This is a genomic window from Streptomyces sp. ISL-11 (assembly GCF_018614525.1).
In the GTDB taxonomy this organism is placed as follows: Bacteria; Actinomycetota; Actinomycetes; order Streptomycetales; family Streptomycetaceae; genus Streptomyces.
Map to the genome: position 1 here is coordinate 56146 of NZ_JAGGOL010000029.1, position 109483 is coordinate 165628.

The 109483-nt window shown below is 71.2% G+C and carries 112 protein-coding genes, 3 tRNA genes and 1 pseudogene (2 of these 116 running past the window's edge); 55 read left to right on the plus strand and 61 right to left on the minus strand.

Annotation, left to right across the window (positions count from 1 at the left end; translation table 11 throughout):
- Window positions 1-128, minus strand: partial view of a metal ABC transporter ATP-binding protein gene (locus J7E86_RS08055; protein ID WP_215080840.1) — the beginning only. Its footprint begins 682 nt before the window's first position; the window shows 128 of its 810 coding nt (coding positions 1-128); it begins with the start codon at window positions 126-128; its stop codon lies beyond the left edge, outside the window.
- A gap of 14 nt (window positions 129-142) precedes the next feature.
- Window positions 143-1120, minus strand: coding sequence for a metal ABC transporter substrate-binding protein (locus J7E86_RS08060; RefSeq protein ID WP_215080841.1), 978 nt, complete (start codon window positions 1118-1120; stop codon window positions 143-145).
- 165 nt (window positions 1121-1285) lie between these two features.
- Between J7E86_RS08060 and J7E86_RS08065 the strand changes: the two genes are divergently transcribed.
- The gene (locus J7E86_RS08065) at window positions 1286-2668 is read left to right on the plus strand and encodes a glycine--tRNA ligase (protein ID WP_215080842.1); all 1383 of its coding nucleotides are present in this window, start codon (window positions 1286-1288) and stop codon (window positions 2666-2668) included.
- Window positions 2669-2743: 75 nt separating this feature from the next.
- Here J7E86_RS08065 and J7E86_RS08070 read toward each other — a convergent pair whose 3' ends face one another.
- Together J7E86_RS08070 and J7E86_RS08075 are read right to left on the minus strand one after the other, a co-directional pair.
- A complete protein-coding gene (locus J7E86_RS08070) occupies window positions 2744-3361 on the minus strand; it encodes a Uma2 family endonuclease (RefSeq protein ID WP_308312511.1) in 618 nt (205 codons plus the stop codon).
- Window positions 3362-3443: 82 nt separating this feature from the next.
- Entirely contained in the window at window positions 3444-3911 is a 468-nt protein-coding gene (locus J7E86_RS08075) for a hypothetical protein (protein WP_251018813.1), read from the minus strand.
- Window positions 3912-4044: 133 nt separating this feature from the next.
- Between J7E86_RS08075 and J7E86_RS08080 the strand changes: the two genes are divergently transcribed.
- From J7E86_RS08080 to J7E86_RS08090, 3 genes are read left to right on the plus strand one after another with little or no spacing between them, the layout of a single operon-like run.
- Window positions 4045-5307 (plus strand): sensor histidine kinase, encoded by a 1263-nt coding sequence (locus J7E86_RS08080; RefSeq protein ID WP_215080844.1) that lies wholly within the window; start codon window positions 4045-4047, stop codon window positions 5305-5307.
- Window positions 5295-5939 carry a response regulator transcription factor gene (locus J7E86_RS08085; protein WP_215080845.1) on the plus strand — a complete coding sequence of 215 codons (645 nt, stop codon included), beginning with the start codon at window positions 5295-5297 and terminating at the stop codon, window positions 5937-5939. The genes J7E86_RS08080 and J7E86_RS08085 overlap by 13 nt, the downstream gene beginning before the upstream one ends.
- A gap of 39 nt (window positions 5940-5978) precedes the next feature.
- On the plus strand, window positions 5979-6641 hold the full coding sequence (locus J7E86_RS08090; RefSeq protein ID WP_215080846.1) for an HAD family hydrolase: 663 nt from the start codon (window positions 5979-5981) through the stop codon (window positions 6639-6641).
- Here J7E86_RS08090 and J7E86_RS08095 read toward each other — a convergent pair.
- Window positions 6622-7899: a lipopolysaccharide assembly protein LapB gene (locus J7E86_RS08095; protein ID WP_215080847.1), complete on the minus strand. Its 1278-nt coding sequence runs from the start codon at window positions 7897-7899 to the stop codon at window positions 6622-6624. The two genes, J7E86_RS08090 and J7E86_RS08095, sit on opposite strands and share 20 nt — an antisense overlap.
- Window positions 7900-8088: 189 nt before the next feature.
- Here J7E86_RS08095 and J7E86_RS08100 point away from each other — a divergent pair, with 189 nt between their 5' ends.
- Window positions 8089-8406 (plus strand): DUF6415 family natural product biosynthesis protein, encoded by a 318-nt coding sequence (locus J7E86_RS08100; RefSeq protein WP_215080848.1) that lies wholly within the window; start codon window positions 8089-8091, stop codon window positions 8404-8406.
- Window positions 8407-8428: 22 nt separating this feature from the next.
- Here the strand turns inward: J7E86_RS08100 and J7E86_RS08105 are convergent, their stop codons facing one another.
- The 3 genes from J7E86_RS08105 to J7E86_RS08115 form a co-directional block, all read right to left on the minus strand.
- Window positions 8429-9013: a TetR family transcriptional regulator gene (locus J7E86_RS08105; protein WP_215080849.1), complete on the minus strand. Its 585-nt coding sequence runs from the start codon at window positions 9011-9013 to the stop codon at window positions 8429-8431.
- 89 nt (window positions 9014-9102) lie between these two features.
- Window positions 9103-10107: an aldo/keto reductase gene (locus tag J7E86_RS08110; RefSeq protein WP_215080850.1), complete on the minus strand. Its 1005-nt coding sequence runs from the start codon at window positions 10105-10107 to the stop codon at window positions 9103-9105.
- A 153-nt stretch (window positions 10108-10260) separates the two neighbouring features.
- Window positions 10261-11727 carry an MFS transporter gene (locus J7E86_RS08115; protein WP_308312512.1) on the minus strand — a complete coding sequence of 489 codons (1467 nt, stop codon included), beginning with the start codon at window positions 11725-11727 and terminating at the stop codon, window positions 10261-10263.
- A 101-nt stretch (window positions 11728-11828) separates the two neighbouring features.
- Between J7E86_RS08115 and J7E86_RS08120 the strand changes: the two genes are divergently transcribed.
- A complete protein-coding gene (locus J7E86_RS08120; protein WP_215080851.1) occupies window positions 11829-12725 on the plus strand; it encodes a helix-turn-helix transcriptional regulator in 897 nt (298 codons plus the stop codon).
- Here the strand turns inward: J7E86_RS08120 and J7E86_RS08125 are convergent.
- A complete protein-coding gene (locus J7E86_RS08125) occupies window positions 12714-13172 on the minus strand; it encodes a MarR family winged helix-turn-helix transcriptional regulator (RefSeq protein ID WP_215080852.1) in 459 nt (152 codons plus the stop codon). The genes J7E86_RS08120 and J7E86_RS08125 overlap by 12 nt on opposite strands.
- Entirely contained in the window at window positions 13169-14578 is a 1410-nt protein-coding gene (locus J7E86_RS08130; RefSeq protein WP_215080853.1) for an MFS transporter, read from the minus strand. The genes J7E86_RS08125 and J7E86_RS08130 overlap by 4 nt, the downstream gene beginning before the upstream one ends.
- Window positions 14579-14676: 98 nt before the next feature.
- Here J7E86_RS08130 and dusB point away from each other — a divergent pair, with 98 nt between their 5' ends.
- From dusB to J7E86_RS08145, 3 genes are all read left to right on the plus strand, one after another.
- A complete protein-coding gene (gene dusB, locus J7E86_RS08135; protein WP_215080854.1) occupies window positions 14677-15870 on the plus strand; it encodes a tRNA dihydrouridine synthase DusB in 1194 nt (397 codons plus the stop codon).
- Window positions 15871-16249: 379 nt separating this feature from the next.
- Window positions 16250-18964: a pyruvate, phosphate dikinase gene (gene ppdK, locus J7E86_RS08140; RefSeq protein ID WP_215080855.1), complete on the plus strand. Its 2715-nt coding sequence runs from the start codon at window positions 16250-16252 to the stop codon at window positions 18962-18964.
- A gap of 506 nt (window positions 18965-19470) precedes the next feature.
- Window positions 19471-20496, plus strand: a complete 1026-nt coding sequence (locus J7E86_RS08145; RefSeq protein WP_215080856.1) for a helix-turn-helix transcriptional regulator — start codon at window positions 19471-19473, stop codon at window positions 20494-20496.
- Here the strand turns inward: J7E86_RS08145 and J7E86_RS08150 are convergent.
- The 5 genes from J7E86_RS08150 to J7E86_RS08170 form a co-directional block, all read right to left on the minus strand.
- Window positions 20454-21320 (minus strand): carbohydrate ABC transporter permease, encoded by an 867-nt coding sequence (locus tag J7E86_RS08150; protein WP_215080857.1) that lies wholly within the window; start codon window positions 21318-21320, stop codon window positions 20454-20456. The genes J7E86_RS08145 and J7E86_RS08150 overlap by 43 nt on opposite strands.
- The gene (locus J7E86_RS08155; RefSeq protein ID WP_308312513.1) at window positions 21317-22243 is read right to left on the minus strand and encodes a sugar ABC transporter permease; all 927 of its coding nucleotides are present in this window, start codon (window positions 22241-22243) and stop codon (window positions 21317-21319) included. Before J7E86_RS08155 ends, J7E86_RS08150 begins: the two co-directional genes overlap by 4 nt.
- 1 nt (window position 22244) lies before the next feature.
- Window positions 22245-23504, minus strand: a complete 1260-nt coding sequence (locus J7E86_RS08160; protein ID WP_215080859.1) for an ABC transporter substrate-binding protein — start codon at window positions 23502-23504, stop codon at window positions 22245-22247.
- 341 nt (window positions 23505-23845) lie between these two features.
- Window positions 23846-25720 carry an APC family permease gene (locus J7E86_RS08165; RefSeq protein WP_215080860.1) on the minus strand — a complete coding sequence of 625 codons (1875 nt, stop codon included), beginning with the start codon at window positions 25718-25720 and terminating at the stop codon, window positions 23846-23848.
- Between the two features lie 161 nt (window positions 25721-25881).
- Window positions 25882-26805: an oxidoreductase gene (locus J7E86_RS08170; RefSeq protein WP_215080861.1), complete on the minus strand. Its 924-nt coding sequence runs from the start codon at window positions 26803-26805 to the stop codon at window positions 25882-25884.
- A gap of 226 nt (window positions 26806-27031) precedes the next feature.
- Between J7E86_RS08170 and J7E86_RS08175 the strand changes: the two genes are divergently transcribed.
- Both J7E86_RS08175 and J7E86_RS08180 read left to right on the plus strand, forming a co-directional pair.
- Complete coding sequence (locus J7E86_RS08175) at window positions 27032-27817, plus strand: TSUP family transporter (RefSeq protein ID WP_308312514.1); 786 nt, start codon at window positions 27032-27034, stop codon at window positions 27815-27817.
- Window positions 27818-27903: 86 nt separating this feature from the next.
- Window positions 27904-28863 carry a trypsin-like peptidase domain-containing protein gene (locus tag J7E86_RS08180; protein WP_308312515.1) on the plus strand — a complete coding sequence of 320 codons (960 nt, stop codon included), beginning with the start codon at window positions 27904-27906 and terminating at the stop codon, window positions 28861-28863.
- 5 nt (window positions 28864-28868) lie between these two features.
- Here the strand turns inward: J7E86_RS08180 and J7E86_RS08185 are convergent, their stop codons facing one another.
- The 3 genes from J7E86_RS08185 to J7E86_RS08195 form a co-directional block, all read right to left on the minus strand.
- The gene (locus J7E86_RS08185; protein ID WP_215080991.1) at window positions 28869-29225 is read right to left on the minus strand and encodes a hypothetical protein; all 357 of its coding nucleotides are present in this window, start codon (window positions 29223-29225) and stop codon (window positions 28869-28871) included.
- A complete protein-coding gene (locus J7E86_RS08190) occupies window positions 29222-30085 on the minus strand; it encodes an oxaloacetate decarboxylase (RefSeq protein ID WP_215080863.1) in 864 nt (287 codons plus the stop codon). Before J7E86_RS08190 ends, J7E86_RS08185 begins: the two co-directional genes overlap by 4 nt.
- 457 nt (window positions 30086-30542) lie before the next feature.
- Window positions 30543-31235 (minus strand): vancomycin high temperature exclusion protein, encoded by a 693-nt coding sequence (locus tag J7E86_RS08195; protein ID WP_215080864.1) that lies wholly within the window; start codon window positions 31233-31235, stop codon window positions 30543-30545.
- A gap of 140 nt (window positions 31236-31375) precedes the next feature.
- On the opposite strand from J7E86_RS08195, the gene J7E86_RS08200 reads away from it, so the two are divergent.
- The 5 genes from J7E86_RS08200 (at window position 31376) to J7E86_RS08220 (ending at window position 38198) form a co-directional block, all read left to right on the plus strand.
- Window positions 31376-32701 carry a deoxyguanosinetriphosphate triphosphohydrolase gene (locus tag J7E86_RS08200; protein ID WP_215080865.1) on the plus strand — a complete coding sequence of 442 codons (1326 nt, stop codon included), beginning with the start codon at window positions 31376-31378 and terminating at the stop codon, window positions 32699-32701.
- 173 nt (window positions 32702-32874) lie between these two features.
- On the plus strand, window positions 32875-34140 hold the full coding sequence (locus tag J7E86_RS08205; protein ID WP_215080866.1) for an FAD-dependent oxidoreductase: 1266 nt from the start codon (window positions 32875-32877) through the stop codon (window positions 34138-34140).
- Entirely contained in the window at window positions 34137-34619 is a 483-nt protein-coding gene (locus tag J7E86_RS08210; protein ID WP_215080867.1) for a GNAT family N-acetyltransferase, read from the plus strand. Before J7E86_RS08205 ends, J7E86_RS08210 begins: the two co-directional genes overlap by 4 nt.
- Window positions 34620-34628: 9 nt before the next feature.
- The gene (gene dnaG / locus J7E86_RS08215; protein WP_215080868.1) at window positions 34629-36527 is read left to right on the plus strand and encodes a DNA primase; all 1899 of its coding nucleotides are present in this window, start codon (window positions 34629-34631) and stop codon (window positions 36525-36527) included.
- Window positions 36528-37067: 540 nt separating this feature from the next.
- A complete protein-coding gene (locus tag J7E86_RS08220; protein WP_374223775.1) occupies window positions 37068-38198 on the plus strand; it encodes an RNA polymerase sigma factor in 1131 nt (376 codons plus the stop codon).
- 18 nt (window positions 38199-38216) lie between these two features.
- On the opposite strand, the gene J7E86_RS08225 is transcribed toward J7E86_RS08220, so the two are convergent.
- Complete coding sequence (locus J7E86_RS08225) at window positions 38217-39641, minus strand: FGGY family carbohydrate kinase (RefSeq protein ID WP_215080869.1); 1425 nt, start codon at window positions 39639-39641, stop codon at window positions 38217-38219.
- 41 nt (window positions 39642-39682) lie between these two features.
- Window positions 39683-39970 carry a YtxH domain-containing protein gene (locus tag J7E86_RS08230; RefSeq protein ID WP_215080870.1) on the minus strand — a complete coding sequence of 96 codons (288 nt, stop codon included), beginning with the start codon at window positions 39968-39970 and terminating at the stop codon, window positions 39683-39685.
- Between the two features lie 208 nt (window positions 39971-40178).
- On the opposite strand from J7E86_RS08230, the gene J7E86_RS08235 reads away from it, so the two are divergent.
- From J7E86_RS08235 to J7E86_RS08245, 3 genes are all read left to right on the plus strand, one after another.
- Window positions 40179-40251, plus strand: a tRNA-Asn gene (locus J7E86_RS08235).
- Window positions 40252-40256: 5 nt separating this feature from the next.
- Window positions 40257-40329, plus strand: a tRNA-Asn gene (locus tag J7E86_RS08240).
- A gap of 179 nt (window positions 40330-40508) precedes the next feature.
- Window positions 40509-40582, plus strand: a tRNA-Ile gene (locus J7E86_RS08245).
- A 311-nt stretch (window positions 40583-40893) separates the two neighbouring features.
- On the opposite strand, the gene J7E86_RS08250 is transcribed toward J7E86_RS08245, so the two are convergent.
- From J7E86_RS08250 to J7E86_RS08260, 3 genes are read right to left on the minus strand one after another with little or no spacing between them, the layout of a single operon-like run.
- Window positions 40894-41775 carry a WbqC family protein gene (locus tag J7E86_RS08250; protein ID WP_215080871.1) on the minus strand — a complete coding sequence of 294 codons (882 nt, stop codon included), beginning with the start codon at window positions 41773-41775 and terminating at the stop codon, window positions 40894-40896.
- A complete protein-coding gene (locus J7E86_RS08255; RefSeq protein WP_215080872.1) occupies window positions 41717-42385 on the minus strand; it encodes a YdcF family protein in 669 nt (222 codons plus the stop codon). The genes J7E86_RS08250 and J7E86_RS08255 overlap by 59 nt, the downstream gene beginning before the upstream one ends.
- Window positions 42386-42401: 16 nt before the next feature.
- Window positions 42402-43499: a DNA-binding transcriptional regulator gene (locus J7E86_RS08260; RefSeq protein ID WP_215080873.1), complete on the minus strand. Its 1098-nt coding sequence runs from the start codon at window positions 43497-43499 to the stop codon at window positions 42402-42404.
- A 187-nt stretch (window positions 43500-43686) separates the two neighbouring features.
- Between J7E86_RS08260 and J7E86_RS08265 the strand changes: the two genes are divergently transcribed.
- The 5 genes and pseudogenes from J7E86_RS08265 to J7E86_RS08285 all read left to right on the plus strand — a co-directional run bounded on the left by J7E86_RS08265 (window position 43687) and on the right by J7E86_RS08285 (window position 46753).
- Window positions 43687-44124, plus strand: a complete 438-nt coding sequence (locus tag J7E86_RS08265; protein ID WP_215080874.1) for a hypothetical protein — start codon at window positions 43687-43689, stop codon at window positions 44122-44124.
- Entirely contained in the window at window positions 44121-44549 is a 429-nt protein-coding gene (locus J7E86_RS08270) for an ATP-binding protein (protein WP_215080875.1), read from the plus strand. The genes J7E86_RS08265 and J7E86_RS08270 overlap by 4 nt, the downstream gene beginning before the upstream one ends.
- Complete coding sequence (locus tag J7E86_RS08275) at window positions 44543-45025, plus strand: hypothetical protein (protein ID WP_215080876.1); 483 nt, start codon at window positions 44543-44545, stop codon at window positions 45023-45025. Before J7E86_RS08270 ends, J7E86_RS08275 begins: the two co-directional genes overlap by 7 nt.
- 57 nt (window positions 45026-45082) lie before the next feature.
- Window positions 45083-46205 (plus strand): annotated as a pseudogene (locus tag J7E86_RS08280) (adenosylhomocysteinase).
- A complete protein-coding gene (locus J7E86_RS08285; protein ID WP_308312516.1) occupies window positions 46202-46753 on the plus strand; it encodes an NUDIX domain-containing protein in 552 nt (183 codons plus the stop codon). The pseudogene J7E86_RS08280 and the gene J7E86_RS08285 overlap by 4 nt, the downstream one beginning before the upstream one ends.
- A 530-nt stretch (window positions 46754-47283) precedes the next feature.
- Here J7E86_RS08285 and J7E86_RS08290 read toward each other — a convergent pair.
- From J7E86_RS08290 to crcB (J7E86_RS08305), 4 genes are all read right to left on the minus strand, one after another.
- Window positions 47284-47937, minus strand: coding sequence for a phosphatase PAP2 family protein (locus J7E86_RS08290; RefSeq protein ID WP_215080878.1), 654 nt, complete (start codon window positions 47935-47937; stop codon window positions 47284-47286).
- A 192-nt stretch (window positions 47938-48129) separates the two neighbouring features.
- Window positions 48130-48504, minus strand: a complete 375-nt coding sequence (crcB, locus tag J7E86_RS08295; RefSeq protein WP_215080879.1) for a fluoride efflux transporter CrcB — start codon at window positions 48502-48504, stop codon at window positions 48130-48132.
- Window positions 48501-48854, minus strand: a complete 354-nt coding sequence (locus tag J7E86_RS08300; protein ID WP_215080880.1) for a DUF190 domain-containing protein — start codon at window positions 48852-48854, stop codon at window positions 48501-48503. Before J7E86_RS08300 ends, crcB (J7E86_RS08295) begins: the two co-directional genes overlap by 4 nt.
- A complete protein-coding gene (gene crcB / locus J7E86_RS08305; protein ID WP_308312525.1) occupies window positions 48851-49291 on the minus strand; it encodes a fluoride efflux transporter CrcB in 441 nt (146 codons plus the stop codon). Before crcB (J7E86_RS08305) ends, J7E86_RS08300 begins: the two co-directional genes overlap by 4 nt.
- Before the next feature lie 325 nt (window positions 49292-49616).
- On the opposite strand from crcB (J7E86_RS08305), the gene J7E86_RS08310 reads away from it, so the two are divergent.
- Window positions 49617-50282 carry a class I SAM-dependent methyltransferase gene (locus J7E86_RS08310; protein WP_215080882.1) on the plus strand — a complete coding sequence of 222 codons (666 nt, stop codon included), beginning with the start codon at window positions 49617-49619 and terminating at the stop codon, window positions 50280-50282.
- A 62-nt stretch (window positions 50283-50344) separates the two neighbouring features.
- On the opposite strand, the gene J7E86_RS08315 is transcribed toward J7E86_RS08310, so the two are convergent.
- From J7E86_RS08315 to J7E86_RS08325, 3 genes are all read right to left on the minus strand, one after another.
- The gene (locus J7E86_RS08315; RefSeq protein WP_215080883.1) at window positions 50345-50839 is read right to left on the minus strand and encodes a MarR family winged helix-turn-helix transcriptional regulator; all 495 of its coding nucleotides are present in this window, start codon (window positions 50837-50839) and stop codon (window positions 50345-50347) included.
- Window positions 50840-51024: 185 nt separating this feature from the next.
- Window positions 51025-51516 (minus strand): cupin domain-containing protein, encoded by a 492-nt coding sequence (locus tag J7E86_RS08320; RefSeq protein WP_215080884.1) that lies wholly within the window; start codon window positions 51514-51516, stop codon window positions 51025-51027.
- A 124-nt stretch (window positions 51517-51640) separates the two neighbouring features.
- Window positions 51641-53122 (minus strand): MFS transporter, encoded by a 1482-nt coding sequence (locus tag J7E86_RS08325; protein WP_215080885.1) that lies wholly within the window; start codon window positions 53120-53122, stop codon window positions 51641-51643.
- Window positions 53123-53497: 375 nt separating this feature from the next.
- On the opposite strand from J7E86_RS08325, the gene trxA reads away from it, so the two are divergent.
- The 3 genes from trxA (at window position 53498) to J7E86_RS08340 (ending at window position 55060) form a co-directional block, all read left to right on the plus strand.
- Entirely contained in the window at window positions 53498-53899 is a 402-nt protein-coding gene (gene trxA / locus J7E86_RS08330; protein WP_215080886.1) for a thioredoxin, read from the plus strand.
- Window positions 53892-54488: a histidine phosphatase family protein gene (locus J7E86_RS08335; RefSeq protein WP_215080887.1), complete on the plus strand. Its 597-nt coding sequence runs from the start codon at window positions 53892-53894 to the stop codon at window positions 54486-54488. The genes trxA and J7E86_RS08335 overlap by 8 nt, the downstream gene beginning before the upstream one ends.
- A 146-nt stretch (window positions 54489-54634) precedes the next feature.
- Complete coding sequence (locus J7E86_RS08340; RefSeq protein ID WP_215080888.1) at window positions 54635-55060, plus strand: OsmC family peroxiredoxin; 426 nt, start codon at window positions 54635-54637, stop codon at window positions 55058-55060.
- A gap of 47 nt (window positions 55061-55107) precedes the next feature.
- Here the strand turns inward: J7E86_RS08340 and J7E86_RS08345 are convergent, their stop codons facing one another.
- Together J7E86_RS08345 and J7E86_RS08350 are read right to left on the minus strand one after the other, a co-directional pair.
- Complete coding sequence (locus J7E86_RS08345) at window positions 55108-55662, minus strand: sortase domain-bontaining protein (protein ID WP_215080889.1); 555 nt, start codon at window positions 55660-55662, stop codon at window positions 55108-55110.
- A gap of 358 nt (window positions 55663-56020) precedes the next feature.
- Window positions 56021-56620: a hypothetical protein gene (locus J7E86_RS08350; protein WP_374223776.1), complete on the minus strand. Its 600-nt coding sequence runs from the start codon at window positions 56618-56620 to the stop codon at window positions 56021-56023.
- A gap of 311 nt (window positions 56621-56931) precedes the next feature.
- On the opposite strand from J7E86_RS08350, the gene J7E86_RS08355 reads away from it, so the two are divergent.
- Window positions 56932-57447, plus strand: a complete 516-nt coding sequence (locus J7E86_RS08355; protein WP_215080891.1) for an isochorismatase family protein — start codon at window positions 56932-56934, stop codon at window positions 57445-57447.
- Between the two features lie 410 nt (window positions 57448-57857).
- Here J7E86_RS08355 and J7E86_RS08360 read toward each other — a convergent pair whose 3' ends face one another.
- A complete protein-coding gene (locus J7E86_RS08360; protein ID WP_215080892.1) occupies window positions 57858-58280 on the minus strand; it encodes a MarR family winged helix-turn-helix transcriptional regulator in 423 nt (140 codons plus the stop codon).
- Window positions 58281-58367: 87 nt separating this feature from the next.
- Here J7E86_RS08360 and J7E86_RS08365 point away from each other — a divergent pair, with 87 nt between their 5' ends.
- The 3 genes from J7E86_RS08365 (at window position 58368) to J7E86_RS08375 (ending at window position 60802) form a co-directional block, all read left to right on the plus strand.
- Window positions 58368-59387 (plus strand): NADP-dependent oxidoreductase, encoded by a 1020-nt coding sequence (locus tag J7E86_RS08365; protein ID WP_215080893.1) that lies wholly within the window; start codon window positions 58368-58370, stop codon window positions 59385-59387.
- 115 nt (window positions 59388-59502) lie between these two features.
- A complete protein-coding gene (locus J7E86_RS08370) occupies window positions 59503-59931 on the plus strand; it encodes an organic hydroperoxide resistance protein (RefSeq protein WP_215080894.1) in 429 nt (142 codons plus the stop codon).
- Window positions 59932-60019: 88 nt separating this feature from the next.
- Window positions 60020-60802 carry an EI24 domain-containing protein gene (locus tag J7E86_RS08375; protein WP_215080895.1) on the plus strand — a complete coding sequence of 261 codons (783 nt, stop codon included), beginning with the start codon at window positions 60020-60022 and terminating at the stop codon, window positions 60800-60802.
- 26 nt (window positions 60803-60828) lie between these two features.
- Here the strand turns inward: J7E86_RS08375 and J7E86_RS08380 are convergent, their stop codons facing one another.
- The 3 genes from J7E86_RS08380 to J7E86_RS08390 all read right to left on the minus strand — a co-directional run bounded on the left by J7E86_RS08380 (window position 60829) and on the right by J7E86_RS08390 (window position 63486).
- Window positions 60829-61374: a class I SAM-dependent methyltransferase gene (locus J7E86_RS08380; RefSeq protein WP_215080896.1), complete on the minus strand. Its 546-nt coding sequence runs from the start codon at window positions 61372-61374 to the stop codon at window positions 60829-60831.
- A gap of 92 nt (window positions 61375-61466) precedes the next feature.
- A complete protein-coding gene (locus J7E86_RS08385; protein ID WP_215080897.1) occupies window positions 61467-62192 on the minus strand; it encodes a carbon-nitrogen hydrolase family protein in 726 nt (241 codons plus the stop codon).
- A 7-nt stretch (window positions 62193-62199) separates the two neighbouring features.
- Complete coding sequence (locus tag J7E86_RS08390) at window positions 62200-63486, minus strand: pyroglutamyl peptidase (RefSeq protein WP_215080898.1); 1287 nt, start codon at window positions 63484-63486, stop codon at window positions 62200-62202.
- 108 nt (window positions 63487-63594) lie between these two features.
- Between J7E86_RS08390 and J7E86_RS08395 the strand changes: the two genes are divergently transcribed.
- Entirely contained in the window at window positions 63595-64353 is a 759-nt protein-coding gene (locus J7E86_RS08395) for an MgtC/SapB family protein (protein WP_215080899.1), read from the plus strand.
- A gap of 66 nt (window positions 64354-64419) precedes the next feature.
- On the opposite strand, the gene J7E86_RS08400 is transcribed toward J7E86_RS08395, so the two are convergent.
- Both J7E86_RS08400 and J7E86_RS08405 read right to left on the minus strand, forming a co-directional pair.
- Window positions 64420-65805 carry an MFS transporter gene (locus tag J7E86_RS08400; protein ID WP_215080900.1) on the minus strand — a complete coding sequence of 462 codons (1386 nt, stop codon included), beginning with the start codon at window positions 65803-65805 and terminating at the stop codon, window positions 64420-64422.
- Between the two features lie 77 nt (window positions 65806-65882).
- Window positions 65883-67520 carry an FAD-dependent monooxygenase gene (locus J7E86_RS08405; RefSeq protein WP_308312517.1) on the minus strand — a complete coding sequence of 546 codons (1638 nt, stop codon included), beginning with the start codon at window positions 67518-67520 and terminating at the stop codon, window positions 65883-65885.
- Here J7E86_RS08405 and J7E86_RS08410 point away from each other — a divergent pair.
- Window positions 67489-68409 (plus strand): hypothetical protein, encoded by a 921-nt coding sequence (locus J7E86_RS08410; protein ID WP_251018848.1) that lies wholly within the window; start codon window positions 67489-67491, stop codon window positions 68407-68409. The genes J7E86_RS08405 and J7E86_RS08410 overlap by 32 nt on opposite strands.
- A gap of 103 nt (window positions 68410-68512) precedes the next feature.
- A complete protein-coding gene (locus J7E86_RS08415) occupies window positions 68513-69151 on the plus strand; it encodes a hypothetical protein (RefSeq protein WP_215080903.1) in 639 nt (212 codons plus the stop codon).
- A gap of 84 nt (window positions 69152-69235) precedes the next feature.
- Here the strand turns inward: J7E86_RS08415 and J7E86_RS08420 are convergent, their stop codons facing one another.
- Both J7E86_RS08420 and J7E86_RS08425 read right to left on the minus strand, forming a co-directional pair.
- Window positions 69236-70300: a cobalamin-independent methionine synthase II family protein gene (locus tag J7E86_RS08420; protein ID WP_215080904.1), complete on the minus strand. Its 1065-nt coding sequence runs from the start codon at window positions 70298-70300 to the stop codon at window positions 69236-69238.
- Window positions 70301-70311: 11 nt separating this feature from the next.
- Entirely contained in the window at window positions 70312-70821 is a 510-nt protein-coding gene (locus J7E86_RS08425; RefSeq protein WP_215080905.1) for a hypothetical protein, read from the minus strand.
- Window positions 70822-71097: 276 nt separating this feature from the next.
- Here J7E86_RS08425 and J7E86_RS08430 point away from each other — a divergent pair, with 276 nt between their 5' ends.
- Entirely contained in the window at window positions 71098-71619 is a 522-nt protein-coding gene (locus tag J7E86_RS08430; protein WP_215080906.1) for an EF-hand domain-containing protein, read from the plus strand.
- Between the two features lie 245 nt (window positions 71620-71864).
- Complete coding sequence (locus J7E86_RS08435) at window positions 71865-72407, plus strand: hypothetical protein (protein ID WP_308312518.1); 543 nt, start codon at window positions 71865-71867, stop codon at window positions 72405-72407.
- A 123-nt stretch (window positions 72408-72530) separates the two neighbouring features.
- Here the strand turns inward: J7E86_RS08435 and J7E86_RS08440 are convergent, their stop codons facing one another.
- Complete coding sequence (locus J7E86_RS08440) at window positions 72531-72713, minus strand: hypothetical protein (RefSeq protein ID WP_215080907.1); 183 nt, start codon at window positions 72711-72713, stop codon at window positions 72531-72533.
- A 40-nt stretch (window positions 72714-72753) separates the two neighbouring features.
- A complete protein-coding gene (locus J7E86_RS08445; protein WP_215080908.1) occupies window positions 72754-73683 on the minus strand; it encodes a zinc-binding dehydrogenase in 930 nt (309 codons plus the stop codon).
- A 95-nt stretch (window positions 73684-73778) separates the two neighbouring features.
- Between J7E86_RS08445 and J7E86_RS08450 the strand changes: the two genes are divergently transcribed.
- Window positions 73779-74432 (plus strand): TetR family transcriptional regulator, encoded by a 654-nt coding sequence (locus J7E86_RS08450; protein WP_215080909.1) that lies wholly within the window; start codon window positions 73779-73781, stop codon window positions 74430-74432.
- On the opposite strand, the gene J7E86_RS08455 is transcribed toward J7E86_RS08450, so the two are convergent.
- Window positions 74424-74915 (minus strand): ATP-binding protein, encoded by a 492-nt coding sequence (locus J7E86_RS08455; RefSeq protein WP_215080910.1) that lies wholly within the window; start codon window positions 74913-74915, stop codon window positions 74424-74426. The two genes, J7E86_RS08450 and J7E86_RS08455, sit on opposite strands and share 9 nt — an antisense overlap.
- Window positions 74916-75196: 281 nt before the next feature.
- On the opposite strand from J7E86_RS08455, the gene J7E86_RS08460 reads away from it, so the two are divergent.
- Both J7E86_RS08460 and J7E86_RS08465 read left to right on the plus strand, forming a co-directional pair.
- Window positions 75197-76048, plus strand: a complete 852-nt coding sequence (locus J7E86_RS08460) for a helix-turn-helix transcriptional regulator (RefSeq protein ID WP_215080911.1) — start codon at window positions 75197-75199, stop codon at window positions 76046-76048.
- Window positions 76049-76059: 11 nt separating this feature from the next.
- On the plus strand, window positions 76060-76251 hold the full coding sequence (locus J7E86_RS08465) for a hypothetical protein (RefSeq protein WP_215080912.1): 192 nt from the start codon (window positions 76060-76062) through the stop codon (window positions 76249-76251).
- A gap of 127 nt (window positions 76252-76378) precedes the next feature.
- Here the strand turns inward: J7E86_RS08465 and J7E86_RS08470 are convergent, their stop codons facing one another.
- Window positions 76379-77287 carry a hypothetical protein gene (locus J7E86_RS08470; protein ID WP_215080913.1) on the minus strand — a complete coding sequence of 303 codons (909 nt, stop codon included), beginning with the start codon at window positions 77285-77287 and terminating at the stop codon, window positions 76379-76381.
- Window positions 77288-77587: 300 nt separating this feature from the next.
- Window positions 77588-78019 (minus strand): nuclear transport factor 2 family protein, encoded by a 432-nt coding sequence (locus tag J7E86_RS08475; RefSeq protein WP_215080914.1) that lies wholly within the window; start codon window positions 78017-78019, stop codon window positions 77588-77590.
- A 71-nt stretch (window positions 78020-78090) separates the two neighbouring features.
- Here J7E86_RS08475 and J7E86_RS08480 point away from each other — a divergent pair, with 71 nt between their 5' ends.
- A complete protein-coding gene (locus J7E86_RS08480; RefSeq protein ID WP_215080915.1) occupies window positions 78091-78435 on the plus strand; it encodes a helix-turn-helix transcriptional regulator in 345 nt (114 codons plus the stop codon).
- An 11-nt stretch (window positions 78436-78446) separates the two neighbouring features.
- Window positions 78447-78638, plus strand: coding sequence for a hypothetical protein (locus J7E86_RS08485; RefSeq protein ID WP_215080916.1), 192 nt, complete (start codon window positions 78447-78449; stop codon window positions 78636-78638).
- Between the two features lie 9 nt (window positions 78639-78647).
- Here J7E86_RS08485 and J7E86_RS08490 read toward each other — a convergent pair whose 3' ends face one another.
- Complete coding sequence (locus J7E86_RS08490; protein ID WP_215080917.1) at window positions 78648-79223, minus strand: hypothetical protein; 576 nt, start codon at window positions 79221-79223, stop codon at window positions 78648-78650.
- A gap of 23 nt (window positions 79224-79246) precedes the next feature.
- On the minus strand, window positions 79247-80122 hold the full coding sequence (locus J7E86_RS08495) for an endonuclease/exonuclease/phosphatase family protein (RefSeq protein WP_215080918.1): 876 nt from the start codon (window positions 80120-80122) through the stop codon (window positions 79247-79249).
- A gap of 216 nt (window positions 80123-80338) precedes the next feature.
- Between J7E86_RS08495 and J7E86_RS08500 the strand changes: the two genes are divergently transcribed.
- A complete protein-coding gene (locus J7E86_RS08500) occupies window positions 80339-82825 on the plus strand; it encodes a glycoside hydrolase family 3 protein (RefSeq protein WP_215080919.1) in 2487 nt (828 codons plus the stop codon).
- Window positions 82826-82884: 59 nt separating this feature from the next.
- Here the strand turns inward: J7E86_RS08500 and J7E86_RS08505 are convergent, their stop codons facing one another.
- On the minus strand, window positions 82885-83790 hold the full coding sequence (locus J7E86_RS08505) for an SGNH/GDSL hydrolase family protein (protein WP_215080920.1): 906 nt from the start codon (window positions 83788-83790) through the stop codon (window positions 82885-82887).
- Between the two features lie 325 nt (window positions 83791-84115).
- Here J7E86_RS08505 and J7E86_RS08510 point away from each other — a divergent pair, with 325 nt between their 5' ends.
- Together J7E86_RS08510 and J7E86_RS08515 are read left to right on the plus strand one after the other, a co-directional pair.
- Complete coding sequence (locus J7E86_RS08510; protein WP_215080921.1) at window positions 84116-84610, plus strand: DUF3145 domain-containing protein; 495 nt, start codon at window positions 84116-84118, stop codon at window positions 84608-84610.
- Between the two features lie 172 nt (window positions 84611-84782).
- Window positions 84783-85661: an NAD(P)-dependent oxidoreductase gene (locus J7E86_RS08515; protein WP_215080922.1), complete on the plus strand. Its 879-nt coding sequence runs from the start codon at window positions 84783-84785 to the stop codon at window positions 85659-85661.
- 36 nt (window positions 85662-85697) lie between these two features.
- Here the strand turns inward: J7E86_RS08515 and J7E86_RS08520 are convergent, their stop codons facing one another.
- From J7E86_RS08520 to J7E86_RS08545, 6 genes are all read right to left on the minus strand, one after another.
- The gene (locus tag J7E86_RS08520; protein WP_308312519.1) at window positions 85698-86729 is read right to left on the minus strand and encodes an alpha/beta hydrolase-fold protein; all 1032 of its coding nucleotides are present in this window, start codon (window positions 86727-86729) and stop codon (window positions 85698-85700) included.
- 265 nt (window positions 86730-86994) lie between these two features.
- Window positions 86995-88254, minus strand: a complete 1260-nt coding sequence (fabF, locus tag J7E86_RS08525) for a beta-ketoacyl-ACP synthase II (RefSeq protein ID WP_215080924.1) — start codon at window positions 88252-88254, stop codon at window positions 86995-86997.
- A gap of 67 nt (window positions 88255-88321) precedes the next feature.
- Window positions 88322-88570, minus strand: a complete 249-nt coding sequence (locus J7E86_RS08530; protein ID WP_215080925.1) for an acyl carrier protein — start codon at window positions 88568-88570, stop codon at window positions 88322-88324.
- Between the two features lie 103 nt (window positions 88571-88673).
- Window positions 88674-89720: a ketoacyl-ACP synthase III gene (locus J7E86_RS08535; protein WP_215080926.1), complete on the minus strand. Its 1047-nt coding sequence runs from the start codon at window positions 89718-89720 to the stop codon at window positions 88674-88676.
- Between the two features lie 14 nt (window positions 89721-89734).
- Window positions 89735-90688: an ACP S-malonyltransferase gene (locus J7E86_RS08540; RefSeq protein WP_215080927.1), complete on the minus strand. Its 954-nt coding sequence runs from the start codon at window positions 90686-90688 to the stop codon at window positions 89735-89737.
- A gap of 89 nt (window positions 90689-90777) precedes the next feature.
- Window positions 90778-91962 carry a CdaR family transcriptional regulator gene (locus J7E86_RS08545; RefSeq protein WP_215080928.1) on the minus strand — a complete coding sequence of 395 codons (1185 nt, stop codon included), beginning with the start codon at window positions 91960-91962 and terminating at the stop codon, window positions 90778-90780.
- A 56-nt stretch (window positions 91963-92018) separates the two neighbouring features.
- Here J7E86_RS08545 and J7E86_RS08550 point away from each other — a divergent pair, with 56 nt between their 5' ends.
- Window positions 92019-92699: a pirin family protein gene (locus J7E86_RS08550; protein WP_215080929.1), complete on the plus strand. Its 681-nt coding sequence runs from the start codon at window positions 92019-92021 to the stop codon at window positions 92697-92699.
- A 189-nt stretch (window positions 92700-92888) separates the two neighbouring features.
- Here the strand turns inward: J7E86_RS08550 and J7E86_RS08555 are convergent, their stop codons facing one another.
- Window positions 92889-93704 carry a serine hydrolase gene (locus tag J7E86_RS08555; protein WP_215080930.1) on the minus strand — a complete coding sequence of 272 codons (816 nt, stop codon included), beginning with the start codon at window positions 93702-93704 and terminating at the stop codon, window positions 92889-92891.
- Window positions 93705-93812: 108 nt separating this feature from the next.
- Between J7E86_RS08555 and J7E86_RS08560 the strand changes: the two genes are divergently transcribed.
- Both J7E86_RS08560 and J7E86_RS08565 read left to right on the plus strand, forming a co-directional pair.
- Window positions 93813-94274 carry a MerR family transcriptional regulator gene (locus tag J7E86_RS08560; protein ID WP_215080931.1) on the plus strand — a complete coding sequence of 154 codons (462 nt, stop codon included), beginning with the start codon at window positions 93813-93815 and terminating at the stop codon, window positions 94272-94274.
- A 6-nt stretch (window positions 94275-94280) separates the two neighbouring features.
- On the plus strand, window positions 94281-95300 hold the full coding sequence (locus J7E86_RS08565; RefSeq protein WP_215080932.1) for an aldo/keto reductase: 1020 nt from the start codon (window positions 94281-94283) through the stop codon (window positions 95298-95300).
- A 119-nt stretch (window positions 95301-95419) separates the two neighbouring features.
- On the opposite strand, the gene J7E86_RS08570 is transcribed toward J7E86_RS08565, so the two are convergent.
- From J7E86_RS08570 to J7E86_RS08590, 5 genes are all read right to left on the minus strand, one after another.
- Window positions 95420-96097, minus strand: coding sequence for a response regulator transcription factor (locus tag J7E86_RS08570; RefSeq protein ID WP_215080933.1), 678 nt, complete (start codon window positions 96095-96097; stop codon window positions 95420-95422).
- Window positions 96094-97407: a sensor histidine kinase gene (locus J7E86_RS08575; protein ID WP_215080934.1), complete on the minus strand. Its 1314-nt coding sequence runs from the start codon at window positions 97405-97407 to the stop codon at window positions 96094-96096. The genes J7E86_RS08570 and J7E86_RS08575 overlap by 4 nt, the downstream gene beginning before the upstream one ends.
- A gap of 96 nt (window positions 97408-97503) precedes the next feature.
- Window positions 97504-98364, minus strand: a complete 861-nt coding sequence (locus tag J7E86_RS08580) for a DUF4429 domain-containing protein (RefSeq protein WP_215080935.1) — start codon at window positions 98362-98364, stop codon at window positions 97504-97506.
- A gap of 284 nt (window positions 98365-98648) precedes the next feature.
- A complete protein-coding gene (locus J7E86_RS08585) occupies window positions 98649-99872 on the minus strand; it encodes an alpha/beta hydrolase (RefSeq protein WP_308312520.1) in 1224 nt (407 codons plus the stop codon).
- A 98-nt stretch (window positions 99873-99970) separates the two neighbouring features.
- Window positions 99971-100630 carry a TetR family transcriptional regulator gene (locus tag J7E86_RS08590; protein WP_215080936.1) on the minus strand — a complete coding sequence of 220 codons (660 nt, stop codon included), beginning with the start codon at window positions 100628-100630 and terminating at the stop codon, window positions 99971-99973.
- A gap of 116 nt (window positions 100631-100746) precedes the next feature.
- On the opposite strand from J7E86_RS08590, the gene J7E86_RS08595 reads away from it, so the two are divergent.
- Complete coding sequence (locus J7E86_RS08595; protein WP_215080937.1) at window positions 100747-102339, plus strand: MFS transporter; 1593 nt, start codon at window positions 100747-100749, stop codon at window positions 102337-102339.
- Window positions 102340-102450: 111 nt separating this feature from the next.
- A complete protein-coding gene (locus J7E86_RS08600) occupies window positions 102451-102822 on the plus strand; it encodes a peptidase inhibitor family I36 protein (protein ID WP_215080938.1) in 372 nt (123 codons plus the stop codon).
- 120 nt (window positions 102823-102942) lie between these two features.
- Here the strand turns inward: J7E86_RS08600 and aceE are convergent, their stop codons facing one another.
- Window positions 102943-105675: a pyruvate dehydrogenase (acetyl-transferring), homodimeric type gene (gene aceE / locus J7E86_RS08605; protein WP_215080939.1), complete on the minus strand. Its 2733-nt coding sequence runs from the start codon at window positions 105673-105675 to the stop codon at window positions 102943-102945.
- A gap of 495 nt (window positions 105676-106170) precedes the next feature.
- Between aceE and J7E86_RS08610 the strand changes: the two genes are divergently transcribed.
- The 5 genes from J7E86_RS08610 to J7E86_RS08630 form a co-directional block, all read left to right on the plus strand.
- Complete coding sequence (locus tag J7E86_RS08610) at window positions 106171-106593, plus strand: DUF3052 domain-containing protein (RefSeq protein ID WP_215080940.1); 423 nt, start codon at window positions 106171-106173, stop codon at window positions 106591-106593.
- Window positions 106594-106960: 367 nt separating this feature from the next.
- On the plus strand, window positions 106961-107419 hold the full coding sequence (locus tag J7E86_RS08615; protein ID WP_215080941.1) for a peroxiredoxin: 459 nt from the start codon (window positions 106961-106963) through the stop codon (window positions 107417-107419).
- A gap of 218 nt (window positions 107420-107637) precedes the next feature.
- Complete coding sequence (locus tag J7E86_RS08620; protein ID WP_215080942.1) at window positions 107638-108213, plus strand: TerD family protein; 576 nt, start codon at window positions 107638-107640, stop codon at window positions 108211-108213.
- Between the two features lie 137 nt (window positions 108214-108350).
- Entirely contained in the window at window positions 108351-108926 is a 576-nt protein-coding gene (locus J7E86_RS08625) for a TerD family protein (protein WP_215080943.1), read from the plus strand.
- 48 nt (window positions 108927-108974) lie between these two features.
- Window positions 108975-109483: the 5' portion of a DUF475 domain-containing protein gene (locus J7E86_RS08630; RefSeq protein ID WP_215080944.1), read on the plus strand. 622 nt of this gene lie beyond the right edge of the window; the window shows 509 of its 1131 coding nt (coding positions 1-509); its start codon is at window positions 108975-108977; its stop codon lies beyond the right edge, outside the window.

Here is a 109483-nt window from a genome sequence, read left to right on the forward strand (position 1 = left end):
GAGCCGTTGGCGCCGAGCAGCGCGACGACCTCGCCGCGCCGTACGGTCAGGTCCACGCCGCGCAGGACCGGTCGCGCGCCGAGGGTCGCCGTCGCGCCGCGCAGGGATATGACGGGCTGATCGTCCATGGTGTTGTCCTCCGTCACTTGGTGCCGAGCGCCTTCTGGAGGGCGGCGAGGTTGGACTCCATGACCGCGAAGTAGTCGGCGCCCCGGGACTTGTCGGTGATCCCTTCGAGCGGGTCGAGCACGTCCGTCTTCAGCCCGAGGTCGCCGGCGAGGGTCTTCGCCGTGGCCGGGTTGGCGATGGTCTCGAAGAAGACCGTGCTGACGTGGTGCTCCTCGGCCAGCTTGTGCAGGTCCTTGATCCGCGCGGCGCTGGGCTCGGACTCGGGGTCGACGCCGGAGATGGCCTCCTGCTCCAGGCCGTAGCGCTCGGCGAGGTAGCCGAACGCGGCGTGGGTGGTGATGAAGGTGCCGGAGGCACGGTTCTTCAGGCCGGCCGAGAACTTCTTGTTCAGCCCGTCGAGCTTCTTGACCAGGACGTCCCGGTTCTTCTCGAAGTCCGCCCGGTGGTCGGGGTCGGCCTCGGCGAGGGTCTTGGTGACGCCCTTGGCGACCTCGGCGTACTTCACCGGGTCGAGCCAGATGTGGGGGTCGGCGCCGGCCTCCTCGCCGGAGTGGCTGTGACCTTCGTGCTCGTCGTGGGATTCGCCCTCGACCTCGGTGCCGTGCTTCTCCAGCCCGGTGAGGGAGGCCGCGTCGGCGACGTGCTTGTTGCCGGACTGCTTGATCGCCTCGTCCACGGCGGGCTGGACGCCCTTGAGGTGGACGATCGCGCCGGCGTCGGTCAGCGAGCCGGTCTGCTTGGGGGTGAGCTCCAGGTCGTGCGGCTCCTGGCCGGGCTTCGTCAGATTGGTCACGCTGACGTGGTCGCCGCCGATCTGCTCGGCCAGGAACTGCATGGGGTAGAACGACGCGACCACCGTCAGCCTGCCGTCCGCCGTCCTGCTCGTCGCGCCGGAGGAGGAGCACGCCGACAGGGTGAGCAGCCCGAGGGCTGCGGCCGTGGCGACGGCGGCGGTGGTTATTCGGGAGGAGCGGGGACGGCATACGTTCATGACAGTCATTTTCAACAAAAGTGGAAACGATTGTCAACAACAGGTGCGTCACGTCCCTCCCGGCGGGGTCCGGTCAAGCCAAGGCCAGAGCCGATTTGATTAGGAGGGTGGCAGCGCCGGTAACCTGAATCATTCGCTGTTCGTCGTCGCAATGAAGAGAGCACCGTGGCCGCCGACAAGATCGACACCATCGTCAGCCTGAGCAAGCGCCGTGGCTTTGTCTATCCGTGCAGTGAGATCTACGGCGGACAGCGTGCCGCCTGGGACTACGGACCCCTCGGCGTGGAGCTCAAGGAGAACATCAAGCGTCAGTGGTGGCGTTCCATGGTCACCTCGCGCGACGACGTGGTCGGTCTCGACTCGTCGGTGATCCTCGCCCGCGAGGTGTGGGAGGCGTCCGGTCACGTCGCCACCTTCACCGACCCGCTGACCGAGTGCACCTCCTGCCACAAGCGCTTCCGCGCGGACCACCTGGAGGAGGCGTACGAGGCCAAGCACGGCAAGCTCCCCGAGAACGGCCTCGCCGACCTCAACTGCCCGCACTGCGGCAACAAGGGCGCCTTCACCGAGCCGAAGCAGTTCTCCGGCCTGCTGTCGACCCACCTCGGCCCGACACAGGACTCCGGCGCGGTGACCTACCTGCGCCCCGAGACCGCGCAGGGCATCTTCACCAACTTCTCCCAGGTCCAGACGACCTCGCGCAAGAAGCCCCCGTTCGGCATCGCCCAGACGGGCAAGTCCTTCCGCAACGAGATCACGCCGGGCAACTTCATCTTCCGCACCCGCGAGTTCGAGCAGATGGAGATGGAGTTCTTCGTCAAGCCGGGCGAGGACGAGGAGTGGCACGAGTACTGGATGGCCCAGCGCTGGAACTGGTACACCGGCCTCGGCATGCGCGAGGAGAACATGCGGTGGTACGAGCACGCCGCTGAGAAGCTCTCCCACTACTCCAAGCGCACCGTCGACATCGAGTACCGCTTCAACTTCGGCGGCACCGAGTTCTCCGAGCTGGAGGGTGTGGCCAACCGCACCGACTTCGACCTCAAGGCCCACTCCCAGGGCTCGGGCCAGGACCTGTCGTACTTCGACCAGGAAGCCGGCGAGCGCTACTTCCCGTACGTCATCGAGCCGGCGGCCGGCCTCAACCGCGCCATGCTGGCCTTCATGCTCGACGCGTACAACGAGGACGAGGCCCCCAACGCCAAGGGCGTCATGGAGAAGCGCGTCGTCATGCGCCTCGACCCGCGTCTGGCGCCGGTGAAGGTCGCGGTCCTGCCGCTCTCCCGCAACCCGCAGCTCTCCCCGAAGGCCAAGGGCCTCGCGGCGGACCTGCGCAAGAACTGGAACATCGAGTTCGACGACGCGGGCGCGATCGGCCGCCGCTACCGCCGCCAGGACGAGATCGGCACGCCGTTCTGCGTCACGGTCGACTTCGACACGTTGGACGACAACGCGGTGACCGTGCGCGAGCGCGACACGATGAAGCAGGAGCGGGTGTCCCTGGACCAGATCGAGGGCTACCTCGGGTCGCGTCTGCTGGGTTGCTGACGCTTCTTCGTTCCTCGGCCGAAGGCCCCGGTCCCTGCTCTGCGGGCCGGGGCCTTCGGGCTGTTCCGGGGAGGGTCAGGAATCCCAGCCGGCGGTGTCGAGCTCGCACTCGAAGGGCACCGGGATCCGGACCTTCTCGCCGAACTTGATCTGTGTGTGAGTCCGGTAGCCCTTGCTGGACGGGGACGAATAGACGGTGACGGTGGTCTCGTCCATGTCGACGAGCACATATACGGGTACCTCGGCCCTGCCGTAGACCTCGACCTTCTCCCGGCGGTCGAAGTCCGCGGTCGAGGGGGACGTCAGCTCGCCGACCAGGGACAAGGCTTCCCCCGGCAGATGGATGCTGTCGACGTTCGTCAGGGCCTCGTCGGAGACGTGGATGTCCGGGCCGTAACTGCGCTCGTGTCCTGGAAAGAGGAAGAGGCACGGAGAGGTGTCGATCTCGTGGCCCTCGGGCAGATGCGGGCGGAGCTGGCGCACCAGGCTGCGCATGATGCGCAGGTACAAGCCTTTTGACCACGGTGACACGACGATGTTCCCCCCGATGATCTCCGTGCGGTAGCCGTCCGGGAGATCAGCGTCGATCTGTTCGAGAAGGTTGCACATTTCCTCGAAAGCCGTCGGCTCCGAGGTGCGGCTTATCGCCGGCGGCGGTGTCGTGCGAGGCGGTGTCTCGACCATGGTTGCCATGATGCTCCTTCCTGTCCGCTCGGGCAGTCGGACACTCAACGTATCGACGGCCACCGACAGGCACGGTCCAGTCGTCCGGGCGTCACCCCCGTGAGCGGTTCTCGCGCGCGTGTACGGCAATCGCCCCGCACACCCCCGCCAGCGGCAGCTCCACCCCCGCCATCACCAGCGCGGATGCGAAATCCGCCCCCGGAGCCGCCGTCACCGTGTCGAACCAGGCGTCCACCACGAGCAGCGTCGCCGTCGCGGTGGCCGCCACCGCGCGGCGGGGGTCGTGGCGGAGGGCCAGCAGGCCCGTGGTGACCAGGCCCGCCGCCTCCAGGGCGTCGAGGCCGACCCAGGCCAGCGGCCAGTGCACGGCGGTGGCCGTCGGCGGCAGGCCGGTGGCGAGGACGTACAGCCAGGGGACGAGGGCCAGTCCGGAGCCGATCAGCGCGTAGCCCAGCAGGCGGCGGTGCCTCGCGCGCGGCGCGGCGGTGCGAATGGGCAGCGTGATGACATCGGCGGTCATGGCGGACTTCTCCTCGGCGGTGTCCTGGCTTCCCCTCATGACCTCCAGCCTTCCGGGCCGGGCGCTCAACGTCAGTAACGCTGCTGTCCGTCCCGGGGTGGCACTGGTTGCACCCCTGGGACGGGCAGCAGCGCCATGGTCCGGCCCTGACCTGCGGCCTTACCGTTCTCGCATGGTTATTGCCCCTGCGCTGCGCACCGCTCTCCAACCCCTGTCGCGTGCGCGGCGCCCCAGCGCCTGCCTGGCCGTCGGCGCGCTCCTCCACCTTCCGGCGCTGCTGATCCTGGCGACGCCGTGGCTCGCGTACGACGTGAGCTCGGTGCCGGAGATCCTGCTGTCGGTGTGCTGGCCGCTCTGCGTGATCGCGCTGCTGACGCCCGCCCTCACCGCGCTCCAGCGGGCCCGCTTCCGGTGGGTGGGTGTGGACATACCGCGGCCGGCCGGCCCCGCCACCGGCGGTGCGTCACGGCGTGAGCGGGTCGAGGCCCGGCTGCGCGCCTGGTATCCGGGGCGGCAGATCCGCTACCACCTGCTGCTCGCCCCCGCCGTCGCCGCCGCCGGTCTGCTGACCCTCGTCACCGGCCCTGTCGCCCTCGCGGCCGCGACGATCTACGTCTGGATCTGGGCGGTGCCGGTGGACGTGCGCCTGGCCCAAGCCGGTTACACCACGACCGCCGCGTACGTCACCGCCGCCGGGCTCGCCACCCTCTACGGCGGGGCGCGGCTGTGCGGCACGCTGGTCCGGATCGACGCCGAGCGCGCCGCGGCCCTGCTCGGGCCCAGCCCGGAGGAGCTGCTGGCGGCCCGCGTGGCCGAAGTCACCGAGTCACGCGCGGGCGTCGTCGACGCCGCCGACGCCGAGCGCCGCCGCATCGAGCGCGACCTGCACGACGGCGCGCAGCAGCGCCTGGTGTCGATGGCGGTGAACCTGGGCCTGGCGAAGATCACCCTCAAGGACATCCCCGACGACGCGCGGAAGGTCATCGACGAGGCGCACCGCGAGGCGAAGGAGGCCATCAGCGAGTTGAGCAGCCTTGTGCGGGGCCTGCACCCGGCCGTGCTGGAGGACAGGGGGCTGGACGCCGCGCTGTCCGGCATCGCGGAACGCGCGCCGCTGCCGGTCCGGCTGAAGGTCGACCTGGCGTCGCGGCCGTCCCCCACCATCGAGGCCGTGGCCTACTTCGTGGTCTCCGAGGCGCTCGCGAACGTGGTCAAGCACGCCCAGGCGTCGAGGGCCGACGTCTCGGTCGAGCGGTTCGGGGGGATACTTCTCGTCGTCGTCTCCGACGACGGCGTGGGCGGGGCCGACCCTTCGGGCGGCACCGGGCTGGCGGGTCTCGCCAAGCGCGTCGCGTCGGTCGACGGCACGTTCTCGTTCAGCAGCCCCGTGGGGGGCCCGACCGTCGTGACCGTGGAGCTGCCGTGCGCGCTGTGATCGCCGAGGATTCCGTCCTGCTCAGGATCGGCCTGGTGAAGGTCCTGGAGACGGCCGGGTTCGACGTGGTCGCGGAAGTCGGCGACGCGGAAGCGCTGTTGACGGCGATGGAGGAACACCGCCCGGACCTCGCCGTCCTCGACGTCCGCATGCCGCCGGGCTTCACCGACGAGGGCGTACGAGCTGCCCTCGTCGTCCGCGAGCAGTGGCCGGACACGGCGGTGCTGCTGCTCTCCCAGTACGTGGAGGAGCGGTACGCCGCCGACCTGCTGTCCGGCGACACCCGGGGCGTCGGCTATCTGCTCAAGGAACGCGTCGCGGACGTCGAGGAGTTCATCGACGCCTTGCGACGCGTCGCCGCCGGCGGCACGGCCCTCGACCCGCAGGTCGTCTCCCAGCTGCTGCTCCGCCGCCACAGCGACCCCCTGGACCGGCTGACGCGCAGGGAGCGGGAGGTCTTGGAGCTGATGGCGGGCGGGCGCTCGAACGCGGGAATCGCGGCGCAGCTGGTGGTGAGCGAGTCCGCCGTCGCCAAGCACATCAACAGCATCCTGGCGAAGCTGGACCTGCCGAAGGCCGACGCGGATCACCGGCGGGTACTGGCTGTGCTGCGGTTCCTGGGCGTGGGATAGGGAGCGGCCGGGGCGCCCGGGGTGCTCTAGTCTGCCGTCATGATTCGCGCAGTGGTGTTCGATGTGGGCGAGTGCCTCGTGGACGAGACCCGCGAGTACGGGACGTGGGCCGACTGGCTGGGCGTGCCGCGGCACACCTTCGCCGCGATGTTCGGTGCGGTGATCGCGCAGGGGCGCGACTACCGCGAGACCTTCCAGGAGTTCCGGCCGGGTTTCGACCTCGGCGAGCAGCGCGCGGCCCGCGCTGCGGCCGGGCAGCCCGAATGGTTCGGCGAGGACGATCTCTACCCGGACGTGCGGCCTGCTCTGAGGGAGCTCCGGGAGGCGGGCCTATGGCTGGGCATCGCCGGAAATCAGACCGTCTGGGCCGGTGGTCTGCTCCGTGAGCTGTTCGCGGGCGACGTGGACCTCATCGGGACCAGCGACGACTGGGGCGCGTCCAAGCCGGACCCGGAGTTCTTCGTCCGGGTCGCCGAGGTCGTGCCGTTCCGGCCGGAAGAGATCCTTTACGTCGGCGACCGCGTCGACAACGACATCAGGCCCGCGGCCTCCGCGCGCATGCACACGGCACTCGTCCGACGCGGCCCGTGGGCGACGATCCAGTGGCAGACGCCGGATGCGCAGAGCGTTCCCACGTTCCGGGTCGAAAGTCTGACGGAACTTGTGGAACGTATCGCGAAGTTCAACGCCGAAGCGCGCTGACGGTCGTTCCCCAGGAGTACAGCCGGTCGTCAAGGTCTCGTACACACGGCTCGTGCTGCCAGGCCGCGAGCGATCGACGTACGTCCCGGACCCGGTCCATGCCCGTTGCGTACCAGGTTGTTCCGAGTTGTTCGAGGGCTTGGCACGCGTACGCGCATGCCTTCTCCGGATCGCCCGCGGCTGCCTCGACTGCCGCGAGGTCGCCGAGGATCACCGTGCGCTGCTTGCCGGATTCGGCAGGCAACTGATCGAGTGCCGATTGCAGTGTCTCCCGGGCCTGCGGAAGATGCCCCGCCTTCAGTTGGGTATTGCCCTTGAACGCGGCGAGTCGTGTCGCATCGAACCAGTCCATCCATGGAGGTGACGCGCCCTCGGATCCGTTCGCCAGCACATCCTCGCCATGCCTGATCAAGTGGAGCGCTGTGCGCAGATTGCCGCACCGCGTTTGGCATTCCGCCTCGACGGCGTCCAGCCATGCCCAGAACTCCGCCGACGCCGGGCCACGGCGAGCGTAGGCGCGAGCGGCTACGAGGCGCTCGACCGCGTCGTCTCTACGCCCGGCCCAGCCGGGAATGAACGCGGTGTGCGCGAGGACGGCGCTGCCCAGAAGAGAATCGTCCGCCTCACCGGCGGCTTGCAGCGCACGCAGTAGCGTCTCGCCTGCCCGATCCGCTTGCCTCAGGTCGAAGAACTCGATACGCCCTGCGAGTAGGTAGCTCTCCGCGAGGGCTGCGGCGATAACGGCTCGACTTCCGCCGACTGTCTCCGAGAGGAGTGCGCACCCCAGACGGGCATGGCCGAGCACTGCCGGGTGCAGGGTGGCCGGGGCCACTGACCAGTACAGACGTCGGTGTGCCCGGGTGACATCGGCGAAGTCCTGGCCGACGCGGACCGGTTTGAGGCAGCTCGTCGTTCCGGAGGGCACGGGCGTCAAGGCTGCCGCAGTCGTCGTGCCGTTGACGGGATCGAGGCACATGGGGTCTGGCGGCCGGTTTTCGGACTGCCCCCACGGCGGGGTGAAACCCAGCTCCTCCAGGGGCTGACGGAGCAGATGCACGAGGACACGGCCGACGTCCGGGTGAGGCCAGGGTGGAGCGGCTGATTCCCAGCGCCGCACCTGACGTACACCTGCCGTCACACCTCGCATCCCCAGCTTGGGCGCGGACCGACCGATGGCATCTGCCAGCGCCTGCTGCGACGCGAAACCGGCAGCCACTCGCGCTGATTTCAACCGGACATTTCCGGGAGCTCGTGACACGGACCCTCCAGACGCAGCCGTCGTCCCCAAGCTACGTCCTGGCAGGGCCTGATGAGGTCACCCACTTGGGTCTATCGAGGTCCCCTGAGAGTCCTTCTGACGTCCTCCAAGAGTCCTCGAATCGGACCGCCTCGAACGGGAGGCTCTCACCAAGGCTGACCACCCACCACCTAACGGCGAGGAACCCCCATGCCCGACCTCATCGACGCCGGCCAGATCAACCGCACCATCGACAGGGCCCTCACAACTTCCGTGCTGCCGACGCACACAGAGCTCAAAGAGCTGGAGGCGGACCTCCGCCGTCACATCCACGCCCTGCTGCCCGTAGTCGATGCGCAGACCGCCGACACGAGCCCCGCGAGCAAGGACTGGGCCATGCGAAGGTTCACGCTCGCCCGCGCCCGCGCCGTGCTCCTCGACGGGCCCGGTGCCGGGCTGCGGTCCGCCGCCGAGCACGTGGACAGCCTTGCCCGCGTCTGCCGGGCGCTCCTCGGCCACCGCCTGTGAGTGCGCGCGCCGGACGCCGTCCTCAAGCGGGGCGCAACCCCCGCAGGACCAGGTCGCATACCGCCTCGAACGCCGCGTCGATCTCCGGGCGGGACCACTCCGCCGCGTACGCCGGGTCGTGGAAGCGGTTCGTCGCGTCCCAGACCGCCCGTGCCGTCATGACGGGGTCCACGGCCCCCAACTCGCCCTGAGCGACCCCATTTTCGACGATGCCGGCCAGCTGGCCGATCATCGTCTCGATGTGCCGCTCGACGACACCGCTGTTCTCGCCGACCAGGACCATGTACGTCGCGAACAGCTCGGGGTCGTCGCCCGCCTTGCGGCGCTTCGCCGCGAAGAGGGCGGTCAGCCACTCCCGCAGGCGCGGCTCGGCGGGCCCCTCCGCGTCGGCGACGGCGGACAGTGCGGTGTGCGACCGGTCGAGCCAGCGCTGGGTGACCGCCTCGCGGAGGGCGGCCTTGCTGCCGAAGTGGCGGTAGACGCTGCCGTGGCTGACGCCGAGGGCCCGCGCCACGTCGACCACCGTGGCCTTGGCCGGGCCGAAGCGGCGCAGCACGTCCTCGGTGGCTTCCAGGATGCGGGCGGGGGTCAGCGTCTCGGGCGGCATCGGAGCGTACGGCCTTTCGGTTCGGGGCGGGGGCGCGGGGAGCCCCCTCAATGACCGTACCCCCCGGTCGCCGCGCCCCGCGGGGACGGTCACTTCTCGCTGTCGAGGTGCGCCATCTGGTCCGTCGGGTAGCGGTCGCCCGCCGCCGCGCCGGCCGGGACGGCCCGCTCGATGGCGGCGAGGTCGGCCGCTTCCAGCTTGACGTCGAGCGCGCCCAGCGCCTCCGCGAGGCGGTCGCGGCGGCGGGCGCCGACCAGGGGGACGATGTCCTCGCCGCGCGAGAGGACCCAGGCGATGGCGGTCTGGGCGACGGTGGCGTCCTTCGCCTCGGCGACCTCGCGGAGCGCCTCGACCAGGTCCAGGTTGTGCTGGAGGTTCTCGCCCTGGAAGCGCGGGCTCATGCCGCGGAAGTCATTCGCGGCGAGCTGCCGGTCGCGGGTGAAGTGGCCGCTGATCAGGCCGCGCGAGAGCACACCGTACGCCGTGACGCCGATGCCCAGTTCACGCAGGGTGGGCAGGATGTCGTCCTCGATGCCGCGTGAGATCAGCGAGTACTCGATCTGGAGGTCGGCGATCGGCGCGACGGCGGCCGCGCGGCGGATGGTGTCGGCGTTGACCTCGGAGAGGCCGATGTGCCGGACGTGGCCGGCCTCGACCAGCTCGGCGATGGCGCCGACGGTCTCCTCGATCGGGACGTCCGGGTCGAGGCGGGCGAGCCGGTAGACGTCGATGTGGTCGGTGCCCAGGCGCTGCAGCGAGTACGCGGCGAAGTTCTTGACCGCGTTCGGGCTGCCGTCGACGCCGGTGAAGCCGCCCTCGACGGTGCGCAGGGCGCCGAACTTCACGCTGGTCAGGGCCCTTTCGCGGGCGCCGGCGGGGGCGGTGCGCAGCGCTTCGTTGATGAGCAGTTCGTTGTGGCCCATGCCGTAGAAGTCGCCGGTGTCGATCAGGGTGACGCCGGCGTCGAGTGCGGCGTGGATCGTGGCGATCGACTCGGCGCGGTCGGCGTCGCCGTAGAGGGCGGACATGCCCATCGCGCCGAGGCCGAGAGCGGATACCTGCGGGCCGGTGGTGCCGAGAGTGCGGTGCTGCACGGGGGACTCCTTCACGGGGCTGCGGGAACCGGTGCGCGAGAGCGCGCACGGGTTCCGGGTACACAGGAAGAGTGACACATGGAATGACAGATTTCAATATCTGTCATTCCATCTCCTCTCTCCTCGTGTCCCTGTGCGCCCGCACCAGCGATTTCAAGCCAGCTTGCGCGGCAGTCGCAGGCTCAACGCCAGTGTCACGGCCGTCACCACCAGATGCGCGCCGAGCGTCACCACCACGGCATCCCGCATCGCCATGGACCCCGACAGCGACAGGAAGAGCGAGCCGAGCGTGGCCACGCCGAGGGCCATGAACGACTGCTGGGTCGTGGTCATCACACCGCCGCCCACCCCGGCCTGCGCCACCGGCACCTCGCTCAGCACGACCCGCAGCGTCATCGGCAGCAGCAGCCCGTTGCCCAGCCCCAGCACGGCCAGCGACGGCCCGGGACCGACCGCGCCCAGCCCGTCCCAGCCCCAGTGGAAGGTCGCGGCCAGCCCCAGCAGGCCCGCCACCTGGAACAGCGCGCCGGCGGTCACCGCCCGCCGCCCGAACCGCGCCGCCAGCCGGGGCCCGGCCAGCGAACCGAGCAGGAAGGTCACGCACAGCGGCAGCAGCGCCAGCCCGGCCGCCAGCGGACCCAGCCGCAGGCCCTCCTGCAGCGCCACCGCCAGGACGAACATGAAGCCGCCCCAGCCCAGGGAGAACGGCACCAGCAGCGCCAGCCCGGTGCGCACCGAGTGCACCCGCAGCAGCGACGGCGGCACCAGCGGCGTCCGCCCGGCGGCCTCCTCGCGCCGCTCCACCAGGACGAACGCCACGGCCGCCACGGGGAAGACCGCCAGCAGCATCCACGCCCACACCGGCCACCCCGTCGCCCGGCCCTCCGTCAGCGGCAGCAGCAGCGAGATCAGCGTCAGCGACAGCAGAACGGTGCCCCGCCCGTCCACCCGCGTCGGACGGTCCGAGCGCGTCTCGGGGACCGTACGCACCGCCAGCAGCAGCGCGAACGCCGCGACCGGCGCGTTCACCAGGAAGATCGAGCGCCAGCCGGTGCCCCAGAGGTCCACGGAGACCAGGACGCCGCCGAGCACCTGCCCCACCGACGCCGCGACCCCGGCCGTGCCGCTGTACAGGCTCAGCGCCTTGGTGCGCCGCGCCCCGGCGGTCGTGGCCTGGATCGTCGCCAGCACCTGCGGCAGCATCAGCGCCGATGCCGCGCCCTGCGCCACGCGGGCGGCGACCAGCGACCAGGCGTCCGGCGCCAGCCCGCAGGCCACGGACGTCACCCCGAACGCGGCCGTCCCCCAGAGGAACAGCCGCCTGCGGCCGACCATGTCGCCCAGCCGCCCGCCGAGGACGAGCAGCACGGCGTACGCGACGCCGTAGCCCCCGACGACCATCTCCAGCAGGGCCGGGCCGGCGTGCAGGTCGTGGTCGATGGTGGGCAGGGCGACGTTGACGATGAAGAAGTCGACCATCGGCAGCGCCGCACCGATCAGCACGGTGAACAGGCCCAGCGGGCGCAACGCGGAGGAGGGGCCGGTGGGGCCGGCGGCGGCCGCCGGGGAGAGGGGGGCCGGCCGGACGTCTGTACGGGTATCGCTTCGGGTATCGCTCACGCAGTAGACGATGCCGGTACCGCCAGCCTGGTACCAGAGCCTCCTTATCCTGGTACAAGTACTACCTGGAACGGGGCCGCCGCGTCCCGCACGCTGGAGGCATGAGCACGATGCTGCAGGAGCCCCCTACCGCCGTCGTCGCCGTGCCCACGGCCGGCGACGTCCGCCGGGGCGAGCTGGCCGCCTTTCTGCGCAGCCGCCGCGAACGCGTCTCCCCCGAGGAGGCCGGCCTGCCGCGCGGCCCCCGGCGCCGCACCCCCGGCCTGCGCCGCGAGGAGGTCGCGCACCTCGCCGCGGTGGGCGTCACCTGGTACACGTGGCTGGAGCAGGCACGGGACATCAAGGTCTCCGCGCAGGTCCTGGACGCCATCGCCCGCGCCCTGCGGCTCGACCGCGGCGAGCGCAGCCACCTCTTCGCCCTCGCCGGCACCGTCGACCCCATGCCGGACACCGGTTGCGCGGGCGTCTCGACGGAGCTGCGGCTGATGCTGGAGCAACTGGACCCGCTCCCCGCCTGCGTCCAGAACGCCCGTTACGACATCCTGGCCCACAACCGCGCGTACGGGCGGCTGGTGGCCGACCTCGACGCGCTGCCGCCCGACGAGCGCAACTGCATGTGGCTCACCTTCACCCACCCCGACTGGCGGGACGCCTTCGCCGACCGTGAGGAGGTGATCCGGGCGATGGCCGCGAAGTTCCGCGCCGCGATGGCCGGACACATCGCCGATCCCGCCTGGAAGTGCCTGCTCAAGCGGCTCCTGGACGCCTCGCCCGAGTTCCGCGCGCTGTGGGCGCGGCACGAGGTCGCCCCGCCCACCGCCTACGGCACCCGGATGTTCCGGCAGCCCGACGTGGGCCTGCTCCGGCTGCGCCAGACCAGCCTGTGGGTCGCCCCGCACGCGGGCGGCCGGCTGGTGAGCTTCACCCCCGTCGACGACGAGTCGCGCCGGAGGCTGGAGCGGCTGGGCGAGATCCTCCGCGCGGAGTCAGCCCGCTGAGCCGTCCGGGCCGTTCCCGGGCCGCCGCGCCAGCCGGGCCGCGATGCGGTCCAGCGCCGCGAGGTCGTCCTCGGGCAGGTCGAGCAGGGCGGCCGGGGGAGTGCCGAGGATCCGCTCGGCGCGTTCGGCGGCCTCCCGGCCCGCCGCCGTGACCGAGACGATCTTCGATCGGCGGTCGGCGGGGTTGGCGGTGCGTTCCACGAGACCGCGCCCGGCGAGGTCGTCGACCACCAGGGTGGTGTACGGACGGTCGGTCAGCAGCTCCTCCGCGAGTTCGCGCAGCGTGAGCGGACGCCGGGCGAGCCTGCGCAGCGCCTTCACGCGGAAGAAGCTCATGCCGAGCGCGTCGATGACCTCCTTGCGGCGCTCGTTGCCGCCCAGGACGATCTCCCGGAGGTTGGCCCAGGCGCGCTGCGCGGCTGCCGGCGTGGTCTCGTGCGTGGTCATGGTGTCGTCACCGGGATCCTCTGGTCGGAGTCGAGGCGCGCGGTGGTTCGCGCGGCGGTTCCGGCGGCCCAGCGGCCGGTGGTGATCGTACCGAGGACCAGGACGGACAGCCCGCAGCCGGTGATGATCCACCAGCCCGCCGACCGGGATCCGGCGGCGACGGCCGCGCCGATCACGGCGACGCCGAGCGAGCTGCCGACCTGCCGGCTGGTCGAGGCGATCGCCGCGGCCACCCCGGCGCGCGAGCGCGGCATGCCGGAGACGGCGGTGTTGGTGATCGGTGCGTTCACCAGCCCGAAGCCGGTGCCGAAGAGGACGTAGGCGGTGAACAGCAGGCCGTCGGAGGACCGGGCGTCGAGGACCGTGAACAGCAGGCCGCTGGCGGTCATGGCCGCGCCCGCCAGCAGGAGCGGCAGCCGGGGGCCGCGGGCGCCGACGAGCCGGCCCGACAGCGGCGCGCAGACCAGGCACATGACGGCCATCGGCAGCATGAACAGCCCCGCGTCGAGCGCGGAGAGGCCGCGTTCGCTCTGCAGGTAGAGGTTGTTGAGGAAGAGGAAGCCGCCGAGCGCCGCGAAGGCGCTGACGGCGATGACCGTGGCGCCGCCGAACGGGACGCTGCGGAAGAACGCCGGCTCGATCAGCGGCTCGGTGCGCCGCCGCTCGTAGGCCGGCAGGACGGCGAGGGAGCCGGCCGCGACGGTGAAGCAGCCCAGGATCAGCGGCGAGGTCCAGCCCGCGGCGGGGCCCTCGATGATCCCGTACGTCATCGAACCGAGCAGCGTGATCACCAGCAGCTGGCCGACCGGGTCGACCCGGCGTGGCTTCGGGGCGCGGGACTCGGGGATGTGGCGGGCGGTCAGGAACAGGGCGAGCAGGCCGACCGGCAGGTTGATCCAGAAGATCGAGCGCCAGCCGACCGACTCCACGAGCGCGCCGCCGAGCAGCGGCCCGGCGGCCATGCTGATGCCGACGACGCCGCCCCAGACGCCGATCGCCCGGGCGCGTTCCCGGGGCTCGGTGAAGGTGTTGGTGATGATCGACATCGCGACGGGATTGAGCATCGAGCCGCCCACGGCCTGGACGGTCCGGAAGGCGATCAGCCAGCCCAGGCCCGGCGCAAGGCTGCACAGCAGCGATCCGGTGGTGAACAGCACCAGGCCGGCCTGGAACACCCGCTTGCGGCCGATCCGGTCGGCGGTCGAGCCGGCGAGCATCAGCAGCGAGGCGAGGACGAGCGTGTAGGCGTCGATGATCCACTGCAGGCCGGAGACGGAGGCGTGGAGCTCCTGCCGCAGGGACGGCAGGGCCACGTTGAGGATCGTGATGTCGAGGCTGACGAGCAGCAGGCTCGTACAGCAGATGGCCAGGACGAGCAGACGACGGCGGTGCGAGAGCTCGGGCACGGGGCTCCTCGGAAGGATGATGACAGATCTAGTTGTATGAATGTAATCGTTTTAGCTCTACAACTAAAGGGGGTGGGTGCGTACGGGACAATGGAGGCATGACCCAAGACGCCGCCTCGCCGCTCTCCATCGGTCCGCACTCGGTGTGGCCGCCGGTGGTGCTCGCCCCCATGGCGGGGATCACCAACGCGCCCTTCCGCACGCTCTGCCGCGAATTCGCCGAAGGCGCCGGCTGGGGGTCTGGGGGTTATCCCCCGGAAAGGCACAGTTCCGGCGGCAAGGGGCTCTTCGTCAGCGAGATGATCACCACCCGGGCGCTCGTCGAGCGGGACGCCAAGACGATGCGGCTGATCCACTTCGACGGCACCGAGAAGCCGCGCTCGATCCAGCTCTACGGGGTCGACCCGGTGACCGTCGGCAAGGCCGTCCGCATGATCGTGGACGAGGGCCTGGCCGACCACATCGACCTCAACTTCGGCTGCCCGGTCCCCAAGGTCACCCGCAAGGGCGGCGGCTCGGCGCTGCCGTACAAGCGCAACCTGCTGCGCTCGATCCTGCGCGAGGCCGTCGCCAACGCCGGCTCCCTGCCGGTCACCATGAAGATGCGCAAGGGCATCGACGACGACCACATCACCTACCTCGACGCCGGCCGGATCGCCGTCGAGGAGGGCGTCACGGCCATCGCGCTGCACGGCCGCACGGCGGCGCAGCACTACAGCGGTACGGCCGACTGGGAGGCCATCGCGCGCCTGAAGGAGGCCGTCCCGGAGATACCGGTCCTCGGCAACGGCGACATCTGGTCGGCGGAGGACGCCGTGCGGATGATGCGCGAGACCGGCTGCGACGGCGTCGTGGTCGGCCGGGGCTGCCTGGGCCGTCCGTGGCTCTTCGGCGACCTGGTGGCCGCCTTCGAGGGCGGCGGGGCGCCGGCGGCGCCCACCTTCGGGGAGGTGGCCCGCGTCATGGTGCGCCATGCGCGGCTGCTGGGGGAGTGGCTGGGGAGCGAGGAGCGCGGGGTCGTCGACTTCCGCAAGCACGTCGCCTGGTACACCAAGGGCTTCTCCGTCGGCTCGGAGGCGCGGAAGAAGCTGGCAATCGCCTCATCGCTGGACGAAATGGACGCTCTTCTGAGCGGGCTCGATCTGGACCAGTCCTGGCCCGTCGGCGCGAACGGGCCCCGTGGGCGTACGTCCGGCCGTGACCGCGTCGTGCTCCCGGACGGCTGGCTGAACGACCCGTACGACTGCGCGGCCGTCGGGGCGGACGCGGAACTTGATACATCCGGTGGCTGAGCGGCGTGATTCTCGCCACCTGTGATCAGGGTGGCGCTCAGATGAGCGGCTAGAATCGGGATCTATCTTTTGAGGGGTGGCACTGGGTGCCACCCCTCTTGCGTTCACTTCTCGACGTTGAAGCCGTTCGATCATCGACGGTGCGTGATTCCCTCCGTGCTCTTTGTCATCCTGAGTTCAAGACTTGAACATGACACTCTCCAGCCCTTTTCCGGACCGTGACTTTCGATCTGCTGGCAGACGGGTGGTTACGGCCGCATGACCGTGGAGTGGACCTCCTCAGACGCCTTCGATCTGGGTACGCTCCCCGCCGTCAGCACGTTTGAGCAGGCCCTCCCCCAACTGTGTACGGGGGGACCCCAGTGAGGAGTCGAGTCCCGTGCCGGAAACCACAGATCGCCAGAAGTTCGTCTACGACTTCACCGAGGGCAACAAGGACCTCAAGGACCTGCTCGGCGGGAAGGGCGCCAACCTCGCCGAGATGACCAACCTCGGCCTCCCCGTGCCGCCCGGCTTCACGATCACCACCGAGGCGTGCAAGGTCTACCTCGACAGCGGCAGCGAGCCCGCCGCGCTGCGCGAGGAGGTCAGCGCCCACCTCGACGCCCTCGAGGCGCACATGGGCAAGAAGCTCGGCCAGGCCGACGACCCGCTGCTGGTCTCCGTCCGTTCGGGCGCCAAGTTCTCCATGCCCGGCATGATGGACACCGTCCTGAACATCGGCCTCTCCGACGAGTCCGTGACCGGGCTCGCGGCCCAGGCCGGCGACGAGCGGTTCGCGTGGGACTCCTACCGCCGCCTCATCCAGATGTTCGGCAAGACCGTGCTGGGCGTCGACGGCGAGCTCTTCGAGGACGCGCTGGAGGAGGCCAAGCGGGCCAAGGGCGTCACCACCGACATCGACCTCGGTGCCGAGGACCTCAAGCGGCTCGTCGCGCAGTTCAAGGGCATCGTCTCCAAGGAGACCGGACGGGACTTCCCGCAGGAGCCGCGCGAGCAGATGGACCTGGCCATAAGGGCCGTCTTCGACTCGTGGAACACCGACCGCGCCAAGCTCTACCGCCGCCAGGAGCGCATCCCCGGCGACCTCGGCACCGCGGTCAACGTCTGCTCGATGGTCTTCGGCAACCTCGGCCCCGACTCCGGCACCGGCGTCGCCTTCACCCGCGACCCCGCCAGCGGCCACCAGGGCGTCTACGGCGACTACCTCCAGAACGCCCAGGGCGAGGACGTCGTCGCCGGCATCCGCAACACCGTGCCGCTCGCCGACCTGGAGCGCATCGACAAGGCGTCCTACGACGAGCTGATGCAGATCATGGAGACGCTGGAGACGCACTACAAGGACCTGTGCGACATCGAGTTCACCATCGAGCGCGGCAAGCTGTGGATGCTCCAGACCCGCGTCGGCAAGCGCACCGCGGGCGCCGCGTTCCGCATCGCCACGCAGCTGGTGGACCAGGGCCTGATCGACGAGGCCGAGGCGCTCCAGCGCGTCAACGGCGCGCAGCTCGCGCAGCTGATGTTCCCGCGCTTCGACGAGAAGGCCAAGACCGAGCTGCTGGGCCGGGGCATCGCCGCCTCGCCGGGCGCCGCTGTCGGCAAGGCCGTCTTCGACTCGTACACCGCGGTGAAGTGGTCGCGCTCGGGCGAGAAGGTCATCCTCATCCGCCGTGAGACCAACCCCGACGACCTCGACGGCATGATCGCCTCCGAGGGCATCCTGACCTCGCGCGGCGGCAAGACCTCGCACGCGGCCGTCGTCGCGCGCGGCATGGGCAAGACCTGTGTCTGCGGCGCGGAGGAGCTGGAGGTCGACACGAAGCGGCGCCGGATGACGGCGCCCGGCGGCGTGGTCATCGAGGAGGGCGACGTCGTCTCCATCGACGGCTCGACGGGCAAGGTCTACCTCGGCGAGGTCCCGGTCGTGCCGTCCCCGGTCGTCGAGTACTTCGAGGGCCGCATGCACGCCGGCGCCGACGACGCCGACGAGCTGGTCCAGGCCGTGCACCGCATGATGGCCTACGCCGACCGGACGCGCCGGCTGCGCGTACGGGCCAACGCCGACAACGCCGAGGACGCCTCGCGCGCCCGCCGCTTCGGCGCCCAGGGCATCGGCCTGTGCCGCACCGAGCACATGTTCCTCGGTGAGCGGCGCGAGATGGTCGAGCGCCTGATCCTCGCCGACACCGAGGCCGAGCGCGACGAGGCGCTCGGGGCCCTGCTGCCGCTGCAGAAGGCCGACTTCGTCGAGCTGTTCGAGGCCATGGACGGCCTGCCGGTCACGGTCCGCCTGCTCGACCCGCCGCTGCACGAGTTCCTCCCCGACATCACCGAGCTCTCGGTGCGCGTCGCGCTCGCCGAGGCCCGGCAGGAGGCGCACGAGAACGAGCTGCGGCTGCTCCAGGCCGTGCACAAGCTGCACGAGCAGAACCCGATGCTGGGTCTGCGCGGCGTCCGCCTCGGCCTGGTCATCCCCGGCCTGTTCGCCATGCAGGTACGGGCCATCGCCGAGGCCGCGGCCGAGCGGCTGAACGCCAAGGGCGACCCGCGCGCCGAGATCATGATCCCGCTGGTCGGCACCGTGCAGGAGCTGGAGATCGTCCGCGAGGAGGCCGAGCGGGTCATCGCCGAGGTCGAGGCCGCCACCGGCACCGAGCTCAAGCTGACCCTCGGCACGATGATCGAGCTGCCGCGCGCCGCGCTGACGGCCGGTCAGATCGCCGAGGCCGCCGAGTTCTTCTCCTTCGGCACGAACGACCTCACCCAGACCGTGTGGGGCTTCTCGCGCGACGACGTCGAGGCCAGCTTCTTCACCGCGTACCTGGAGAAGGGCATCTTCGGCGTCAGCCCGTTCGAGACGATCGACCGGGACGGCGTGGGCTCGCTCGTCCGCTCCGCCGTGGAGGCCGGCCGGGCCACCCGCCCGGACCTCAAGCTCGGCGTCTGCGGTGAGCACGGCGGCGACCCGGAGTCGGTGCACTTCTTCCACGAGGTGGGCCTGGACTACGTCTCCTGCTCGCCGTTCCGCATCCCCGTGGCCCGCCTGGAGGCGGGGCGCGCCGCCGCGGCGGGCGGGGGCAGCGACAGCCGCTGACCGGGCCCGGCCCGAGTGCGCGGGAGCCGCCGCCGGTTGTCCGGCGGCGGCTCCGTTGTGCCTGCGGCGAGCGTCCTCAAACGCCGGACGGGCTGGAAAATCCAGCCCGTCCGGCGTTTGAGGACACCGCGCGTAGCGCGGAGGGCACCGCTGCGTGACGGGCAGATTTCGGGGTGCGGCGCCGGTCATGGAGAAGACGGCACCCAGCCGGACATGGCGAGGGGCGGCGCCCGTGCGGGAGCGCCGCCCCTCTTTACTCCCCCACCGGGAGTTGTTGCCGCCCGCATCGGCTCGGGCGGCAACTCGCATACTCAGCGGCCGCTTATTCGCTCGCCACCCCCCACGGGAACGAGCGGGAGCAGCCCCGAGTGCGTGAATAGCATTTCGCTTCCGACATGTTCCGCGCGAGTCCTTTCAACTGTGGCCAAAAGGACGTGGTAACAGCTCGTATCGGTGTGCATACTCAGTGAGCGGGGGGTGGTTGCGATGTCTCATGTGGGGGTTTGGTGCTGCGCGTCCATTTCACGGGACTCGATCTGGCCCGGTTGCGCCTGGCCGGAGACCCGGACGCACTCTGGGAAACCGTATTGAGCCTGCACCGGCTCCGGGACAAACAAGGCGAGTCGATCTTCGGTGATTGGCGGTCGGAAACCCGGACCCGGTTGAATGGTGAAACGCGGCTACTGGCGCCGCTGGTCCCCTCCCGCGGATATTTTCCCGACTTCCTGACCCCGCCCGAAGGCGTCCTCGGACTGGACTCGGGCATGCAGGCCCTGCGCGAGACGCCCGCCGAGCGGGTCCACCAGGAGCTCGGCAGGCTCTCCACGGTCCGTACGCTCCCCGCTTGGATACGATCCATGGCCGAGGGCGACACCCGGGCCTTCGCCAAGCTGACCGGTGCCCTGCACGCCTACCACGAGGCGGCCATCGCCCCCTACTGGGCGCACATCCAGGCGCAGATAGAGGCCGACCGGGCGGTGCGCGGCCGGGCCCTGCTCGACGGCGGCGCCGACGCGCTGCTGTCCTCACTGCCGCCGATGATGCGCTGGCGGGCCCCCGTGCTGGAGGCCGACTACCCCGTGGACCGCGACGTCCACCTCAACGGCCGCGGACTGCTGCTCGTCCCCTCCTTCTTCTGCCGGCGCACGCCCGTCACCTACGTCAACCCCGACCTGGCGCCCGTCCTCGTCTACCCCGCGCGCCACATGTCGGAGTGCGCGTCCGCCGTCGACACCGCGCCGCGCTCGCTCGGCAAGCTCGTCGGCCACACCCGCTCGGCCGTCCTCGGTTCCATCGGCGGCGGCTGTACGACCAGTGAACTCGCCCGCCGGGTCGGGGTGTCCGCCGCCTCCGCCAGCCAGCACGCGGGGGTGCTGCGCGAGGCGGGCCTGGTGCTGACGCTGCGCAACGGCAGCGCGGTGCTGCACACCCTGACACCGCTGGGCGCGGCACTGCTGCGCGGCGGCCACCGCCCGCCGGCCCGGCGGGCTCAGTCGTCGATGCCGGAACGTTCGACGCCCGCGACGATGTAGCGCTGGAGCAGCAGGAAGACCAGCAGCAGCGGCACGATCGACACCGCGGCCGCCACGAACAGTTCGTGGAGATTGACGATCTGCGCGGTGGTGAAGGTCGACAGCGCCACCTGCACCGTCCAGGCGTCGCGGTCCTGGCCGATGACCAGGGGCCACAGGAAGGCGTTCCACGCGCCGATGAAGACGATCGTGGCGACGGCGGCGAAGACCGGCCGCGAGTTGGGCACGACGATCCGCCAGTACGTACGCCAGTAGCCGAGCCCGTCGACCTGCGCGGCGTCCTCCAACTCCCGGGGGAAGCCCAGGAAGTACTGGCGGAAGACGAAGCAGGCGAACGCGCTGAACAGTGTCGGCACGATCAGGCCGCGCAGCGTGGAGATCCAGCCCAGCGAGGAGACCAGCACGAACGTGGGCAGGAAGGTCACCGCCGCCGGCACCATCAGCGTGCCGAGGATCGCGTAGAAGACGGCGTCGGCGTGGCGGTAGGGGATCCGGGCCAGGCCGTAGCCGGCGAGCGAGGCGAGCAGCACCGTGCCCAGCGTGGTCGCCACCGCGATCAGCGTGGAGTTCAGCAGCGCGTGCGCCATCGGCACGGCGGGGTCGTCGAACAGCTCGCGCACGTTCGACCAGCGCACGTCACGGGGGAAGAACGTCCAGTCCGGCGCCGTGATGTCCGCCTCGGAGGCGAGGCCGTTGCGGACGAGCAGGTAGAAGGGGATCAGGAACAGCGCCGCCAGCGCGATCAGCAGGACCAGCCGCAGCGCCCGTCCGGTCCGTACGAGGGCGTCGTCGAGCACGCCGTCCCGGCTCCGCGTCCGCGTCATGCCGCACCCTCCCCGCGCCGGCCGAGCCCGGACCAGCGTGCCTGTACGACCGTGACCACCGCGATGATCAGTGCCAGGATCACCGCGCCGGCGCTGCCCAGCCCGAGGTTCTGGCCCTGCCCGAGCGCGGTGTAGTAGAGGTAGACCAGCGGCGGCCGGGCGTACGGCGGGTAGCCGCGCGCGTCCGAGAGCAGGTTGTAGAACTCGTCGAACGCCTGGAACGCGCCGATGACCAGCAGCAGCACCACCGCCACCGAGGTCGGGCGCAGCGCGGGGAACGTGATGTGGCGGAAGGTCTGCCACCCCGGCCGGGCGCCGTCGACGGCGGCGGCCTCGTACAGCTGCGGCGGGATGCGCTGGAGGCCGGCCAGGAAGAGGACCATGTAGAAGCCCGCCTGGAGCCAGAGCCGCACGGTGACCACGACCAGCCAGTACCAGGGCGGATCGGTCGTCGCGAGCCAGGCGACCTGGTCGGTGCCGAACCAGCCCAGCACGGTGTTCGCCAGGCCGAACCGCACCCCATTGAAGATCGACATCTTCCAGATCAGCGCGGCCACGACGTACGAGCAGGCGGCCGGCAGGAAGAACACCGAACGGAAGAACGCCTGGGCGCGCCGCAGCCTGCCCACCGCCAGTGCCAGGCCGAGGGAGAGCGCGTAGGTCGCCGGGACGATGAAGGCGGTGAAGAGCGCGAAGGTCGCCAGCGACGAGCGGAACGCCGGGTCGCGCAGCATGGCCGTGTAGTTGTCCAGGCCGACGAAGTCCGTCGGGGTGACGGTGTTCTGCGCGTCGAAGAAGCTGAGCCAGACGCTCCAGGCCAGCGGTACGTACGTGAACAGCAGCAGCCCGAGGGCGAAGGGGCCGGTGAAAATCCAGAACCAGAGGGTTCGGTTCCGCTGGCGGGCCGTGCCGGGAGCCGACACGTCAGGACCTCTTCCGCACGCGCCGCAGCTCGGTGTCGGCGGTACGGACGACCGCGCGAAGCTCGGCCGCCGGGTCGGCACCGCCCTTGATGACGCGGTTGAGCGCGTCCTGGTAGGCGGTCTGGCAGGCGACCGTCCACAGCAGGGGCTGGGCGTAGCCGTGGTCGGTGGTGAAGCGGACGACCTCGGCCGCGGCGCCCTCCTTCAGCCGCGTGGCCTTGGCGGCCAGCGAGATGCGGGCGGGGATGTGGAAGCCGTAGGAGAGCGCGAAGTCCTCCTGGTGGTCGGTGCGGTCCACCCACAGCCACTTCACGTACGCCTTCGCCGCGTCCCGGTGCCGGCTGCGGGCGCTGACCGCCGCCCCGTACGCGCCGACCGGCACGGCCGGCCTGCCGGAGGGCCCGTCGGCCGGGAAGGGCAGGACGCCGAAGTCGTCACCGAGTGCCTTCTTCACCTGCGGCAGCGTCCACAGGCCGGACCACTGCATCGCGGTGAGCCCCTGGACGAGTGCGGAGGGGTCGGACCAGTCGGTGGGCGCGCCCAGCAGCAGTGACTTGTCGGCGTACAGCCGACGGAGCTTGCCGAGGGTGCGGGCCGCGGCCGGGTCGTCGAAGCCGACGCGGCCGTCGTCGGTGACCAGCGAGAGGCCCGCGGCGTACAGGGGCGTGCCGCCCAGGACGCCCGAGCCGCCGTCGTTGCCGAGGAACAGCCCTTTGACCTTGGAGTCCGTGAGCCGTTTGGCCGTGTCGACCAGCTCGTCCAGGCTGCGGGGCGGGCGGGCGCCGGCCTTCTCCAGCAGGCTCTTGCGGTAGTAGAGCAGCTGTGTGTCGACGACCTGGGGCACGCCCCACACCCGGCCGTCGTACGTCTTGGGCGCGATGACCGCCTTCGGGAAGTCGCTCTCGACGCCCTTGAGCAGGTCCGTGAGGTCGACGACCTGACCGCCCTGGATCTGGTCCAGTGTCGGACCGTTGACCTCGAAGACGTCCGGACCGGAGTCGGTCAGCAGGGCGGCCGCGGTCTGCTGGTCGTAGGCGCCGGGCCGCCACTGGATACGGACGTCGGCCGGCCGGTAGGCGGCGGCGTACCGGCGGACCGCCCGCTCGGTGCCCGCCTCGCCGTACTGGTGGTACCAGTGCGACAGGCGGGTTCGCGAACCACCGTCGTCCCGGCCGGTGTTGGAACCGCACGCGACGGCGAGCCCGCCCGTCAGGGCCAGCCCGCCACCGGCGGTCAGGAGTCGTCTGCGGCTGATCGGCATGTCGCTCGTCCCCTCGCTGGGTCGGCCGTTCGAAGACCGTCCGCTGTGGACCGTCTGCGATCGTACGGCTCAACGATCAACGATGGAGGGGGATTGCGACAGACGCGTTATCGCCGTGTGGCGGCCGGTTCGGTGTGCGGGGTGCTGCGGGCCGTTGTCGTGCGCACCACCGCTGCGCGGCGGTGTCCTCAGTCTCCCCCAGCTACCGCTGGGGGTGCCCCCAACGGGCTGAAATTGGCTGAGCTCAGCCGAATCGAGCCCGTCCGGCGTTTGAGGACGCGCCCGGAGGGCGCCAGCCGCCGCAGGCGGCAAAGACGACCCGCAGTCGACGATCCGCCGGACTAGTCCGTGTCACCTCCGCGGACGCGGAACCGCAGTCGGCAGATGACCGCGTCGGTGTCCCGGCGCACCGCATGCGCGACGACCGCGCCCCGCTGGTTCTGCAGCAGCCGCTGCCATACGTGCGCGGGTTCGACCTCCGGGATCAGCACCGTGACGCGGTTGCCGGGGTGCCGGGCGGCCAGCTCACGGACGTAGCCGACGATCGGGCGGCCCAGGGCCCGGGTGTCCGCGGGCAGTTCGACCAGGTCCACGCCCGGCCGCCACAGCTCCCAGTCGCGGCGCAGCGACTCCGCGGCCCGCCGGCCCTCGGCGTCGGGCTGGGCGACGGTCACCGCCACCACCTCGTCGCCCAGGGACACGGCGGCGGTCAGCGCCTCGCTGGTCAGCCGGGACAGCGAGGAGACCGGCACGACGACCACGGAGTGGCAGCGGCGCGGCGGCTCCGGCACCCGGCCCAGCCCGAGCCGCTCGCCGATCCGCCCGTACGCGCGGTGGACGGCCTCGAAGACCGCGACCAGCAGCGGCAGGGCGAGGACGATCAGCCAGGCGCCCTCCTCGAACTTCGTCGCGGTGACGACGACGGCCGAGACGCCGGTGAGCGCCGCGCCGAAGCCGTTGAGCAGGGTCCGGCCCCGCCATCCGGCGGAACGTTCCCGCCGCCAGTGGCGGACCATGCCGACCTGGCAGATGGTGAACCCGACGAACACCCCGATCGCGAAGAGCGGTACGAGCGTGTTGACGTCCCCGCCGGAGAGGACCAGCAGCAGCGCGGAGACGGCGGCCAGTGCCAGCACACCGTGGCGGTGGACCTGGCGGTCGGCCTTCAGGCCGAAGACGTGCGGCAGGTAGTTGTCGCGGGCCAGCAGCCCCATCAGCACCGGCAGGCCGCCGAAGGAGGTGTTCGCGGCCAGCGCCAGCAGGACGACGGTCGCGAACTGCACCACATAGAACGCGCCGTTGTGGCCGAGTGAGGCGTCGGCGAGCTGCGCGAGGACGGTCACGCCCTCGACCGGCTGGAGGTGGAAGCGGCCGATGAGGACGGACAGGCCGATCAGCATGACGCCCAGCAGCGCGCCGAGCGCGACCTCGGTGCGCTGGGCGCGCCGGGCCGCCGGGGCGCGGAAGGACGGCACGGCGTTGGCGACGGCCTCGACGCCGGTGAGCGCGGAGCAGCCGGAGGCGAACGCCTTCAGCAGGAGGAGGGCGCCCACGGTGGTGGCGTTCCCGCCGAGGACGGAGGCGTGCCCGGCGGCCTCGGTGCTCGCGGGCGCGTCCCGGAAGAGCCCCACCACGATCATCGTCAGGACCGACCCGACGAAGACGGCGGTCGGCACGATGAACGCCTTCGCCGATTCCACGATGCCGCGCAGGTTGACGGCGGTGACCAGGGCCAGCACGCCCAGGCAGATCCACAGCCGCTCGCCGTAGAGGGAGGGGAAGGCGGAGGTCAGGGCGGCGACCCCGGCGGTGACGGAGACGGCCACGTTCAGCACGTAGTCCAGCACCAGCGACGCCGCCGTCACCAGGCTGGTGCGCCGGCCCAGGTGCCGCTTGGCGACGGCGTAACTGCCGCCGCCGTCCGGGAACGCGGCGATGACCTGCCGGTAGGAGGCGACGAGCACGGCCAGCAGCGCGGCGATCGCGAGCGTGACCGGCAGGGTGAAGCCGAGGCCGTACGCTCCCGCGGCCGCCAGCACCAGCACGATCGACTCGGGCCCGTACGCGACGGAGGCCATCGCGTCGAGGGACAGGGCCGCGAGTCCCTGCGTCGTGGTCAGCCGGTGCCGGTCCTCGCCGGCGGGGCGCGCGGCGCCGGTATCGGGCGGCTCCTCGCCGGTCCCCGCGAGCTCGTCCGTACGGGCCACCATGGACATCTTTTGTCGTACCTCCGTGACGTGGAACGCCCAGAGTGCGCCCGCTTCCGAGTGCTCGCGCCCGGTCTTGGCGGGCCCTTGGCGGGTTTCGGCGGGATCTTCCCGCTTTCTTGACGCGCCAGGCAGCGCGGACCCGAGCCGGTGTCAGTGGTGCGTCACGCTCAAACCCAGCCGTACCGGACGCCCGTCATCCGCTCCGACACCGCCCACAGCCCGGCCGCGGCCGTCCCGTCGCGTGTCCAGGCGGCCCGTACCGAACGGGCCGGCGCGCCCCGCATCATCACGGCCCGCGGCCCGAAGAAATCGTCCTGCCGCACCTCCGGCGCCGTGGCCGCGTACAGCGCCGGCAGCGCCCCGTCCTCCGCGCTCTGCGCGAACGCCCGGTTGAGCAGCCGCACGAACTGCTCCGCCACGTCCCGCTCCTCCATCCGCACCCCGGCCGTCTGGAGGTTCGTCGCCGCGTACCCGGGATGCGCCGCGGCCGCCACGACCGGGGAGCCCACCGCCGTCAGCCGCCGTGCCAGCTCGTGGGTGAAGAGCAGGTTGGCGCTCTTGGACCGGCCGTAGGCGATCCACCGGCGGTAGCGGTGCTCCATGTTGAGGTCGCGCGGGTCGACCGTGCCGAGGAAGTGCAGCGCGCTGGAGACGGTCACGATCCGCGCCCCGTGCCCTGTCTCCTTGAGCAGCGGCAGCAGCAGCCCGGTCAGCGCGAAGTGACCCAGATGGTTGGTCCCGAACTGCATTTCGAACCCGTCGACCGTCTTGCGCTCCGGCAGCGCCATCACACCGGCGTTGTTGACGAGCAGGTCGAGCCGGTCACCGGGAAAGCCCGCCGCGAAGGCCCGTACGGACGACAGGTCGGCCAGGTCCAGCTCCGCGAGCATCACGTCCGCGCCCGGCGCCTCCGCCCGCAGCCGCTCCTCGGCCGCCTTGCCGCGCGCGGCGTCCCGGCACGCCAGCACCACCCGCGCCCCACGCCGGGCCAGCTCCCTCGCGGTCACGTACCCGAGACCACTGTTGGCCCCGGTCACCACGGCGGTGCGCCCACTCTGATCGGGGATGTCACTCGAGGTCCAGCTCTTCACGTCCGCAGCTCCTACGCGTCGGTAGCCTCCGGGCCTCCCAGACTAGGCGACGACGGCGGGGCGGGGCCCGCGATCGGGCCGACAGCGATCCCGGGCGCGGCCCGGAGCGCTCCTCCGCGCGGTGTACCCCGTCGGTTCCGCGGAAAGCCTCAAGGTGTTCCGGCTCCGGCCCATGCCACCGGCTCACCTTCGCACGCGAGTTGAGGGAGCCCGTACGATCCCACCGGTGACGCACGAGATATCGCTGACCACGCTGCTCCTGCTCTGCCTGGCCGCCGTCGCCGCCGGGTGGATCGACGCCGTGGTCGGCGGAGGCGGGCTGCTGCAACTGCCCGCGCTGCTGGTGGGGCTGCCGCACGTGCCGCCCGCGCACATCCTGGGCACCAACAAGGCCGTCGCCATCTGCGGCACCACCGCGGCCGCCGTCTCCTACGTCCGCAACGCCGGGCTGGACCTGCGGATGGCCCTCCGCATCGGGCTCGCCGCGCTGGGGGGATCGCTGGCGGGGGCGTTCTTCGCGTCCGGCATCAACAGCGCCGTCCTGCGGCCCCTGATCATGGCCGTGCTGCTCGCCGTCCTCGCCTTCGTGCTGCTCCGGCCCGCCTTCGGGGTGACACCGGGTGCCGCCGTCCCGGCGACGCGGCGGCGCGTGCTGACCGCGATCCTCGTCGCGGGCCTGGGCATCGGTTTCTACGACGGGCTCATAGGACCGGGCACGGGCACGTTCCTGGTCCTGGCGCTGGCCGGGATCCTCCACATGGACCTGCTCAGGGCCTCCGGCACCGCCAAGATCGTCAACGTCTGTACGAACGTGGGCGCGCTGGTGACGTTCTCCGCGCAGGGCTCCGTGCTGTGGCAGGTGGCCGCGCCCATGGCCCTGTGCAATCTCACCGGCGGCGCGGTCGGCGCGCGGATGGCGCTGAAACGGGGGAGCGGGTTCGTCCGCGGCGTGCTGCTCGTGGTGGTGGTGACCCTGGTCTGCAAGCTCGGCTATGACCAGTGGGGTGGGTGAGGCGGGTGACACTCATCGGGAAATCGGTCCGGTGAGGGTTGGACCCGGGCGGTTCCGGTTAGCCTGTCGATTACCTTCCTGACCTGGTGGGGGTTCTTGTGCGTTTCTCCCGGTGGCGCCGCACCCGGTGGGTCCGGGCCGTGCTCGCGGGGCTGTATGTCGTCACGCTCGCGGCCGCCGTGCCCAAGGGCGCCGGCGGACACGGCCGGGAGGGCAGCTGGTCCAGCGAGGAGGCCCAGCGGTTCTGGGGGCCCTCGCGGGTGGCGGCCGCCCCGGCGTCCGACGACGAGGCCGCCCGCAAGGCCGCCGACGCGGACGACGCCTCCGGAGCGCAGCCCGTCACCGGCAGCGCGCGACACTTCGACGGGGTGCCCTCGGTCGGCGCGCTGGTCTTCGTCGGCGAGGACCTGAGGGACCATCACTGCACGGCGAGCGTCGTGCACAGCCCCAAGGGCAATCTGATCGTCACCGCCGGGCACTGCGCGCTGGGCGACGACGCCGCCTTCGTCCCCGGCTACCGGGCCGGCGCGGACCGGCAGCCGTACGGCGTGTGGCCGGTGGACCGGGCGTACGTCGACCCCCGCCGCACCGACACCGGCGAGGGCTCCGACCTGGACTTCGCCTTCGCCACCGTCAGGCCCGACGGCCGCGGCCGGCAGATCGAGCGCGTCACGGGCGCCAACCGCCTGGTCCGCACCCCCGGCTACAGCAACAAGGTGACGGTCATCGGCTATCCGGACGCCGACGACGACCCCGCCGACCAGGCCATCCGCTGCACCGCCCGGACCAGCCGACTGGAGGGGCAAAGACAGCTGCGCATGCGGTGCGAGGGCTTCGTCTCCGGCACGTCGGGCAGCCCCTGGCTCACCCATTTCGACGAGAAGACGAAGACCGGCGACCTGGTCGGCGTGCTCGGCGGCCTCAACGGCGGTGGGCCCGACGGTGACGACAGCGCACGGATCTCCTACAGCCCGGTCAATGACGACGAGATCTTCAAGCTCTATCTGGACGCCATAAACGGACGGGAGCCGCACCGGGCCTCCTGAGCCCCTTACCCGTCGGACGGTGCGTGGCCGATCCAGCCTCCCGGCGGCTGCGACTGGGCGTCCCCGCCGACGTCCCGGTTCCGTACGTCGATGGCGCCTCCGCCGCCGTCGTGGTCGCTGCCGGCCGTGCCCCGGCCGCCGACCAGCGAATTGCCCGTCCGGTCGACCTCCAGCCAGGAATCGGCACGGGAATTGTCGATCACCAGGAATCCGACCGGATGTCCCTCGCCGCAGAACGCCGCCTCGGCGTCGTCGTCCGGCTGCGCGGACACCGGGAGCGCGGCGGCCTCGGCGCCGGCGAGCAGCACGCTCGCCGCCAGCGCGACGGTGAGGCCCGTGGCGAGCAGGGGTCCGCGGATCACGCCGATACCCGGTGCCGCCGGTGCTGCCGCCTGTCGATGTTCTGCTCCAGCAGCCGGGTCGAACTCTCGACCCCGACGGCACCGGACATCCGGGTGTCCGGCAGACGGCCGTCCGCCATTTTGAGTTCGGCCAGCGCGCTGTCGATCGCACGGTGTGCCGCGAAAAGGCACGGCGTGCTGTAGATGGCGACGTCGACGCCCAATTCCGTGAGTTCGGTGAGCGAAAGGCTCGGGGATTTTCCGCCCGCGATCTGATTGAACAGCAGGGGTTTGTCCCCGATGACGGAACGGACCTTGCGAATCCATTCCAGACTCCGTACCCCGTCGACCAGGACGACGTCGGCGCCGGTCTCCGCCAGCGCGGCCGCGCGGCGCAGGATCTCGGTCTCCTCGGTGGCGTCCGTACGGGCCACCACGAGCAGGTCCTGCCTGCTGCTCAGGACCAGGTCGAGCTTCTTGAGGTAGTCCTCCAGGGGCAGGATGACCTTCCCGTCGGCGTGCCCGCACCGGCGCGGGCGCTGCTGGTCCTCCAGGATGACCCCGGACGCCCCGGCCCGCTCCAGCCGCCGCACCACATGGCAGGCGACCTCGGGGTCGACGTAGCCGTCGTCGATGTCCACCAGCAGGTGGTGGTCGGGGAAGGCCGGCCGCAGCCGTTCGACGAAGGCCAGCATGTCCGGCCAGGCGATGAAACCGATGTCGGGGAGCCCGTAATGGGACGCGGCGAAACCGAACCCGGATACGAAGAACCCGTTGTAGTGCTGGGCCGCGATGGAGGCCGAGTACATGTCGTAGATGCCGATGAGCGGGGTGGTCCGGGGCGAATCGACTGCTTCTCGCAGGGCGGTGCCGTAGCGCATCCGTTCTCCTTTGGCGTCCGGAACTCGCAGTGTTCTCACGACCGTCGCTCGGCGCAGGGAAGAACGGGCGGCAGAGCGCCCGAGCGGTAATTCTTCCGATGCGTCGGCACATACGTTTTCAGAATCGCCGGAAGGTGTAAACGGCGACTTCTGAGCAAGTCCCTGTCAAAGAATGATGCGACCGTATGGTTGTCCGCCCGGGAAGGCCCGAAAAGGCCCGGAAAGGAATGGTCACGCCATGGTCAGCGGCACGTAAAGGGCTCGGCGTAGGAGAGGATGTCGCGCATCGCGGGCGCGTACGCGGTCGGAGTCCGGTCCCGGAAGTACTCGCCCCACGCGGGATCCGGGGGAGGATGCCGTAGTCGGTGCTCGCCCGGAAGCCGTAGCGACCGTAGTACGCGCGGCTGCCGAGGAGCGCGACGCTCCCGCCGTGCCTCCGGCCGGGACCGCCCCGCGCCTACCGCCGCTCCCGCGGCGCCCCCGACTCCGCCAGGGCCTGCTCCACGCCCGGCTCGTGCGGCCCCAGGAACCGCGGTCCGGGCCGTACGAGCGCGTCCAGCGCCGCCTTGCCCGAGGCGAAGACCTCGCGTGCCCCGCCCGCGTACCAGGTGACGTCGTGCACCGCGTCCACCCCGACGCCGTGCGCGTCGATGCCCGCCGCCCCGCACAGCGCCAGCGCCCGGCGTATATGGAATCCCTGGCTCACCAGGATGGCCTTCTTCACCCCGAATATCCGCACCGCCCGGGTGCACGAGTCCCAGGTGTCGAAGCCCGCGAAGTCGCTGACGATCCGGTCCGCGGGCACCCCCCGCTTCGTCAGATACGCGCGCATCGCGTCCGGCTCGTCGTACTCCACGCGGCTGTTGTCACCGGTGACCAGCACCACCTTCACCTTGCCCGCCCGGTACAGCTCGACCGCCGCGTCCAGCCGGTGCGCCAGATACGGGGACGGCCTGCCCTCCCACAGACCCGCGCCGAAGACCATCACCACCGGCGCCGACGGCGCGCTCTCCACGTCCCGGACCCGCGGCGCCGCCGAGGCGTACACCCACGTGATGGGCATCAGCGCCAGCACACAGCCGGCCACCACCGCCCACAGCGCGCGCCGCCACCCCCGTCTCGTACTCGGCAGACTGCGCCTCAACCTCATGTTCGATCATCCTCCCGTTGCCCAGGATCAACGCCGCCGGAGCCCCGGCGGTTCCCGGCCTTCCGGTCGGCGGCCGGAAAGGCCGTCACCGACCCCCCATGCCGTCGCTGCTGTCACACCCTGCGGTTACCGTCGGAGGTATGAACGGCTCAGCACGGACCGCGACGGAACAGCCCCCACTCGCCGGGTACGAGGCGTCGGACCTGGAGCGCTGGGCGCCCGAGCCCGACAAGCGCCCAGGCCGCACCGCCTTCCAGCGCGACCGGGCGCGCGTCCTGCACTCCGCCGCGCTGCGCCGGCTCGCCGGCAAGACCCAGGTCGTCACGCCCGGCGTCAGCGGCCAGGCGTGGGACGCCAGCCCCCGTACGCGCCTGACGCACTCCCTGGAGTGCGCCCAGGTCGGACGCGAGCTGGGCGCCGCCCTGGGCTGCGACCCCGATCTGGTGGAGGTCGCCTGCCTGGCACACGACCTCGGTCACCCCCCGTTCGGCCACAACGGCGAGCAGGCGCTCAACGAAGTCGCCGAAGCCTGCGGCGGTTTCGAGGGCAACGCCCAGTCCCTGCGGCTGCTCTCGCGCCTGGAGCCCAAGCGCTTCGTGACCCGCGCCGGCAGCGGCGAGCTCTTCAGCGTCGGCCTCAACCTCACCCGGGCCGCCCTCGACGCCGCCACCAAGTACCCCTGGCCGCGCGGCGGTCACCCCAAGGACCCCGACTCCCGCAAGTTCGGGGTCTACGAGGACGACGTCCCCGTCTACGACTGGTTCCGCCAGGGCGCGCCCGAAGGAGGCCAGAGCTTCGAGGCGCAGGTCATGGACTGGTCCGACGACGTCGCCTACTCCGTGCACGACGTCGAGGACGGCCTGCACGCCGGCCACCTCGACCCCAACTTCCTGCTCGCCGACCCCGAGCGGCGCGAGGTGTTCGCCGTCGCCGCCGCCCGTTACGCCCCCGGTGCCGACCCCGAGGAGCTCGCCGAGGCCCTCGACGGCCTCCTCGAACAGGAGTGGTGGCCGCACGGCTACGACGGCTCCGCCGTCGCCCAGGCCCGCCTGAAGGACGCCACCAGCCAGCTCATCGGCCGGTTCTGCCTCGCCGCCGAGTCCGCCACCCGCGCCGGCTACGGCCCCGGCCGCCTGACGCGCTACCGCGCCGAGCTCGTCGTGCCCCGCAGGACCCGGCTGGAGTGCGCCGTCCTGAAGGCCGTCGCCGACCGGTACGTCATGCAGCGCGAGGACCAGGAAAAGCTCCGCGCCGACCAGCGCGTGGTCATCGCCGAGCTCGCCGAGGCCCTCGTCGCCCGCGCGCCCGACGGCCTCGACCCGCAGTTCCGCTCCCTGTTCACCGCCGCCGACGACGACAGGGGACGGCTGCGCGCCGTCGTCGACCAGATCGCCGCGCTCACCGACGTCTCCGCCCGCGCCCTGCGCGCGCGCCTCACCGGCGCACGTTCTGTGACGAAAGAGTGACCCATTGTCCATGGAATCCGGGCACTCGCCCGCCACCATGCGGGTACTGACCCGTCCGGGGTAGTCCCTCTTCCGGCCGTGGCCTCCGTGCGGGACCCTCTGCACGGGCACGGGCCGATTTCGACCGGGGGCGGTTAGCGCAGACGCACTGCGTGGCAGCGAGGAGGCAGCAAGTGGTCGACGCACACCAGACGTTCGTCATCGTCGGAGGGGGCCTCGCGGGGGCGAAGGCCGCCGAGACCCTCCGCTCGGAGGGCTTCACCGGCCGGGTGATCCTCATCTGCGACGAACGTGACCACCCCTACGAGCGGCCCCCGCTCTCCAAGGGGTATCTGATCGGCAAGGACGACCGCGAGAGCGTCTTCGTCCACGAGCCGGCCTGGTACGCACGCGCCGACATCGAGCTGCACCTGGGCCAGCCCGCCGTCCACCTCGACCGCGCGGCGAAGTCCGTCCGCCTCGGCGACGGCACCCTCGTCCACTACGACAAGCTGCTGCTGGCCACCGGCGCCGAGCCCCGCCGCCTCGACATCCCCGGCACCGGCCTGGCCGGCGTCCACCACCTGCGCCGCCTCGCCCACGCCGAGCGGCTGCGCGGCGTCCTGTCCTCCCTCGGCCGCGACAACGGCCACCTCGTCATCGCCGGCGCCGGCTGGATCGGCCTGGAGGTCGCCGCCGCCGCCCGCGGCTACGGCGCCGAGGTGACCGTCGTCGAGCCCGAGCCCACCCCGCTGCACTCCGTCCTCGGCCCCGAGCTCGGCCAGCTCTTCACCGACCTGCACGCCGAGCACGGCGTCCGCTTCCACTTCGGCGCCCGGCTCACCGAGATCACCGGCCACGACGGCATGGTCCTGGCCGCCCGCACCGACGACGGCGAGGAGCACCCCGCCCACGACGTCCTCGCCGCCATCGGCGCCGCCCCGCGCACCGCCCTCGCCGAGGCCGCCGGCCTCGCCCTCGTCGACCGGGCCGACGGCGGGGGAGTCGCCGTCGACGCCTCCCTGCGCACCTCCGACCCCGACATCCACGCCGCCGGCGACGTCGCCGCCGCCGAGCACCCCTGGCTGAACACCCGGCTGCGCGTCGAGCACTGGGCCAACGCGCTCAACGAAGGCCCCGCCGCCGCCCGCGCCATGCTGGGCCAGGACGTCTCCTACGACCGGGTGCCCTACTTCTTCTCCGACCAGTACGACGTGGGCCTGGAGTACTCCGGCTACGCGCCCCCCGGCTCGTACGACCAGGTCGTGTGCCGGGGCGACGTCGGCAAGCGCGAATTCATCGCCTTCTGGCTGTCCGAGGGCCGCCTCCTGGCCGGGATGAACGTCAATGTGTGGGATGTCACCGAAACCATTCAGAAGCTGATCCGCTCCGGCGTCCGCCTCGACCCCGACGCCCTCGCGGACCCGGGCGTCGCGCTGGAGGGCCTGCTCCCCTCATGAGCACCGCCCGCACCGAGCTCGTACCCGCCGCGGCGATCCTCCCCCTGCGCCACGCGGTGCTGCGCCCCGGCCTGCCCGAGGCCGCCGCCGTCTTCCCCGAGGACAGCGCCCCCGGCACCTTCCACATCGCGGCCTACGACCCCGGGAGAGCGGTGCGGGCCTGCGTCACCTTCCTCCCGGAGCCCCTCCCGGGCACGGGCGAGGACGCGTACCGCTTCCGCGGCATGGCCAGCGACCCGGCCGCGCGCGGCCTGGGCTACGGCGTCGCCGTCCTGCGGGCCGGCCTCGCCGAGGCCGCCGCGCGCGGCGCCTGCCTGGTGTGGTGCAACGGACGCACCTCCGCCCGCGGGTTCTACGAGCACCACGGCTTCACCGCCCGCGGCGAGGAGTTCGAGGTGGAGGGCATCGGCCCGCATCTCGTCTTCACGATCAAGCTCTCCGGCACCGGGGCGGGCGGAGGTGCCGGCGTCCGGCCGTAGAATTCACCCGTGGCAGGACGGATCAACGATGACGACGTGAAGGCGGTCCGGGACGCGGTCCCGATCGACGCCGTCGTGTCCGAGTACCTCCAGCTGCGCAACGCCGGCGGCGGCAACCTCAAGGGCCTGTGTCCCTTCCACGACGAGAAGTCCCCGTCCTTCCAGGTCAGCCCCGCCAAGGGGCTCTTCTACTGCTTCGGCTGCCAGGAGGGCGGGGACACCGTCGACTTCGTCATGAAGATCGACCACCTCTCCTTCGCCGAGACCATCGAGCGCCTCGCCTCCCAGGCCGGCATCACGCTGCGCTACGAGGAGGGCGGCTACACCCCCGGCCGCCAGCAGGGCGAGCGCATCCGCCTGGTCGAGGCCCACAAGCACGCCGCGAAGTTCTACGCCGAGCAGCTCGACGGCGCCGAGGCCGAGATCGGCCGGAAGTTCCTCGCGAGCCGCGGCTTCGACCAGGCCGCCGCCCAGCACTTCGGCGTCGGCTACAGCCCGGCCGGCTGGGACCACCTCACCCGCTTCCTGCGCGGCAAGGGCTTCAGCGACAAGGAGCTGATCCTCTCCGGCCTCGCCCAGGACAGCCGCAACGGCCGGCCCATCGACCGCTTCCGCGGCCGCCTGATGTGGCCCATCCGCGACATCACCGGCGAGGTCATCGGCTTCGGCGCCCGCAAGCTCCGCGACGACGACAACGGCCCGAAGTACCTCAACACCCCCGAGACCCAGATCTACAAGAAGTCGCACGTCCTCTACGGCATCGACCTCGCCAAGAAGGACATCGCCAAGACCAGCCGCGCCGTCGTCGTCGAGGGCTACACCGACGTCATGGCCTGCCACCTGGCCGGCGTCACCACCGCCATCGCCACCTGCGGCACCGCCTTCGCCGGCGACCACATCAAGATCCTCCGCCGGCTGCTGATGGACAACTCTGCCGCCGAGGTCGTCTTCACCTTCGACGGCGACGCCGCCGGCCAGAAGGCCGCCCTGCGCGCCTTCGAGGACGACCAGAAGTTCGCCGCCGAGACCTCCATCGCCATCACCCCCGGCGGCATGGACCCGTGCGAACTGCGCCTCGCCGAGGGCGACGCCGCCGTGCAGTCCCTGGTGGAGACCCGCACCCCGCTCTTCGCCTTCGCCATCCGCCAGATGGTCGCCCGGCACAACCTCGACACCGCCGAGGGCCGCGCCGCCGCCCTCGAAGCCGCCGCGCCCATCGTCGGCAACATCAAGAACAGCTCGATCCAGCACGAGTACGCCGTCCAGCTCGCCGGCATGCTCGGCATCCTCGACACCCAGTTCGTCGTCCGCCGCGTCGGCCAGCTCGCCCGCTGGGCCCGCGAGCGCGGCGGCAGGCCCGAGCAGGGCCGTACGCACCACCGCGCCGCCCCCGCGCCCGCCGCCCCCCAGCCGCCCGTCCGCTCCGGCCCCGCGCTCAACCTGCGCAGCCCCGCGCAGCTCACCGAGCGCGAGCTCCTCAAACTCGCCCTCCAGCGCCCGGAGCTGGTCGCCCCCGCCTTCGACGCCTACGGCGAGGACGAGTTCACCGCCGCGCCCTACGTCACCGTCCGCCGCGCCATCGAGCAGGCCGGAGGCGTCACCGACGCCCCCGACGACTACCTCACCCGCGTCCGCGACGCCGCCCCCGACGACACGGTCCGCGCCCTGGTCACCGAGCTCGCCGTCGAGGCCATCCGGCACAAGAACGTGGACGAGGTCTACGCCGGCATGCAGCTCGTCCAGGTCCGGCTGCGGGCGGTCGAACGCCGCGTCCAGGAGGTCCAGGGCAGCCTCGTCCGGCTGAACACCCAGGCGGCCCCCGAACACCTGGCCGCCGTGCAGAACGAGCTGTGGGTCCTGGAGCAGTACGCCCGCTCCCTGAAGGACCGGGGCGCCGCCGCGCTCTAGGCGGTGGCCGGCGGGTCGTCGGCTGCGGGCCGGTCTTTGCCGCCTGGTCGCCTGCGGCGGGCGGGCCGTCTTTGCCGCCTGCGGCGGCGGGCGCCCTGCGGGCGCGTCCTCAAACGCCGGACAGGCTTGATTGCGGCTGAGCCCAGCCACAATCAAGCCCGTTGGGGGCACCTCCCAGCGGTAGCTGGGGGAGATTGAGGACACCGCCGCGCAGCGGTGGTGCGCACGACACGACCCGCAGCCGCCCGCTCACATGAACCGCCGGACACGGCCCCCGCTGCCCAGCAGGACACCGCTGTCACGGCCGGTCACGGAACGGACTCAGAAAGTACCCGCACGCCCCTCGTGGCGGGCCTGTGTCGTACCCCACACTGGTGGGCGGTGCCTGAGTCCTCGGAGTGCGGCAGGTCCGGCCGCAGGGACCCGGAACCCTCCGTGAAGCCGCACGTGATCCACGGGACGGACGCCGGCCCGGCCGCCCCCGTCCCTCCGTCGCATGCCATCCCCTGACAGGCAGCGATCACCTTGGAGGTCGCCCCCGTGCAGACCCGGACTCCGGCCCGGCACCGGACACCGCCCGTGCCCCAGGCCCACCCGGCCCCGACCGTGCCCCAGCAGGCCGAGCCGCCCGCAGCCGAGCGCCTCCCCGACGACGCCGCCCCCGAGGCGGATCCGCCACCGGGGCCGGAACCGGACGCCGATCCGGACCGCGACCCCGACCGGATCGCCCGCGCCGACGCCGCGCGCGCCGACACCAGCGGGCCCTCCTCCGACCTGTTCCGTCAGTACTTGCGCGAGATCGGCCGGATCCCCCTGCTCTCGGCGGCCGAGGAGGTGGAGCTGGCCCGCTGCGTCGAGGCCGGCCTCTTCGCGGAGGAGAAGCTGGGCAGCACCCCCGACCTCGACTCCCAGCTCGCCGTCGACCTCGACCGCCTGGTCGTCCTCGGCCGGATGGCCAAGCGCCGCCTCATCGAGGCCAACCTCCGCCTGGTCGTCTCCGTCGCCAAGCGCTACATCGGCCGCGGGCTGACCATGCTCGACCTCGTACAGGAGGGAAACCTCGGCCTGATCAGGGCCGTCGAGAAGTTCGACTACGCCCGCGGCTACAAGTTCTCGACGTACGCGACCTGGTGGATCCGCCAGGCCATGTCCCGGGCGCTCGCCGACCAGGCCCGTACGATCCGCGTCCCCGTCCACGTCGTCGAGCTGATCAACCGCGTCGTCCGCGTCCAGCGCCGCATGCTCCAGGAGCGCGGCTACGAACCCACCGCCGAGGAGGTCGCCGCCCACCTCGAACTCACCCAGGAGCGCGTCAGCGAAGTGCTGCGCCTCGCCCAGGAGCCGGTCTCGCTGCACGCGCCCGTCGGCGAGGAGGACGACGTCGCGCTCGGCGACCTCATCGAGGACGGCGACGCCGCCTCACCCGTGGAATCGGCCGCCTTCCTGCTGCTGCGCGAGCACCTGGAGGCCGTCCTCTCCACGCTCGGTGAGCGGGAGCGCAAGGTCGTCCAGCTGCGCTACGGGCTGGTCGACGGCCGGCCGCGCACCCTGGAGGAGATCGGCCGGATCTTCGGCGTCACCCGCGAACGCATCCGTCAGATCGAGTCCAAGACCCTCAACAAGCTGCGTGACCACGCCTTCGCCGACCAACTGCGCGGCTACCTCGACTGACGGCGCACCCGCCCGCCCTTACTGGAAGGCCCCGGGGTGGGTCTGCTCGCGCACGGTCACGTACTGCTGGCGCACCGCCTGGCCCACCGGCAGGTCCTCGCCCGGCTCGAACACCTGGCCCGCGGCCGCGGGCCACAGCGGGGGCTGCTGCGGCGACAGCGTGCCGTGCTGGACCCCCAGCGCCCACGCCGCCTGCCGGGCCGCGCCCAGCGCCGCGTAGTCCGCCGGCTCCACCACGACGACCTGCGCGCCGAACAGCTGCGGCGCGATCGCCCGCACCGCCGGCAGTTCGGCCGCGGCACCCAGCAGGAAGACCCGCCGCACCTGCACACCGCGGGTGCGCAGCACGTCGAGGGCGTCGGTGAGCCCGCACAGCATGCCCTCGAACGCGGCCCGCGCCAGGTGCTCCGGCTTCATGCTCTCGCGCCGCAGCCCGGTCAGCGTCCCGGCCGTGTGCGGCAGGTGCGGGGTCCGCTCGCCCTCCAGATAGGGCAGCAGGACCAGCCCGTACGAGCCCGGAGTGGACCGCATCGCCAGCTCGGACAGGCCCGGCAGGTCCGTGCCCAGCATCTCCGCCGTGCCGCGCAGCACCCGCACCGCGTTGAGCGTGTGCACCACCGGCAGGTGCATGCCGGTGGCGTCGGCGAACGAGGTGATGGTGCCGGTGGGGTCCACGAGCGCCTCGTGGTGCACGGCGAACACCGAGCCCGAGGCGCCCAGCGAGACGACCGCGTCGCCCAGCCCGACCCCGAGCCCGAACGCCGCCGCCATCGTCTCGCCCGTACCGGCGGAGATCAGCAGGCCCTCGGGCGTGTGCCCGGCCGGCTCGGCGGGCGCGAGCACGTCCGGGAGCGTCAGCTGGTGGCCCAGCGCCAGCTCCACGAGATCGGGCCGCCAGGAGTTGGTGGCGGCCGACCAGTAGCCCGTGCCGGAGGCGTCCCCGCGGTCCGTCGTGCGCCGCACGGGGCGTCCCAGCAGCTGCCAGACCAGCCAGTCGTGCGGCTGGAGCGCCGCCGCGGCCCGGGTCGCCGACTCCGGTTCGTTGCGCGCCAGCCAGCGCAGCTTCGCCACCGCCTGCCCGGCCTGCGGCACCGAACCGACGGCCTGCGCCCACGCGGTCCGGCCGCCCAGCGCGTCGGCCAGGTCGGCCGCCGCGGGCTGCATCCGCTTGTCGTTGCCGAGCAGGGCGGGCCGTACGAGCACTCCGCCCGCGTCCAGGACCAGCAGGCCCTGCTGCTGCGCGGAGACGCCGATGGCCTGGACGCCTTCCAGGACGCCGCCCGCGGCGGCCTCGCCCAGCGACATCAGCCAGGCCTGTGGATCACCGTCGGAGGTGGCGGGGTGCGGCGCGTAACCCTGCCTGAGCACGGCACCCGTCTCCGCATCGCAGACGACGATCCGTGTGCTCTCGGTCGAACTGTCCAGTCCGGCGACTATCCCCATGCCGTGATGATGCCAAACTCCCGGCGCCATCCCGTCACCGGTCAGGTGTTGCTCGTCCCCCAGTCGTCCTCGGTGGCCGAGCGCTGCTCGCGCAGCGAACGGACCCGCTCGCTCACCGAGCCCGGCAGCCGCTCGCCGACCTTCGCCAGGCCCCTGGAGGCCATCGCCCGGCCGTTCTGCGCGGCGGACTCGGCGGTGTTGCGGACGGCGGGGTTCTGGGCGATCCGCTGCGCCCCTTTGCGCAGCTGTTCGTACCGCTCGCGGCCGGCCCGTGTGCCGAGCACATAGCCGACGGCTGCTCCGATCAAGAACGTCAGCCGGTAGCGCATCGCGCTCCACCCTTCACTCGGATCCCTTGTGCCCCACACGTCTTCGAGGGGGTCGCCGGTCTGTGCTCCGCGCCTACCCCTCGCGTGCGAAGGTCACTCCCGGGCACCGATTGGCGGAGCACCCCCCTGCTTGCGCTAATGTATGTGTCGCAGCGAGCGCACGCCGCCCGGGAGACCGGACGACAGTGCATTCGAGGCACCGCAGCAATCCCCTGTAGCTCAATTGGCAGAGCAGCCGACTGTTAATCGGCAGGTTACTGGTTCGAGTCCAGTCGGGGGAGCGCGATCCTCTGTAGCTCAATTGGCAGAGCAGCCGACTGTTAATCGGCAGGTTACTGGTTCGAGTCCAGTCGGAGGAGCAGGACGAGGAGGGCCCCGCGAGGGGCCCTTTTTCGCGTCCGGAGGGAACCATCCCGCCGTGATCGAAGTCCTCAAGGTCAGGTCGGTCACGCATTGCGGACCCTCAGGGGCAGCAGATCGTATGAGCGGCTATGCTGCGGCAGACGGCGCGCACAGATGTGCGCGACGCGCCGTGAACGGGGCGGTAGCTCAGCCGGTTAGAGCAGCGGACTCATAATCCGTCGGCCGTGGGTTCGAGTCCCACCCGCCCCACTCACGCGATGTTGTGCAGAAACGATGCAACCTGCGGTTTCCGTGCCCCGACTGGTTTCGATCAGGCGGGGCACAGTGCTGTTGGGGGCCGGTTGCGCGAGCGGTGCGTGAGCGCGGTGGCGAAGGATACGGCCTGACGAGCCCGGGACATGAGCCTGGCGGCCTCCAGGTCGATCTCGAGCGGCAGGCTCGTACGGGTGTCCGAGATCAGCGCGCTCTTGGCTGCGCTCGGCCTTTGGATGATGGAGGCCGGCCGAAGGCTTGAGGAGCGGTGACTGTGCCAACGATCAGGCAAGGGCACCGGCGGGAAGTCAGCCCGTTTCCTCTGTGGCTGTTTTCCGGGCTCCGTCCAGCCCGGTCATTGCCGCGTCGAAGCCGGACGTGACCGGTGGCTTCGGGCTCGGAAGCCTTCGCGGCGCGGTGGTCACCGCAAGCCGGGTCAGGCTGGTGCCCACGGCGTCGGGGCCATGCCGCATGAGTGCCCACAGCGCACTGATCTCGCGGCTGGACTCCCAGATTCCGTGCTCGGGGGCCGCGAAAGCGGTGACCGTCAGATGGTGTTCGAGGAACGGTTGGTGATCGAGGTAGTTCATGCCTCCTGGCCCGCACAGGTAGCCATGGCAGCCGGTCGCGTGTGTGAGGTCCGCGAGGCGTTGCGAGCGTTCCGGTCGGGACGGCAGGTCGCTGCTGTGAAGGACTCGTCCCTGCCAACCGAGCAGATCCAGCAGAAGGACGGTGGACGCCTCGGCCACTACCGCTGTCCGGTCGGTCGCTGTGAACAGGCGGAGCACCCTCTCGAGCTCACCGCTCAGGACGGGCCAGTGGGGGCCGGCCCCGTAGTACCACTGAACCATCCGTGCGGTCCGTCGCCCTGAGCGCACAGGCTCAGCCATCAGGGCCTCGCGGAGGACCGTCTGACGGCCTCGCGGCAGGTGCGTGGGAATGGACAGCCATTGGCGGCTCTGGGGATCACTCAGAGCTGCCAGGCGGGTCCGGTGCTGGTAGTCGCGGCGGGCGAACTGAACGTCGTCCAGGACGATCCAGAAGTCCGCTGCGAACAGCTTGGCCAGCGTGTGAAGCCGCGGGGACAGGTTGGGCTGGTGGATGGCGCACAGCCCGCCCCCGGCGTGGTGCTCAGACCTTGAGGAGGCGGCTGTCGAAGCCGGCTGCGAGGAGAGATTCGTACGCGGCATATACGTCCTCCGGGACGTCCTGCCCGATGGCGAAGTCGAGCTTCGGATACTCGATCACCCGCTGCAGGTCCCCGACGAGCTGGTCGACGACGAGCTGTTCGTCGCCGATCGTCTTGAGGTAGTCGTCGAACTCCAGTGGGGCCGAGGCACAGACCACCTCGACCTCGGGCCACACCTTGCGGGCGGTGGCGCAGGCACGTCGTTCCATGTAGGGCATGGAGACCAGCAGCACGGTCCTCACAGCGATCCCGGTGGCGGCCAGGACATCGCGGGAGAGAGTGATGTTCTGCCCGGTGTTCCTGGCGTTGGGCTCCAGCAGAACTGCTTCCGCAGGCACGCCGAGGGCGAGCGCGTGCTCGCGGAAGTGCACGGCCTCGCCGCGCGGGAAGCGGTCGGGGGCGGTGGGGTTGGAGCCGCCGGAGAAGACGAGTGTGGGGAACAGCCCGGCCCGATACAGCTCGGCACAGAACGCGGGGACCCCGAGGTCGTGGCTGCCCAGGCCGATCGCGGCGTCGCAGGGCCGAGCTTTGTGGTGCATCTGGTGGTAGTCCCAGATCAGCTTGGCATGCCGGCGCTGGTCGTCGGTGATGGCCCGCTGGTTGTCGCTCACTCGCGTCTCTCCCTGGTCACCGCCGCCGTGGGCCGTCCGCCCCCGCGGTCGTGGTCCGGATGCTCTCGATGCTGCTCAGCTGGTGGCTCATGCCACATCGCGTGGCCAGCTTCGCAGCCAGGTCGAGGGCCTGGAGCCCATCATCCCGGGTGGCAGGGTCGGACAGCAGGATGTGTCCGTGGGCGGTGTTCAGGCGCACACGCTGCATCGGCGAGTCGGTGGCGCCGGTGCTCCGGGCGATGTCGATGAAGTGCAGGGCACTGGCGAGGTCGCCGGCGCCCCGGTGGGCAAGGGCAAGCTTCTGATGGGCGACCGACCAGTCGTCGGGCTCGGCGAGGTCTTCGAAGTCGCGGGTCGCGGCGAGCATGACCCGGGTCGCGTAGTCGTGGTTGCCGTCTTTGCTCAGCGCGGTTCCCACCCACAGGCGGGCCCGGGCGCGGTCGCGGCGGGCAAGCCGGTCGTCGACGGCGAGGCGCTCGTACTGGCGAGCGGCAGTTTCCAGACGACCGGACATCTCCGCGACGACTGCGAGCGAGAGGTCGAGCTGGGCGACGCGGCGGGGGATATCGAGCTGGCTGAAGATCGAGCGGGCTCCGGCGTACGCGTGCTGGGCCGACAGCGGCCCCAGCACCGCCCCTTGGTCGCGCTTGAGGTCACCTGACAAGGCGGTGGAGCGGGCGAGGAGGTACAGGCCCTTGTCGTCCAGTTGCGGGGTAGCGAAGCGGGACAGCCACCTGCCCAGCAGACTGTCGGCGAAAGAGAAGTTCTGCCTGCTCAGGGCGACAACGATGCGGTCCAGGTCATCGGTCCACGATTCGTACTCCCATGCCCTGGGGCCTGCCGCGGTGATCCGTCGACCTGTTGCGAGCGGCTTGTCGGCCTCGGACAGGAACGTCTCGAACCGTAGATGCGCTGCCGCGTCCGCCCTCGCGAGCGCGGTGTCCAAGATCGCCTGAGTGTCCGAACGAGGCTCGATCGAAGCCAGGAGCTTTTCCCACTTGGAGATGGTCCGGACGGCGACACCGAGGTGTCCGGCGAACGCGCGGACACTCATTCGCAGCGCGAGACGCAGGGCTCTGGCCTCCAGGCCGGTCCAGTGGTGCACGGTCGCCACGCGTCGCTCCCTTCCGAGAGCTCATGCAAGCACGGTCGGTTCATGCAGGGGGACGGAAGTACAACGCAAGTGCAACACGAGGTCATTTCGTCGCCGTTCGTGAGCGAGGACGCTGCAAGAGGCAGGCCAAGCCCCAGCCCCGGGCCGCCTCCTTTGCAGCCCCCGAGCTCTTGGACGGTCACACGTGATGGAACCCCTTACCGAACACCGTCGGGTCAGCGGCCCGGTCGTCTATGGCTTTCTGCGGCTGATCAACATCTCCGACGCCCGGCAGGCCGCGCTGTCGGCATCGCTGGCCGAGTACTGCCACCAGCACGAACTGTCGTTGTGCGGCGTCTTCACCGAGTGCACGACTGTCGTGCCCTCGGGGGCTTTCACCGGACTGATGGACGTGCTGGAGCTGCCCGACACCTACGGTGTCGTGCTGCCCGCCATGTCCCACCTGGGCCCCCGGGCCATAGCCACCGGTCGAGGCAAACGCATCGCAGCGGCCGGGGCCCGGCTGTTGCTCGTCCGAGGCGACAAAAAGCCGTCTCCACCTCACCACGGGCTCTCCGGACCGGCCGGCGTCCTGTCCCGGCACCGTGGGCGGGGCCCTGCACCAGCCCTGGAGGCGGAGTCATGAGGCTGACCTTGCCCGACATCGACCAGCGAACCTTCGACTCGGTGCCCGACTCGGTCGGCCGGGCCCGAGACTTCACCGACAAGTCCCTCCTCGCCTGGGGATTGGACGCCCTCGCGGACGACGTCCGGCTGTGTGTCTCCGAGCTGGCGACCAACGCGGTCGTCCACGGGACCGACCACAGCACTGATCAGAACTTCCTGGTCCGGCTCATCGCCGACGACCGCTACGTCCACCTCGAAGTGCACGACGATCACCACCTCTGGCCCGAGCGCCGCCAGGCGGATGAAGGTGACCTTTCAGGGCGCGGACTGGGCCTGGTCGCCGCACTCTCTGCCGGGTGGTGCGTCGAACCCCGCCAGCCGTCCGGAAAGATCGTCTGGACGCGTTTCGAGATCGCACCTGCTCCACGGGAGACGTCATGCTGACGCGCGCCCTGACGCCCGCTCCCTTGTCCGGGCCCGGTCCATGTTTGCTGGTCTCGCTCAGCACCTGGACCTGGTCCGGCACCGATCCGGTCGGGCAGGACGTTGCCCACATCCTGCTGGCCCACCCGCCCGGCCGCAGCGGCCGCGATGCCCCGGAGGCCATCGCCTCCCGGATGCGGCACATCGCGGCCAGCCTCGGCGGACTGGCCGGCTCTCGTGGCAGCCTTCCGGAACTTGATGGCCGCCTGCATGTCGTCGGCGACCGGGTATTGCTGAAGTTCCATGGATCCCGCTACGGCCTGCGTCTGCCGATGTATCCCGGCTGGACCAGCCTCCTCGCCCGCCGGGGCAGAGCCGTCCTGATCGTGGGCCTGGACCCGTTGCCGCAGTCCGCAGATGCCGCCCGAGTCGACGCATACATCGACGCTGCTCCGGCGGCCGGCCGACTTCTCTTCGGCCTCGCTCGTACCCCCTGACTCCACTACCGGCCACCCCTGCACGACACCACGCACTGCAACTGAGAGGGAACTGCCATGGAACCCTTCGAACGTGCCCGGCTGGACGCCTACTTCGCAAAGGTCGCCACCCAGTTCGTCCCGGCCGAACAGGCCACGTCGTTCCTGGTCACGCACTTGCTCGCCGAGCGCCCGGCATTCGTCCGTGCAGTCGCGGCCATGAGCCGGCTGCGGGCCGTGCTGCCCAAGCCGAAGTCCGTCAACGCCGTCGCGCAGCGCGAGGTCGAGCAGGCCATCCCCTGCGACACGCTCTCACGGGAGCTCTTCACCGACCCCGACACCGCCTTGAACTACCTCGAATCCCGGGCTCCCGGCGAGAGTGTCGTCCTGCTGGACGTCGGCGGCTACTTCACCCCCACCATCAGCGAGCTTCACAGCCGCTACTCCGGTCAGGTCCTCGGCGTCATCGAAGACACCGAGAACGGACACCGCCGCTACGCCGAGGTCGACAAGCTGCCGTGCCCCGTCGTTTCGGTCGCTCGCTCGCCACTGAAGGATCCCGAGGACTTCCTCGTCGGCCAGTCCGTCGTCTTCTCCACAGAAGCCGTGATGCGCGCCCGAGGGGGACATCCTCCACGGCCGCCCTGCCTTGGTGATCGGCTTCGGCAAGCTCGGTAGCTCCATCGCTCGCCTGCTCCATGCCAAGGGCGTCCAGGTCATCGTCTACGACATCGACCCCGTCCGCCGCACCCAGGCCCTCTCTCAGGGTTTCGTTGTCGCCCGCGACCGCGAAGCCACCCTGGCCGGCGCCGGGCTGGTGCTCTGCGCGACCGGCTCCCTCTCCCTACAGGGCGAGGATTTCCCGCATCTGCGCAACGGCGCCTACGTCGCCACCGTCACCAGCAGCGAGGACGAGCTGGAGCTGGACGGCCTGCCGGACGTTTACACCCGCACGGCGGCCGGCGAGCACGTCACGCGCTACCAGACCACTGGCCATTACTTCTACCTGGCCAACGGCGGGAACGCCGTCAACTTCCTGCACGGCGCGAGCGTCGGACCGTTCATCTTCCTGGTCCAGGCCGAAATACTGGCCGCGATCAGGATGCTCACCCGCGCTGATCTCGCCCCCGGCATGCACGAGGTCAGCGCCAACGACCGAGCCGCTATCGCGGCGACCTGGCTCTCCTACTTCAACAGGTGATCGATTTGGCCATCACGGCAGACCACATCCGCACCACCATCAGCAGCTACCTCGATGAGCATCCCGAAGAGAGGCCCGCCCTCGCCCCCGTCCCCGACCTCCTGGACGCTGGAGCCGACCTCACCAGCCGCAAGGAGTTCCGCGGCCACGCGACGGCCGGCGCCATTCTGGCCGGGCAAGACGGACGCGTCCTGCACATCCACCACCTCGCCCTGGACACCTGGCTCCTGCCTGGCGGCCATCTGGAAGCCGAGGACGAGACGCTGCTGGACGCAGCCCTGCGCGAACTCAGCGAGGAGACGGGCATCCCCTCCGATGCCGTCACGCCGATGAGCGACTGTCCGATCCACATCGACGTCCACCTCATCCCGGCCAGCGACGCCAAAGGCGAGCCGGAGCACCAGCACTTCGACTTTCGGTTCCTCTTTCGAACCACAGCCGAGGTGGGTCAGCTCCAAGCTGAAGAAGTGACCGACGCGGCATGGCGTGACATTGACACGATGGGTGACGGACACATGCGGCAGAGGGTCGCCGTTGCCCTCCCCTGACTTGCCGAGTGGGGTGGCATACGAGGTCGACGAGAGCGCCGCAAGCAGGACTCTGATGCCCCTTTGTACGGGCCCGCCATCCAGTGTGTGACGGCAGCCGCGTAGGCCGTCGGCCGGGCCCGCGCCTGCTGTCCGTACGGCCCGGCCCCGGGCGGTCAGGGTTCCCCCCCCCGGCGCCGGGCGGCGCACGCTGGAAGGGCACACGGGTGTGTGCCGGTCATGGGGGCTCACCGTGAACCGCGGAGATCCGCGGACGGCCCCTGGCCGAGTTGTCGGGACCAGGAGGAGCCGTGCCCCCCGGCGAGCCGCCCGCGCCGCTCACCCGGCATGACGCATGGTGCCGGGCTTCGCGGCGCATCCGCGGGAGACTAGGCCGCCTCCGGCGGGTCTTCGGCTGTGGGCCGCTTTGCCGCCTGCGGCGGCGGGCGCCCTGTGGGCGCGTCCTCGATCTCCCCCAGCTACCGCTGGGAGGTGCCCCCAGACGGGCTTGATTCGGCAGCCGCCCGCTCACGTGATCCGCCGGACAGGCCCTACGCCGCCCGGTGCCGGTTCGGCCGCGCGGGGACGCTCAGCAACGGCCCCAGCGCCCCGTCGCGCAGCTTGGTCACCAGCGGAGCGCCGAACCGGCGCGCGAGCAGCACGGTGATGACGGCCGTGCAGGACCCGGCGACGGCCGCGACCATGACGTCGTGCGGGTAGTGGGCGCCGACGTAGACGCGGGAAGCGCCCATCAGCACAGCGGCGAGGGCGGTGACGGCGGCCAGGCGCCGGTTGACGAAGAACAGCGCGGCGGCGACCGCGAAGGCGACGGTGGTGTGGTTGCTGGGGAAGGCGAAGTCGCTGGTCGGCGGGCACGGCTCGATGAGGAAGTCGTGCGGCAGCGCCCGGCACGGACGTGGCTCCTCGAAGACCGACTTGATGCCGTCGTTCACCAGGTACGACAGGACGACCGACACCGGCGCGAACAGGGCGGCGGCCATGGTGCGGGCATCGTGACGACGGGCGAGCCACCACCCGGCCAGCAGGAACACGGCGAAGAGCGCGACGCCGTAGCTGGTGTAAGCGAACGCGGTGCCGTTCAGCCAGTGCGTGTGCCGGGCGAAATCGGTGACCGAGGTGTACCAGTCGCCGTCGATCGCAGCGCCGTCCAGGCCGTGCGCGCCGAGGGTGGAGGAAGTCGTCATCGGGGGCAGCTCTCCGGTGGTTCGGGAAACAGTGGTTCGGGAAACAGCGGTTCGGAAGGCGCGGGTTCGGCGTGGCGGAGGCTCGCGCGGTGGTGCGGCGGGTTCCGGTGGGTGGATGATCCGGTCAGGCGGCGGCGGCCCTGGGGCGCGGCGCCACGGACCCCCACAGCGCCGGAACCGGCGGCTGTTCGGTCATCCCCACAGCGCCTGCGCCGCGGCGACCCCGGCGAAGGCCGCGCCGAGACCGGCGACCACGCTCCCCAGCGCGTTGGCCGTGGCGAAGAAGCGCGACCCGTCCTCGGCCAGCCGCAGCGTCTCGTAGGAGAACGTGGAATAGGTCGTCAACGCCCCGCACAGGCCCGTGCCGACCAGGAGCTGGACATGGGAGGACGCCGCCCCTGCCGTCACCGCCCCGGTGACCAGCCCGAGCACCAGGCAGCCGACGACATTGACGGTGAAGGTACCCCACGGGAAGACGGTGTCGTGCCGCTTCTGCACCGCCCGGTCCGTGAGATAGCGCAGCGGCGCTCCGGCCATCGCGCCCATGACCACCAGCAGCCAGCTCACGCCTTCTCCTTCTTCTTGCGGCCGACGTAGCGGATGACCTCCACCTCGTCGAGGATGACCAGACCCTCGCCCACCAGCTCGTCCAGCTGCGGCAGGAAGGCCCGGACCCGTTCCTCGGTGTCCACGATGACGATCGCCACGGGCAGGTCCTCGCTCAGCGACAGCAGCCGCGCGGTGTGGATCAGCGAAGACGCCCCGAACCCCTCGATGCCCTTGAAGACGCTCGCCCCCGCCAGCCCTGCCTTGTGGGCCCGGTGGACGATCTCGGTGAACAGAGGCCGGTGATGCCAGGTGTCGTTCTCCCCGACGAAGATCGTCAGGCGCAGGGAGCTGCCGTTCAGCCGGGTCATCGTGCCCTCCACTCGATCACGCGCCGGGTCAGCGCGGCCGTCGCCCACACCGCCGCCAGAGCGGACAGCAGCGTGAGCCCGAGATACGCGAGGCCGGTCGCGGCGCGCCCGCGATCGACCAGATGCTGGATGTCCACCGCATAGGTGGAGAACGTCGTGAAGCCGCCCAGGACACCGGTGCCGAAGAAGGGCCGCACCAGTCGGTGAGCCGCCCACACCTCTGTGATCACTACCAGGAACACGCCGATGACCGCGCAACCGATCACGTTGACGATCAGCGTTGTCCAGGGGAAGGCGCCGGGAGCGGTCGGCCACAACAGGGACGCTCCATAGCGGGCAGCGGCTCCGAGCCCGCCACCGAGGGAGACCGCGCAGACGATCGGCAGCTGGTCCCGCCGCCGTGACGCCCGCCGGCGCTCCCGCGCCGACGGTTCGATGTCCGGATCGACGGGCTCTCGCACCGCCCGGGCCCAAGGTGTTCCCACGTACACGTCTCCCTACTCGCCGGGCGCCCGCACGGAAAAACGGGCACGCTTGATCGCAAGTAGGGACTGTTGGCAGCAGAGGTGCTGCGGTTCGGGTACGGCGAGCCCCACCGCCGCGCGGTAGCCCGTAAGGCCACCGCTGACGGCCAGAGTATCGCTGGTCGTGCGCCTCCGCCCACTTCGGGGAGGCCCACCGAGGCCGGCCCCGTGCGTCGGCCGCCCTTAGGCTGGCCGGCGACCTGGCCTTTCGGCCGGTGGGCGAAGGGAGGCGCACGCCGTGACGGACAGCGAGCGGGACCTGGCGGACGCGCAGCGGCGGCATTGGCAGGACACCTACACCGCCCACCCGGGCATGTACGGAGAGCAGCCCTCCGCGCCGGCCGTCCACGCTGCCCGGGTGTTCCGGGCGAGCGGGGCGAGGGACGTCCTCGAGCTGGGCGCCGGGCACGGCCGCGACGCCCTGTACTTCGCCCGTGAGGGCTTCACCGTCCGGGCCACCGACTTCAGCCCCGTCGGCCTGGAGCAGTTGCGGGACGCCGCCCGTGTCCATGGCGTCGACCAGCGGGTGACCACCGTGGCGCACGACGTGCGCGAGCCGCTGCCGCTGCCGGACGACTCCGTCGACGCGGTCTTCGCGCACATGCTGCTGTGCATGGCCCTGTCCACCAAGGAGATCCACACCCTGGTGGACGAGGTCCGCCGCGTCCTGCGGCCCGGCGGAGTGTTCGTCTTCACCGTCCGCCACACCGGCGACGCCCACTACGGCGCCGGCATCGCACGCGGCGACGACATCTGTGAACACGGCGGCTTCGCCGTGCACTTCTTCCCTCGCGACCTCGTCGACGCCCTCGCCGGCGAATGGAAGCTGGAGGAGGTCCACGCCTTCGAGGAGGGTGAACTGCCGCGCCGCCTCTGGCGTGTCACCCAGGTGCTGCCCCGATGAGGGCGAGCGGGATACCGGCTGCGGACATCACCGTCGACGGCGATGGAGGAGTGAAGGCCGGCTCAGGAGGTGCGGTCGGGGTCGAGGAGGTCGGCGATGTGGAGCAGGGCGGGCAGGGCCGTGCGGAGGGCGGACCGGTCTTCCTCGGTCAGTGACCGAAGCGCCTCGCACAAGCGGCGTTCGTGGGCGTCGTTCCAGGCCGCCAGCTGGTCGCGGCCCGCGTCGGTGAGGGTGACGGCGGACGCCCGGCGGTCGCGGGGGTCGACCGTGCGGGTGACCAGTCCCGCGGTCATCATCTGGCCGATCAGGCCGCTGACGGTGCTGACGGCCAGGCGTTGGCGGGCGGCGATGTCGCCGACCCTGGCCGGGGCGTGTTCGGCCAGGGTCTGGAGCAGTTCGACCTGGGCCATGGGCAGGGTCTCCCACGGGTAGTCCGTGCGGATCGAGGAGCGCAGGGCCCGCCGCAGCCGGGTGACGGCCTCGGTCAGAAGCCGGGCGTCCGGGGCGCCGGCGGCTTGAGGGGCCGTCGGTCGCCCGGGCCCTGGCTGCGGTGACATGGGGTCACTCTAGTGGGGTGGACGCGGAGGTTCGCCGGGTCGGTACCCGCGTTGGCGACGGGCATGCCGGCTGGGGGCGAGACGTGTCCGGGCCGGGGCTCGCGAGCACCGGCAGCAGCCCCTCACACGGTCCGCTCCGACCACGAGCCCGGGGGGTGTCCGCGGTCGCGGCCCGAACGGGCGGGCTACCGCGGCGCGTCCGAGGCGGCCTGGTAGGAGCTGGTGCCGTAACGGCTGCGGAACTCGGCCAGGAGCTCGTCGGTCGCCTCGGCCCCGGCGCTCACGGCGGCGTGGACGTCGCGGAAGTAGTTTTCGTAGCCGGCGGGAGTGTAGAGGCACAGGGCGCGTGCGGGGACCGGGCCCGCGTTGCGGAAGCCGTGCGGGGTGCCACGGGTGGCGGCGAGCAGGTCCCCGGGGCCGGCTGTCACCTCGCCGTCCCCGGTGTGGAGTATCAGCTCGCCCTCCAGAACGTAGAAGTACTCGTCGTGTCCGTCGTGCACGTGTGGCCTGGCGCCGATGGTGCCGGGGGCGAGGCTGAACTCCTCGAAGGAGAAGTGCCCGCCGGTGTGTTCGGCGGTGAGCCGGAAGAAGTGCTCGACACCGGCGACGTCGATGAGTTCGCCGTCCTGGGGGCGGCGCAGAAGCGGGCGGGCGGGGATCCGGGCCTGATCAGTCATGGCTGCATTGTGGCCCCGCCGTCCTCCTCCGCCGCGAGTGAGCCCCCGGCAAGGATCCGGTGAACCTTCGCGGTCACAGCACTGGACGCGTCGAGGTCACGGTCGGTACGCGCCCCGGTGGTGCTCAGCCGATGGTGGGCGTGGGCTTGTGGAATGCGTTGCGGCTGGTGGTGGCGAGGGTGACCAGGGAGGCGATGAACAACGCCATGACGGCGTAGCGGGGGCCGTCCGGCCGGTCAGCGTCGCCGGGGAGTTGGAGGGTGAGGGTGACGAGGGCGACGCCGAGCGCGGTGCCCAGGCCGCGGGCCATGTTGACCAGTCCGCCGCCGGTTCCGGAGGAGCGCACGGGGATGGCGGCCATGACGAGGGCGTTGTTGGCGGGGATGAAGACGCCCAGCCCCAGGCCGAGCAGCGCGAGGGCCGGCGGCAGCCAAGCGGCGTTCACGGGAACGACGAGCATGACGGCCAGGGCGCCGGTACTCACCGCCGCGCCCAGGACGCAGCGGGCCCGTTCGCTCCAGACGGCCGGCAGGATCCGTTCGGCGGACGCGGCCGCGAGCGCGAAGCCCGCCGGGAGCGCGGTGAGGATCAGCCCGGCACTCAGTGCGGACGACCCGTGCGCGGCGAACACGAGAGGGACGAGCACGAGGGGGCCGAAGAGCACCAGATAGCCGCACAGGGCTCCGACCAGGCCGAAGGAGACGGCCGGACCGCGGAACAGGCCGGGGCTGACGAGGGGGCACAGGGCATGGCGTTGGCGCAGGGTGAACGCCCAGCCCGTGCCGACGGCCACGATGAACAGGGCAGCCGCCCACCAGGGGGAGACGGCCGGACGGGACAGCACGGACAGGGCGAGCAACGCCCCGGTCGTGGTGGCGGCCAGGAGCGCGAGCCCTGGCCAGTCGAAGCTCCGCGTGCGGTGGTGGGCACGGGTGCGGGGCAGCAGGAAATGACCGGCCGTCATGGTGAGAAGCCCTACGGGCACGTTCAGGGCGAAGATCCAGCGCCAGCCCAGGGTGGAGACGAGCGCGCCGCCGACCAGGGGTCCCAGTGCGAGTCCGAGCGCCTGGGCGGCCGCCTGGGTCCCGAGGGCGAGCCTCATACGTCCCGGGGGCGCGCTGGTGGCCACGAGGGCGACGCTGTTGGCCTGCATCATCGCGGCGCCCGTGGCCTGGGCGATGCGCAGGGCGATCAGCGCGGAGAGGGATGAGGCGAGTGCGCAGGACCCGGAGGCGGCTGTGAAGACGACGAAGCCGTAGAGGTAGAGCAGTTTGCGGCCGTGGGCATCCGAGAACCGGCCCACGGGCAGCAGCAGGGCGGTGAGGGTGAGGAGATAGGCGAGCGAGACCCAGCTGACGGCGGCCAGTGAGGCGTGGAACTCCGCACGCAGGCCGGGGTAGGTGAGGGTGACGATGCTGGCGTCGAGCTGGCCCATGAAGGCCCCGAAGCACACGGTGGCGACGGCCAGCCGCCAGGCGCCGGCATAGGTGCGTATGCGTTCGGGCCGCCGGCGCTCCCGCACCAGGGTCTCGGGCAACCGGGCGCGTATGCGCAGGCGTATTCGCTCTCGCTTCACGTCACCGGCTCGCGTCGCGTCACCGGGCATCTGACCCTCCCTCCTGCCGGGCAGCCCGTCGGGGTGGGATCGGCACCTTGGTGGCTCGTCGGCCACGCGCTGCCCTCCGATCCCGAGATTACATCGGTTACCGAAGTGTTCGGCAACCGACACGAACCGGCGCGAAGGGGTGCGACCGGCGCCCGCTGTCCGGCACCACCTCGGCGTCCTCGTGACCCCCTGCGGCGAGCGCACCGCACGCCCGACCCGGTCCTGCGGCGCCCCGCCCGGGAACTTTGCGGTGGGGCGTTTGGTCTTCCGGGGCTGGGCAGGCTGATGCTCACAAGGAAAAGGAATACGGCCCGGTCATGCCCTGTTGGCGCTGCTGGGCCACCCGACCGCACGACCGGAAGCAGGAGCCGCACAATGAGCAGCAGCACGGTGGAGCTCACCAAGGACAACTTCGACGAGATCGTCTCCGGCAGCGGGTTCGTGCTCATCGACTTCTGGGCCGAGTGGTGCGGTCCGTGCCGGCAGTTCGCGCCGGTCTACGAGGGTGCCGCCGGGCGGCACGACGACCTCGTCTTCGCCAAGGTCGACACCGAGGCGCAGCCCGAGCTGGCCTCCGCGTTCCAGATCCAGTCGATCCCCACGCTGATGATCGTGCGGGACAACATCGCGGTGTTCGCCCAGCCCGGCGCGCTGCCCGAGGCCGCGCTGGAGGACGTCATCCAGCAGGCCCGCGCGCTGGACATGGACGAGGTGCGCGCCTCCGTCGCCGAGGAGCAGGCCAAGGCCGAGGGTGGAGAGCGGCCCGCCGGTGAGTGAGCTGCTGCTGATCCGGCACGGCGAGACCGAGTGGAGCCGCACCGGGCGGCACACCGGGCTCACCGACATCCCCCTCACCGAGCACGGCGAGCGACAGGCGGAAGCGCTGCGGCCGCTCCTCGCGGGCCGCCGCATCGGCCACGTACTGGCCAGCCCGCTGAAGCGGGCGCTGCGCACCGCCGAGCTGGCCGGGCTGGACCCCGAGGCCGACCCCGATCTGCGGGAGTGGGACTACGGCGGCTACGAGGGAATAGCGACCGCCGAGATCCACCGCACCCGGCCCGACTGGTATCTGTGGGACGACGGCGTCGTGCCCGGAGCCGAGGGACACCCGGGGGAGACCGCCGGCCAGGTCGGCGCCCGTGCCGACCGGGTGCTGGACCGGGTCGCGCCGTGGCTGCGCGAGGCGGACGGCCCGGACGTGGTGCTCGTGGCGCACGCCCACTTCCTGCGGGTGCTGACGGCACGCAGGCTCGGACTGCCGCCCACCGCGGGTGCCCTCTTCCGGCTCGACACCGCTACTGTCAGCCGGATCGGCACCGAACACGGGCGACCCGCGCTCGTGGCCTGGAACCTGCCCTCGGCCTGACCCCGCCGGGGTCGCGCCGAGCGTGTCGGAACCGGGCCCGGTGCCGTGACCGGCCGATGATCGGGTGCGGTACGAAGACCGCCCCCGGTCCTCATGTGAACCGTATGAACGGTATGAACCGTTTCTTTCAGTGGAGGGATGCCATCGTGGCCACGACCCGCACCGCGCACACCGTCTGGGAAGGCGAACTGCTCAAGGGCAGCGGAACCGTCACCTTCGACTCCTCCGGCATCGGGGATTACCCCGTCTCCTGGCCGGCCCGCGCCGAGCAGGCCAATGGCAAGACCAGCCCCGAGGAGCTGATCGCGGGCGCCCACTCCAGCTGCTACTCCATGGCGCTCTCGCACGGCCTGACCGGCGCCGGCACGCCCCCCACCCGCCTGGAGACCAAGGCCGACGTCACCTTCCAGCCGGGCGAGGGCATCACCGGCATCCACCTCACCGTCCGTGCCGAGGTGCCCGGCCTGGACGACGCCGGCTTCGCCGCGGCGGCCGAGGACGCCAAGAAGAACTGCCCGGTCAGCCAGGCCCTGACCGGTACGACGATCACGCTGACGGCCGAGCTGGTCTGAGCCGGCCCGTAGGGTCACGAGGCCGGGGGCGGTGCCCCCGGCCTCACTCATTTCTGCAGTGCCGCGTAGACGATGAGGTTCCGGTCGGGGACGCCCTCCGCGCAGGTGACCAGGCGCAGCACCGGCTCCGACGTCGGCCCGTAGACCTTCCGCCGCGGGAACGCGCTCTTGTCGACCTCCTCCGTGTCCGTCACGGTGAAGTGCAGGATCTTGCCGTCGCCCCGCTTCACGTCGATCGCGGCGCCCCGGCCCAGCTCGCGCAGGCCGTGGAAGACGGCCTGGCCGTCGGGGGCGTCGGCGTGCCCGATGATGACGGCCGCGCCGGGCCTGCCCGGCTTGGCGCCGCCGGTGTACCAGCCGGCCGTCGTGCCCTTCTCCGCCGGCGGCAGCTGCGCGGTGCCGTCGCTCTTCGAGCCCAGGCGCAGCAGGGCGCTGTCGACGCCGAGGGACGGGATGGAGATCCGGGACGGCTCCTCGGCCGAGGCGGGGGTGCCGACGGCCCGGGAGTCGTCGCCGCCGAGCGAGCCGCCGCTGCCGAGCGAGCAGCCGGTCACGAGCGCGGCGGCCAGGGCAAGGAAGGCGATCACAGGGAAGCGGGGCATCGGTATCCGTCCGGGAAGGGGAGAAAGTCCCGCCCACGCTAGGTGCGCGGCCGGGCCCCTGCATCGGGTGAATGGCCAGTTCCGTATACGCCTGAAGGATGAGACGGCGCGGGCGCCGGGGCAGTGCTGGGCCGTGTCCGGTGGATCCCCAGCTATCGCCGGGGGTGCCCCCAACAGGCTGAAAGCGGCTGAGCTCAGCGAAATCAAGCCTGTCTGGGGGCACCTCCCAGCGGTAGCTGGGGGAGATTGAGGACGCGCCCGCAGGGCGCCCGCCGCCGCAGGCGGCAAAGACGGCCCGCCCGCCGCAGGCGACCAGGCGGCAAAGCCGGCCCGCAGCCGAAGATCCGCCGGACACGGCCTACGGGCGGAGCAGGCGCTGGAACAGCCCCCAGGTGAACTCCGCCACGTACTCGCCGCGCACCCCGTCCGCGTCCGGGGCCGTGAACGCCAGCCCCCAGCGCGTCGGTGCCGTCCCCTCCATCGGCCGGGCGGGCGCGAAGGCGCGCGCCACCTCGTCGACCGTGCAACACCACGGCCGCAGGTCCTCGACCGTCCGCAGCTCGGGGCCGGCCGCGCCGGGAGCCCGGACCAGCCATTCGTTCCACACCGCGCCGCCCGGCGCGGCCAGCACCTCGAACCGCAGGTCCGGCCAGAGCGGCACCCGCCAGGACGCGGCTTCGAAGCTCAGGTCGCCCACCCGGCGCGCCCCGGAGGTCTCGGGCGGCCCGAGGACCGAGCGGTAGCGCGCGCCGGCCCCGCGCCGGCGCGGCGAGTGCAGCATGGCCTGCCAGCGGCGATTGGCCTCGCGCATCGCGGCCCGGTCGGCCCCCAGCTCGCGCAGGGCGTCCTCGACCGGCCCCGGCTGGTGATCGGCCATCCGCCGCAGCAGGACGAGCTGGAACTCCAGGGGACCGAAGGGCTCGGGTTCGGGCTGGGGCGCGTGAGTCATGAGGGTCATCGTGGCGCACGCGTGGCGCTCGGCGGAGAAGAAGACGCGAGGAACCGGACAGCTGCCGTGATGGCCGCCCAGCGCAACGACGCGGCGACCTGGTGGCTGCGTCCGTGGCGAAGTGTTCGCCGGCGCCGTGTTGCTGACGGCAGGTCGGTTCCACTTCACCGCCCGCGCCGCGGACCGTCCGGTACGGCGGTGACGAACCGGCTTGTACGCGCGGGCCGTTCCGCCGCCCGTCGCGCAAGCTTTACCTCCCGGCGGCCGTGCGGCGGCCCGCACGCCTCCCACGCCCCACGCGCGCCCGATACGGTCTGGTCATGACGGAAATCGACCCGCGTCGCACCGCCCTGGTACTGATCGACCTGATGGAGCGCATGGTCGCGCTGCCTCTCGCGCCCCGGGACGGCGACGAAGTGGCCCGTACGGCGGGGGAGTTGGCGCGGTCCTTCCGCAAGGCGGGCGCGCCGGTCGTCGTGGTGCGGGTGGAGCGGCCGGGTGTGGCGGAGCAGCCGCCGGGCAGCGGGCTGCTCGCCGGGATCGCCGAGCCGGGCGACATCGAGGTCGTCAAGCGGACCGTCGGCGCGTTCCACGGCACGGATCTGGACGAGCGATTGCGGGAGCACGGCGTACGGACCCTCGTCCTCGGCGGCGTCGCCACGAACCTGGGCGTGGAGTCGACCGCCCGCGCGGCCGCGGACCACGGCTACGAGCTGGTCTTCGTCGAGGACGCGATGAGCGCCCTGACGGCGGAGGAGCACCGGGCGTCGGTGACGCTGGACATGCCGCGCCTGGGCACGGTGGTCAGCGCGTCGGGGCTCCGCTTTCCGGCGTAGCGGGGGTGGCGACCGGGCCCGTGTCCGGTGGGTCGTGTGATCGGGCGGCTGCGGGCCGTGTCGTGCGCACCACCGCTGCGCGGTGGTGTCCTCAAGCGCCGGACGGGCTTGATTGTGGCTGAGCCCAGCGAAATCAAGCCCGTCCGGCGATTGAGGACGCGCCCGCAGGGCGCCCGCCGCCGCAGGCGGCAATGACGGCCCGCGGCCGAAGATCCGTCGGACGCCGCCTCTGGGCCGTGTCGTGCGCACCACCGCTGCGCGGCGGTGTACTCAAGCGCCGGACGCTGAAGTGGCTGAGCCCGGCCGGATTCAAGCCCTCCGGCGTTGAGGACACCGCGCCCACCGCCGCAGGCGGCAAAGACGGCCCGCGGCCGAAGATCCGTCGGACACGGCCCCCGTCCCGCCGGGCGTCAGCCCGCAAGCATTCGCCGCAGCAGATCCCGCAGCACCGTCCGTTCCTGCGCCGACAACCCCGCCAAGGGCTCGCGTGCGAAGTCCAGTGACTCCCGCAGGCGGGCCGCCGTGAGTTTGCCGTCCGTCGTGGCCGCCGCGAGCTTCACGCGGCGGTCGTCGGCGTCCGGGCGGCGTTCGACCAGGCCGCGGGCCTCCAGGCGGTCGACGATGCCGGTGACGTTGGACGGCTCGCACTTGAGCTGCTGGGCGATGCGCCGCATCGGCATCGGCTCCAGCGACAGCAGGGCCAGCACCTTCGCCTGGGCTCCGGTGAGGGAGTGCTTGCCGGCAGCCTCCTCGTATTCCTCGTGGTAGCGCGCCACGACATTCGCGATGAGGTCGACCACTTCACGGGTCAGGGCATCGGTTCGAGGGACCATGACGTCAGGTTACCCGGTTGCTTGACAACATGAAATATCGAGGCGCATGGTTGTTTCAGTTGCTGAACCATTAGGAGGCTGCGTTCCATGTCCGCAACGCCCACCACCGGCCGTGAATGGCATCTCGTCGCCCGCCCGCACGGCTGGCCGAAGCCCGAGGACTTCGCCCTGCGCGAGACGGAGATCTCTGAGCCCGGCGAGGGCCAGATCCTGGTGCGCAATATCCACCTCTCGGTCGACCCGTACATGCGCGGCCGGATGAACGACGCCAAGTCCTACCTGCCCCCGTACGAGCTCGACCAGCCCATGCTGGGCGGCGCGGTCGGCGAGGTCGTCTCCTCCCGCTCCGACGCGTTCCGGCCCGGCGACCACGTCCTGCACGGCCTCGGCTGGCGCGAGTACGCGCTGCTCGACGCCAAGGGCGCCGTCAAGGTCGACGAGAACGTCGCCCCGCTGTCGACCTACCTCGGCGTGCTCGGCATGCCGGGCCTGACCGCCTACGCCGGTCTGCTGGAGGTCGCCTCCTTCAAGGAGGGCGACGCCGTCTTCGTCTCCGGCGCCGCCGGTGCCGTCGGCAGCGAGGTCGGCCAGATCGCCAAGCTCAAGGGCGCCTCGCGCGTCATCGGCAGCGCGGGCTCGGACGAAAAGGTCAGGCTCCTGGTGGAGGAGTACGGCTTCGACGCCGCCTTCAACTACAAGAACGGCCCGGTCACCGAGCAGCTCCGCGAGGCCGCCCCCGACGGCATCGACGTCTACTTCGACAACGTCGGCGGCGACCACCTCGAAGCCGCCATCGACTCCCTCAAGCTGCACGGCCGGGTCACCGTCTGCGGCATGATCGCGCAGTACAACGCGACCGAGCCGACCCCCGCCCCGCGCAACCTCACCTCCGTCATCGGCAAGCGGCTGCGCATCCAGGGCATGCTCGTCGCCGACCACCGCCACCTTCAGCAGCAGTTCGTGGGCGAGGTCGGGGCCTGGGTGCGGTCCGGAGAGCTGAAGTACCGCGAGACCGTCGTCAAGGGCATCGACCACGCGGTCGACGCGTTCCTCGGCCTGCTCCGCGGCGAGAACACCGGCAAGATGATCGTCTCCCTCGGCGACTGACGACTGGTGACTGACGACTGACGGCCTCCCGACCGGCGCCCGGGGCACCCCGGGCGCCGGTCGCCGCCGCCCCCTGCGCCGCCACACCCTCCCGACACCACTCCAAGGAACCCGCATGTCCATACAGCCCATAGAGGTCCTCTACACCGCCGTCGCCACCGCCGAGAACGGCCGTGACGGCCGCGTCGCCAGCGACGACGGCAAGCTCGACGTCGTCGTCAACCCGCCGAAGGAGCTCGGCGGCAGCGGCGCCGGCACCAACCCCGAGCAGCTCTTCGCCGCCGGCTACAGCGCCTGCTTCCAGGGCGCCCTCGGCGTCGTCGCCCGCCAGGAGAAGGCCGACATCTCCGGCTCGACCGTGACGGCCGAGGTCGGCCTGGGCAAACTCCCCAACGGCGGCTTCGGCATCAAGGTCGCCCTCTCGGCCACCATCCCGAACGTCGACAAGGACACGGCCCTCGCCCTCGTCGAGAAGGCCCACCAGGTCTGCCCGTACTCCAACGCCACCCGCGGCAACATCGAGGTCGCGCTGACCGTCAACTGACGGCAGTCCCCCACAGGGGTTCGCGGGGCGGCGTCGGGCGACGCCGCCCCGCGACACGCCCGGGCGGCCCGACGCTACTCTTCACGCCATGCGAGATCTGATGGCGGGCATGACCTACCTGGCCAAAGGCCAGCGATGGGTGGGGCGCAACCGGCGGCAATGGGGCTTCGGACTGCTCCCCGGGCTGCTCACGTTCGCCGGGTACGCGGCCGCCTTCGTCGTCCTGTTCTTCCGGGCCGACAACGTCATCGACTGGGCCACCCCCTTCGCCGACGACTGGGCCTCGCCCTGGCTCGGCATCTTCCGTGGCGCGCTGACCGCCCTGCTCTTCGGCGGCGGCCTGCTGCTCGCGCTCATCTCCTTCACCGCCGTGACCCTGCTGGTCGGCCAGCCCTTCTACGAGGAGCTGTCCGAGCGGGTCGACCGCGCCGAGGGCGGCACGGTCCCCGAGTCCGGGCTGCCGCTCTGGCGCGAGCTGTGGATCTCCGCCCGGGAGAGCCTCGCGGTGCTGTGCCGCGTGGCGCTGTGGGGCGTCCTCCTCTTCGCCCTCGGTTTCGTGCCCGTCGTCGGGCAGACCGTCATCCCGGCGATCGGCTTCTGCATCTCCGGCTTCTTCCTCACCGAGGAACTCACCGCCGTCGCCCTCCAGCGCCGCGGCGTCCCGCTGCGCGAGCGGCTGCGGATGCTGCGCTCCCGCAAGCTGCTCGCCCTGGGCTTCGGGGTGCCGCTGACCCTGCTCTTCCTGGTGCCGCTCGTCGCGGTGTTCGTCATGCCGGGTGCCGTCGCGGGCGCGACGCTGCTCGTACGGGACCTGACGGGCGAGGCGGCACCGGAGCCGGTGGAGGACGCCGGGGCCTTCGACAGGTCGTAAGGGACTCACCGGGCGGTCTGGTCCGGTCACCTCTTCCGGTAGGCGAGGCGCAGATTCTGCGGCCCGCGATGGGCCCGCAGGAGGACGAACCCGCCGTCCCGGCTCCCGAGGGCGCGCAGGGACGTGAGGCCGCGGCGCCGCATCAAGGGGCGCCACAGGAACAGCGCGAGCTGCCCTCCCGGGCGCAGTACGCGCCCGGCCTCCGCCAGAGCCGCGTGCGGGTCGGGCATCTCCTCCAGGCTGTAGCTGTACAACAAGGCGTCGAGGCTCGCGGACGCGAAGGGCAGGGCGCAGCCGTCGCCTGCGATGTGGGCGGTCGCCGCGCCCGGTCCCGTTCCGCGCCGGGCACGGGGGTCGTGGGCGGCGGGATCCACGGCCACGAGGAGGCTGCCGGGCCCCAGGCGGGCGGCCAGGGCGGTGGTGTAGTAGCCGCCGCCGCTGCCGATCTCGGCGCAGCGCATGCCGGCCACAGGGGTGATCCAGCGGACGTCGCGGGAGGGGCTGTCGCCCAGGGCGGCCCTGATGAGGCGGTGGCTGATGAAGGCGTAGCAGCCGACGGGGGTTCTGGGCATGAGGGATCCCTCCCCCGTGCCACCCCCTGGTGTAACGGTGAAGGGGCGGATGGGCGGACCTGCCGACCCGGACCCGCCCCCCCCGACGCCCGTCAGCCCAGGACGTTCGCCGTCACCAGCCCGGCCTCCGTGTCCGGGCCCTCCGCGAGCATCGTGCCGTCCGGGGCCCAGACCGCGCTCAGCCCACAGGCGTCGTACGGGCCGGCCGGGCCGCAGTGGTTGGCGAGCAGCACGTGGACGCCGTTTTCCTTGGCCAGCGCGGGGAAGATCTCCATCCGTTCCCGCGCGCCGCCGCCCCGCCCGTACAGCGAGCTCGCCAGCAGCACCGCGCACCCGTCGGCGGCGGCCCGCGCCGTCAGGTCGGGGAAGTGGGCGTCGAAGCAGATGGCGAGCCCGAAGCGGACGCCGCCGAGCGTGAACCGGCCGTCGGCCGTGCCCGCAACGAAGCCGGCCGCCAGCTCGGTCTCCGTCACGTGCCGCTTGTCGTAGCGCGTGAGCAGGACGCCGTCCGGCCCGTAGACGTACGAGCTGATCGTCGGTCCCGCCTCCGTGCGCCCCGCGCAGTTGACCACCGCCGCGACGCCCGCCGTCCGGCAGGCGTCGCGGACCGGGGCCAGGCGGGGGTCGTCCGGCTCGGTGGTCAGACCGTTCCGGCCGTCCGCGACGGCGTCGAGCTCGTAGCCGGGGAGGGCGAGCTCGGGGAAGACGACGAGGGAGACGCCCCGCCCGCCGGCCTCGGTGACGAGCCCGGCCATCCGGGCCGCGTTGGCCCCGATGTCGCGGGGCCGGGCGGTGAACTGCGCTGCTGCGATGATCATGCGGTCATCATGACCGCTGTCCGGCGCCCACGGCCACCGTGATCACCGACCGCACCTGCGCGGTGATCGCGAGCCGGTTCGCCACGAACTCCGGGTCGCTGACCTGCCCCGTCGCCGGATCGGCGTTGCCGTCGCCGAACGCCAGCACCGGCGTGTGCAGATGGCCGCCGGGCACCGGCGCGCGCACCGCGTCCCGCAGGAGGGTGGCGCGGTAGGCGATCTCGTTGGAGAGGTAGTCGCCCCCGCCGCCCTCCCGCGCGGTCGAGCCCGGGGTCGGCCCGTCCGGCCGGTCGACGGGCTCCGTGGCCCCCGCCGGGATCTCGGTGACGGCGGTGTTGTCGTGGACGGTGTACGGGCCGGTCCGCGCGGCGACGATCGCGGCGTACGGGAGGGTGGTGGACGTCCACTGCGGCTGCGGGTGGACGGTCGGCACGCCGGGCGGCACGGGCACGGTCTCCGTGCGGGAGACGCGCGCGTTGTCCGGATAGCCGCCGCGCCAGGCGCCGTTGGTGCGCTCGACGTCGAAACGGCCGGGGCGGCCCTGGCTGATGGTCGTGAACAGGTCCACGCGGCGCGGCCCGGGCCGCAGGTGCGGCAGCAGGGTCCGCTCGACGGTCCCCTGCGCGAAGTCCTCCCAGCGCACGGGGAACACGGCGGCCTCGACGCGCGCGGGCCCGGCGGGCGTCTGGACGGTCGTCCCGTCGAGCGCGAGCGCGGCCGCGCCGGAGGGGTTCGACCGGCGGGCGTCGGCGTCGAGCTGGAACGGGTCGAAGCCGGTGATCAGTACCCGCTTCACCCGCTGCCCGGCGGGCAGCTCGATGGAATCCTGGCCCCGGGAGGAGCGCTCGACCGCCGCGATCAGGGCGGACCGCTGCTTTTCGGACAACTCGAAGCCCGGTTTCCACTCGCGCACGGCGCGCGTCATGCCCAGCCGCGCCCAGTACAGCGGCCGGTCGTCGTCCCGGCTCAGGTCCCCGCCGTCCGGCCCCCGGCCCTGCGCCCGGTCCACCGCCCGCCGCCACAGCCGCCGCCCCTCGGCGACGGCCAGCCGCTCGGCCTGCGGAGCGGTGCGCGTACGGTCCAGGGCACGCGCGAAGCCGGGGGCGACCTCGTCGAAACCGCTGCGCCGGAGGATCTCGCCGGGTACGGGCCCGGAGAGGCGCTGCTCCTCGACGGTGGGCCCATCCGTTGTGGCCGGGGCGGGGGCGCCGGCCCAGGCGGGAGCGGGGAACAGGGCGGCGCACGCGACGAGCGACGCGCCCAGCGATATCCAGAATCTTTCCGCAGGTCTCATGAGTCTCATGAGCCAGAAGGAAACCACTGTGTGACCATGGGACGGTAGAGGGCAGGGAGGGTGACCAACTTCCTTCGCCGACCGATGCTTTCAGGCCACACTTGGCGCATGCGAATAGCCGAGTACGTCGCCGCCCCGCTGTTCGATCCGGGGAGTGGCCAAGGAGCCCGTCAGTTCGCCGAGTTGGCCATAGCGTTGCTGCTGTCCTCGCTCGTCGGACTGGAACGCGAGTTGCAGCAGAAGAGCGCCGGATTGCGTACGCACACCCTGGTGGGGGTGGGCAGCGCGCTGTTCATGGAGGTCTCCATCCACGGCTTCAACGCCGTGGCGGGCCTGACCGCCGCACAGCAGGACCCCTCCCGGGTGGCCGCGCAGATCGTCTCCGGCATCGGATTCATCGGCGGCGGCCTCATCTTCGTCCGCCGCGACGCGGTGCGCGGCCTGACCACCGCGGCCACGATCTGGCTGACCTGCGCGGTCGGCATGGCCTGCGGCGGCGGCCTGCCGCTGCTGGGCGCGGCCGCGACGCTGGTGCACTTCCTGGTCGTCCGGGGCTTCCCCGTGGTGACCCGCCGCCTGGCCATGGTGCCCGGCGACCGCGTCGAACTCCGGCTGTCCTACCGGACCCGCAGGGGTCTGCTGGGGCGCGTCCTGGAGCTGTGCACCAAGCGCGGCTTCCGGGTGACGGACGTCCACATCGAGCCGGACCCGGCCGCGGACACCCGCGAGAAGGGCCGCTGCAAGGAGGCCGGCGTCGTCCTCAGCCTGGAGGGCAAGGGTTCCGCGTATCCCCTGGTGGAGGAGCTCATGGACTGGGACGGCATCCTGGGCGTCGGGGTGCGGTCGGCGCAGGACAGCACGGAGTAGGAACGCCCCACGGCCCATGAAGGGAGCCGGTCCGCGCGTGGCCCTCCGGCGGATCTTCGGCTGGGCTCAGCCGCTTTCGAGCCCGTCCGGGCAGGGGGCATGGACCCGCCGGGTGAGGGCGAGGGCCGCCGTCGCGGTGGTGAGAGCGAGGACGGCCAGGGACGCGTGAATCCCGGCCGTCAGGTGCTGCTCGGCGATCGGCCAGGAGGCGTGCCCCGCGCCGCGTGCCGTACCGGGCGGGCCGGGTGGTGTCCCGCGGACGAAGGGGAGACGGTCCGCGGCGAGGAGCACAGCTCCCGCGACGACGGGCCCCGACGCGCCGCCCAGCATGGCGAAGGTGGTGGCCGTCGCCGTGGCGCCCGCCGTGCGGTGCCGGGCGGTGACCGTGGCCATGGCCGCCCCGTTGGCCAGGCCCAGACCGCAGCCGACCAGCACGTAGGCGCCGCACAGCAGCCAGAGGGGTGTGGGCCGGCCGAAGCCGCTCGTAGCGGTGAGCAGGCCGGCCGCGACGCACAGCAGGCCGGCCCTGAGCAGCCGCCGCCCGTGGCCACGGGCGGTACCGGCGGCGGCCAGGCGGCCCGTGAGAACGGCGGGGAGCGTGGCGGGCAGCGTGAGCAGCGTGGCCCGGAACGGGCCGAGCGCGTGCGCGTGGGCGAGGTAGAAGTACGTGAGGAAGGTGAAGGCGGAGTTCGCGGTGAACAGCGTGAGCAGCCCCCAGAGGGCGCGGTGCGCGGGGGAGTGGCGCAGGAGTCGCGCGTCGAGCGCGGCATGCGGGTGGCGCCGGGTCCGCCGTACGAGGAGGAGCAGCAGTACGGCGGCGGCCGGGCCGGAAACCGTCGTCAAGGCCGCCGGTCCCGTGACGGCGATGAGGATCGCGGCGGCGGCTCCTGTGCACAGGGCGATTCCCGTGATGTCGAGCGGCGTCCGGGACATGAGGGGCGTACGAGCCACCGGCAGGGCGAGCGCACCGCAGACCGTGACGGCGGCGAGCACCGCGAGGGCGCCGAAGACACCGCGCCAGCCGAGGGCTGTGGTGAGCGAACCGCCCAGGAGCGGCCCCAGGCAGGACGCGACGGCGGCGGTGGAGACCCACCCGGCGACGGCTCGCGTCTCGTTCCCGGACGTACGGTGCAGAGCGAGCAGGAGCGTCAGGCTGACGGGAGAGAGGACTGCCCCGCCCGTCCCTTGCAGCAAGCGCGCGCCGATCAGGCCCGGGGCACCGCCCGCGACGGCGGCCCACAGGGTGCCGGCGGTGAAGACGGCCAGTGCGGCCAGCAGGACGCGGCGCGGGCCGATCCGGTCGGCGAGCCTGCCCGCTCCCAGTTGCAGGGGACCGGCGGACAGTTGATAGCCGGCGGCGAACCACTGGGCCTGCGCCGGACTCAGCCGGAGGTCCTGCGAGGCGGCCGGTAGGGCCGCCGCCGGGGCGGCGATGGCCAGGGCTCCGCACAACAGCGCCAGGTGGCAGGCGAGCAGGGCCGCTCGCGGGGGCAGGGCGGTGGCGCGCGTCAGCGGTCCGGCATCCGGGATCAGAGGGCGTATCCGTCGGGACGGACGACGCAGGCTCGGCGGCAGGCGTCGGAGCGGACGGTCACCAGCGGGTGGGGCAGGCTCTGGGCGCGGGGGTCGGAGGTGCCGTGGGCGGGGGTGAGATGGACGTGATGGCCGGCCCGCAGCGCTTCGAAGAGGCGGGCCGGGGAGCCGTGGTCGGGCGCGGCGAGCAGGGGAACGTCGGGTACGCGCCGCCCGCCCCGGAACCGTCCGTCCGTCTGCCCGGCGCTCGGTGACAGGCCCGCCAGGGTCGCGGCGAGACGGCTCCGCACGGCGGGCGACCGGGCCGCGCGGAGGACGACGGCACGCAGGGCGTGGGCCCACACGGCCGGTGCCGCGTTGAGGTGCAGGAGGGCGCCCGTCAGCCGGAGTACGGACGTGGCGGTGTGCCGTCGCTCGTGAGCGTAGGCGTCCAGCAAGAGGTCGCGGCGGGGGTCGGCGGCGGCTGCCGCGAGCCGCCAGCCGAGGCTCATGGCGTCGGCGATCCCGGTGTTGAGCCCCTGGCCGCCGGTGGGCGGGTGGACATGGGCGGCGTCGCCGGCCAGGACGACGCGACGGTGGCGGTACCGGCTCGCGTGCAGCCGCTCGCACCGGTAGCGGCTGATCTGCCGGACGTCGCGCAGGGCGAGGTCGCGCCCCGCGATGCGACGGAGCAGCGCCGCCGCGTCGGCGACGTCGGCGCCCCGTGCGCGGCCCGCCCCGCACGGGCGGTAGTCGTAGAGGATGGCGCGCCAGAGCCCGTCGCCGAACGGCAGCAGAAGGGCCATGCCGTCGCGCCCGCAACGGCTCCACGGCTGCTGGGGTTCGAGGTCCAGCCGTGCGTCGACGGAGGTGACGTCGTACGGGTACACGAAACGGGTGGTGGGTACGGCGGTGAGGCGGCGGACGGTGCTACGGGCGCCGTCGCATCCGGCGGCGTAGGAGGCGCGCAGGCAGCGGACCCGCCCGGCGTGACGCACCGTCAGTACGACGCCGTCGGCCCCCTGGCGCAGACCCGTGACGTCCGCGTCCCGGATGACGAGGGCCCCGCTCTTGCGCGCGTACGCCTCCAGCAGGGATTCCGTCTCGCACTGCGGCAGTGCGAGGGCGTACGGGAAAGGGCTGTCCAGTGGGCCGAAGGGTGCCGTGGCGAGCGGGGTGCCCAAGGGATAATGCCGATAGCGGTGTCCGGCGGCGACGAAGGGCTCGGCGATGCCGCGCATGTCGAAGTATTCCAGCGTCCGGGAATGCAGGACCAGTGCCCGGGTCGCCGGAGCTATCCGCGGCTCCCGTTCCAGAACGGCGCAACTGATACCGCGTAAAGAAATTTCACAGGCCAACTGCAATCCGACGGGGCCGCCTCCGACAATGGCGATCTGAACAGCGTCCGGGAATTCGGCGTCGGGTGACGGGCGAGAGGGCCGGGGCGGGGAGTCGGGCATGCGGGAGCCCTTCCGGATACCGGTCGTGCGGGTGACGCCAGAGTGGCAGCCGAGAACAGCCCTGTCCAGACGCCCGCTCGAACGGGGAATCGGGGCGGAAACACTCTCCCCGCCCACCCCCACCGGTCCGACAATCCGACTTTCATGCGGGCTGTTGACCGGCATGGTGGTGCCTGTGAATGTGTGGGAAGCCATTCGGGCGCCGGCCTTCGGGTCAGTGGAACGGAGGACGGTGGGACACGCTCTCGGAGATCACGCCTACGGCGAATCGGGAATCGAGTTTCTGCTTGTCGACAGGTCGGGGCCCGACCAACGGACCCGCACATTCCGTGCCGATGTCCATTTCCTCGCGGACCTCCCCGAGGTGTACCGGGACGGCGACAACGCGCGCCTGCTGCCGACGGGTGCGATCTACAACACCGTGCTGGCACTCGGGGCACGGCACACCACGGCCGAACCCGAGGTCTACGCCCTGGCGCTGGCCAAGCGGTTCCTCGAAGCGGCACCCCCGGTCGGAACCGCCGACATCCACCTCGCGGCGTCGGACCTCTCTCCCCTGGAGGCCGGCGCATCACCGCCCGGCGTACGGCACTTCACCGCCGCGCCGCTTCCGCGCGACCACGCCCGCGTCACGCTCTCACGGGACGGCGGGGTCGCCGTGCGCGGCGGCCTGCGGGATGTCGAGCTGTTCGTGACCGCCGGTGCGACCTTCACCGGTTTCGCGCGCGACGAGTACACCACCACGCAGGTTTTCACCGACCGCGTGTTCGGTGCGCGGCTCGACGTGACCTGGCGGCTCGCGGACGAGGAGGCGGATTACCGGGGCTGCCGGAGCCGGGCGCACCAGGCATTGACCGAAGCGTTCGCTGGTCACACGAGCCGGTCCAGTCAGCACACCTTCCATCACCTGGGATCCGCGGTCCTGGACGCTTGCTCCGGCATTTCTGAAGTACTCGTCGAGGGCGTCCACTTGACGCGTGCCCTGGTCGATCTCAGCCCTTTCGGCGTGGAGAACGAGGGCCGCGTCTATACGGCGGCGGATGCGCCGAGCAGCACCGTATCGGTCGTCGTGCACCGCGCTTGAGGAATGTCTCCGGAGGTTCAGTGCGATCGTCATGCTCCGCGGTCCGCGCGTATTCCACCGCTTTCCACCGCTTTCCACCGCTCCGAAGGGAAAGGGAACCGCTGTGTTCACGAGACGTCTCCGAACGGCCCGGACCACCCTTGCCGCCGCAGCAGTCCTCACGGCCGCGGCACTCGCGCCGGTGGCCCACGCCACGACCCCGGGGGAGGGCTCCACCACCCTCCTGGCCTGCGCGGGAACCGTCGAATCCACCTACTCGCCGGGGCTGACGTACGCCCCCAAGCCCACCGCGATCCGCTCACGCGCCCTGGTGGGCTGTCCCCTCTCCCTCGGCTCCAAGGTCACATCGGCGACCTTCGGAGGCAGCTCGTCGGGGACGCTCTCCTGCCTGACCGGCCCGGCGAGCGGCACCTTGACGTTCGACTGGAACGACGGGGGAACGTCCACCGCCTTCATCACCAGCGCCGCTTCCCTGCGCCCCAACGGCAACATCGTCACCGCCAGTACGGGCACCATCAAGTCCGGGAAGTTCAAGGGCGCCACGGTCGTCACCGAGGTCACGCTGCTCGCCTCCAGCCTCAGCGCATGCCTGACCCCCCAGGGCCTTACCTCGGCATCCGGACCCACGACGGTCACCATCGTCGGCCTGGCGACGGGCCACGGCCACGGCCACGGCCACGGCCACGGACACGGACACGGCCACGGCCACGGCCACGGCGACAAGCCGAAACACGAGGACTGAAGAGCCACGTGAGCGGCAGAGCGGGGGCGGGTCCGGTCACGATCTCCAGTGACCGGACCCGCCCCCGCTGATGCGCCGGTGGGGTCAGACGCCCAGCTCGTGGGCGGCCAGGGCGGTGCCCTCGATGCGGGCGCGGATCTTGGCGAACGCGGTGTCGCGGGAGGTGGACGTGTCGTCGGCGAAGGGCGAGAACCCGCAGTCGTCGCACGTGCCCAGGCGCTCGACGGGCAGACGGCGGGCGGCGGCCAGGACCCGGTCGCGGACCTGCTCGGGGCTCTCGACGCGCGGGTCGATCGGGTCCGTGACCCCGATGAACACGCGCGCCTGGCCGGGCAGGTGGTCGGCCAGCACCCCGAGCGCCTTCTCCGGATCCGGCTCGCTCGCCAGCTGGACGTAGAAGGCCCCGGCCTTGAGCCGCAGCAGTCCCGGCAGCAGGGCGGTGTAGTCCACGTCGAGGCTGTGGGTGGAGTCCTGGTCGCCGCCGGGGCAGGTGTGCACACCGATACGGGCCTGCTCGGCGGCGGTGAAGCGCTCCAGGACACGGTTGTTGATCGCGATGAACTGCTCCAGCAGGCCACCGCCCGGATCCAGTTTCAGCGCCAGGCGCGCCTCGGTGAAGTCGAGCTGGACGCTGTGCGCTCCGGCGTCCAGACAGCCGCGGATGTCGGCCTCCGCCTCGGCGGTGAGATCGTCGAGGAAGGCTTCGCGGGAATAGCCGTCGATGCCGTCCGGCGGGTAGAGCAGGCTGAGCGCCGAGGGCGCGATGACGGCCTGCTTGACGGGGACGGTCGCGTGCCGGCGGGCGGTCCGCAGATATCGGTCGGCGTGCACGGCGTAGCGCAGCGGCCCGGCCGTCAGCCGCGGCAGCTGCCGCTGATGCCCGTCGGCGAACGGGATGACCGCGCCGTCGGGCGCCAGCCGGTCCAGGCCGGTGAGCGGGTAGGTGGCGAAGCTGGGCTTGGACTGTTCGCCGTCGGTGACGACCGGCGAGCCGATCTCCTCCAGGCGGCGGATCGTGTCGCGGACCGCGTCGTCCTGCGCGGCGGCGAGTTCGTCGTCGCCGAGCCGGCCGGCCGCGTGGGCCGCCATGGCCGCGAGCAGCTCGGCGGACCGGGGAATGCTGCCGATGGGTTCCGTGGGGATCCCCATGGAGGCCGGGCTCACGGCCGGATCTCCAGCTGCGCCCCGCCGCTGCTCATGGTGAGGCCGGAGGAGAGGCAGTTCGTGGGCAGCTGGCCGGACAGCGCGGCCACGGTCCGCCGCGCCGCTTGCCCCTTGCCGAGCCCTTCGGTGACCCGTCCCGACAGCGTGACGATCTGAACGTCGGTGGCGCGGACGGTGGTGCCGCTGTCATAGCGGATCAACGACCGTCTTCCGTCGGCGTACTTCACGGTTTCCGTGATGTGGGGATTGGCCAGACCGAGGCAGGACGCCTCCGGTGAGACGCCTTCCAGAGAACCGGTGGCGGGTCCGGGCCCGACCGTGCACGCGTACCGGGCCTTGATGCGGACGTGGGTCTCGTGTGGCGTGAGGGTCAGGGGCGGATCGTACGTACTCTCGCTGGTGCCCGTGCACAGGACGGCCTCTTCGTGCCTTCCAGTGTGGGCCTGACCGGCCTGACCGGCCGGGGACCACATCCATGACGAGCCCACCAAGAGCAGGGAACTCAACGCCACCACTGCACCGCGTCCGCCGACCATGCGTCCTCCAGGGAACCGGATCCACTACCGGCCCACTGAATACCCCGGCCCTCCCCCGCCACCCCGGCTTCCCGCAGCGCACCGACCGCGCACACCGCCGCCCGCGCGCGGGCCGTATCCCACGCACCCCGTATCGGTGCGTCGTGAGCCGTCGGGGGCCGCCATGAACCCGCGGTGTGCCGGGTAGGGACGGCTGAACGGGAACACAGCTCTCACCGCCGGTCACATCCGATGGAAGGTGCCTCAATGAATGAAACCGCCGCCAAACGACTCGTCTTCGCCATGCTGGACGCGGACGGGGACGGCGTCGTCTCGAAGGACGAATACGCCGCGCGGGCAGAGCGCGTGACGGCGGCGACGGGGCGCACACTCGACGACCCCCTGGTCGTCATCGCGCGCACGGCCGGCGAGCGGGCGTGGGCGGCGATGGACGCGAACGGGGACGGCAAGGTGACCTTCGACGAGTACGCGGCATGGGCCGGCGCCGAGGCGTTCGACACCATCTGCGAGCCCGTGCTCGGCGCCCTTTTCGACCTCGCCGACACCGACAAGGACGGCGCGCTGGTTTTGAGTGAGTTCACGATGCTGCGCACCGCGCTGGGAAACCCGGCCGGCAATGTCGCCACCGCCTTCGAGGCGCTGGACGCCGACGGTGACGGACGCGTCGACCGTGCCGATTACCTCGCCTCGATCCGCGCGCACGTCATCGGGGAGAGCTCTCCCGTGGGCGAGGCGCTGTACAGCAGGGAGGAAGTGCTACGCACCTGACGACAGCCGATCCGGCCCAGCGGGAAACAGGCGTGCGGCAGGGCCTGCGGGGTGTCAATCTTTGCCGGGTGACCTCAACCGAGACGAGTTCCATCCGTGCCGCCGCAGCTCGGAACAATGCTGACTGGTGTGCCGCGGTCTGCCGCTCACACGGCATTCCGGGAACCTTCGGCGAGACGGCTTGGTGGAGTTCCCGCCGCACGCCGCCGTACTACCCCGACGCCGTCACTCTCCACCACGACGCCGTGCCGGCCGACTTTCTCACCCAGCTCGACATGGCGACACCCGGGTGCACGATCAAGGACAGTTTCGCCACGCTCGATCTCGCGTCGAATGGCTTCATCGAGCTCTTCCACGCCCAGTGGATCCACCGCCCGGCAGGACTCCCCGCACCGGGGACGTCGGCTCTGCGTGCCGAGCGGGTCTCGACGGCGGCCCGGCTGCATGACTGGCAGGTCGCGTGGCACGGTGGTGACGGAACCCCGGACGTCTTCCGGCCGGCGCTGCTGGACGACCCGTCTGTGCGGGTGCTCGCCCTCTACGACGGCGAAGTCCTCTCCGGCGGTGTCGTGCTGAACCGTAGTGCGGGGGTCGTCGGCCTCTCCAACCTCTTCGCGGTCGACGGCATCGACGTCGACGCCGTCTGGTCGTCAGCGATCACCGCAGCCGCCGACCATTTCCCCGGCCTTCCCCTCGTCGGTTACGAGCACGGGGACGACCTCGCGCACGCGCTCGCCGGCGGATTCGCCGCGATCGGCCCGCTCCGCGTCTGGTTGCACGACGCCTGACAGGAGGGTGCCGTGCCGCCTGCGGCGGCGGGCGCCCTGCGGGCGCGTTCTCAAGCGCCGGACGGGCTGATTGTGGCTGAGCTCGGCCGATGTCAGCCCGTCCGGCGCGGGGTGGCTGCCGCCTCAGTAGGCAGCGGCCGGATCGCCGGGGAGGTTGACCCAGACCTTGGTGCCCTCCGTCGCCGGAGCGGCCTGGGCGATGCCCCACGTTCCGCCGTGTTCGCGCACGACGCAGGCGAGCAGGAGCAGTTGGCGCCTCCTGAGTGATCGGGCCGGATCACGCTGGCGGCAATCGGACATCGACATGCCCCCGCACCCAGCACTCGCACCGTGCGGCCGGCACGGCTCAGGTGATGTCCAGGACCGCCTTGCCGTGGAGGCGGCGTTCCAGCAGGGCGTCGATCGCCTCTGCGGCCCGGTCCCAGGTGCCGCGCCACGCGATTCCCGGGTCGAGCTCGCCGGCGGCGACCTCGTGGGCCAGCCAGGTGAGGTCCGGGGAGAGGCCGGAGCAGTCGGGCAGGGAGAAGCTCGTGATCGAGCGGTCGTGCCGGCCCCCGTCGCCGAAGAGGGCACCGTACGGGAACGACTCGCCCTGGTGCGCGGAATGCCCGACCGCCACCAGGGTGCCGCCCTCGGCCAGCATGCCGTAGGCGTCGACCAGTTGCTGCCCTCCCACCAGGTCGACGACACCGTTCACCGGCTCCGTGACCTGCTGCGGCCCGGCCACCACCTCGTGCGCCCCCTGCGCCCGCAGGCTGTCGCCGTGCCGGGCCGGGTCACCGGTCGAGGCGATGACGTACGCGCCACCGCGCCGGGCGAGCCGCACCGCGTACCGGCCGGTGCCGCCCGTCGCACCGGTCACCAGGATCCGCCGCCCCAGCAGCGGCCCGGCCCGGTGCAGAGCGCGCAGCGCGCTCGCCCCCGCGACGGGAACCGTGCTGATCGGCCCGAGGTCCGCCCCGGCGGGCGCCGTACCGATCCAGTCGGTGTCCACGGCGCGGAGTTCGGCCCACGCGCCGTCGGTGCCGAGCGTCACCACCGGCGTACCGGCCGCCGGGCCCGATCCGTCGGCCGCGGGGCGCTCCACGACGCCGGCCGCGTCCCAGCCGAGGACGGCGCCATCAGGGGCCTCGTCCAGGCTGAACCGCACCTCCCCGTAGTTGAGGGACGTGGCCGTCACCCGTATCAGCGCCTGGTGGGGACCCGGCTCCGGATCCGGGACTCGGCCGATCCGGAGTCCGGTGGGCAGGGATCGGTCGACGAGCAGAGCACGCATGGGGTGCACCCTTCGGTGAGGATCAAGAAACCCAGTTATGCCACTCAGTGGCATAAGCGCGCAAGTGGCATTGTCCCCTCGGATACCCTGACGCCATGACGAACGCGCTCCCGCTGCGCGAGCGCAAGAAACTGCGCACGCGACAGGCCCTGATCGACACCGCCCTGGACCTGTTCACCGAGCGCGGCTTCGGCGGGGTCACCCTCGACGAACTCTGCGACGCGGTCGACGTCTCCAAGCGCACGTTCTTCCGGTACTTCGCCAGCAAGGAAGACGTGGCCATGGCGCCCACGCAGGACCTGTGGCTGGCCTTCCTCGCCGACCTCGGCACCCGCGACCCCGACGGCCGAACGGTTCCGGCGATGCTCCAGGAGTCCCTGTACGCCGCGCTCGCCCGGATGACCGCCGACGACTGGGCCGCACGCGTCCTGCGCAGCCGCCGGCTGGCCGGCCGGACACCGTCGATGGACGCGCACGGCCTGCACTTCTGCCAGCGCACGAGCCGCGCCGCGGTGGACACGTTGCGGCGCCGCCTGGACCTCGCCGACCCGGACGACCTGCGCCCCCGCCTCGCCGTGGATGCGCTGGTCGCAGTCTTCCACTGCGCGATGGACGCCTGGGTGTCCCGGCCGGGCACCCCGACCCGCGACGACCTCGTCGCCCACCTGCGGGTCGCGTGCGCGGCCCTGCCGGGCAGCCTCACGCTGGCGGCAGGGTTGCGGGCGGGCGGCGTCGCCGCCTCAGTATGAGGTGGCCGGATCGCCGGGGAGGTTGACCCAGACCTTGGTGCCCTCCGTCGCCGGAGCGGCCTGGGCGATGCCCCACGTTCCGCCGTGTTCGCGCACGACGCAGGCGAGCAGGAGCAGTTGGCGCCTCCTGAGTGACATGCAGGTCGCGGTCAGGAGCGGGTCGCAGTGGGTGCTGTGCGGGTCCCAGTTCACCAGGCGCAGCGTGCCGTCGCGCCAGCGGAGTGAGTGATAGAGGTCCTCGCCGGGTGCGAACTGGATGGCACAGGCGACCAGTTCGCTGACGACCTGGAGTGCGGGGTCGTCCATCCCGTCCAGGCCGTGCGCGCGGAGCGCGGAACGTACGGCATTACGGGCGATCCCGGCGGACCGGGGTTCCCCCGGGACGGTGAAGCTGTAGGCGAGGCCGGTGGGGTTGTGGGGGGTGAGGGGTTCCGGGGGGAGCGGGGAGGGGTTGGTCGTGAGGGGGCAGAGGCTCGCAGGCATGCGGCAGCTCCGGTGTGGGGTGATTTCGGTGGTGCGCGCCGCGATGGATCGGACCGGTGGCTTGTCTCCCTGGCGCGGGCATGCCTCTCCCAGGGCAGGAGGGCGACGGGCATGCCTACGCGATGCTCTTCCGGCAGACGCGGAGCGTGAGTGCGTTGCGGTACTGAAGCTAGCGCGGCATGTGACACGCGTACCACCCATGCCGGGACTCATTGCCTCGATCGAGTGAACGGCGGGTCGCTGTGTAGGGGGTCTCGGTGCGGGAGCTGTAGGAAGGGGGCATGCCACCTAGGACCACACCCACCGAACGGCAGAAGCGGTTGGGGATCGAGCTCCGCAAGATGCGTATGGCAGCGGGGGTTTCGACCGATTACGCCGCCCGTCTGCTCGGTATCGACCGCACGAAGATCTCCAACATCGAATCCGGTGTGCGCGTCATTTCGCCTGACCGCCTCCGAACCTTGGCCACCAACTACGCCTGCACCGACGAACGGTACGTCGAGGCGCTCGTGGCCGTCGCGACAGAGCGCAAGCGTGGCTGGTGGGAAGAGTTCCGCGGAACCTTGCCGGCAGGGTTGCTGGACATCGCGGAGCTGGAGTGGCACGCGAAACGCGTACGCACGTCCCAGGTCATGCACCTTCCCGGGCTCCTTCAGACGGAAGAGTACGCCCGCGCGATCTTCGGAGGGGTGCTACCGCCCCTGCCCCGGCTCCAGGTCGAACTGCATGTGGCGCACCGGATGCAGCGACAGCAGGTGTTCGACCGGGACGAGCCGCTGGAGTACGTGGGCTACATCCACGAGGCGGCGTTGCGCATGCTGTTCGGCGGTAAGAAGGTGATGCTGGAGCAGCTGAACCACCTTCTGCTCATGTCCGAGCGCGAGAACCTCGTACTGCGGGTGGTCCCCGTCGAAACGGGGGCGTTCCCTGGTGCGGGGCATGCGACGTTGTATGCGGAGGGGCCAGTGCCTCAGCTCGATACAGTGCAGCTCGATTCAGCAGGTGGCCCGTGCTTTCTGGACGTGATGTCCCAACTCGCCCAGTACAACGCCCATCTGGAGTGGATGGAACGCGCAGCCCTCAGCGTCGAGCAGTCGCGAGACTTCATCCGCACCATTAAGTCTGATCTCTGAGGAAGGCAGCCATGAACGACATCACCTGGGAAGAACCCTTCTGCGGCGCAGGGAACAATTGCTTCCGAATAGGCACCGACGAGAGCGACAACGCCTACATCGCCGTCGCCGGCGCCGAAGATCACTACCTCACCGACACCCGCGAAGCCCTCAGAACCCTCATCCGCGACATCAAGGCCGGCAAAGCCGATCACCTGCTCTGAGGAGACCGGCTTCCGCGCATCAGGACAGGTCCGTGTTAGGCAGACGGCAGTCCGTGGTACCTCTCCTTCGGCCGTAGTCCTGGACAACCGGAGGAGTCGCCTGATGCCCAGCGGGGACCGCGATGCGTCAGAGCGAGGCGTCGCTCATGAGGGCACGATCGGGCCGGCCGCTTTCAACGGCCATTACCGGACGGCGGGCAAGGACGGCCTTCGCTGTGAACTCTCCCTGAACGGGGCTCACGCGTTCCACCGTATCGAGATTCACGAAGGTGCCGGCGCGGGCCGTGCCACATGGGGCAGGTGCGCTGTAAGCGGCACAGAAGTCCGCGTGAGGCTGGAGCCTGCCCCGCCGCCCACGCTTCCAGGGGTGGTCGCTCTCGGTCTTCGCCGGTTCGAGCAGACATCCGTGATCGAGATGAGATTGACCGCCACCTACGACCGCACCCGCCGCCAGGTGCGCCAGCTGACAGCCGAGGATGGCACCGTGTATTCCCGGGTCCGCAGCGCCCCGGCCCGGGGGCCGCTCCCGCAGGCCCGGTTCCCGGCGCGCCCGCGGCTCGACGCGGAAGACCGGAACGACGGACCCGCCGGCGCTGACGTTGACCAGTGAGGTGAGGGACAGGCGTGAGATACAGCCTGGGGAGTCGACGCCGAAGAGAAAGGGGGCGAGCACCGACTTCTTGTGCGCCAGATGGCTGGTGAACGGGTTGACCATGACACATGCCCCGGCGGCCCAGGCGAGCGTCATCGGGTGCTCGGTGAGGGCGTGCCCGTAACGGGAGAGCAGATCATTGAGCACGACCCGCCGGAGGACGACGGTGACCGGACACCTGCGTCCGCCGGCGTCACACGTGTACAGCCCTCGCCCGATGTCGTAGTGCAGGTCGTCAGGCGTGCACACCACCGCCGACACGCCTTGGCCGCGCAGTTCCGCCTGCAGCGCTTCGAACTCCCACCGGAAGCTGCGCTCCCAGTCCACGATGGCCACATGGGGCGCGCCACCGGTGCGCCAGGCGCTCACCAGCGAGTCGGCCAACCGTCGGAGCCCCGGAGCAACCTGTACGGCGTACTCACGGCTGAGCTCCTCCATCGCCGGGGTGCCCAGGTAGACATCGGCGAGCAGGTCCTGTGTGACGATCCCGCCGGGCTGTGGGAGGTGTACTCGACGAACGACACCCGCTGGACGCGGACGGTGACGGACGCGTCGACCGGGCCGATTACCTCCCCTCGATCCGCGCGCACGTCATCGGGGAGAGCTCTCCCGTGGGCGAGGCGCTCTGTACAGCAGGGGAAGGGAGACGCCGGTCCGGCACTGAGATCCTGGCTTACGGCGTCGTCATGCGCAGGCGTCGGCGATCGCCGCGGTGTCCCAGTAGAAGGGGCGGACCTCGGCGATCCGGCCGTCTTTGACCTTGATCGTCTGGAGGATCGGGAAGGTGAGCTCGCGGCCGGTGGCACGAGCTCGGGCACGGACCCGCGTGAGAACCACCGCGGTCTCACCAGTGGCGAGGAACTCCTGCTCCACCATGTCGAACGACTCCCACGCCTGACTCATCGCGACGAAGAAGCGCTCCATGCCCGCGTGTCCCTGCCAGGTTCCGCCGTAGGGCAGGGCGGCGGCTTGATGCAGTACGACGTCGGGCGCGAAGAAGGGCGCGAGCAGATCGAACGGAGCCTCGCCCGGGCCTCCGGCCGCCAGGTACTCCGCCTCTGCCGCGTACATGCCGGTCAGGACGGTTACCGAGTCGGTGATGGGTGGAGTCGTCATGCCGCAAGTGTGATCCGTTGAGACAGGTCGCGCTGGCGGCAATCGGACATCGAGTCGATCGTGCCGCCTCAGTGCTCGGTATCGACCGCACGAAGATCTCCAACATCGAATCCGGTGTGCGCGTCATTTCGCCTGACCGCCTCCGAACCTTGGCCACCAACTACGCCTGCACCGACGAACGGTACGTCGGAGCTCTCGTGGCCGTCGCGACAGAGCGCAAGCGCGGCTGGTGGGAAGAGTTCCGCGGAACCTTGCCGGCAGGGTTGCTGGACATCGCGGAGCTGGAGTGGCACGCGAAACGCGTACGCACGTCCCAACTCGCCCAGTACAACGCCCATCTGGAGTGGATGGAACACGCAGCCCTCAGCGCCGGGCAGTCGCGAGACTTCATCCGCACCATTACGTCTGATCTCTGAGGAAGGCAGCCATGAACGACATCACCTGGGAAGAACCCTTCTGCGGCGAGGGAAGCGCGTGCTTCCGAATAGGCACCGACGAGAGTGACAACGCCTACGTCGCCGTCGCCGGCGCCGAAGACCACTACCTCACCGACACCCGCGAAGCCCTCAGAACCCTCATCCGCGACATCAAGGCCGGCAAAGCCGACCATCTACTCTGAAAGAGCACCTCATAGCGCCGAACACTCCTCGCACTCCCCGACCTTCTCCAGCTCGAACGTGATCCGCGTGTGCCCGTAGTAGCAGTCCGAGCCGTGGCAGTAGTCGAGGAAGTGCGTGCCCTCGCCGCCCGCCAAGCGGGGGTAGACGTACTCGGTGCCGACCGCCACGTCCTCATCGGCGCCGCTGTGGTCGCGGTCGCGGACGGATGCCTCCACCGTGAAGTAGCCGCCGTCGTCGTGACTGTCGGTCGGGATCAGCTTTTCGTTCCACAGTTTCCACTCCTCTCCCGGTCTCGGGCGGAGTTCCTCACCATTGCGGACCTTGTTGTCGGCGGCATTGTCATAGGAGCCGCTCCAGACGTACTGCCCGTCGAAGGCGACGCTGCCGTACAGGTCTCCGCCGTAATCCACCTCCTCGTCCGGCGCGTAGTCCCCGTTGTTGAGGATGACGATCTTCTTGATGGTCATGCGCCAGACCTCCGTGCCGCAGTCGTCCGCCGCGCTCGCCGTGCCGCTGCCGGTGAGGAGCGAGGAGATCAGGACGAAGAGCCCGGCAAAGGCCGTCAAACGTGGGCGTGTGTTCATAGGAGTTCCTCAAGCAGGAGCCATCAGCTGAACGTGAACAGGACCGGGAAATGGTCCGAATGCCCGCCGCCCCGCCGCCCCTCCGTGCGGGCCGTGCCGGTCAGCGGCAGCGTGTTGTTGACGACCGCGTAGTCGATCACGCTGCCGCTCGCGGGCCGGGTCGGTTCCCTGGGTGCGACCTGGGCGCCCGCACCGGCCGCCCAGTTGTCCGGCAGGCGGTTCCAGTCGCCGACGGCCACCCACGGCCGGCCCGTGCCGGCCACCGCGCACTCGATGGCCTGGATGATGCGCGGCCCGTCCCAGCCCCCGCGCCCGCCGCCACCGGACTGTGGCTGCGCGGAGGCGTGCACCGTGAAGAACCACGAGTCGATGCCGGTCGGCAGGATGCCGAGCGCCGGACGTACGGACCCCCTGCGCGGTGCCGTGTCCCAGGCGATACGGACGTCACGGGCCCGCTGCGCCTCCGGGACGACCATGGCGAGGTCGACCCGGCCCACCGGCCCGGTCGAGGAGTCCGTACGCATCCAGTAGAGGTAGTACGTGCCACCCCGGCGGCCACCCGGCCGCCACGCGTACTCCGACGCCGTGTACCCGTTCCGCGTCCACGACCTGCCGGTCGCCATGGCCGAGGCCGGCGGGGCGCCCGCCTCCTGCAGTGCGAGGACGTGATTCGTCCGGGCCAGCGGGGCGACGCTCAGCGACCACTGGCACTCGCCGGAGGTCGAGGAGCCCTGCATGTTCCAGGTCTCCACCGAGTAGGACGTCAGAACGCGCGCCGTCGGGCCGCCGGCACGCAGGACCGGTGCGCCGCACGCACCAACCGTCCCCTCCGCCACTGCCGTCGGCCCCGCCACCGCGGCGAAGCACGCGACACCGGCCACGACCCACCGGCGGAGCACGCGAAGCCCCATCGATCCCACCGCTCTCTCCGCAGGCAGCCGTGCGCTCCCGCCACGGCCGACGCTAAGTCGCCCGCCGGGCCCCGGCATCACGGGCGACGCCGTATGGGCAACGGGACCCGCATGAGGCACCCGCATCGTGGGTAACGCCTTACCCAGCCGGAACCGGCACCGGAACCGGCACCGGAACCGAGCCCCGGTGAGGAGGCCCCGCACATGACCGACGGCGACCGCGCCCGCCACCGCGCCGTCGACGCCGCCCTCGCCGCCCTCGACCTCGACACCAAGGCCCGGATCCTGGCCGGCCAGGACATGTGGTCCCTCCCCGCCGTTCCCGCTGTCGGCCTGCGCTCCCTGCGGATGTCCGACGGGCCGGTCGGCGTGCGCGGTACGCGCTGGACCCCCGACGACCCCTCGCTCACCCTCCCCAGCCCCACCGCCCTCGCCGCCACCTGGGACCCCGCGCTCGCCCGCCGCACCGGGCACGTACTCGCGCAGGAGGCCCGCCGCAAGGGCGTGCACGTGCTGCTCGCGCCCACCGTCAATCTGCATCGGTCGCCGCTGGGCGGGCGGCACTTCGAGGCGTACAGCGAGGATCCGTACCTCACGGGCCGCATCGGCGCCGCGTACGTGCGGGGCGTGCAGGACGGCGGCGTCGCCGCCACCGTGAAGCACTTCGTCGGCAACGACGCCGAGACCGACCGCTTCACCGTCGACAACCGCATCCCCGAACGCGCCCTGCGCGAGCTGTACCTGGCTCCCTTCGAGGCCATCGTCGCGACCGCCCGCCCGTGGGCCGTCATGGCCGCCTACAACCAGGTCAACGGCGTCACGATGACCGAGCACGACCGCCTCCTCAACGGCGTGCTGCGCGCCGAGTGGGGATTCGACGGCGCCGTCGTCTCCGACTGGCTCGCCGCGCGCGACACCGCCCGCGCCCTGCTCGGCGGTCTCGACATCGCCATGCCGGGGCCGCGCGGCGTCTACGGGCCCGCCCTCGCCGAGGCCGTACGGAACGGGTCCGTGCCCGAGGACGCCGTCGACACCGCCGTGCGACGGGTGCTGCTGCTCGCCGCCCGGACCGGCGCGCTCGACGGAGCCCCGCCCGTCGTCGGGAAGCCGCCCGCGCCCGTCGGCGGCGAGGCGCTCGCCCGCGAGATCGCCCGCCGCTCCTTCGTGCTCGTACGGAACGAGAACGACGCCCTGCCCATCGACCCCGCCCGCCTCACCCGCCTCGCACTCCTCGGGGGGCCCGCCCGGGACGCCCGTATCCTCGGCGGCGGCTCCGCGCAGGTGTTCCCCGCCCGGGTGGTCTCCCCGCTCGACGGGCTACGGGCCGCGCTGCCCGACGGCGTCGTCACCTACGCCGTCGGCGCGGACCCGGGCGACGAACTCGACCCCGCGGGCTCCGGCTTCGACCTGCGCGCCGTCTGCCGGGACGCTGCCGGGCACGTGCTCGGCGAGGAACGGCTGCCCGGCGGATCCGTCCAGTGGGTGGGCGACTTCCCGGACGGGGTCGCGTACGACGCGCTGCACACGGTCGAGGTCACCGGCACGTTCACTCCGCGCGAGAGCGGCCCGCACACGTTCGGGACGCGAGGCGTCGGCGGGTTCCGGCTGGTGGTGGACGGGGAGGTGCTCTTCGAGGGCGAGCGGTCCGCCGACCACGCCGATCCCTTCGAGGCGTTCCTCGGTTCGCCCGCCGCGCACGGCACGGTCACCCTCCGGACGGCCGAGCCCGTCACCGTCGGCCTCACGCACACCGTGCCCAAGCCGGCGGACTCGCCCGTCGACGCCGTCGCCTTCTCCCTCCTGCACCGCGAGCCCGAGCGCGACGCCGACGAACTGATCGAGGAAGCCGTCGCCGTCGCCGCCTCCTGCGATGCCGCCGTCGTGGTCGTCGCCACCACCGAGCGCGTGGAGAGCGAGGGGTTCGACCGCGGCACCCTCGCCCTGCCCGGCCGGCAGGACGAACTCGTCGCACGGGTCGCCGCCGTCAACCCCCGCACGGTCGTCGTGGTGCACTCCGGTGGACCGGTGGAACTGCCGTGGCGGCAGGACGTGGCCGCCGTACTGCTCGGGTGGTTCCCGGGGCAGGAGGGCGGGGCCGCGCTCGCGGACGTCCTGCTCGGGCTCGACGAGCCCGGCGGGCGGCTCCCCACCACCTGGCCGGCCCGCCTCGCGGACGCCCCGGTGACGGAAGTTGACCCACGCGAGGGTGAACTTACTTATGAGGAAGGTGTGTTCATCGGATACCGTGCCTGGGAGAAGGCGCGGGCGGTCCCGGCTTACGCCTTTGGCCATGGCTTGGGCTACACCGACTGGTCGTACGAGGCGCTGGACATTCGGAGCGAGGGTACTGATGTCCGGGTCACGGTCCGCGTCCGCAACAGCGGCGCGCGGTTCGGCCGCGAGGTGGTCCAGCTCTATCTCACCGCTCCTCACGGCGGCGGGATCGAGCGTCCGGTCCGTCGGCTGGCCGGTTTCGCCTCCGTGGAGGCGGAGCCGGGCGGGACGGCCGAGGCGGTCATCGCCTTGGACCCCCGCGCCTTCGCCGTGTGGGACGAAGCCGCCACTGCCTGGCGGAACGTCCCCGGTACGTACACGGCCGAGGCCGGCCGCGGCATCGCCGACCGCCGCCTGACCGCGCCCGTACGGCTCGACGGGATCGCGGGCCGACAAGACCGGGGCGGGGCCACCTGACGGGCTCCGCCCCTCCCTCGTTCACCGCTGCGGTTCCCTCGCCCGCGGCTCCGGCCCGCTCAGGCGGCGGACGGACGCGTGGCCGTGATCTCCCGGTAGGCCATCTCGGCGAGTTCCCGCTGGCCGTTCTTGCTGGGGTGGAACCAGTCCCACTTGCTGAGCTGTTCGCCGGTGAAGCCGTAGGTGTGGACCGAGGCGTCGTAGCGGCACAGCCTGTCCCGCCGGCAGACGTCCTTCAGGACGGCGTTGTACTCACCGACCCGCTGGTCGACCTGGGCGCGGCGCTGCGTCGACGCCTCGTCCACGGCGTCGGAGTCGCGGAGCATGGAGGGGCAGATGCCCATCTTCCACACGGTCTTGGCGTAGCCGTTCGTCCGGCCCTCCGACCACAGGCGCTTGAGGTCCGGCACACCGGCCACGTAGATCTGGGCCTTGGGCACGGAGGCGCGCAACTCCTTGACGGAGGTCTCGAAGTCCGTACGGAAACGGTCGACCGGCGTCATGTCGGCCACGTTGGGGCGACAGGCGTCGTTGGCGCCGAGCAGGACGGTGACCAGCTGGGGCTTGTGGGCGATCGCCGATCGCATCTGGCCGGGGAGGTCGGCCATCCGGGCGCCGGTGCGCGCGTAGTTCCAGCTGCTGGTCTGCGGGGAGACCAGCAGGCGGCGGGCGAGGCTGTCGACCTCGGTGCCGGTGGCCCAGGAGACCTCAGGGCAGTCGGCGAGGACCGCGCAGGCGTCGAAGCCGCGGGTGATGGAGTCGCCGAGGGAGGCGAGCGAGGCGGGGCGAGTGTTCCACTCCGAGGCGGGGGAGGGCGCCGCGGTGTGGCTCGGTTTGGCGGCGGCCGTGGTGCCGCTGCCGCCGTCGTCACAACCCGTCACGAGCAGCGCCGCCGAGGCCGCCGTGACCATCGCCACGGTGCCTCGGACGGCGCCGCGCACCGCCCGTTTCGTCGTGCCGCGCATCGCATTCCCCCATCCGGCCCATTCCTATCCGTTCCGGTCCGACGGTACGTCACCGCGGTGGTGCCGCCGCACGGTAGCTTTTCTCAGGGTCGGTTGTGCCGAACCTGGAACGGTTTCGCACTCCGGTGTCGCCGATGAAACGACAACACGTCACATCCTGTCCCTTTTCAGGAGATTTGCTCCCGATGGTGTTTACTGTTGGTAACCTCGCGAGCTGGTGCGGGAGTGGCCATTGGGGCAGAATGTCTGTTGCTGTCCCAGGCGGGACCGGTACGGGTGCGAGGCCGCTGGGGAAGGCGAACCTCGAACCGCACTGGAGGTCCCGGTGACGACACGTGGAGTTCTCTACGTGCACTCCGCGCCGCGCGCGCTGTGCCCGCACGTCGAATGGGCCGTCGCGGGCGTGCTCGGTGTGCGCGTCACGCTCGACTGGATCCGACAACCCGCCTCGCCGGGCACCTGGCGTGCGGAATTCTCCTGGCAGGGCGAACCCGGCACCGCGTCCAAGCTCGCGTCCGCGCTGCGCGGCTGGCATCTGCTGCGCTTCGAGGTGACGGCGGAGCCGTGTGCGACGGCGGAGGGGGAGCGGTACAGCTCCACGCCCGAGCTGGGGATCTTCCATGCGGTGACGGGGATGCACGGGGACATTCTGATTCCGGAGGACCGGCTGCGGGCTGCGCTTGCGCGGGCGGGGCGCGGTGAGACTCAGCTGGAGGCGGAGGTGGCGAAGCTGCTGGGGAAGCCTTGGGATGACGAGCTGGAGCCGTTTCGGTATGCGGGTGAGGGGGCGCCGGTTCGGTGGCTGCACCAGGTGGTGTGAGTTGCTGTACCTGTCGGGGCTCCGCCCCGGACCCCGGTCCTCAATCGCCGGACGGGCTTGATTTGCCTGGGCCCGGTCCTCAATGCCGGGCGGGTTTGATTTGCCTGGGCGGGCTCGATATGTGTCCGCCTTGATTTGCCCTGGAGTGCGCTTCAACGTCTAGCTTCGGGCCATGACTGACAGCGCCAACATCACCGTAGCCGTCCTCGGTACCGGCATCATGGGTGCGCCCATGGCTCGGCACCTCGCTCGTGCCGGGCTGGACGTGCGGGCCTGGAATCGCACCCGCGAGAAGGCCGAGCCGCTTGCCTCCGATGGAGTGCGGGTCGTCGGGTCGCCCGCCGATGCCGTGCGGGACGCCGACGTCGTGCTCACCATGCTGTACGACGGGCCGGCCGTGCTGGAGGCGATGGAGGCCGCCGTGCCCGCGCTGCGAGCCGGCACCGTCTGGGCGCAGTCGACCACCGCGGGGCTGGACGGGTTGGAGGAGCTCGACGCGTTCGCCCGTGAGCACGGGCTCGTTCTGGTCGACTCGCCCGTGCTCGGGACGAAGCAGCCCGCCGAGGAGGGGAAGCTCACCGTCCTGGCCGCCGGGCCCGACCGGGTCCGTGCCGTGCTCGCGCCCGTCTTCGACGCCATCGGCGGCCGGACGGTGTGGGTGGGGACGGAGAACGGCGCGGCCACCCGGCTCAAGCTCGTCATCAACAGCTGGGTGCTCACCGTCACCCACGGCACCGCCGAGGCGCTCGCGCTCGCCAAGGGCCTCGGCGTGGACCCGGCCGGCTTCCTCGACGCGGTCGAGGGCGGGCCGCTGGACATGGGCTATCTGCGGGCCAAGGCGCGGCTGATCCTCGACGATGCCCTCACCCCGCCCAGCTTCGCCACCGAGACGGCCGAGAAGGACGCCCGGCTGATCGTCGAGGCGGGCGAGCGGGCCGGGGTGCGGCTGGACGTCGCGGCCGCGGGCGCCGAGCGCTTCCGCCGGGCCGCCGAGCGGGGCCACGGGCGGGAGGACATGGCGGCCTCGTACTTCGCCAGCTTCGACGACTGACGAGGCTGACGAGGACGAGGTCGACCCGCGAGCGGGTCAGGATGCCGGGATCGGGTCCGACAGCTGCTCGCTGATGAACTGGATCGGGCCCTGGCCCATGCTCGGGACGTACGTGGCGGCGTCGTGCTTGCCGCCCGGTATCTCCTTGACCGTGGTGTGCACCGGCCCGGTCCCGTACTGCGCCACGAACTTCTTGACCCCCTCGATGGTGATGGGGTCCTCGCGCGTGCCGTACTGGAAGGCGATGTAGACGTCGGGGCCCTTGCGGGCGATCAGGTCCTTCGCCAGCAGCTTCGGGTCGTTCTCGTCCCGCTCCTTGGGGTGGCCCTTCCACAGCGGGGAGTCCGGGTAGAAGTCCGGGCCGGAGGCTATCGCGGCCTTGAACTGGTCCGGGTGCTTCAGGACGGCCTTCATGCCGGCGAAGCCGCCGGAGGAGGAGCCCATGAAGGCCCAGCCGTCGCGCGACTTGATCGTGCGGAAGTTGGCCTTCATCAGGTCCGGGACGTCCTCGGTCAGCCAGGTGCCCATCTTCGGCTGGCCCGGTATGTCACTGCCGTCCCAGTACGTGCCGTTGTTCTTGGGGTTCAGGATCGGCATGGCCAGGAGGAACGGCTTGCTCTTGCCCTCGGCGTACCACTTGGAGATCGAGGACTGGAGCTTGAGGTTGGTGCCCATCCAGTAGTTGTTCGGGAAACCGGGGCCACCGGGCAGGGCGATCAGGACCGGGAAGCCGTGCTTGTCGAACTTCGGGTTGGTGTACTCCCTGGGTGCCCATACCCAGACCTTGCCGGTGAAACCGGACTTCTTGCCCTCCAGGGTGGTTTCGGCGATGTGCGTGCCGTCGCCCAGGGTCTCGGAGTTCTTGAAGTCGGCGACCGGGCCGGTCGGCATGAGGACCTTGGAGTCCGGGGCCGGGGCACCGTTCGCCCCGCCGGCCTGACCGCCGGAGCCACCGGCGGCCTGGTCCTGGCCGAAGCTCACCGGCTTGCCCTTGTCGGAGAACGGGCCGATCTTCAGGTAGTTCAGGACGCCGGCGGTTATCAGCCCGAGCACGGCTATGGACGCCACCGTGAGGGTCCATCGTTTGGCACGACGCGCACGCACGTGCCCCTGGGACCGGTACGTCCCGCTGTTCGCTTGTGTCATCACGTCGCTCCGGACATTGATCGCGCTGTCCCGAAGGACATGACCGTCTGGTTCCGCCCTTGTGGAGGGCCAAAGGTGCCGCCGGGGTTCCGCACCCCGGCTATGATCTGCGCCGCTCACGCAAAAGCGTCGGCCCCCACGACCCCGGACCGGGATCGTGAAGGCCGACGTCCGCGCAGGAGCGGGATCAGACCGAACGGAGGGCGAGCACCACGTTGTGGCCGCCGAATCCGAAGGAGTTGTTGATCGCCGCGATGGGACCCTCCGGCAGCGGACGGGCCTCGCGGACGATGTCCGCGTCGATGTCCTCGTCCAGCTCGTCGATGTTGATGGTCGGCGGAGCCATGCGGTGGTACAGGGCGAGCACGGTCGCGACCGTCTCGATGCCGCCGGCGCCACCGAGCAGGTGACCGGTCATCGACTTGGTCGCGGAGACCGCGACGTGGTCGAGGTCGTCGCCGAGGACCTTGCGCAGCGCCTTGATCTCGGCCGCGTCACCCTGCGGGGTGGAGGTGGCGTGCGCGTTGAGGTGCACGACCTCCGACGGCTTGAGGTCGGTGGAGTCCAGCAGGTTCTGCAGGGCGGCGGCGATGCCGCGGCCCGTCGGCTCCGGCTGCGCGATGTGGTGGCTGTCCGCGGACAGGCCCTGGCCCAGCACCTCGCAGTAGACCCGGGCACCACGCGCGGCGGCGTGCTCGGCCGACTCCAGGATCACGACGCCGGCGCCCTCACCGAGGACGAAACCGTCACGGCCCTTGTCGTACGGGCGCGACGCCTTCTCCGGCTCGTCGTTGTTCTTCGACATCGCCATCATGTTGGCGAAGGCCACGATGGGCAGCGGGTGGATGGCCGCCTCGGTACCGCCGGCGACGACCACGTCGGCACGGCCGGTGCGGATCATCTCGACGGCGTAGCCGATCGCCTCGGCACCGGACGCGCAGGCGCTGACCGGGGTGTGGACACCGGCCTGGGCGCCCACCTCCAGGCCCACGTTGGCGGACGGGCTGTTGGGCATCAGCATCGGCACGGTGTGCGGCGAGACTCGGCGGACGCCCTTGTCCTTGAGCACGTCGTACTGGTCGAGCAGGGTGGTCACACCGCCGATGCCGGAGGCGATGACCGTGCCCAGACGCTCGGGGGCGATGGCCGGGTCCTCGCCGGCCTTGGCGGTGTAACCCGCGTCGGCCCACGCCTCACGGGCCGCGATCAGCGCGAGCTGCGCCGAGCGGTCCAGCTTGCGGGTGAGCGGGCGGGGAAGGACGTCCTCGGGGTCCACGGCCGCGCGGGCGGCGATGCGGACGGGCAGGTCGGCGAAGCGCTCGCCCTCCAGGGGCTTGACGCCGGAACGGCCGGCGAGCATGGCTTCCCAGGTCGAAGCGCTGTCGCCACCCAGCGGTGTGGTTGCGCCGATACCGGTGACGACCACGGTGCGATTGGTCGGGTTCACAGGAATTCTGTCTCCACGATTAGAGGTGCTGGAACCGCCACCGCTGGGGTGGCGACAAACGCTGTGATCAGCTCTGGTGCTTGAGGATGTAGTCGGCAGCGTCGCCGACCGTCTTCAGGTGCTTGACGTCCTCGTCCGGGATCTTGACGTCGAAGCGCTCTTCGGCGGCGACGACGACCTCGACCATGGACAGCGAGTCGACGTCCAGGTCGTCGGTGAAGGACTTGTCCAGCTGGACGTCCTCGACGGGGATACCGGCGATCTCGTTGACGATCTCGGCGAGGCCCTTGAGGATCTCTTCCTGAGTGGCGGCCATTGTGGCGCTCCTTCGTTCTGTGCGGTGGGACTGCGTGGTGTGGAACTGGCTGTTGCGGCGGGTCCCGCGCGGCACGGCCTGGGCCGGGCAGCGCGGATCTCGCCTAGGGGAGGGTAACGACCGTCGCGGCGTACACGAGACCCGCCCCGAAACCGATGACGAGGGCGGTGTCCCCGCTCTTCGCCGCCCCGGTGGCCAGAAGTCGCTCCATGGCCAGCGGGATGGAGGCGGCGGACGTGTTGCCCGTGGTCTCCACATCGCGGGCCACCGTGACGGTCTCCGGCAGCTTGAGGGTCTTCACCATCGAATCGATGATCCGCATGTTCGCCTGGTGCGGGATGAAGACGTCCAGGTCCTCGGGGCTGACCCCGGCGTCGTCCAGCGCCTGCTGGGCGACCTTCGCCATCTCGAAGACGGCCCAGCGGAACACCGCCTGGCCCTCCTGGGTGATGGCGGGGTACCGGATCTCGTCGGCCGACAGCCGGACCTCGGGGCCCTGGCCGCCGGGGACGGGAGTGGTGCGGTAGACGTCCCAGGCGTGGGTCTGCTTGATCGTGTGGGACTTGTCGCCCTCGGAACCCCAGACCGTCGGGCCGATCGCCGGCTCCTTCGACGGACCGACGACCACGGCGCCCGCGCCGTCGCCGAACAGGAAGGCCGTCGCGCGGTCCTCCAGATCCGTCAGGTCCGACAACCGCTCCACGCCGATGACCAGGACATATTCGGCCGATCCCTCGACCACCATGCCCTTGGCCAGCGTGAGGCCGTAGCCGAAGCCCGCGCAGCCCGCGGAGATGTCGAACGCGGCGGGCTTGCCCGCGCCGATCTTGTACGCGATCTCGGTGGCGATCGCCGGGGTCTGCTTGAAGTGCGACACCGTCGAGACGATGACGCCGCCGATCTGCTCGGGCGTGATCCCCGCGTCGGCGATGGCCTTGCCGGACGCCTCGACCGACATCGCCGACACCGTCTCGTCCGGGCTCGCCCAGTGCCGCGTGGCGATGCCCGAGCGGGAACGGATCCACTCGTCGGACGACTCGATGTGCTTGAGGATCTCCTCGTTCGGGACGACCCGTGTGGGGCGGTAGCCGCCCACACCGAGGATGCGCGCGTAGGGGGCGCCCTTGCTGGGCTTGATCTTCGCGGTCATGCTCTCGGGGCTCCTTATTCGGCCGGGGTCGCGGCGTCGGGGGCGTACTCGGCGACCAGGGCGCGCGCCGCGTCGAGGTCGTCCGGGGTCTTGAGCGCGAGAGTCCGAACGCCCGGCAGGGCGCGCTTGGCGAGGCCCACCAGGGTGCCGCCCGGCGCGAGCTCGATCATCGCGGTGACGCCCTGGGCCTTGAACGTCTCCATGCACAGGTCCCAGCGGACCGGGTTCGCCACCTGGCCGACCAGCCGGCGTACGACGTCCTCGCCCGAGGCGACGACCGCGCCGTCCTTGTTCGAGACGTAGCGGGTGCGCGGATCGGCCGGGGCCAGCTCGCGCACGGCCGACTCCAGCGCCGCCACGGCCGGGGCCATGTGGTGCGTGTGGAACGCGCCCGCGACCTTCAGCGGGACGACCCGCCGGGTGCCCTCGGGCTTGTCCTCGGCCAGCGCGGCCAGCTGCTCGGCGGTGCCCGCCGCCACGATCTGGCCCGCGCCGTTGACGTTCGCCGGGGTCAGACCGAGCTTCTCCAGATGCGGCAGGACCACGTCGGGCTCGCCGCCCAGCAGTGCCGCCATACCGGTCTCGGTGACCGCCGCCGCCTCGGCCATGGCCAGGCCGCGCTTGCGTACGAGCTCCAGTGCGGCCCGCTCGGGCAGCACACCGGTCAGGGCGGCCGCGGCGAGCTCGCCGACGCTGTGGCCGGCGGCCGCGCCGACGTGGCGGTCGAGGTCATCGGCCGTCGCGAAGAGCTGCCGCGCCGAGAGCAGCGCGGAGGCCACCAGCAGCGGCTGGGCCACGGCGGTGTCGCGGATCTCGTCCGCGTCGGCGTTCGTGCCGTAGTGGACCAGGTCCAGGTCGATGGCGGCCGACCACTCCGCGAGGCGTCCGGTGACGCCGGGGAGGTCGAGCCAGGGGGTCAGGAAGCCGGGCGTCTGAGCGCCCTGGCCGGGAGCGACGAGTACGAGCACCCTCACACTCTCTCTCGTGGACGGCCTCGGCCACCCGTGGGGACAGGGACCAAGAACCGTCAGGGGAATTGTTGATGTTCGACAAAAGGCTAGATCCGCGACTCCGCGTCGGCCAGACGGCCCAGGATGAGCGCGATGCGCAGCGTGAAGGCCGAACGTACGTCGGAGGGTGACCAGCCGGTGACGTCCGTCACACGTCGGAGGCGGTATCTCACGGTGTTCGGGTGGACGAACAGCATCCGCGCCGCACCTTCCAGGCTACTGGCCTGCTCCAGATACACGCTCAGGGTTTCCAGCAGAGCCGAGCCCGCTTCCTCCAGCGGTCTGTAGATCTCCTCCACCAACTGCTCACGCGCGGTGACGTCACCGGCCATCGCGCGCTCCGGAAGAAGATCGTCCGCGAGGACCGGACGAGGTGCGTCCGGCCACGCCGCGCACGCCTTCAGACCCGCCGCCGCGGCCTGCGCGGAACGCGTCGCCGCCAGCAGGTCCGACACCACCGGACCGGCCACCACGGGACCGGCCGCGAACGGCCCGATCAGGGCTTTCGCCGTCTGGAGCGGATTGTCCGAGCCGCCCGCGATCACCACCAGGCGGTCCCCGAGCACACCCGTCAGCACCTGGAGCTTGGCGTGCCGCGAGGCCCGCCGGATGGCCTCGACGGTCAGCTCGCTGTCCCCGTTCGGGGCGGTCCCCAGCACCACCGAGACGTGCGCGGGCGAATTCCAGCCCAGCGCGGCCGCCCGGGACAGCGCGCCCTCGTCGGCCTCGCCGGACAGCACGGCGTTGACCACCAGCGACTCCAGCCGGGCGTCCCACGCGCCGCGCGCCTCGGCGGCCTGCGCGTACACCTGAGCGGTGGCGAAGGCGATCTCCCGCGCGTAGACGAGCAGCGCCTCGCGCAGCACCGACTCGTCGCCGGGCGCGGCCACCTCGTCGATCGCCGACTCCATGACCTCGATGGTGGTACGGACCATCTCGACCGTCTGGCGCAGCGTGATCGCCCGGGTCAGCTCCCTGGGGGCCGTGCCGAAGACGTCCGTACTGATCGCCTGCGGTGTCTCCGGATGCCGGAACCACTCGGTGAAGGCCGCGATACCGGCCTGGGCGACCAGCCCGATCCAGGAGCGGTTCTCCGGGGGCATCGCCCGGTACCACGGCAGCTGGGCATCCATCCGGGCGATGGCGGCGGCGGCCAGAGTTCCGGACGACTTCTCCAGGCGGCGCAGGGTGGCACTGTGAGGATGCGGGGTGTTAGCGGCGGGTTCAGGCACGGCACAAGCCTGCCTTATTCGGCTCCGGTGCGGGGCCGCCGGGCTACCGTAGGCCGATGACGCACGTGCGACGCGCCGTACAGCGGGCCCGGGAACGCTTCCAGGGCGGGGACCCGGCGGCCGGGATCGAGACCTGGCACGCCTTCTCCTTCTCCGGGTTCTACGACCCCGACAACGTCCGGTTCGGGCCGCTGGCGGCCTGCAACGAGGAGCGCCTCGCCGCGGGCGCCGGCTTCCCCGCCCATCCGCACCGTGACGTCGAGATCGTCACATGGGTGATCGAGGGCGAGCTCACGCATGAGGACTCCACCACCGGCCGCTCCACGGTCGTCCGGGCCGGCGACCTGGCCCGGCTCAGCGCGGGGTCGGGGGTGCGGCACTCGGAGCGGAACGAGGGGGCGGGGCCGCTGCGGTTCGTCCAGATGTGGCTGACGCCGTCGGATTATGGGGGCGAGGCGTCGTACGAGGTGCTGCGGAGCTTCTCCGGCGGGACGCCGTGCGCCCTCGCGCGGGCGGATGCGGTGCTGCATGTCCGCCGGGGGGCCGGTGCGGTGCCGCTGCCGGATGCGCCTTGGGTGTACGTGCATGTGGTCCGGGGGGCCGTGCGGATCGGTGGGGACGAGCTGTCGGCCGGGGACGCGGTGCGGATTCTGGATGCGGAGGGGGTTGTCGCGGAGCCGGTGGGGGAGGCGGAGCTGCTGGTGTGGGAGATGCATGCGGAGCCGCGATTTGGGTGAGGGTTGGGCTTTTTTCCCCGACCCGCCCCTTCCCGAACCGGGGCTCCGCCCCGGACCCCGGTCCTCAATCGCCGGACGGGCTGAATTGGTGACCGGCCCGGCACTTTCAAGCCCGGCTGGGGGCACCTCCCAGCGGTAGCTGGGGGAGATTGAGGCCGACGGGGGCCCGGGGGCGCAGCCCCCGGAAGCTCAGGTCGCCAGCTCCCGCAGGACCGCGTCCGTCAGGGGCGGCCACGCCTCCACCGCCCACGCCCCGAACGCCCTGCTCGCCAGGGCCACGCACGCCGCCCCCGCCTCCGGGTCCACCCACAGGAACGTGCCCGACTGGCCGAAGTGCCCGTACGTGCGGGGGCTCGACGACGAACCCGTCCAGTGGGGGGACTTGGCGTCGCGGATCTCGAAGCCCAGGCCCCAGTCGTTCGGGCGCTGGTGGCCGTAGCCGGGGAGGACGCCCGTCACGCCGGGGAAGGCCACCGTCGTCGCCTCGGCCAGGGTCTGCCGCGACAGCAGGCGCGGTGCCTGGAGCTCCGCCGCGAAGAGGGCCAGATCGTCGACCGTGGAGATGCCGTCCTTGGCCGGCGAGCCCGGGAGGTCCGTGTGCGTCATGCCGAGCGGCTCCAGCACCGCCTGCCGCAGGTACTCGGGGAAGGGGATGTCCGTCGCCTTGGCGATATGGTCGCCGAGGGCCTCGAAGCCGGCGTTGGAGTACAGCCGCCGGGTGCCCGGTTGGGCCATCACCCGGTGCTCGTCGAAGGCGAGCCCGGAGGTGTGCGCGAGCAGGTGCCGGACCGTGGAGCCCGCGGGGCCCGCCGGCTCGTCCAGCTCGATCGCGCCCTCCTCGACGGCGAGCAGCGCGGCGTAGGCGGCGAGCGGTTTGGTGACGGACGCCAGCGGGAAGCGGTGGGCGGTCGGCCCGTGCGACCCCGCCCGTGTGCCGTCGGCGCGCACCACCACCACCGCCGCGGTCTCCACCGGCCACTTGTCGATCATCCGCAGGCTCTCCATGGCAAGGAGCCTAACCCGGAGCGGGATTCCCTCCGGAACTCGCTTGCTTCGAGTGCACTCCAAGTCTCTAGCGTGGAGCCCGAAGCGAAGGCACAAGGGGGAATCCGCATGACCGTGACTGATCGTGTACCGGCGACGGTACGCGCCTGCACTCCGCTCGAACAGCCGCGGTACCGCCGCCCGGAGGGCCGCGACCGCTACACGATCAGCGAGGTCGCCGAGTACACCGGGCTGTCCGCGCACACCTTGCGCTGGTACGAACGGATCGGCCTGATGCCCCACGTGGACCGCTCGCACACGGGCCAGCGCCGCTACACCGACCGCGACCTCGACTGGCTGGACCTGGTGGGCCGACTGCGGTTGACCGGCATGCCGGTGGCCGACATGGTCCGCTACGCGCAGCTGGTGCGGGACGGCGAGCACACCTTCCCCGAACGCGAGCGGCTGCTGAGCAGGCACCGCGACGACGTGCGACGCCGTATCGCGGAACTGCGCAGCACGCTCGAAGTTCTCGACTACAAGATCGACATCTATGCCGCCGCCCGCGACCGGGCGACCGAAGGGGTCTGACACACCATGAGCAACGAGAACACCATCGCCACCGTCGCACTCGGCGAGGGCGGCCCGCTCACCGGCATCCAGGGCCTGGGCTGCATGGGCATGACCCACGCCTACGGCCCCACCGACGAGGCCGAGGCCCGTGCCACGCTGGAGCACGCCCTGGAGCTGGGCGTCACGCTCTTCGACACGGCCGACATCTACGGCTTCGGGCGCAACGAGGAGTTCATCGCGCCGTTCGTCCGCGCCCACCGGGACCGGATCACGCTGGCCACGAAGTTCGGCATAGTGCGGCGCGAGGACGACCCGTCGTACCAGGAGATACGCAACGACCGCGCGTACATCCGCCAGTCCGTCGAGGGCAGCCTGCGCCGCCTGGGCGTCGATCACATCGACCTCTACTACATGCACCGCCGCAATCTGGACGTGCCGATGGAGGAGACCGCCGGCGCGATGGCGGAGCTCGTCGCGGAGGGCAAGGTCGGCCGCCTCGGGCTGAGCGAGGTCTCGCCCGGCGAACTGCGCGCCGCGCACGCCGTGCACCCGATCGCGGCCGTGCAGTCGGAGTGGTCGCTGTTCAGCCGGGACGTCGAGGAGGGCGTGGTGGCCACGGCCGCCGAACTGGGCGTCGCCTTCGTGCCGTACTCGCCCCTCGGCCGCGGCTTCCTGACGGGCTCGTTCGTCAGCGCCGACAAGGAGCTGGCGAGCGACGACTGGCGGCGCACGCAGCCGCGATTCACGGGTGACAACGCGGCGGCGAACGCGGCGCTGCTGGAGCCGGTGCGGGGGATTGCCGTGGAGCGGGGGATCACGGTGGGGCAGGTGGCGCTGGCGTGGGTGCAGCAGCGGGCTCAGGTGCATGGGCTCGCGGTGATTCCGATTCCGGGGACGCGGAAGCGGTCTCGTCTGGACGAGAACACGGCTGCTACGCGGGTTGTTCTGACGGGGGATGAGCTGGCGGCGCTGGAGCCTATTGCCGAGAAGGTGGCGGGTGGGCGGTACGCGGACATGGGCTTCACGTCCGTGGGTCGCGAGTAGGGGTTTCCTTTTCCCCTGCCCGCCCCTTCCCGAACCGGGGGCAAGCCCCCGGACCCCCGTTGACCTCAAACGCCGGCCGGGCTGGAAATCCAGCCCGGCCGGCGTTCAGGAAGGGCAGATCACCGATCCCCCGGCGCCACCAGCCCCGACTCGTACGCGAAGATCACCGCCTGGGCCCGGTCCCGCAGGCCCACCTTCGCCAGCACCCGCCCGATATGCGTCTTCACCGTCTGCTCGGCCAGCACCAGCGAACCCGCGATCTCCTGGTTCGACAGGCCGCGGGCGATCAGTTCCAGGACCTCCGTCTCGCGCGGGGTCAGGCCGTTCAGGCGGAGGGCGGGGTCGCGGCGCGGGGCCGGGCGTTGTTTCGCGAAGTCGGCGATCAGGCGGCGGGTGACCGAGGGGGCGAGCAGGGCCTCGCCGGCGGCGACGACGCGGACCGCCGAGATCAGGTCGGCCGGCGGCGCGTCCTTGAGGAGGAAGCCGGAGGCGCCCGCGCGCAGCGCCTCGTAGACGTAGTCGTCGACGTCGAAGGTGGTGAGCATCAGCACCTTTGGGCGGTGGACGACACCGGGCGGCGGGTCGAGGAGCCGCCGGGCGGCCTCCAGGCCGTCCATCTCGGGCATCCGGACGTCCATGAGCACCACGTCCGGGTGGGTGCGGCCGCTCACCTCCACGCCCTGGCGCCCGTCCGGGGCGTCGCCGACGACGTCGATGTCCGGCTGCGCCGAGAGCAGCGCGGCGAAGCCCGCCCGCACCATGGCCTGGTCGTCGACGATGATCACCTTGATGGTCATGCGGTGCGGGGTCCTTCTTCCGTTTCTGTTGTCGTCTCCGCCGTGAACGGGAGTCCGGCCGCCACCCGGAAGCCGCCGTCCCGCAGCGGGCCGGTGTCGAGCGTGCCGCCGACGAGCCGGACGCGTTCGCGCATGCCGACCAGGCCGTGGCCCGTGCCGCCGGTCTCCAGCGGCGGAGTGCCCGTCTCCGGGGCGGCGTTGACGACCAGGACCAGCAGGCTCCCCAGGCCCCGGTCGACGGACACCGACACCCGCGTCGCCGCGCCCGGGGCGTGCCGGACGACGTTGGCGAGCGCTTCCTGCGCGATGCGGTAGGCAGAGAGGTCGACGGCCTGCGGCAGTGCCGGCAGGGCATCGGGCATCGACAGCTCGACCGGCAGCCCGGCCCGTACCGTCGCCTCGACCAGCTGCGGGATCCGCTCGACGCCCGGCTGCGGTGACCGTTCGGAGCCGCCCGCCTCGCCGGAGGCGTCCTCGCTGCGCAGCACGCCCAGCAGCCGCCGCATCTCGGTCAGCGACTCGCGCGCGGTGGTGGCGATCGAGCCGAACTCCGCGCCCGCCTCGTCGGACAGGCCCGCGATGCGGTACGGGGCGCTGTCCGCCTGCACGGTGATCACCGACATGTGGTGGGCGACCACGTCGTGCAGCTCGCGGGCGATGCGGGCGCGCTCCTCCAGCAGGGTGCGGCGCGAGCGTTCGGCCTCGCTGATGGTCTCCTGCTCGGCCAGCGCCCGCCGGGCGTCGCCCCGCTCCCGCAGGGCACCGGTCAGCAGGAGCAGCACGCCGCCGATGACGATCAGCGGCACCCACGTGTTGTCGGCCCGCTCGGGCGCGAGGCCGTCGAAGGCGAGGCTCGCCACCACGGTGAGCAGCCAGACGGCGACGAGCGTCCGACGCCGTTCGCGCAGGCCCAGCGCGAGCATCAGCAGCAGCATCCCGATCGTCGCCATCGGCGACCAGGGCCAGGGGCGCCCCTCGGGTACGGCGACAGTCAGCAGGGCGGCCGATCCGGCGAGGTGGGCGGGGAAGGCGATCTCCCAGGCGAGCAGCGGCCGCCGGACGGCCAGCAGCAGCGGCATCATCTGCACGATGGCCAGCGCGGTGGCAGCGTCGGAGTTCAGCCCGTAGTCCTGCGAGAGCGAGACGGCGGTGACCGGCAGCAGGACGACGGTGAACAGGACGGCCACGAAGTACGGCAGCAGCCGCACCCCGCGGCGCCGCGAGCGGCCGAGCAGGGGGGCGGGCGGGCCGACGGGGGTGAAGAGGCCGCGCAGGAAGGTGCCGAGGGAAGCGGCCGTTGACTGAGGCATGGCCTGACCAGCGTAGATGGCCCCTACTGGCCGGACGTCACCCCAGGGTGCTCATCGTGGTGTCATACCGGGGTATCATCCGGCGCCCGGCTCCCCTCACAGCTCCGCCAGCAACTGGGCCTTCTTCGCGCTGAATTCGTCGTCCGTCAGCAGCCCCGCGTCGTGCAGCGCGCCCAGGTGGCGGATGCGGTCGGCGATGCCGCCGGGGTCGGGGCGGGCCGCGGGGACGTGACCGGCGGGGATCCCGGGGGCCTTGGCGCGTACGGCCTCCAGGACCGCCGCCGCGAAGGGCAGCGATTCGTGGACGAGCCCGTAGCCCATGCCGAAGACGACCGATGCCGGGTCCTGGTCGGCCTCCGCCGGCCGCCGGCCGTCCGCGTCGCGCGGTACGAGCCGCAGATAGCCGCCCGCGATCTCGGGGGAGCGCCATACGACGCCCGTCAGCTCGTCCACGGCGAAGCGCTGGTCGCCGGCCTTCCACTTGGCGGAGGACGCGCCGGTCCAGAACCACCGGAAGGAGACGGACCTGCCGTCGAAGGACGCTTTGCCGTCGTACGCCTTGAAGGACGGCGGCGGCGTCGGGGCGGCCACCAGATGGCGCTCGGCGGGAGTGTCGGCGTACGGGCCGAGGGCGGCCCGTATCTCGTCGGCGTAGTACTCGGCGAGGGCGTCGCGCTCGGCGGGCAGCACCAGGCGGTAGGGGTCGCCGGCCTCCTTGAGCTGGCCGTCGGCCACCTCCATCAGCGGATCGGCGCCCGGTCTCGGGACAGCGCGCAGCACGACCGTGCCGCGCTTCCCCGGGGCCTGCTCGACGGCCGCGAGCGCTTCGTAGGGGATGCGCCGCTCGCCGAGAGCCTGAAGCAGCCTCGGTGTGCGGATCCCCCGTTCGAAGCGGATGAGCACGGAGTCGCTGTCGAACTCCCAGACGGCTTGGAAACCGGCCAGCACATCACCCATGCGGCTCATCGTATGCGGCGGCAGCCCGCCCGTCCCCTCCCCGCGCTACGCGCGTCCAAGCGGACGGACGCGTGCCGGTCGGCTCCGGGCGGCGGCACGGGGCCCGGCCCCCGGCGGATCTTCGGCTGCGGGCCGTCTTTGCCGCCTGCGGCGGCGAGCGCCCTGCGGGCGCGTCCTCAATCTCCCCCAGCTACCGCTGGGAGGTGCCCCCAGACGGGCTTGATGTGGCTGAGCTCAGCCGCTTTCGGCCAGGACACACACAGCAGCCCTCCACCGAGCCCGGCCTACGCCAGGTCGTCCGCGCAGCCGCTGCCGGCCCGCGCGCAGCTGACCTCCGCGGGGGCGCCGACGGCGATCCCGGCGAAGTTGGCGAGGCTGGTGGTGCCGGGTTCGAAGTAGCCGGTGTGGCCCTGTGCGCCGCGGGCGGACAGCACGCGCGCGCCGAAGCCCGCGGAGACCGGGTCCGCGCCGTGGCCGAGGCCGCCGACCTCCAGGTGGGGCACGCCCTGGATCCAGTCGTCCGGGTCGCGCATCGCCCATACCCGGGCGCTGGACCGCAGCTCGGAGACGTGCTCGGCGCGCATCCCGGGGCTGCCGGCGACGGCCACGTCCGTGACGCGCGGGGACATCTCGCGGGCGGCGACACCGCACACCACCGACCCGTAGCTGTGGCAGAACAGCGAGACGGGCGAGGCGCCGGGCAGCGCCTGGACCAGGGCGCGCAGCCGCAGGGCGCCCTCGGCGGCGAGCTTGCCGGTGGCCGCGTCCATGCCCACACCGGCGGGGGAGGTGTAGTCGGCCCAGGCGATGACGGCCGTACGGGTGTCGGTGGCGGCCTTCCGCTCGGCGTCGTAGAGCGAGTGCGCCATGCCGACGGGCGCGGTGAAGGAGCGCTGGGTCTTCTCGAAGGTCAGGACGTTGGTGTCGACGCCGGGGACGACGACGGAGATCCGGTCGGCCTTGTCGAGGTCGCCGACGACCTCCGCGACCCGGCCGGAGCCGGTGGGGTCGAAGGAGAGGATCTGCCGGTCGCCGGCCATCAGCGACGCGAAGCGGTGCATGCGGCGGGACGCCTCGCGGTGGCCGACGGGGGACAGGCCGCTCTCCGTCGTACGCCGCTTCTCGGCCGCACGGGCCTGGTCGAGGGCGATGCGGTTGGCGCGGTAGCGCAGGGTGACCGGAGCGCCGTTGAGATTGCCGACGACGAGGGGATAGCGGTCCGCGAGGCGGGTGCGCTGAGCGCCCGAGAGCGAGCCGAAGAACCGCGCCATGACGTCCGGGGCCGCGGTGGGCGCCGGGAGCGGGTGGCCCGCTATGGAGCCGTGCAGCCATTCCTTGAGCGTCGTCGTCCGCACGTCACCGACCGCCTTGTGGCTTCGGACGGCCGTCCAGCCGGTCGTGGCCAGCATGACGAACACCACGGCCAGCGCGAGCAGCGCGCGCCACACGGCGGCCGTGGTCGTCCAGGGGACGGGAGAGGGGGAGCCGAGCTCCGGGAAAGAAGTCACCGCGAACCACCCTAGGAGAAACCCGGTTGCGTCCGCGAAAACGGTGAGCTATCTCACGTTTGAATGAGGGCAATTGGTCGGGCCCGGATCTTTCGCGATCAGGTGCGCCAGTTTTCCGCCAACGCCGGGCCGAGCTGGTCCATATAAAGGGTCGTCAGCCGCCGCAGCTCCTCCATGCCGCCGCTTTCGTACTCACCCCAGAGCTTCCCCGTCACGCGCATCACACCACCGAACGCCGCGACCAGGACCCGCGGCCGCGGGTCGGTCGCCACGTCCAGGCCCTCGCGATCGGCGATCTCGCGCGCGAGCCGCTCCTCCAGCTCCGAGAGCCGGCGCAGGTGGGCCGCCAGCAGGGGCGGGGTCGACTCGATCATCCGGTAGGTGCGCATGTGCAGTTCCAGGGGCACGACCGACTCGATGGCCTCGCCGACGGTGTCCCAGGACGCCAGCACCGCGCTGCGCAGCGCGGTGAGGGGCGACTCGGAGGCGGGGCGCGCCCGCAGCGCGGTGAAGAAGTGCGACTCCACGGAGTCCTGCACCGCCAGGGCGACCTCTTCCTTGTTCGCGAAGTAGCGGAAGAACGTGCGCTGGGAGACGTCCGCGGCCTCGGCGATCTCGTCGACGGTGGTGCGTTCGTAGCCCTTGAGCGCGAACAGCTCCAGGGCCGAGCGGATCAGGGTCTCGCGGGTGCGGCGCTTCTTGCGCTCGCGCAGCCCGGACGGTGCCGCTCGGGGGCTCATGTCCTTGACCGCTTGCATGGGCCACCTCTCCTCCGCCGCGTTTCTGCTGCTCAGGATAGCCGTGGGTCGATTTTGACAGATACCGACTCATGAAGAGGTTTGTCAATTGTCAGACGCTGCCATAATCTCGAATTATGATGTCTCGGACCACGGTCGCCCACGCGACGCCGGAACTCGGGCCCCGGAAACACTTACGGGGCCACCCCTGGCTGACTCTCCTCTCCGTCGCGATAGGCGTGATGATGGTCACGCTCGACGGCACGATCGTTGCCATCGCGAACCCCGCCATCCAGAAGGATCTGGGCGCCTCGCTCGCCGACGTCCAATGGATCACCAACAGCTATCTCCTCGCCCTCGCGGTGGCCCTGATCACCGCCGGCAAGCTCGGTGACCGCTTCGGTCACCGGCTGACCTTCCTCATCGGCACCACCGGCTTCGCCGCCTCCTCGGGTGCCATCGCACTCTCCGACAGCGTCTCGATGGTCGTCGGCTTCCGGGTGCTCCAGGGCCTGTGCGGCGCCCTGCTGATGCCGGCCGCGCTCGGTCTGCTGCGGGCCACGTTCCCGGCCGAAAAGCTCAACATGGCCATCGGCATCTGGGGGATGGTCATCGGCGTCTCGACCGCCGGCGGCCCGATCCTCGGCGGCGTGCTCGTCGAGCACGTCAACTGGCAGTCCGTCTTCTACATCAACGTGCCGGTCGGCGTCCTCGCCCTCGTCCTCGGCCTGCTCATCCTCAAGGACCACCGGGGCGAACAAACTTCCAAATCCTTCGACGTCCTCGGCATCGTCCTGCTCTCCGCCGCGATGTTCTGTCTGGTCTGGGCCCTCATCAAGGCGCCCGCCCGGGGCTGGGGCGACACCCGCACGCTGCTCTTCCTCGGCGCGGCCGTCGTCGCCTTCGCGCTGTTCACCCTCTGGCAGGCCAAGGTCCGTGAACCCCTGCTGCCCCTGAGCCTCTTCCGCTCCCTGCCGCTGACCGCCGGCACGGCCCTGATGGTGCTGATGGCCTTCGCCTTCATCGGCGGCCTGTTCTTCGTCACCTTCTACCTCCAGAACGTGCACGGCATGACCCCGGTCAACGCCGGCATGCACCTGCTCCCGCTCACCGGGATGATGATCGTCGGCGCGCCCACGGCGGGCGCGGTCATCACGAGGATCGGCCCGCGGGTACCGCTGGTCGTCGGGATGCTCTTCGCCGCGGCCGCCTGCTACGGCATGACCACCCTGGAGACCGACTCCGGCTCCCTCGCCATGTCCGTCTGGTTCGCGCTGTTCGGTCTCGGCCTCGCGCCGGTCATGGTCGGCGCCACGGAAGTCATCGTCGGGAACGCGCCGTTGCGGCACGCCGGCGTCGCCGGCGGCCTCCAGCAGGCGGCCATGCAGGTCGGCGGCTCGCTGGGCACCGCGGTGCTGGGCGCGGTGATGGCGGCCCGGGTCGACCACCTGCTGCCGGGCAACTGGGCCGACGCGGGCCTGCCCGACGTCCCGCCCGAGCAGCTGTCCAAAGCCTCCGACGCGGTCGCGGTCGGCATCGCGCCCGTACCGCCGGACACGTCGCCGCAGGCGGCGGAGAAGATCACGGGCGTCGCGCATGACACTTTCGTGTCGGGGATGAGCCTGTCGTTCACCGTCGCCGGGGTCGTCGCGCTGCTCGCGGCGGTGTTCGCGGTCTTCACCAAGCGGGGCGAGAACGCGGACACGGCGGCCGGGGCGGCCCACGTCTGAGACGGCCGAACCCTTCCCCTATCAGGGCCTCGCGGTGCGGGGCCCTCTTGGCAGCGGTGATCACCGCGGCGAGGATGCGGCGTAAGCGCACAGACACAGGGAGTGATTCTTATGCGTGCGATTCGCGTTTCCGCGGTTGCTTTGGCCGCGCTCGGACTGGCCGCCCTGTCCGTACCCACGGCGGGTGCGACGGGCGCCGGGCGGCTCGGGCCCTGCGGGGCCGGGCAGCTGTGCGTGTGGCCTTCGGCCGAATTCCGGGGGGAGCGGCAGGTCAGTGAGTTGGCCGGCATCGACATCGAGAGCTGTGTGACGCTTCCCGCCGGTACGAGTGCGGCGTCCTTGGCGAACCGGACGGGGCGGCCCGTTACGACGTACCAGAGCGCCACGTGCGCGGAGACGGGCGAGTTCGCCACGTATCCGTCCGGGACGTGGGTGCCTGAGTCTCCCTATGCGGTACGGGCGTACAAGGTGTGGGAGCGCTGAGGCCGGTCGACGTCCGCGGGTCGGGTTGTGCCCACCCGTTCCGCCGTGCGGAACGATTGCCCACAACCGACTGTGGCCCCGACCGGCAATGCTGGTCGGGGCCACAGGTCTACTTATGGGTTACGCGTCGCCACCCGCCGCGCCCGGGTCCGCCGCCGTGACGTCCAGGAGCTGGTAGCGGTCCACGGCCTGCTTCAGGGCCGAGCGGTCGATCTTGCCGTCGCGGGCGAGCTCGGTGAGCACGCCGAGGACGATCGACTGCACGTCGATGTGGAAGAAGCGACGGGCCGCGCCACGCGTGTCCGCGAAGCCGAAGCCGTCCGCGCCCAGCGACTGGTACGTGCCCGGCACCCAGCGCGAGATCTGGTCCGGAACCGCGCGCATCCAGTCGGACACGGCGACCTTCGGGCCCTCGGCCGCGGCGAGCTTCTTCGTCACGTACGGGACGCGCTGCTCCTCCTCGGGGTGCAGGAGGTTGTGCTCCTCCACCTCGATGGCATCGCGGCGCAGCTCGTTCCAGGAGGTCGCCGACCAGACGTCCGCCTTGACGTTCCACTCCTCGGCGAGGATCCGCTGGGCCTCGATCGCCCACGGCACCGCCACACCGGAGGCGAGGATCTGCGCCGGGATGGTGCCCTTCTCGCCCGCCTGGAAGCGGTACAGGCCCTTGAGGATGCCGTCGACGTCCACGTCCGCCGGCTCGGCCGGGTGCTGGATCGGCTCGTTGTAGACGGTCAGGTAGTAGAAGACGTCCTCGGCGTTCTCGCCGTACATCCGGCGCAGACCGTCCTTGACGATGTGCGCCATCTCGAAGCCGAACGCGGGGTCGTACGAGACGACGCCCGGGTTGGTGGACGCCAGCAGCTGCGAGTGGCCGTCCGCGTGCTGCAGACCCTCACCCGTCAGCGTCGTACGGCCGGCGGTCGCGCCGAGTACGAAGCCGCGCGAGAGCTGGTCGGCCATCTGCCAGAACTGGTCACCGGTGCGCTGGAAACCGAACATCGAGTAGAAGACGTAGACCGGGATCAGCGGCTCGCCGTGCGTCGCGTAGGCGGAGCCCGCCGCGATCAGGGAGGCCGTGCAGCCCGCCTCGGAGATGCCGTCGTGCAGCATCTGGCCGGTCGGCGACTCCTTGTAGGCGAGCAGCAGCTCGCGGTCCACGGACTCGTACTGCTGGCCGAGCGGGTTGTAGATCTTCGCGGACGGGAAGAAGGCGTCCATGCCGAAGGTGCGGTACTCGTCGGGGGCGATCAGCACGAAGCGCTTGCCGATCTCCTTGTCCCGCATGAGGTCCTTCAGGATGCGGACGAACGCCATGGTCGTGGCGATCGACTGCTGCCCGGAGCCCTTCTTGGCCGTGGCGTAGGCCTTGTCGTCCGGCAGGGCCAGCGGCTTCGACCGCACGACGCGGGTCGGCACATAGCCGCCCAGCGACTGCCGGCGGTCGTGCATGTACTGGATCTCCTCCGAGTCGCGACCCGGGTGGTAGTACGGCGGCAGGCCGGACTCCAGCTCCTTGTCGGCGATCGGGATGTGGAGCCGGTCGCGGAAGCGCTTGAGGTCCTCGACCGTGAGCTTCTTCATCTGGTGGGTCGCGTTGCGGCCCTCGAAGTTCGGACCCAGGGTCCAGCCCTTGACGGTCTGCGCGAGGATCACGGTCGGCTGGCCCTTGTGCGCCTTGGCCGCCGCGTACGCCGCGAAGATCTTCTTGTGGTCGTGACCGCCGCGGCCCAGGTGCAGGATCTGGTCGTCGGACATGCCCTCGACCATCTTCCGCAGACGGTGGTCGTCGCCGAAGAAGTGCTCACGGATGTACGAACCGGTCTCGGTGGCGTACGTCTGGAACTGGCCGTCGGGGGTGCTGTTGAGCTTGTTGACCAGGATGCCGTCGCGGTCCTGGGCCAGCAGCGGGTCCCAGGAGCGGTCCCACACCAGCTTGATCACGTTCCAGCCGGCGCCGCGGAACTGCGACTCCAGCTCCTGCATGATCTTGCCGTTGCCGCGGACCGGGCCGTCGAGGCGCTGCAGGTTGCAGTTGACGACGAAGGTGAGGTTGTCCAGACCCTCACGGGCCGCGATGGACAGCTGGCCGAGCGACTCGGGCTCGTCCATCTCGCCGTCGCCCAGGTACGCCCAGACGTGCGACTTGGAGGTGTCGGCGATGCCGCGCGCCTCCATGTAGCGGTTCATGCGGGCCTGGTAGATCGCGCCGAGGGGGCCGAGGCCCATCGAGACGGTCGGGAACTCCCAGAAGTCCGGCATGAGCCGCGGGTGCGGGTAGCTGGACAGGCCGTAGGGGGCCTTGGACTTCTCCTGGCGGAAGGAGTCCAGGTGCTGCTCGGAGAGCCGGTCCAGGAGGAACGCGCGGGCGTAGATGCCCGGGGAGGCGTGACCCTGGAAGAAGATCTGGTCTCCGCCGTCGCCCTCGTCCTTGCCGCGGAAGAAGTGGTTGAAGCCCACGTCGTAGAGCGACGCCGAGGACGCGAAGGTGGCGATGTGGCCACCGACGCCGATGCCCGGGCGCTGGGCGCGCGAGACCATCACGGCCGCGTTCCACCGGGTCGCGTTGAGGACCTTGCGCTCGATCTCCTCGTTGCCGGGGAAGAACGGCTCGTCCTTGGTCGCGATGGTGTTGACGTAGTCCGTGCTGCGCATCTCGGGCACGGCCACACGCTTCTCGCGCGCGCGCTCGATCAGGCGAAGCATCAGGTAGCGGGCCCGTTCCCGGCCTCGCTCATCGACAGCTGCGTCGAGCGAGTCGAGCCACTCCTGGGTCTCTTCGGGATCGAAGTCCGGGACCTGGCTGGGAAGGCCGCCAATGATGATCGGGTTGCGATCGGATCCGGGAGCCACGCTGTTCCTTCGCTGTTCGGTCGTATCGTGCTCGGCACGCAATCGCTGCTGCGCACGCGGTCAAATATTGCTCTTCATATGTCGCGCCGGCTCCCATCGTGGACCGCGGCGGCGGAAACGTCATCTCTACTGGGCGGTAACCACCGCACAGTGAGACAACGCGTCGTCGGGTGGCCGACTCGCGGCGGCCAAATCGCAACCATACGCCCCCTATGGGGGTCGTCCGCGTACGGCCGTTCGGACCCCCTGGCCGCATTCGTCGAGGACAAGTTCGCAAAGGAGGCAGAATGCTGTGGCATGAATCACCCGGCGTCACCCTGTGAGGGACTGGTTGACGGTTGGAGTTGCGCCGAGACCGCCGCATCCGTCACCGTTTCGGCGGTCTGGGCGGCCGGGTACTTGCGCGATCCGCCCGGCACGTGTGGACTACGGCCAATGCCTCGCGTATGCGGGGAACACAAGAGACTTTCTCGAAAAGATGACAGGAGGCAATCCGTGAGCGCGACCGCGGACCACGCGGAGGAGCGGACCAACCCTGCCGCCAGGCTGGGTTTCCAGCCCGGACAGGTGGTCCAGGAGATCGGCTACGACGACGATGTCGATCAGGAGCTCCGCGAGGCCATTGAGGAGATCACCGGCCAGGATCTTGTCGACGAGGACTACGACGACGTGGCCGACGCCGTCGTCCTGTGGTTCCGCGACGAGGACGGCGACCTGACGGACGCGCTCGTGGACGCCATCGGCCTGCTCGAGGACGGTGGGATCATCTGGCTGATGACGCCCAAGACCGGCCGCGACGGGTACGTCGAGCCGAGCGACACCAGCGAGGCGGCGCAGACCGCCGGCCTGAGCCAGACCAAGAGCATCAGCGTCGCCAAGGACTGGGCCGGCGCCCGTCTGGTGGCCCCGAAGCGCTAGGCCGTGTCCGGCGGGTCGTGTCGTGCGCACCACCGCTGCGCGGTGGTGTCCTCAGTCGCCGGACGGGCTTGATTTCGGCTGAGCTCAGCCGATTTCAGCCCGTTGGGGGCACCCCCAGCGGTAGCTGGGGGAGATTGAGGACGCGCCCGCAGGGCGCTCGCCGCAGCCGGCAGGACAGCCCGCCGGACACCACCTGGTCCCGGCCTCCGTCGAAGCCCCACCGCGCCCCCCGGCACATCGCTGCCGGGGGGCGCGGTGCTGCGTACGGGGGGCGCAGTGACAGACTGGCCGCCTACCCGCCGGTCACCGGGGTCGCGGAGGCGCACGGATCCAGGGCCGGCTCCTGTCGAGAGAGGGATGCGAACCCATGGCGATCGTTGTCGGCACCAAGGCTCCGGACTTCGAGCTGAAGAACCAGCACGGCGAGACCGTCCGGCTCTCCGACTTCCGCGGCGAGAAGAACGTCGTCCTGCTCTTCTACCCCTTCGCCTTCACCGGTGTGTGCACCGGCGAGCTGTGCGCCCTGCGCGACGAGCTGCCGAAGTTCGTCAACGACGACGTGCAGCTGCTGGCGGTCTCCAACGACGCCCCGTTCGCCCTGCGCGTCTTCGCCGAGCAGGAGGGCCTGGAGTACCCGCTGCTCTCCGACTTCTGGCCGCACGGCGCCGCGAGCCGCGCCTACGAGGTCTTCGACGAGGAGAAGGGCTGCGCCGTGCGAGGCACCTTCATCATCGACAAGGAGGGCATCGTCCGCTGGACGATCGTCAACGGGCTGCCCGACGCGCGCGACCTGAACGAGTACACCCAGGCGCTCGCGGCGCTCTGATCCCTCGCCGAAACAGTTTTCGTAGGTTTTTTCCGAACCGGAGTGCGTCGATTCAGCTCTAGGCGCACTCCGGGCCCGATCGGCGTGCAAGAACCCTGTAATCGGTGGGAACCGGTCACTAGGATCCAAACGTTGATCGGATGCCATCGCACAAAAACGGGGGCTCAGGTCTCGCCGAGTGGTTCCGGCCCCCTCGAACTCGAACCAATGGAGGACTCGTGGGTGTCAGTCTCAGCAAGGGCGGCAACGTCTCGCTGACCAAGGCGGCCCCCAACCTGACCGCGGTCATCGTCGGTCTCGGCTGGGACGCCCGTACCACCACCGGTACGGACTTCGACCTGGACGCCAGCGCGCTGCTGACGAACGACCAGGGAAAGGTCGCCAACGACCAGAACTTCGTCTTCTTCAACAACCTCAAGAGCCCCGACGGTTCCGTCGAGCACACCGGTGACAACCTCACCGGTGAGGGCGAGGGTGACGACGAGGCCATCAAGGTCAACCTGGCCGGCGTGCCCGCCGATGTCCACAAGATCGTCTTCCCGGTCTCGATCTACGAGGCCGAGAGCCGTCAGCAGAGCTTCGGCCAGGTCCGCAACGCCTACATCCGCGTGGTGAACCAGGCCGACAACACCGAGCTGGCCCGCTACGACCTCAGCGAGGACGCTTCCACCGAGACCGCCATGGTCTTCGGTGAGCTGTACCGCAACGGCGCGGAGTGGAAGTTCCGGGCCATCGGCCAGGGCTACGCCTCGGGCCTGCGCGGCATCGCGCAGGACTTCGGCGTCAACGTCTGACCGAAACGCAGGCGGCGTCCGGCGCCGCACGCCCGCCCCCCGGCCCCGGCCGCGGGGCGTCGGCGTGCGGCGCCGGACGTACATCGGACCCTTTTCATCCGGGTCATCCGGGTTTCAATCGGGGAGGAAGCAAGATCATGGGCGTCACGCTCGCCAAGGGAGGCAATGTCTCCCTCTCCAAGGCCGCACCGAACCTCACCAACGTGACCATCGGTCTCGGCTGGGACGCGCGCTCCACCACCGGAGCCCCCTTCGACCTGGACGCCAGCGCCCTGCTGTGCGCCTCGGGCCGGGTGCTCGGTGACGAGTACTTCGTCTTCTACAACAACCTCAAGAGCCCCGAGGGCTCCGTCGAACACACCGGCGACAACCTCACCGGTGAGGGGGACGGCGACGACGAGTCGATCCTGGTCGACCTCACCCAGGTCCCGGCGGCCTGCGACAAGATCGTCTTCCCGGTCTCCATCCACGACGCCGACGCCCGCGGCCAGAGCTTCGGCCAGGTCAGCAACGCCTACATCCGCGTGCTCAACCAGGCGGACGGCTCCGAGCTGGCCCGCTACGACCTCAGCGAGGACGCCTCCAGCGAAACCGCGATGATCTTCGGCGAGGTCTACCGGTACGGCGGCGAGTGGAAGTTCCGAGCCGTCGGGCAGGGGTACGCGTCAGGTCTGCGCGGCATCGCCCTAGACTTCGGGGTCAACGTTTCGTAAAGCCGCGCATGGCGCGGGGGAACCCGTACTTACACGATTGGGTGGCCAGTGCTTCTGAAAACCTTCGGCTGGTCCTTTGGCGTCACCGCCCTGGGACTTGCCGCAGCGGTGCTCTACGGAGGGTGGGAAGCGTTCGGGATCGTCGCGATCCTGTCCGTCCTGGAGATCTCGCTGTCCTTCGACAACGCCGTCGTCAATGCCGGAATCCTGCAGAAGATGAATGCCTTCTGGCAGAAGATCTTCCTTACGGTCGGTGTTCTGATCGCGGTCTTCGGTATGCGACTGGTCTTTCCCGTGGTCATCGTGGCGATCAGCGCCAAGATCGGGCCCATCGAAGCGGTCGACCTCGCCCTGAACGAGAAGAACCACTATCAGGAGCTGGTGACGGACGCCCACCCGGCCATCGCGGCCTTCGGTGGAATGTTCCTGCTGATGATCTTCCTCGACTTCATCTTCGAGGACCGCGACATCAAGTGGCTGGCATGGCTGGAGCGGCCGCTGGCCAAGCTCGGCAAGATCGACATGCTGTCGGTCTGCATCTCGCTGATCGTCCTGAT

What these genes read in the sequence shown, in the direction of transcription:
- J7E86_RS08060 (WP_215080841.1), bottom strand. Translation starts at nt 1,120, where the DNA reads ATGAACGTATGCCGTCCCCGCTCCTCCCGAATAACCACCGCCGCCGTC.
- J7E86_RS08365 (WP_215080893.1), top strand. Translation starts at nt 58,368, where the DNA reads ATGTCCGCAACGCCCACCACCGGCCGTGAATGGCATCTCGTCGCCCGC.
- J7E86_RS08075 (WP_251018813.1), bottom strand. Translation starts at nt 3,911, where the DNA reads ATGAGGGGAAGCCAGGACACCGCCGAGGAGAAGTCCGCCATGACCGCC.
- J7E86_RS08105 (WP_215080849.1), bottom strand. Translation starts at nt 9,013, where the DNA reads ATGCCGCCCGAGACGCTGACCCCCGCCCGCATCCTGGAAGCCACCGAG.
- J7E86_RS08070 (WP_308312511.1), bottom strand. Translation starts at nt 3,361, where the DNA reads ATGGCAACCATGGTCGAGACACCGCCTCGCACGACACCGCCGCCGGCG.
- J7E86_RS08410 (WP_251018848.1), top strand. Translation starts at nt 67,489, where the DNA reads ATGGTGGTGCCTGTGAATGTGTGGGAAGCCATTCGGGCGCCGGCCTTC.
- J7E86_RS08300 (WP_215080880.1), bottom strand. Translation starts at nt 48,854, where the DNA reads ATGACCCGGCTGAACGGCAGCTCCCTGCGCCTGACGATCTTCGTCGGG.
- J7E86_RS08345 (WP_215080889.1), bottom strand. Translation starts at nt 55,662, where the DNA reads ATGCCCCGCTTCCCTGTGATCGCCTTCCTTGCCCTGGCCGCCGCGCTC.
- J7E86_RS08600 (WP_215080938.1), top strand. Translation starts at nt 102,451, where the DNA reads ATGCGTGCGATTCGCGTTTCCGCGGTTGCTTTGGCCGCGCTCGGACTG.
- J7E86_RS08355 (WP_215080891.1), top strand. Translation starts at nt 56,932, where the DNA reads ATGACGGAAATCGACCCGCGTCGCACCGCCCTGGTACTGATCGACCTG.
- J7E86_RS08360 (WP_215080892.1), bottom strand. Translation starts at nt 58,280, where the DNA reads ATGGTCCCTCGAACCGATGCCCTGACCCGTGAAGTGGTCGACCTCATC.
- J7E86_RS08290 (WP_215080878.1), bottom strand. Translation starts at nt 47,937, where the DNA reads ATGACGACTTCCTCCACCCTCGGCGCGCACGGCCTGGACGGCGCTGCG.
- J7E86_RS08380 (WP_215080896.1), bottom strand. Translation starts at nt 61,374, where the DNA reads ATGCCCAGAACCCCCGTCGGCTGCTACGCCTTCATCAGCCACCGCCTC.
- J7E86_RS08590 (WP_215080936.1), bottom strand. Translation starts at nt 100,630, where the DNA reads ATGCAAGCGGTCAAGGACATGAGCCCCCGAGCGGCACCGTCCGGGCTG.
- J7E86_RS08375 (WP_215080895.1), top strand. Translation starts at nt 60,020, where the DNA reads ATGCGAGATCTGATGGCGGGCATGACCTACCTGGCCAAAGGCCAGCGA.
- J7E86_RS08445 (WP_215080908.1), bottom strand. Translation starts at nt 73,683, where the DNA reads ATGCGTGCTCTGCTCGTCGACCGATCCCTGCCCACCGGACTCCGGATC.
- J7E86_RS08275 (WP_215080876.1), top strand. Translation starts at nt 44,543, where the DNA reads ATGCTGACGCGCGCCCTGACGCCCGCTCCCTTGTCCGGGCCCGGTCCA.
- J7E86_RS08370 (WP_215080894.1), top strand. Translation starts at nt 59,503, where the DNA reads ATGTCCATACAGCCCATAGAGGTCCTCTACACCGCCGTCGCCACCGCC.
- J7E86_RS08195 (WP_215080864.1), bottom strand. Translation starts at nt 31,235, where the DNA reads ATGAGGTTGAGGCGCAGTCTGCCGAGTACGAGACGGGGGTGGCGGCGC.
- J7E86_RS08325 (WP_215080885.1), bottom strand. Translation starts at nt 53,122, where the DNA reads ATGCCCGGTGACGCGACGCGAGCCGGTGACGTGAAGCGAGAGCGAATA.
- J7E86_RS08190 (WP_215080863.1), bottom strand. Translation starts at nt 30,085, where the DNA reads ATGCGCTACGGCACCGCCCTGCGAGAAGCAGTCGATTCGCCCCGGACC.
- J7E86_RS08350 (WP_374223776.1), bottom strand. Translation starts at nt 56,620, where the DNA reads ATGACCCTCATGACTCACGCGCCCCAGCCCGAACCCGAGCCCTTCGGT.
- J7E86_RS08315 (WP_215080883.1), bottom strand. Translation starts at nt 50,839, where the DNA reads ATGTCACCGCAGCCAGGGCCCGGGCGACCGACGGCCCCTCAAGCCGCC.
- J7E86_RS08595 (WP_215080937.1), top strand. Translation starts at nt 100,747, where the DNA reads ATGATGTCTCGGACCACGGTCGCCCACGCGACGCCGGAACTCGGGCCC.
- J7E86_RS08450 (WP_215080909.1), top strand. Translation starts at nt 73,779, where the DNA reads ATGACGAACGCGCTCCCGCTGCGCGAGCGCAAGAAACTGCGCACGCGA.
- J7E86_RS08565 (WP_215080932.1), top strand. Translation starts at nt 94,281, where the DNA reads ATGAGCAACGAGAACACCATCGCCACCGTCGCACTCGGCGAGGGCGGC.
- J7E86_RS08515 (WP_215080922.1), top strand. Translation starts at nt 84,783, where the DNA reads ATGACTGACAGCGCCAACATCACCGTAGCCGTCCTCGGTACCGGCATC.
- J7E86_RS08390 (WP_215080898.1), bottom strand. Translation starts at nt 63,486, where the DNA reads ATGAGACCTGCGGAAAGATTCTGGATATCGCTGGGCGCGTCGCTCGTC.
- J7E86_RS08405 (WP_308312517.1), bottom strand. Translation starts at nt 67,520, where the DNA reads ATGGCTTCCCACACATTCACAGGCACCACCATGCCGGTCAACAGCCCG.
- J7E86_RS08530 (WP_215080925.1), bottom strand. Translation starts at nt 88,570, where the DNA reads ATGGCCGCCACTCAGGAAGAGATCCTCAAGGGCCTCGCCGAGATCGTC.
- J7E86_RS08505 (WP_215080920.1), bottom strand. Translation starts at nt 83,790, where the DNA reads ATGCGCGGCACGACGAAACGGGCGGTGCGCGGCGCCGTCCGAGGCACC.
- J7E86_RS08625 (WP_215080943.1), top strand. Translation starts at nt 108,351, where the DNA reads ATGGGCGTCACGCTCGCCAAGGGAGGCAATGTCTCCCTCTCCAAGGCC.
- J7E86_RS08455 (WP_215080910.1), bottom strand. Translation starts at nt 74,915, where the DNA reads ATGCCTGCGAGCCTCTGCCCCCTCACGACCAACCCCTCCCCGCTCCCC.
- J7E86_RS08555 (WP_215080930.1), bottom strand. Translation starts at nt 93,704, where the DNA reads ATGGAGAGCCTGCGGATGATCGACAAGTGGCCGGTGGAGACCGCGGCG.
- J7E86_RS08160 (WP_215080859.1), bottom strand. Translation starts at nt 23,504, where the DNA reads ATGCCGATCAGCCGCAGACGACTCCTGACCGCCGGTGGCGGGCTGGCC.
- J7E86_RS08580 (WP_215080935.1), bottom strand. Translation starts at nt 98,364, where the DNA reads ATGGGTGATGTGCTGGCCGGTTTCCAAGCCGTCTGGGAGTTCGACAGC.
- J7E86_RS08465 (WP_215080912.1), top strand. Translation starts at nt 76,060, where the DNA reads ATGAACGACATCACCTGGGAAGAACCCTTCTGCGGCGCAGGGAACAAT.
- J7E86_RS08535 (WP_215080926.1), bottom strand. Translation starts at nt 89,720, where the DNA reads ATGACCGCGAAGATCAAGCCCAGCAAGGGCGCCCCCTACGCGCGCATC.
- J7E86_RS08320 (WP_215080884.1), bottom strand. Translation starts at nt 51,516, where the DNA reads ATGACTGATCAGGCCCGGATCCCCGCCCGCCCGCTTCTGCGCCGCCCC.
- J7E86_RS08250 (WP_215080871.1), bottom strand. Translation starts at nt 41,775, where the DNA reads ATGCCGCGTACGAATCTCTCCTCGCAGCCGGCTTCGACAGCCGCCTCC.
- J7E86_RS08575 (WP_215080934.1), bottom strand. Translation starts at nt 97,407, where the DNA reads ATGCCTCAGTCAACGGCCGCTTCCCTCGGCACCTTCCTGCGCGGCCTC.
- J7E86_RS08200 (WP_215080865.1), top strand. Translation starts at nt 31,376, where the DNA reads ATGAACGGCTCAGCACGGACCGCGACGGAACAGCCCCCACTCGCCGGG.
- J7E86_RS08090 (WP_215080846.1), top strand. Translation starts at nt 5,979, where the DNA reads ATGATTCGCGCAGTGGTGTTCGATGTGGGCGAGTGCCTCGTGGACGAG.
- J7E86_RS08100 (WP_215080848.1), top strand. Translation starts at nt 8,089, where the DNA reads ATGCCCGACCTCATCGACGCCGGCCAGATCAACCGCACCATCGACAGG.
- J7E86_RS08430 (WP_215080906.1), top strand. Translation starts at nt 71,098, where the DNA reads ATGAATGAAACCGCCGCCAAACGACTCGTCTTCGCCATGCTGGACGCG.
- J7E86_RS08560 (WP_215080931.1), top strand. Translation starts at nt 93,813, where the DNA reads ATGACCGTGACTGATCGTGTACCGGCGACGGTACGCGCCTGCACTCCG.
- J7E86_RS08500 (WP_215080919.1), top strand. Translation starts at nt 80,339, where the DNA reads ATGACCGACGGCGACCGCGCCCGCCACCGCGCCGTCGACGCCGCCCTC.
- J7E86_RS08490 (WP_215080917.1), bottom strand. Translation starts at nt 79,223, where the DNA reads ATGAACACACGCCCACGTTTGACGGCCTTTGCCGGGCTCTTCGTCCTG.
- J7E86_RS08570 (WP_215080933.1), bottom strand. Translation starts at nt 96,097, where the DNA reads ATGACCATCAAGGTGATCATCGTCGACGACCAGGCCATGGTGCGGGCG.
- J7E86_RS08225 (WP_215080869.1), bottom strand. Translation starts at nt 39,641, where the DNA reads ATGGGGATAGTCGCCGGACTGGACAGTTCGACCGAGAGCACACGGATC.
- J7E86_RS08230 (WP_215080870.1), bottom strand. Translation starts at nt 39,970, where the DNA reads ATGCGCTACCGGCTGACGTTCTTGATCGGAGCAGCCGTCGGCTATGTG.
- J7E86_RS08080 (WP_215080844.1), top strand. Translation starts at nt 4,045, where the DNA reads ATGGTTATTGCCCCTGCGCTGCGCACCGCTCTCCAACCCCTGTCGCGT.
- J7E86_RS08460 (WP_215080911.1), top strand. Translation starts at nt 75,197, where the DNA reads ATGCCACCTAGGACCACACCCACCGAACGGCAGAAGCGGTTGGGGATC.
- J7E86_RS08550 (WP_215080929.1), top strand. Translation starts at nt 92,019, where the DNA reads ATGACGCACGTGCGACGCGCCGTACAGCGGGCCCGGGAACGCTTCCAG.
- J7E86_RS08120 (WP_215080851.1), top strand. Translation starts at nt 11,829, where the DNA reads ATGAGCACGATGCTGCAGGAGCCCCCTACCGCCGTCGTCGCCGTGCCC.
- J7E86_RS08150 (WP_215080857.1), bottom strand. Translation starts at nt 21,320, where the DNA reads ATGACGCGGACGCGGAGCCGGGACGGCGTGCTCGACGACGCCCTCGTA.
- J7E86_RS08485 (WP_215080916.1), top strand. Translation starts at nt 78,447, where the DNA reads ATGAACGACATCACCTGGGAAGAACCCTTCTGCGGCGAGGGAAGCGCG.
- J7E86_RS08125 (WP_215080852.1), bottom strand. Translation starts at nt 13,172, where the DNA reads ATGACCACGCACGAGACCACGCCGGCAGCCGCGCAGCGCGCCTGGGCC.
- J7E86_RS08165 (WP_215080860.1), bottom strand. Translation starts at nt 25,720, where the DNA reads ATGTCCATGGTGGCCCGTACGGACGAGCTCGCGGGGACCGGCGAGGAG.
- J7E86_RS08265 (WP_215080874.1), top strand. Translation starts at nt 43,687, where the DNA reads ATGGAACCCCTTACCGAACACCGTCGGGTCAGCGGCCCGGTCGTCTAT.
- trxA (WP_215080886.1), top strand. Translation starts at nt 53,498, where the DNA reads ATGAGCAGCAGCACGGTGGAGCTCACCAAGGACAACTTCGACGAGATC.
- J7E86_RS08270 (WP_215080875.1), top strand. Translation starts at nt 44,121, where the DNA reads ATGAGGCTGACCTTGCCCGACATCGACCAGCGAACCTTCGACTCGGTG.
- J7E86_RS08385 (WP_215080897.1), bottom strand. Translation starts at nt 62,192, where the DNA reads ATGATCATCGCAGCAGCGCAGTTCACCGCCCGGCCCCGCGACATCGGG.
- J7E86_RS08420 (WP_215080904.1), bottom strand. Translation starts at nt 70,300, where the DNA reads ATGGGGATCCCCACGGAACCCATCGGCAGCATTCCCCGGTCCGCCGAG.
- J7E86_RS08395 (WP_215080899.1), top strand. Translation starts at nt 63,595, where the DNA reads ATGCGAATAGCCGAGTACGTCGCCGCCCCGCTGTTCGATCCGGGGAGT.
- J7E86_RS08475 (WP_215080914.1), bottom strand. Translation starts at nt 78,019, where the DNA reads ATGACGACTCCACCCATCACCGACTCGGTAACCGTCCTGACCGGCATG.
- J7E86_RS08210 (WP_215080867.1), top strand. Translation starts at nt 34,137, where the DNA reads ATGAGCACCGCCCGCACCGAGCTCGTACCCGCCGCGGCGATCCTCCCC.
- J7E86_RS08440 (WP_215080907.1), bottom strand. Translation starts at nt 72,713, where the DNA reads ATGTCGATGTCCGATTGCCGCCAGCGTGATCCGGCCCGATCACTCAGG.
- J7E86_RS08615 (WP_215080941.1), top strand. Translation starts at nt 106,961, where the DNA reads ATGGCGATCGTTGTCGGCACCAAGGCTCCGGACTTCGAGCTGAAGAAC.
- dusB (WP_215080854.1), top strand. Translation starts at nt 14,677, where the DNA reads ATGACCCAAGACGCCGCCTCGCCGCTCTCCATCGGTCCGCACTCGGTG.